Here is a 114,745-nt window from a genome sequence, read left to right as displayed (position 1 = left end):
GCCGGTGATCTATGGCGAGACCAAAAAAGCGCTGGCCCTGAATGAAGAGAGCGTCGAGAACGTTGCAGCCTCTAATAACAACCAGAATCAGGCCGTTCCTCAGCCTGAACTGGAGCAGGTTCCCGCTCAGGCACAACAGGGTGAGCAGCAATATGCACCCCACGTGATCAACACCCCGCTCACCTTCCTGATCAAGAGCGCGCTGAACAGTAACATCTTTGGCGAACCGGGCTGGATGGGAACCGGCTGGCGTGCCGGGCGTGACCTCAAGCGTAATGATATCGGCGGTAAAACCGGTACCACTAACAGCTCGAAAGATGCCTGGTTCTCGGGTTACGGCCCTGGCGTGGTCACCTCAGTCTGGATCGGCTTTGATGATGCGCGCCGCAATCTGGGCCGCAGCACGCTCTCCGGCGCCATTCCCGATCAGATTTCGGGCTATGAAGGCGGTGCGAAGAGCGCACAACCGGCATGGGATGAGTACATGAAGAGTGCGCTGGATGGCGTACCGGTGCAGCCGTTAACACCGCCGGATGGCGTGGTCACGGTGACGATCGATCGCAGCACCGGCAAGCTGGCAAATGGAGGGGGTAACACCCGTCAGGAGTACTTCATCAATGGCACCCAGCCAACCGAATATTCGGTTCATGATGTGGGTACCACCATTATGGATAACGGTGAGAGTCACGAGCTGTTCTGATGTGACCCACGAAACCGCACTGTAAAAAAGGCCGACGTCAGTCGGCCTTTTTTATTCAGTCACAGATGATATTCAGTAACTCAGCCGTCCCTGCTTCACCAGCCATTCGCGCGCCATAAACAGCGCACTGACATTACGTGCCTCGCGGAAATCGGGCTCATCCAGCAGCGACATCATATCGCTCAGCGGCCAGCGGTGGACAATCAGCGGCTCCGGCTCATCGCCTTCCAGCTTTTCAGCGTAGAGACCTTCCGCCACCACAATGTTCATTTTGCTGGAAAAGTAGGAGGGCGCCATGGTGAGTTTGCCCAGCGTTGTCAGTTGGTCAGCACCAAAACCGACCTCTTCTTTCAGTTCGCGAACTGCCGCTTCATTCACGGTTTCACCTGAATCGATCAGCCCCTTGGGGAAACCAAGCTCATAGGTTTCCAGTCCGACGGCATACTCCTGAATCAGGATCAGATGGTCATCAATAATCGGCACAATCATCACCGCTTCACGCTCTGAGGGCTTCATCCGCTCATAAACGCGATGCGCACCATTGCTGAAAGTCAGATCGACCGATTCAATGGTGAATAACCGTGAACGTGCCACGGCGGTGATATTGAGGATGTCAGGTTTTTTTGGAATTTTCATATCAGCCTCAAATTATTTTGCGCCGGCTATCTGGAGCGAATTAGCATACCTAACCACAGGCAATTGTGCGACAGTCAGACAATCACGTTATCGTTACACAGATTACATCGATTGAATAACAGCCTTTGGTTATCAGTTAAGACTAAATTTGCATTAGTCAATATGCTGCGATAAGTTTCAGATAATACCGATATTTAATCCAGTCTGAGCCGGTTACCATTCGGACAAGGCAGGGTTTAACAAATGCTAATCAGATATACGCTGGCACTATTTCATCGGGTGTCTGACTCCTCAGGGTTATATAATCTTCCGGAATGCCTCTTTTATAGTGAGCATAACCGAAAGCGAAAGTTTAAAGTGAAGGCAGCATTTTGGCTGAATTGAGCAGAGCATGAGCACAATCTTGATGATCCTGGCCATAGTGCTGACCTGTTCAATCCTGGCAGGCATTGGGTTCTGGTACGCTATGCGGCATCGTCCGCCGTTGGCGAAACCTCTGCCATTTATCAGTCCGCCATGCCGTAAACTCTCTGCTCAGGAGCGTGAGGCGGTTGATAAGTATGTCGCCGCGCTGGAAAAGCAGCCCCGTACTACGGTGACGACCGATAAGCGCAGCGCGTCCGAACGACTGACGCTGACGGCACAAAGCAACAATGTCTACCCCGTTACCCGTGCGATTACCCGCTACGGACTCTCCACGGACGATCCCCATAAATGGCGCTACTACCTTGATGAAGTTGAAGTTCATCTGCCGCCGCTGTGGGAACAGTACATCGCCGACGAAAACTACGTTGAGTTAATCCGCACCCAATCTATTCCGCTGGTGATCTCGCTGAACGGCCACTCGCTGGTGGATTACGCCGTGGATCAGCAATCGCTGCCGACGCTGATGCGTCCGGTGTCGACCAACGCCTCTATCCGCAAAGCGGAAACGGAAAACGTCGAACTGCTGCAGGTGCGCAAAGAGACGCCGGAAGAGTATCGTCTGTCGCGGCCAGATGGCACGCGTGAAGCGGTGATCATCTCTCTTGCCTTCTTACTCTTCTTCTTCAGCCTGTTAGTCCCCGCAACGCTGATGATCTGGCTGGTGCTGACGGGTGCAGTCATGATTGCCGCCAGCCTGTGGCTGCTCTACCGCATTCCGGGTGAGCGCGGCCTGCGTGACATACACTGCCTGCGCGGCGCGCCAAAGCGCTGGGGCCTGTTCAGCGAATCGAACCAGGAGCAGAGCAATATCACACTGGGGATTATTGACCTCGCCTATCCACCACACTGGCAGCCTTATGTCGCGCACGATCTCGGACAGGTGACGGATGTGGAGATCTACCTTAACCGTCAGGTGGTGCGTCAGGGGCGCTTCCTGTCGCTGCAGGATGAAGTCAAAAACTTCCCTATTCAGCGCTGGCGGAAAAACGTGGTGCTGGCCTGTGGTTCACTGATGGTGCTGACCATGCTGGTCACCTGGATCCCGCTCGGCATGCCGATCAAGCTCAGTCTGGCCTGGGCCAGGGGCACCGACAGCCTGGAGGTCAGCAGCGTCGATAAACTCAGCAGCGTGCCCCTGAATATTGGCGACAACCTCAAAGTGAGCGGTACCGGCATGTGTTCGGTGCCGGACAACTATCAGAGCAACCGAAGTTACGCCTTCATGCCGTTCGACTGCTCGGCGGTCTACTGGAATAACGCCACGCCATTGCCGCAGCCACAATCGGACATTATTGATAAAGCCGCTGCTCTGCTGGAGACCACCACAAAGCAGCTGCATCCGGAAACCAATACCGATCCTAAACTGAATCCGCAGCTGGCCTCCGCGATTCAGAAGTCCGGCATGATCCTGCTGGATGACTTCTCCGATCTGGTGATGAAAACGCAGGATCTCTGTAATCAGCCACAGGATTGTATGCGCCTGAAAAATGCGCTGGTGAACCTGGGCAATGCCAAAGACTGGGAAGCGCTGATGCGTCGCGCAGATTCCGGCCAGCTAAACGGCATGAATGTGCTGCTGCGGCCGGTCAGTGCCGAAGCCCTGGAAAACCTGGTCAATACCGCCACCTCGACCTTCTTTTTCCGCGAAACCCGTCGTGCGGCAGAAAATCTTAACAGCCCGCCGCCAGGGGGGTTCCTGATCGTCAGCGACGAGGGTCGCCAGCTGGTGAATCAGCCTCAGCCAACCGTGTCGCTGTTTGATCTCGATCCGCCCTCTCAGTGGCGCGAACTGCAACGTATCTCCGCCATGCTGCTGCATACGCCTTTCAGCGCCAGCGGCATCATCACCAGCATTTCAACAGATGCCAACGGCACGCGTCACATCGTGCTGCATAATGAACCGGATGCCATGGCGCAGTGGCGCTATCTCGGCACCGTATTGCTGCTGCTGGTGCTGTTAACCTGCGGTGTAATCAATGGGTTACTGGCGCTGCGCCGTATGCACCTTAATCGCCAGCGCATGATCGATATCCAGCACTATTATGACAAGTGCTTCAATCATAACCTCGGCACTTTGCAGAGCGTGCGCCCGATATTCTGAGCCCTGCCCTTCTGTGCTACCCTGTCGCCCGGTTTTTTTACAGGGTGAAACATCCGCATGCTCAACTGGTCTGAGATTGATACCGTGCTGCTCGACATGGATGGCACGCTGCTGGATTTGGCGTTTGATCGCCACTTCTGGCTGGAGCATGTGCCTGAACAACTCAGTCAGCAACGCGGCATCACCCGGGCGGAAGCCGAAGCGATCATCGCGGAAAAGTATCAGGCCGTCGCCCATACGCTAAACTGGTATTGTCTGGATTACTGGGCAGAAGCGCTTGCGCTGGACATCCGTGCCATGACCTGGGCGATGCGCAGCCGCATTGCGCTGCGTGACGATACGCTGCCTTTTTTGCAGGCTCTGCGCCGCGCGGGCAAGTCCACTATCCTGCTGACCAACGCGCATCCTTACAATCTGGACGTCAAACTGGCGCAGACAGGTTTAGCGCCGCACCTTGATTTATTACTTTCCACCCATACCTTTGGGTATCCGAAAGAAGACCAACGTTTATGGAAGGCGGTACAACAGCACACCGGCATTTCTGCGCCGCGCACGCTGTTTATCGATGATAGCGAAGTGATTCTGGATGCTGCGACGTCATGGGGCATCGGCGAGTGCTTAGGCGTAAAGAACCCCGATTCGGGTCGTCCTGAGCAAATCTTTCAGCGTCATCGCGCCACCGGCGACTACCGGACGCTGATCTGAGTCAGGAGCAGCAATGAAGAAAGAGAAAAGCAGCGAAGAGGTACGCCTCGACAAGTGGCTGTGGGCCGCGCGCTTTTACAAAACCCGGGCGATTGCGCGGGAGATGATTGAAGGCGGCAAAGTGCATTACAACGGCCAGCGCAGCAAACCCGGCAAGGTGGTAGAGCTGAATGCGGAACTGACACTGCGTCAGGGCAACGATGAACGCACCGTGGTGGTGGCGGACATCAGCGCTCAGCGCCGTCCCGCCAGCGAGGCCCAGCAGCTCTATCGCGAAACCCATGCCAGCATTGAAAAACGCGAAAAAATGGCGCAGGCGCGCAAAATGAATGCGCTGACTATGCCCCATCCCGATCGGCGACCTGACAAAAAAGAGCGTCGCGATTTGATGAAGTTTAAATTATCGGGCGATGAATAACGCCGTCTTAGCTGACGCGCCATCGCCCCGTACCAGTGAGAGAAAAAATATGTCAGCCCAGGATCAACTGCACCGTTATCTGTTTGAAAATGCCGCCGTGCGCGGCGAGCTGGTGAACGTCTCTGACACCTGGCGTGAAACCGTAAAGAACCATGACTATCCGGCACCGGTTAAAACGCTGCTGGGTGAGATGCTGGTCGCCACCAGCCTGCTGACTGCCACGCTGAAGTTTGATGGCGAAATCACCGTGCAATTGCAGGGTGACGGTCCGCTGTCGCTGGCGGTGATCAACGGCAACAACAACCAGGAACTGCGCGGCGTAGCGCGTATCAAAGGCGACATCCCGGACGACAGTACTCTGAAAAGCATGGTGGGCAATGGCTATCTGGTAATCACCATTTCCCCTGAAAAGGGCGAACGTTATCAGGGTGTGGTGGGACTGGAAGGTGAAACCCTGGCGGAGTGCCTGGAAGATTACTTCATGCGCTCAGAGCAGCTGCCAACGCGGCTGTTTATCCGCACCAGCGACAAAGGCGCCGCGGGTATTCTGCTGCAGGTGATGCCTGCGCAGGATACGGAGAAAGAGGTTTTCGACCATCTGGCAACGCTGACCGAAACCATTAAAACGGAAGAGCTGATCGATCTGCCTGCGAATGAAGCGCTGTGGCGTCTCTACCATCAGGAAGAGGTCACCCTCTACGATCCGCAGCCGGTGATCTACAAATGCACCTGCTCGCGTGAGCGCTGTGGCGAAGTACTGACCACGCTGCCGCAGGAAGAGGTGGATGAGATCATCGCGGAAGATGGCAAAATCGACATGCACTGCGACTATTGCGGCTCAAACTACGTGTTTGACGCCGTCGATATCGCCGGTATTCGCAGCCACTCCCTAGAGAATAATAACCAGCTTCACTGATTTATCGGGCGGCTTCTGCCGCCCCTTCCCCGCCGCCCATGCCTATCCCCATAATTTTTCAGACAAATTATCTTTTTTTACTTTCATAACATCTTTTAAACGTTCGAAACATAGCCTTAACGCGCCCTGAGTCGCATTTTTAGATCACTGCCCTTTTTCCCTTAACGCAGAAGAGTAAACTGCGCGCGATCGTGCAAACGCCCGGAAGTCAGAGGCAGATGCCCTGAATTGCCCGGTGATCTTTGCAGGCTGTCGTGACGAAGCGCAGTCGACTGTCAGTGATTTGCCGCACCCGATACAACAGCCGGTGGCACGATCCCAACCTATCTCTGCTTTGCAGAACAGACACCGATTTAAGGAGCAGTAAAATGCGCGTTAACGGCCTGACCTCGCAAGACCTTGCCGCTTTGGGCATCGTGGATACCACGGAAGTGGTTTACAACCCTGATTACGACACGCTTTTTCAGGAAGAGACGCGCCCGGACCTCGAAGGTTTTGCTCGTGGCACCCTGACGCAGAGCGGCGCGATTGCAGTAGACACCGGGATTTTCACCGGGCGATCGCCAAAGGATAAGTACATTGTGCGTGACGACACCACGCGCGATACCCTGTGGTGGAACGACCAGGGCACCGGCAAAAACGACAATCAGCCCCTGTCGCAGGAGACCTGGAACGCGCTGAAAAGCTGCGTCACCCGCCAGCTTTCCGGCAAGCGCCTGTTTGTGGTGGATGCGTTCTGTGGTGCCAATGCCGATTCCCGTCTGAGCGTACGTTTTGTCACCGAAGTGGCCTGGCAGGCACACTTCGTGAAGAACATGTTCATCCAGCCTGACGACGCTGAACTGGCCGAATTCACTCCCGACTTTGTGGTGATGAACGGCGCCAAATGCACCAATCCAGACTGGCAGGCGCAGGGTCTTCACTCTGAAAACTTTGTCGCCTTCAATCTGACTGAACGCATGCAGCTGATTGGCGGAACCTGGTACGGCGGCGAGATGAAGAAAGGTCTGTTCGCCATCATGAACTACCTGCTGCCGCTGAAAGGCATCGCCTCAATGCACTGCTCTGCAAACGTGGGTAAAGCGGGCGATGTGGCGGTCTTCTTTGGCCTCTCGGGCACCGGTAAAACCACACTTTCTACCGATCCTGACCGCCAGCTGATCGGTGACGATGAGCACGGCTGGGACGATGATGGCGTGTTTAACTTCGAGGGCGGTTGTTACGCCAAAACCATCAACCTCTCTGAGCAGGCTGAGCCGGAGATCTACCGCGCCATTCGCCGCAATGCGCTGCTGGAAAATGTGGTGGTCCGCGAAGATGGCAGCGTCGATTACGACGACGGCAGCAAAACCGAAAACACCCGCGTCTCCTATCCGATCAATCACATCGACAATATCGTGCAGCCGGTCTCAAAAGCGGGCCACGCGAAGAAAGTGATTTTCCTGACCGCCGATGCGTTTGGCGTGCTGCCGCCGGTTTCACGTCTGACGCCGGAGCAAACGCAGTATCATTTCCTGTCAGGTTTCACCGCCAAGCTGGCGGGGACCGAGCGTGGCGTCACTGAGCCGACCCCCACCTTCTCCGCCTGTTTCGGCGCGGCGTTCCTGATGCTGCATCCGACGCAGTATGCGGAAGTGCTGGTGAAACGGATGGAGGCGTCCGGTGCGCAGGCTTATCTGGTCAATACCGGCTGGAACGGCAGCGGCAAACGCATCTCACTGAAGAATACCCGCGCCATTATCAATGCCATTCTGGCGGGTGAGCTGGATGATGCGCCGATGGAAACGCTGCCGATCTTTAATCTGCAGATGCCGGTTACGCTGGGCGAACTGGATAGTGATACGCTCGATCCGCGTCGTAGCTGGGAGAGTGAGGAGAAGTGGACCGCCGCCGCCGAAGGTCTGGCGCAGCGCTTTATTGATAACTTCGACAAGTACACGGATAACGCCGCAGGTGCTGCGCTGGTGAAAGCTGGCCCGCAACGCTAAAAGAAGCGGCGCGGCAATGAAACTGCCGCGCCGTTTTTATCATCCCGACACGCTGTTGCTGCCGTTGTTGTGGCTCAGCGCCATGCTTTCCACTAACGGCAACCAGGCACGAATGCGTAAACCGCCGCGTTCGCTCTCGCCAATCTCCAGCGAGCCCTGATGGGCATCAATGATACGCTGCACGATCGCCAGGCCCAGACCGGTACCGCTGGTGCTGCGGGCGCTGTCACCGCGCACAAAGGGCTGGAACAGATGCGCCAGCTGATCCGGCTTGATGCCAGGTCCATCATCTTCCACCTGGAACCAGGCACGATGCAGTTCCCGTCCGCTGCTGACCCTGATCCAGCCATTACCGTATCGCGCGGCATTGACCACCAGGTTAGCCAGTGCCCGTTTAATCGACAGCGGGTTGATATCCAGCATTAACTCTTCCGGCATCACCGCATTTTCGATCTCACGTTCATAGCCGCTTTCAGCGGCCACCACTTCGCCCAGCACACTGTTAAGGTCGGCGCGCTCAGTCTGCATCTCCTGACCGGTACGCAGGTAGTCGATGAACTGTTCGATAATGGCGTTGCACTCTTCGATATCTTTATTAATCGATTCGGCCAGGTAGCCATCCTGCTCGCTCATCATCTCGGTGGCGAGACGAATACGGGTCAGCGGCGTTCGCAAATCGTGGCTGACGCCCGCCATTAAGAGCGTGCGGTCATCCGCCAGTTGCTTCACCCCGGCCGCCATCTGGTTAAAGGCGCGGGTCACCGATCGCACTTCTGACGCGCCATACTCGCGCAGCGGCGGCGGAATAATCCCGCGCCCGACCTGCAGAGCGGCGTGCTCCAGATCCACCAGCGGGCGGTTCTGGATGCGGATAAACAGCCAGGCACCGCCAATCGCCAGCAGCATAATCGCCAGGGTGTAGCGGAACAGCGGCGAGAAGTCGCCCTGATGAATCTCAGTCAGCGGCACCCGTACCCAGATATCGGGCGACAGCCAGGTTTTCAGCCAGACGACGGGCGAGTTTTTGTTAACCTCAACCCGCACATCGGTGGGACCGCCAAGCTGCTGGCCCATCTGCTCGCTCAGGAATTCATAGTGCTGCGCCCATCGTAATCCGCTCTCCTCTGCTGCTGCATTGGTGTAGAGCGAGATCCCCAGTTCGCGGTAGATTTCCCGGCGAAACGCCGGTGGCACTTCCAGCTGCGTGCCATCTTCCAGCTGCAACCGGTCGGTCATCAGCATACGAACTTCGTAAGCGAGCACCTTATTGAACTGTTGCAGGCTGGGAAGAATGGCGAAGTTCAGCACCACCAGATAGGTCGTTACCAGGCTGACAAACAGCAGGGTAACGATCAGCAGCAGGGTGCGGGCAAACGAACTGCGAGGCGAGAAGCGCAGTCGCTTCATGCTTTACTGCCGTCCGGCACAAAGACGTAGCCCAGACCCCAGACGGTCTGGATATAACGCGGATGCGCAGGATCCTCTTCCACCATGCGACGCAGGCGGGAGATCTGGACGTCAATCGAACGTTCCATGGCGCTGTATTCACGACCACGCGCCAGGTTCATCAGCTTATCGCGAGACAGCGGCTCACGCGGGTGGCTGACCAGTGCTTTCAGCACCGCAAACTCACCGCTGGTCAGCGGCATCGGCTCATCTTCACGGAACATCTCGCGGGTGCCGAGGTTAAGTTTGAACTTACCAAAGGCGATGATCGCCTCTTCCTGCGAAGGCGCGCCTGGCAGTTCATTAGCCTGACGGCGCAGCACCGCACGGATGCGCGCCAGCAGCTCACGCGGGTTAAAGGGTTTAGGAATATAGTCGTCAGCGCCGATCTCCAGCCCCACGATACGATCCACCTCTTCGCCCTTGGCTGTCACCATAATAATCGGCATCGGGTTGCTCTGACTGCGCAGACGACGGCAGATAGAGAGACCATCCTCGCCTGGCAACATCAGGTCGAGCACCATCAGATGAAAGGATTCACGGGTTAACAGACGGTCCATCTGCTCGGCATTAGCGACACTGCGCACCTGAAAGCCCTGCTCGGTGAGATAGCGTTCAAGCAGTGCACGCAGACGCATATCATCATCGACGACCAGAATTTTGTAGTTCTCTTGCATTTTCAACTCCCAAAGGCGCTATTGCCTGAGCCAACATTGTTAAAAAAAGATGCCTTATAGTGACAGTCATTAATGGTTTATATTCTAGCCAAAATTGTTACAAAGCATATTAAACAGGAGCTTATATTTGATTTAAGGCGATTTCGGGTCAGTTTTAACGCGTCTGGCGCTGCCCGGCCCCTGTTACGGCAAATCTGAAAAAACGGCTCTGTTTCTCTGAATCGCTGGCGTCAGAAGCGGGCCAGTTTTTATTCGATGAACGAATTCAGCAGGTTAGCAGACAATTTGACTTAATGATCAGCCATCATTGTGGATAAGCTCCAGATAATCTACCTCAACAGCAGTCAGGCAGCATAATATTCCAGCAAACCTGCGTAACGCCCCACTCTCCTCTCGGATTAGTTTCAGCGGTGCCACCAGCAAGACCAGTTGAAATTAAAGTCCGTTAAATCAATCAGTAAAGCCAACTTTTCGCCTTCTCCGTTTTCAACCAGACTGCTCAGGCAACATTCGATGTCTCAACGGGGATTACACACAATGAAAAAAACAATTTTACTGCTGAGCGCGCTGGCATTAAGCAGCGTCACTCCAGCTTATGCTGCCACAGCCACCGGTGAAGCAGCTGGCGCAGCGGCAACCACCACAGCACAAGGTAACTCTAACGCCATCGGTGTTGGCGCAGTCGCCGCCCTGCTGGGCGTTGCGCTGGCCACCATGGGCGGCGGCGGCGGTGACGGTCACAGCACCGGTACATCGACCACCACGGCGACTCACGCCGGTAAATAAATATCACGACTTCTTTTACAGCTTCAGATTACTGGCTTCAGATTGTTGTTCAGCACCAACCCTTTCGCCGCCGGGGAAGTCAACGTGGGTTTTTAGCCTTTAAAAACCCTTTCCCCGCCCTTTTTTGCCGCGCCCCCTTTGTCTTACACTGTTCCTCTTTGGATCTCTCTGGCCGGTATAGCATGAAAACCCGACTCATTACCCGCGAAGGCTTCGATAAGCTGAAAGCAGAACTCGACTATCTCTGGCGTGAAGAGCGACCGGAAGTGACAAAAAAAGTCACCTGGGCTGCCAGTCTTGGCGATCGCAGTGAAAATGCCGATTATCAGTACAACAAAAAACGGCTGCGTGAAATCGACCGTCGCGTTCGCTATCTGACCAAAAATCTTGAACAGCTGCGTATCGTTGACTATTCACCCCAGCAGGATGGCAAAGTCTTCTTTGGCGCCTGGGTGGAAATTGAAAACGATGAGGGCGACCTCAAACGCTTCCGCATTGTGGGCTACGATGAGATTTTTGGCCGCAAAGATTACATCTCCATCGACTCGCCCATGGCGCGGGCGCTGCTGAAAAAAGAGGTCGGCGATGCCGCCACCGTCGAGACGCCAGTGGGGCCGGCACTGTGGTATATCAACGCGATTGACTACCCGCAATAACCCTTCAGATTATCGCTGAAAGCCGCCCGCGTCTCTGGCAATTTTAACCATCAATCCGTATAACTGTCGGCTATTTCTCAACCCGGAAAGCAAGACAATCCTGATGATGAAAGTTCTGAGCCAGATAATTGCCAGTGAGCTCCAGGCGCGTCCAGAGCAAGTTGACGCCGCCGTTCGCCTGCTGGATGAAGGGAATACCGTGCCGTTTATCGCACGCTATCGTAAAGAGGTCACCGGCGGGCTGGATGATACCCAGTTGCGCCAGCTGGAAACCCGCCTCAGCTATCTGCGTGAACTTGAAGAGCGACGCCAGTCGATTCTGAAGTCGATTGACGATCAGGGGAAACTCACTGACGACCTCGCCCGCGCGATCAACACCACCCTCAGCAAAACCGAGCTTGAAGACCTCTACCTGCCCTACAAACAGAAACGCCGGACGCGTGGACAGATCGCTATCGAAGCGGGTCTGGAGCCGCTGGCGGAGACGCTGTGGCAGGAGCCGTCTCACATTCCTGAGCAGCTTGCCGAACAGTATGTCGATGCCGACAAAGGCGTCGCCGACGTCCGTGCCGCGCTGGATGGTGCCCGCTACATTCTGATGGAGCGTTTCGCTGAAGATGCCGCGCTGCTGGCGAAGGTGCGTAATTACCTGTGGAAAAATGCCCATCTGGTGTCACGCGTGGTGGAAGGCAAAGAGGAAGCGGGCGCGAAGTTCCGCGACTACTTTGATCACCATGAAGCGCTGAGCGGCGTGCCGTCGCACCGTGCGCTGGCGATGCTGCGTGGCCGCAACGAAGGCGTGCTGCAACTGTCGCTGAATGCCGATCCACAGTTTGATGAAGCACCGCGTGAAAGCCACGGCGAAACGCTGATTGCTGAGCACCTGAACCTGCGCCTGAATAACGCTCCTGCCGACAGCTGGCGTAAAGCGGTGGTGAGCTGGACGTGGCGCATCAAGGTGATGCTGCATCTGGAAACGGAGCTGATGGGCACGGTGCGCGAACGCGCAGAAGATGAAGCGATTAACGTCTTTGCCCGCAACCTGCACGATCTGCTGATGGCCGCTCCCGCCGGTATGCGCGCCACCATGGGGCTGGACCCAGGCCTGCGCACCGGTGTCAAAGTGGCGGTGGTCGATGCCACCGGCAAGGTCGTCGCGACCGATACCGTCTATCCGCATACCGGCCAGACCGCGAAAGCCGCGGCCGCCGTAGCGGCACTCTGCATTAAGCATCAGGTTGAGCTGGTGGCGATTGGCAACGGCACCGCTTCACGTGAAACTGAGCGCTTCTTCCTGGATCTGCAGCAGCAGTTCCCGCAGGTCACGGCGCAAAAAGTGATTGTCAGTGAAGCTGGCGCATCTGTCTATTCGGCCTCTGAACTGGCGGCGCTGGAGTTCCCGGATCTCGATGTTTCGCTGCGCGGCGCGGTGTCGATTGCCCGACGTTTGCAGGATCCGCTGGCTGAGCTGGTGAAAATCGACCCGAAATCGATCGGTGTGGGTCAGTATCAGCATGACGTCAGTCAGAGCCAGCTGGCGAAGAAACTCGACGCGGTAGTGGAAGATTGCGTGAACGCCGTCGGCGTTGACCTCAACACCGCCTCGGTGCCGCTGCTGACCCGCGTGGCGGGCCTGACGCGCATGATGGCGCAGAATATTGTCGGCTGGCGTGATGAGCATGGCCGCTTCCAGAACCGTCAGCAGTTGCTGAAAGTGAGCCGTCTTGGGCCAAAAGCCTTTGAGCAGTGTGCGGGCTTCCTGCGCATCAACCATGGCGATAACCCGCTGGATGCCTCGACTGTGCATCCGGAAGCCTACCCGGTGGTGGAGCGCATCCTGGCCGCCACCGAGCAGGCACTGAGCGATCTGATGGGCAACGCAGGCAGCCTGCGTAATCTCAGCGCCCGCGATTTCATTGATGAACGTTTTGGTCTGCCGACCGTCACCGACATCATGAAAGAGCTTGAGAAGCCGGGCCGCGATCCGCGTCCTGAGTTTAAAACTGCACAGTTCGCTGAAGGCGTAGAGACGCTGAACGATCTGACGCCGGGCATGATCCTCGAAGGTGCCGTCACTAACGTGACCAACTTCGGTGCATTTGTGGATATCGGCGTGCATCAGGATGGCCTGGTGCATATCTCTTCGCTCTCCGATCGCTTCGTGGAAGATCCGCATCAGGTGGTGAAAGCGGGCGATATCGTCAAAGTGAAAGTGATGGAGGTCGATCTCCAGCGCAAGCGTATTGCCCTGACCATGCGTCTTGATGAGCAGCCAGGCGAAGGCAATGCCCGTGGTGGCGCGAAGAACGCTGCTCCGCGCGAGGAGAAACGTCAGAACACCGCGAAAGGTCGTCCGCGTCCGGTCAGCTCGTCAGCAGGTAACAGTGCGATGGGTGATGCGCTGGCTGCGGCTTTCGGTAAAAAACGCTAAGCTTTTCAGGGGGCCACTGCCTGGCCCCCTCTTCACACCCTTCTCCCCGGTTGAAAATCCCCGCCATCGCGCTACGCTAAAAAGACGCCTGTCATAAAAACAACACCTGCTGTGGCACCCAATTCACGATGGAAACGATCACCGTTCTGATTGATAAGATTTATGCTGGCACATTTCCGGAGGCGACCTTTGCGCGCCTGCTGGCTGACATCGCCACCGCCCGCGAGGCCATTAAGCTGCCGCGCAAGGCACACTGGGATGAGCAGGATGTGGTGCTGATCACCTATGCCGATCAGTTTCGCGAAGCCGATAAACCCACGCTCAGCACCTTTTCCCGGTTCTATCAGCAGCACCTGCAATCCACGTTTCCGCTGGTTCACCTGCTGCCCTTTTTCCCCTGGTCGTCCGATGACGGCTTTTCGGTGATTGATTACCATCAGGTCGATCCGCTGTGCGGCGACTGGCAGGACATTGCGCGGCTGCATCAGGAAACCCGGCTGATGTTCGATTTTGTCTGCAACCATATGTCGGCACACAGCGCCTGGTTCAGCCACTTCCTGGCGCAGGATCCCGGCTGGGACGATTTCTTTATCAGTATGCCGCCCGCCACCGATCTCAGCGCCGTGACGCGTCCGCGCACCTCGCCGCTGCTGACGCCGTTTAAAATGGCGGATGGCGAAACCCGCTTTATCTGGACCACTTTCAGCGCTGACCAGATCGACCTCAACTTTGCCAATCCTGAGGTGCTGCTGCGCATGGTCAATGTGCTGCTCGACTACCTGAAACGCGGCGCTGACTATGTGCGTCTTGATGCGGTCGGCTATATGTGGAAAACGCCCGGCACGCGCTGTATTCATCTGGAAAAGACCCATCAGCTGGTGAAGCTGTTTCGCGCTATTGCCGACCAGGTTGCGCCAGGCACGGTGATTATCACCGAGACCAACGTGCCGCATCAGGACAACATCAGCTATCTGGGCAACGGGCACGATGAGGCGCAGATGGTCTATCAGTTTTCACTGCCGCCGCTGGTACTGCATGCGATTCACACCGGCTCGGCGCGCGCACTGCGGCAGTGGGCGAGCGCTCTGGATCTCAGCAGCAACGACACCACCTTTTTCAACTTTCTGGCGTCACACGACGGCATCGGCCTTAATCCGGCGCGCGGCATTTTGTCTGAAGTAGAGATTTTGGCGCTGGTGCGCGATCTGGCGCTGGAAGGCGCGCTGGTCTCCTATAAAAACAACCCTGACGGCACCACCAGCCCCTATGAAATCAACGTCACCTATCTGGATGCGCTCAACCGTGAAGATGACGATGACGCCACGCGGCTGAAACGTTTTTTGCTGGCCCATGCGATTCTGCTGGTCTTTCCCGGCGTGCCTGCCATCTATATCCAGAGCATTCTGGGTGGTCGTAACCATTACGATGGCGTGCGCGCCGCCGGACACAACCGGGCGATTAATCGGCAGAAGTATGATTTACAGCAGATAGAAGCGGATCTGGCGGGCGGTAACTGGCTGCGCCAGCAGGTCTATACCCGGCTCGGGCAACTGATTCAGCTGCGTCGTCGTCAGCCTGCGTTTCACCCGGATAATCCGATGACGCTTTATGAGAGCGAAAACGCCGTGCTGGTGCTCAGACGTCATCAGCCAGAAAGCGGCGACGGGCTGCTGTGCGTGTTTAATCTCAGTGGACGGTCAGTGGAGACGCAATTACCGGTGGCGCATACGTTGCAGGATGTGGTGAGCGGAGAGAAAATTGATGGCACCCAGCCGGTCAAGCTGGATGCCTGGCAGTTCATGTGGCTACGTTAATTACTTGTAGACTTCAGCCGTTGCGCTGAATTTACCGTGTTCGCGGCCTGCGATCACGCGGTAATATTTACCGCCCTTTTCGTCAGCGAGCTTCGACAACACTTTCTTAGCATCCATTGGCGAGGTGGTTTCCGCCGTGGTGTTAACGTTGCCGATCTTTTGCAGGTTCATTGTTTTAACTTCTTCCTGGGTGACTTCTTTCGCTGCCATCGCAGAAAATGAAATCGCGCCCATCATCATTGAAGCCACAACCCATTTAAAAACCTTCATTATGTTTACCCTCATTCATGATCCATTGTGAGATGTAAGCAGCCGCTAAACGCGTAAGGCAGTATGGAACGGCATAGTCATTTCCATGACTAATCACATAAAATTGCAACGGCCTCGCTCACAGAGAGAAGTATTGCTGCTGTCTGCGATTTTGCCAGTTCAAAGCGTCATTATCACGGCAGATTACTGATAAAATTAACAATATGTTGGCAAAAGCGCTCAGGATGGGAAATAAAAGGCGCATGTGCGGCTTTTTCGATAACCACTGAAGGCGATGCTGGCAACATCTCATCTATCTCCGCCGCAATCCGGCGCGGCACCAGTCCATCTAACGCGCCATAGAGTCGCAGGAACGGCAGCGTAATCTGCGGTAACGCGTCGCGCAGATCGACCTGGCGCAGAATATCCAGTCCGCCATCCAGCACCGCCACCTCCGGCATCGGCTGCGACAGCACCACCTCTTTCAGCTGCCGCGCATCGGCGCGAGCCGTTTCGGTACCCAGCGTCTGCAGCGCCAGAAAGCGCTCCACCGTGCGCTGGAAATCGTTGCTGAGCATCTGCTGAAAGTTCTGCAGCGTCTCCGGTTTAATGCCGGGCCAGCTCTCTGTGGCGGTGAAACAGGGCGACGAGGCAACGGTGATCAGTGCAGCCAGTTTTTCTGGCGCACTCAGCGCCAGCTGCGTCGCCACCAGTCCGCCCAGCGACCAGCCCACCACAATCGACTGCGGTGGCAGCGCAGGCAGCAATTGCGCTGCCATCTGCTCCAGCGTCAGCGCACCGAAATGCTGGCTGCGGCCATAGCCGGGCAGATCGACCAGATGCAGGCGATAATGCGCGCTGAGTCGCGGAATGATGCTTTGCCAGACTTCGGCATTCAGTCCCCATCCGTGCAGCAGCACAAGATCGCGTTTTCCTTCTCCGCAGGTGTGCCAGTAGAGCGACGTCATCAGTTACTATCCCGAAAATGATAAGGAGGTCGCTATGCTAGCAATGCCCGCCCTGTGTTGGCTATGCCGGATGCCGTTGCGGATAGCCCGGCACGGCATCTGCAGCTTATGTCTGCGCGGATTACCGCCGTTACCGCTGCTCTGTCCACGCTGCGGATTGCCGGCAGGTTCAGCAAAGGTCGCCTGCGGCCGCTGCCAGCTTAAACCGCCCGCCTGGCAGGCGCTGGTCTGCGTCAATGACTATTGTCCGCCGTTCAGCCAGTGGGTTAACCAGCTTAAATTTTCTCACATAACCGCACTCAGGGTGATGCTGGCGCGGCTGCTTTTGCTAAGCTGGCTTAATGTTTACCGGCGTGGCAGTGTGCCGCGTCCCGATCTGCTGCTGCCGGTTCCGCTGCATCGGCGACGACGCTGGCAGCGTGGCTTTAATCAGACGGTACTGCTGGCCGCACCGCTGGCGCACTGGCTGGGATGTGAATGGCGCGAAGGTCTTTCCCGCAAGCGCGGGGGCGCATTACAGCATCAGCTCAGCGCCCGCCAGCGCCGCACCAACTTACGGGGTGCTTTCTGCCTTGAAATGGTGGTGCAGGGACGCCATATCGCTCTGCTGGATGACGTCATTACCACCGGCAGTACGGTAGATGAAATCAGCCGCCTGTTAATGGCCCAGGGTGCCGCCAGCGTGCAGGTCTGGTGCCTGTGCCGTACCTTGTAGAGCGTCTTTGATGGGCGTATTATAACCAACTAAATTAGTCAACTATTGAGCAATCGACATGATCCGAATTACTGACTCTGCCCAGGAACATTTTTCTAAACTGCTATCCAAACAAGAAGATGGCACCCAGATTCGCGTATTCGTGATTAACCCGGGTACGCCAACAGCCGAGTGTGGCGTCTCTTACTGTCCGCCCGATGCCGTTGAAGCTACTGACACCGAACTGAAGTTCGAAAAGCTCTCTGCTTACGTTGATGAACTGAGCAAGCCGTATCTGGAAGATGCTGAAATTGACTTCGTTACCGACAATCTTGGTTCACAGCTGACGCTGAAAGCGCCGAATGCCAAAATGCGTAAAGTCTCTGATGATGCGCCAATGGTTGAGCGCGTTGAGTATCTGCTTCAGGCGCAGATCAACCCACAGCTGGCCGGCCATGGCGGTCGCGTGTCGCTGATGGAGATCACCGATGAGGGCTACGCCATTCTGCAGTTTGGCGGCGGCTGTAACGGCTGTTCGATGATCGACGTGACCCTGAAAGATGGTATCGAGAAAGAGCTGCTGGCCGCCTTCCCGGAACTCAAAGGCGTGCGGGATATTACTGAGCATCAGCGCGGTGAACACTCGTTCTACTGATGATTAAGCGCGGCAGCCTGGCTGCCGCGCTTCTGTTATTGCCCTTTCTGTCCTGACTGACGCTGCTGGCTGACCACCTTCAGCAGTGCATTCACTTCTTTGTCCGCAAAGATCTCCTCCAGCGTTTTGCTCAGCTTGCGTCGCCAGTTAGGGTACTGATCCACCGTGCCCGGGACGTTGACCGGCGTGGTCATGCCAAGCCAGTCCTCAGGCTGCAGGCCAAGCAGCGCACTGTCGGTATCCGCCAGGAAGCGATGTATTGCCCGATTCAGCGCAGGCGTCATGGTGAGCTTCTCTGCCTTCTTCTGGCTGCGTGCCGGTAAGGCGCCCGCCTGATGAAGCGCATCCAGCAGCGCCTGCTTCTGCGCGGCGCGCTGCTGATGTAACGCTTTCACCGCATCGCCCGGATAGAGGCCAATCTTCTCACCCAGCGCCAGGTCGCCCTGCTCCCAGAAGCCGGTCAGCGTAGGCAGATCATGCGTGCTGGCGCTGGCGATAGACTGGCGCGGATAGTCCTGCGGCGCGCGATAGCGCTCATCCTTCTCCTGCTCAAACCAGAGCACCTTCCATGAAAAGACGCCACTTTTACGCAGCAGGCTGACAATCTCCTGGGGTACGGTGCCCAGGTCTTCGCCAATCACCATGCAGCGCAGCCGGTGGCTCTCCAGCGCCAGGATGCCCAGCAGATCGTTGACCGGATAGGCCACATAGGCGCCTTTATCCGCCGTTTCCCCGGCAGGCACCCACCACAGACGCAGCAGCGACATCACGTGATCGATGCGCAACGCGCCGCAGTCGCGCATATTGGCGCGCAGCATGTCGATAAATGGCTGGTAGCCGCGCGCCTTCATTACATGCGGATCCATCGGCGGTAAGCCCCAATTTTGTCCCAGCGGACCGAGACGGTCAGGCGGCGCACCTACCGAGGCCTTGAGGCGGTAAAGCTCCGGGTCGTGCCAGGTTTCCGCGCTGCCTTCCGCCACGCCCACTGCCAGGTCACGATAGAGTCCGACGCTCATGCCCAGCGCCTGACTGTGCGTCCAGCAGCCAGAGAACTGCTGCTGCGCCAGCCATTGCAGCCATTGCCAGAAGGCGATCTCCTCTTCATGCTGTGCACACCACTGCTGCACCTCCGGCAACTGGCTGTTGCGCCACCCTTCCGGCCACGCAGGCCAGCCGCCCTGCTGCGCCTTATCTGCCCGCCGCTCCAGCTGTATGCCGTCGTAGGCGGCCTGATAACGCAGGCTGTCGCCGCCTTCACGCACAAAGGCCGCCCAGGATTGATGCTCTTCGCTCTGGCTGTCTCGCGTCTGAAAGTGTGCCCAGGCGTGCCGCAGCGCAGCGAGCTTAAGCGCCATTACGGCCTCGTAGTCAACCAGCTCCGCCTCACGCGCTTTGGTCAGCGCCTTCCGGGTTCTGGCGCTTTTCCACCACTTCTGTGCCGCCGCGCTTTGCTGAAAATCGGCCACCTGACTGACGTCGATATAGATTACGTTCAGCCAGCGGCGCGACGACGGGCTGTACGGACTGGCGAAACCGGCGCTGGCGGGATAGAGCGCATGCAGCGGATTCAGCCCGACGAAATCGCCACCGCGTTCAGCCAGTTGCACCAGCAGCTGGTCGAGATCGCCGAAGTCGCCGATGCCCCAGTTCTGTTCAGAGCGCACGGTGTAGAGCTGCACCAGCGCACCCCAGCGTTTTTCCCCCGCTTCCAGCGCCGGAGGCAGATAGCAGCGGCGCGGCGCGACGATAATCCGCGTCTGCCAGCTTTTTTTGCCCTTACTGAGTGTGAGCTGGTGGTACCCCTGCGCCAGCGGGCCAGGCAGTGTAAAAGGCTCACTGGCGGTTAACTCGCCGCTGTGCTGTTTGCCGTTTTCAGTCTGCAACTGCCAGCGGTAAACGCCGCTGCCCTGTGGCGTCAGCTGTCGCTTGCCACTGCCGCTGAACACCGCGACCGGCGGCAGCGGCGATTTTTTTGCGTCCTGCGGATCATCCATCACCGCCAGCAGCGCCTGCAGGGTCTCATCGCTGATCGCCTCTTTCTCGCCATTGACGTTGATGTAGTCCAGTGAAATTCCCGCGGCACGGGCGGCCTGACCGAGTGAATGTTGCTTCATTGCTGCTCCTTAGCGCGGTGCCTGCCAGATACGTTGCTGATAGTCACGAATTGACCGGTCCGAACTGAACATGCCGGTTCGTGCCGTATTGAGGATGGCGGCGCGGGTCCAGCCTTCCGGGTCGCGCCACAGGGCTTCCACCCGTTGCTGCGCCTCGATATAGGCTTGGAAATCGGCCAGCACCAGCCAGGGATCGCCATGTTTCGTCAGGCTCTCCAGCATCAGGTCAAACGCATGTTTATCCCCGTTGCTGAATTTGCCCTTCTCCAGCGATTTCAGTAGATCGTCCAGCGGCTTGTTCTGCTTACGCACCTTTTTCGGGTTATAGCCTTTCGCCTTAAGCGCTTTGACCTCATCCACGGTGTGACCGAAGATAAAGATATTCTCCTCACCCACCTGTTCGGCAATCTCGACATTGGCGCCATCCAGCGTGCCAATCGTCAGCGCACCGTTCAATGCCAGCTTCATGTTGCCGGTGCCGGAGGCTTCATACCCGGCGGTGGAGATCTGCTCTGAGAGATCGGCCGCCGGGATCATCAGTTCGGCCACGGTGATGCGGTAGTCCGGGATAAACACCACTTTAAGTCGGTCGCCGACCCGTGGATCGTTGTTCACCACCTCCGCCACCTTGTTAATGGCGTAAATGATATTTTTGGCGAGGTAATAACCCGGCGCGGCTTTGGCCCCGAACAGGAACACCCGTGGCGTAAAGGTGACATCCTCCGGGTTATGACAGATTTTCTGATAGCAGTAGAGGATATGCAGCAGGCTGAGGTGCTGGCGCTTGTACTCATGCAGCCGTTTGATCTGCACATCGAACAGCGCGGCCGGGTTCACGATAATCCCCGTGTGGCGGGCGATATACTCCGTAAGCTGCGCTTTGTTCTGCTGTTTGATGCTGCGATAGCGCTGACGAAACGCCTGATCGTCGGCATACGCCTCCAGACCGCTTAACGCCTCAAGGTTATTGGCCCACTCGGTTTTCAGCGTCTCATCAATCAGCCCGGCCAGCGCCGGATTACACTGCTTCAGCCAGCGGCGCGGCGTGATGCCGTTGGTGACGTTGTGGAATTTCTGCGGCCAGAGCTGGTGATATTCCGGGAAAAGATCGCTGACCACCAGGCTTGAGTGCAGCGCCGCCACGCCGTTGACCGCAAACCCGCTGACGACGCAGAGATTCGCCATCCGCACCTGACCGTCAGCGACCACCGCCAGCTTGTGCCACATCGCTTTGTCATCCGGCCAGCGCTGCTTCACCTGCTTTTTCAGCCGCTGGTTGATCTCTTTGATGATCAGCATATGGCGCGGCAGCAGGCTGCGCATCAGCTTCTCATCCCAGCGCTCCAGCGCCTCCGGCATCAGCGTGTGATTGGTGTAAGCAAACAACCGGCTGGTGATCTGCCACGCCTCATCCCAGCTCAGCTGATGCTCATCCAGCAGCACGCGCAGCATCTCCGGGATGGCGATGGTGGGATGCGTATCGTTGAGCTGAATCACTTCAAAGTCAGGCAGGCTGTGAATGCTGCGTCCCGCCAGATGGTGACGACGCAGGATATCCGCCACCGCACAGGCGCACTGGAAATATTGCTGCATCAGGCGCAGCCGCTTGCCGGCCTGATGGTTGTCATTGGGATAGAGCACTTTGGTCAGTTTTGCCGCCTCGATGCCCGGCTGCTCCGCCTGCAGAAAATTGCCGTCGTTAAACGCCGTAAGATTAAACGGATGCGCACTCACTGCCTGCCACAGACGCAGCGGCAGCGTCACGCCGTTGCGGTAGCCGCTCACCGGCAAATCCCAGGCCTCGCCGCGCAGCGTAAAATCGGGCAGCCAGCGTACACCGCCGTTTTCCTGCTTTTCTACCCGGCCCCCCATCGCCACCTCAACATCCAGCGCCGCGTTGTGGCGGAACCAGGGATAGCGCTCACGCTGCCAGTCATCGGGCGCTTCAATCTGCTGACCATCATCGAAAGACTGGCGGAACAGGCCATACTGGTAGTTCAGTCCGTGGCCGGTGGCGGACTGCCCCACCGTTGCCATCGAATCCATGTAGCAGGCGGCCAGTCGTCCCAGCCCGCCGTTACCCAGCGCCGGATCGACCTCCTGCTCCAGCAGTTCCGTTAAATCGAACTCGTGCTCGGCCAGCGCCGCTTTGACGTCGTTATACCAGCCGAGATTGAGCAGGTTGTTGCCGGTCAGACGGCCAATCAGAAACTCCATCGAGAGGTAATTAACGTGACGCTGCTGCACAGCCGGACGCGGTGCCGGTTGTGCGTCCAGTAGCTCCGCCAGCGCCGCGCTGACCGCCTGCCACGCCTGGTGCGGGGTCATCTGCTGGGCGGAACGGAGACTTAACTGTTGCCACTGGCGGGTAAAGGCGGCATTAAAACGGGCTTTATTAAATTTTTGCTGCGGCATATCACTCCCTTCTGTTACGCAATGAGGTGAAGCAAAAATAGAAAGCGCACGGGCTGGCAACCGGGTGCCAGCAACCGTTAAGTAAAGACGGGAGTGAGGAAAAAAGCGACAGCAATCAAAGAAAAACGCCAGCCGGGAGGCTGGCGTGGCAGGAATCAGCAGAGTTCGAGGTGAACCTCATGCTGCTCAATCACCTTCATTACGCTGGCAGGCGGCGTTTTGTCGGTGTAGAGGTAGTCAAGCAGACTCATGTTGCCGAGGTTGACCATGGCGTTACGGCCAAACTTCGAATGATCCACCACCAACATCACGCAGCGTGAATTTTCAATGATGGCACGCTTGGTGCGGACTTCGTGATAGTCAAACTCCAGCAGCGAACCATCCATATCGATGCCGCTGATCCCCAGAATGCCGTAGTCGAGACGGAACTGAGAAATAAAGTCGAGCGTCGCTTCACCCATTACCGCGCCATCACGGGTCCGCACTTCACCACCCGCGATAATGACCCGGAAATCGGGTTTATCCATCAGCAGCATGGCGACGTTAAGGTTATTGGTGACCACGCGCAAATCGCTATGGTTGAGCAGCGCATGCGCCACCGCTTCCGGCGTGGTGCCGATATCGATAAACAGCGTGGCACCATCCGGGATCTGGCTGGCCACGCGCTGGGCAATCCGCGCTTTTTCCGCTGACCACATCATTTTACGGTCGTGCCAGGCGGTATTCTCAGAGCTGGAGGGAAGCGCCGCGCCGCCGTGGTGACGCTGAATTTTGTTCTGATCGGCCAGATCGTTGAGATCGCGACGAATGGTTTGCGGGCTGACCTCAAAATGATCCACCAGCTCCTCAGTACTGACATATCCCTGACGACGGACTAAATCGATAATCGCGTCATGACGTTGCGTCTGCTTCACGTTCCTCTCCTGTTAACCCGCATAATCCTGTCTAACGACGCGTGACTTTACGCGTATCCACCAGCGCCATCGCCAGTCCGACCACCAGACCGGCGACGTGCGCCGCGTTGGCAATAGCCAGACCAAAGACGCCAAACCAGCCAATCACCAGCCAGACCAGCGCAAAACCGATCAATCCCCGTTCAAGATAGACGCCGCTGTCGGGATCGCGCTCCCCGCGCAGCCAGCAGTAACCCATCAGGGCATAGACCACGCCCGACAGGCCACCAAACCAGATGCCGCTGAACTTCGCCTGCAGCCAGCCGCTGAGCAGAGCCGAAATCAGCAGGATGACAAAGAGTTTGCCGCTGCCAAGTCGCTTCTCAACCGCGCCGCCCAGATACCACCACCACATCAGATTAAACAGAATGTGCAGCAGTGAAAAGTGCAGCAGCGCATGGCTGAACCAGCGCCAGACCTGAAGATGCTGATCGGCATCCGGCCAGGAGAGCCAGGCCATCACGGTACGATCGCCCATGACCTGCATCAGAATAAATACTGCGATACAGAGCACCATCAGCGTCATGGTCAGCGGACCGGCACGCTCACGGATATTCGCCCAGATATTGCTGCGCTCATAGCGCAGGCCACTGTCAGTTTTTCCGCTATGCCAGCTGGCGGCCTGATAACGCGGATGGTTAGGGTCGTGCAAAAACTGCTGAAGTTCGTTTTCGACCAGTGAAATCTTGCTCTCATCATCCAGCATGATGACGTAGTGATTTTCATGCTCAATACGCAGCGTGATGCCCCGCGTCGCCATGTAGTCAACAAAGGCCTGCGCCATGCGGGGCTGATTAAATTGAGTAATGCGCATCAGTAACTCTCCATGTGACGAGCGGCAATCTATTCGCTGCCGAGGGCAACCTGCTGAGGAAAGGCAGCACGCCAGGCATCAAAGCCGCCATCAATGCTGTACGCCGCGCTGAAGCCCTGTCCCAGCAGATATTGTGCCGCGCTTTTGCTGCTGTTGCCGTGATAGCACATCACCAGCACCGGCAGGCTGTGATCGGCGCCGCTGACAAAATCGCTGAGGTTGCTGTTGGTCAGATGCAACGCACCGGCCGCATGACCCAGGGCATAACTTTGCGGATCGCGGATATCTACCAGCAGCGCACCCTGCGCCAGACGCGCCTGCGCCTGCTGCACATCAATACATTCGAACATTTCCATGGGATCTCTCATAACAGCGTCACAATAGCGCGTAGTGTAACCCGAGAATCGACGCCGATAACCTGACAATCGTTACGGCTATCGGTTTTTTTGGTGGGCAGAATGTTAGCTATATCACGCAAAAATGTTTTTACCTGGTTAAAAGCTGGCGTCAATGTTGGTTTGCGATTATGATTATGCTCGAAAACGAACATTAGTGAACTATTCCGAACATCGGAGGAGATGACGTGGAAACCAAAGACCTGATCGTGATCGGCGGCGGCATCAACGGTGCCGGCATTGCAGCAGATGCTGCAGGACGCGGACTGTCGGTGTTAATGCTGGAGGCGCGGGATCTGGCTTGCGCGACCTCCTCTGCCAGTTCAAAACTGATTCACGGCGGCTTGCGCTACCTTGAACATTACGAATTCCGTCTGGTCAGTGAAGCACTGGCCGAGCGTGAAGTGCTGCTGAAAATGGCTCCGCATCTGGCGTTCCCGATGCGCTTCCGTCTGCCGCACCGTCCGCATCTGCGTCCGGCGTGGATGATTCGCACCGGCCTGTTTATGTATGACCATCTTGGCAAGCGTACCAGTCTACCAGGCAGTAAAAGTTTGCGATTTGGCACGGATTCGGCCCTGAAGCCGGAAATTACGCGCGGATTCGAATATTCTGACTGCTGGGTCGATGATGCCCGCATGGTGGTACTGAACGCACAGGAAGTCGTGAAGCGTGGCGGCGAAGTCCGTACCCGCACCCGCGTGACCCGTGCCTGGCGTGAAGGCGGCCTGTGGAAGGTCGAAGCGGAAGATGTCGACAGCGGTAAAACCTTTACCTGGCAGGCGAAAGGCCTGGTCAATGCTGCCGGCCCGTGGGTCAAACAGCTGTTCGACGACAGCCTGAAGCTGAAATCACCTTACGGTATTCGCCTGATCAAGGGCAGCCACATCGTGGTGCCACGCGTCCATACCGAAAAGCAGGCTTACATTCTGCAGAACGAAGATAACCGCATCGTGTTTGTCATCCCGTGGATGGATGAGTTCTCTATCATCGGTACCACCGACGTCGAGTACAAAGGCGATCCGAAAAACGTCAATATTGATGACAGCGAGACCGACTATCTGCTGAAAGTGTTCAACGGACACTTTAAAAAGCAGCTGACCGCTGACGATATCGTCTGGTCCTATTCCGGTGTCCGTCCGCTGTGTGATGACGAATCCGATTCGCCACAGGCGATAACCCGTGATTACACCCTGGATGTGCGCGACGATAATGGTCAGGCTCCGCTGCTGTCGGTGTTTGGCGGCAAGCTGACCACCTACCGTAAGCTGGCAGAACATGCGCTGGAGAAACTGGCGAAGTACTACCCGAACGCGGGCCCGGCATGGACGAAGAACTGCGTGTTGCCAGGCGGAAATATCTCCGGCACCCGTGAAGATTATGCGGCCAGCCTGCGTCGTCGCTATCCGTTTATCAGTGAAAATATGGCGCGCCACTTCTCGCGCACCTACGGCAGCAGCACTGAAACCCTGCTGGCTGGCGCGAAAAGCCTGGACGATCTGGGCGAGAACTTCGGTCACGAGTTTTACGAAGCAGAATTACGCTACCTGGTGCAGCATGAGTGGGTTCGTGAGCTGGATGATGCTATCTGGCGTCGTACCAAACAGGGCATGTGGCTGACCAAAGAGCAGCAGGCGCGAGTCACCGAGTGGCTGGCAGCGAAAGCTAAACCCGCCCTGTCGCTGGCATCATAAACGGACAGTAACTAACTAAAGAATCAGAAAGCAGGCTTCGGCCTGCTTTTTTTATGTCTGCGATAGCGGGTCGGTGAATCCGGGTGCTGATCCAACAGGTTGCGCTTTTCAGCGTGCAGCAGAGTTTATTTTTGTACGACGAACTTTTTATTAAAAATGCCAGGCTCAAACCATTTTTTATACAGAAATCCGTTTATGCGATCACATTTTTGGTCAGCGCCTAAACTCAACTCTTTCTGCTTCGCATATCAAAACGTTCACATCCTATTGTTACTGTAAATATAACGTTCAGGCTTTTTGCTTAATTGAACGACGTCATCAGAAAGCACAAACTTTCCTCAGTAAAAACGAAACAACCGTTATTTTAATCAGGAGGTTGAAATGAACACAGGCCAAACGCCTGCCCGGGAATGGAACACGCGCCGCAGTGAAAAAGCGCGTCGTCTGGCATCCTTCCCTGTTGATGGCAAAGTCATTCCTACTGAAAGAGCTGTAGAAGCATTTGAAAAACTGATTGCACCGGGCGACCGGGTGGTACTGGAAGGGAATAACCAGAAGCAGGCCGATTTTTTATCACGTACCCTGGCTGAGGTTAATCCGGCGATAGTACACGACCTGCATATGATTATGCCGAGCGTGGGTCGCAGTGAGCATCTGGATATTTTCGAAAAAGGCATTGCGCGTAAACTCGACTTCTCTTTTTCCGGTCCGCAAAGTCTGCGTATTTCTCAGTTGTTAGAAGATGGTCAGCTGGAAATAGGCGCAATCCACACCTATATCGAACTCTATTCCCGCCTTTATGTCGATCTGAGTCCAAACGTCGCGCTGATTGCCGGTTATAAAGCTGACCGCAAAGGCAACCTTTACACCGGCCCGAGTACTGAAGATACGCCTGCCCTGGTGGAAGCCGCCGCGTTCCGTGACGGTATCGTGATTGCCCAGGTAAATGAGCTGGTCGATGACGAGACCGACCTGCCCCGCGTCGATATTCCTGGCTCCTGGATCGATTACATCGTCGTAGCCGATAAACCTTTCTTTATCGAACCGCTGTTTACCCGCGATCCGCGCCTGATTAAGCAGGAACATATCCTGATGGCGATGATGGCGATTAAAGGCATTTACGCCGAACATCAGGTGCAGTCACTTAACCACGGTATCGGTTTTAACACCGCCGCGATCGAACTGCTGCTGCCTACCTACGGCGAACAACTCGGCCTGAAAGGCAAAATCTGTAAGCACTGGACCCTTAACCCGCATCCGACGCTGATCCCGGCGATTGAGAGCGGCTGGGTTGAAAGCGTGCATTGCTTCGGTGGCGAACTGGGCATGGAAGAGTACATTCGCGCCCGTCCCGATATCTTCTTCACCGGCAGCGACGGCTCTATGCGCTCTAACCGCGCCTTCTGTCAGCTGGCAGGTCAGTATGCGGTGGATATGTTTATCGGTGCCACCCTGCAGGTCGATGGCCTGGCAAACTCCTCAACCGTGACCCGCGGTCGCCTTTCCGGGTTCGGCGGTGCGCCTAACATGGGCCACGATCCGCACGGCCGACGCCATGCCACGCCTGCATGGCTCAATATGATCACCGAACCGGATCCGATGCAGCGCGGTAAAAAACTGGTGGTTCAGATGGTGGAAACCTTCCAGGCCGGTGCCAAACCGACCTTTGTTGAAACGCTAGATGCCGTTGAAGTGGCGAAATCGACCGGTATGCCGCTGGCACCGGTGATGATTTATGGCGATGACGTCACCCATGTGCTGACCGAAGAGGGTATTGCCTATCTTTATCGCGCGGAAAGCCTTGAAGAGCGCCGTGCGATGGTCGCTGCGGTAGCCGGTATCACCGATATCGGCCTTGGCGTCGATGCGGCGCGCGTGGCGGCCCTGCGTAAAAGCGGCAAAGTGGTCTATCCGGAAGATATGGGCATTCGTCGTTCAGATGCGACCCGCTCACTGCTCGCCGCCAGCAGCGTCTCTGACCTGGTGGAATGGTCGGGTGGTCTTTATAACCCACCGGCAAAATTCCGGAGCTGGTAATGAAACTTCTGTCGCAGACTCAAACCGAGGCGCAGGCCAGCCAGCTGGCGACGATTGCGCGCGATTGTCTGACCGATGAAGCGCGGCTAAGCCCCAAGCCGGGTCTGGTAGACAGTCGGGGGAACGGCGCGCATCAGGATCTGACGCTGGCGCTGATGGAGCGTTCCGCTCACAGCCTTGTGCCGACCTTTCTGGCGCTGGCCCGTCACAGCTGGCTGCGCCCTGCTGATATTGCCCTGCGTGAAACGGTGGGTCGGCTGGGCCGTGACGGTGAACAGCAGATGATGGCGGCAACCGGCGGCGTCAACACCCATCGGGGTGCGATCTGGGCGCTGGGACTGCTGGTCAGTGCTGCAGCCATGCACGGTGGCGCGGCCAGTGCCGACCAGCTGACCCGCACCGCAGCCGCGCTGGCCAGCCTGCCCGACCGCGCCGCGCCAAAACTGTTCAGCAAAGGGTTAAAAGCGACGCATCGCTATCAGGTGCCCGGCGCACGCGAAGAGGCGCAGCAGGCGTTTCCTCACGTGATGAAGCTGGCGCTGCCGCAGCTGCTGACAAGTCGTGCAACGGGTGCCAGTGAAAGTGAAGCCCGTCTTGATGCGCTGATGGCGATCATGACCTCGCTCAGCGATACCTGCGTGCTGTCACGGGCCGGTATGACCGGACTGAAAGCGATGCAGCAAGGAGCACGCGCCGTGCTGCTGTCTGGCGGCTGTCGCACAGCAGGCGGCCAGAAGGCGCTGGCGCAGCTCGATCAGCGCATGCTGTCGCTCAACGCTTCGCCTGGCGGGGCCGCCGATTTGCTGGCCGCGACGCTGTTCATTGATCGGGTCTGTTCACCTGAACATTCTTATTTCTAGAGGCCATTATGGAACACATCACATTATCTTTACCTGCTAACCGCTCACTCAGCGGTAAAGCTCTGGCAGGGGTCGTTGGTTCCGGTGATATGGAAGTGCTGTACACCGCAACTGAAGGACAAACGCTTAGCATTGATATCACCACCTCACTGGATAACAGCGACGCCCGCTGGAAGGCGCTGTTTGACCGCCTGAATTTAACCAACGGTCTGCCTGCCGGAAAGCTGATTATTCACGATTTCGGCGCGACACCCGGCGTGGCGCGTATCCGTATTGAACAGGTTTTTGAGGAGGTGAGCCATGCGTAACGATGCCAGTTTTATTGAATTACGCGCCCGTGAGCGCGCCCGTGCACTGCTGGACGACGGCAGCTATCGCGAACTGCTGGATCCTTTCGAAGGCATCATGTCGCCGTGGCTGGCCCCGCAGGGTGTGGTGCCGCAGTCAGATGACGGCATGGTGGTGGCACGCGGCACGCTGAACGGTCAGCCTGCGGTCGTTATCGCCATTGAAGGCACCTTCCAGGGTGGCAGCATGGGCGAAGTCTCCGGTGCCAAAATGGCGGCGGCGCTGGAACTGGCAGCCGAAGACAACCGCAATGGAATACCCACTCAGGCGGTGCTCTGCCTGGAAACCGGCGGCGTGCGTTTACAGGAAGCAAATCTGGGGCTGGCGGCGATTGCCGATATTCATGCCGCAATTGTCGACCTGCGTCGCTATACCCCGGTTATCGGCATTATTGCCGGTACCGTCGGCTGCTTTGGCGGGATGTCCATCGCCGCTGCGCTGTGCAGCTACCTGATTGTGACGCGTGAAGCGCGCCTGGGGCTGAACGGTCCGCAGGTGATTGAGCAGGAAGCGGGCATTGAAGAGTATGACTCGCGCGATCGCCCATTTATCTGGAGCATGACCGGCGGTGAAATCCGCTACGCCAGCGGCCTGGTCGATGCGCTGGTCGGTGATGGCGTCAATGCGGTTAAAAGTGCGATGAATGACTGCATCGCCAAAGGCGTTCCGGCGCAGCACCGCAGCGATAAATATGCCGATTTCCTGCCACGTCTGACGCAGTTCGACACCCGTCAGCAGGCGGACACGGCGCAGATTAAACAGCTTTTCGCCCGGGAGGATAAATAATGACCCAGACAAACAGCCGCGGTGCAACCTGGCTGGAAAAACTTGCACCTGATGCGCAGCGCCTCAGCGGCCTGTGCGCCTCTGTCCAGGTGGCGGACGGCCAGCTCAATGGCGAAAGCGTGCGCTTTATCGCCGTGGTGCCCGATGCACAAAACCACTATCCGCGTGCCGCGCAGGGCGAAGTCGGCCTGCTGGAAGGCTGGACGCTGGCGAAAGTGGTGAATGAAACGCTGGAAGAGGACAAGAACAGCGACGTAAAACGCCCGATTGTGGCGGTGATCGACGTACCGAGTCAGGCCTATGGCCGCCGCGAAGAGGCGTTCGGTATTCATCAGGCGCTGGCCGGGGCTGCAGGCGCTTATGCCAAAGCACGCCTTGCGGGTCATCCGGTGATTGGGCTGATTGTTGGCAAAGCGATGTCTGGTGCCTTCCTGGCGCACGGTTATCAGGCCAACCGCCTGATTGCGCTCAACGATCAGGGTGTGCTGGTGCACGCGATGGGTAAAGAGTCCGCCGCGCGTATCACGCTGCGTTCGGTGGAGGCGCTGGAGAAACTGGCGGCGACCATTCCGCCGATGGCCTATGACGTGAATAACTTCGCCACGCTGGGTCTGCTCTCCGATCTGCTGAACGTGGCCAATCCCGATGCGCCTTCTGACGCCGATGTGGCGATGGTCGAGATCGCCTTGCAGAAAGCCATTAGCGATGCGCGTCAGGATCCGAGCCTGAAAAACCGGCTGGGCGCATCCAATCGCCACAGCTCCTCCCTGGTTCGCGAGCGGATGCGCGCAACCTGGTAATTAAATAAAAAAATAAACCTGCCGAAATCGGTCTGACGGGGCGCATTGCTAAGTGCGCCCCGGGGCAGTGGCCGTGTTCAGAATTATAAACATCGCTGTTAACAGAAAATTCTTTCTTAAATACAGGTGATTTATGATTTATATAATTGTTCATGCCCTTGCTCCGATTTTTGTCATCATGCTTCTGGGTTTCTGGGCCGGTAAGGCCGGAATGGTCAACAACAAAGACGTCTCTCTGCTGAATATTTTCGTCATGGATTTTGCGCTGCCCGCCGCGCTGTTCAGTGCCACGGTACAAACGCCCTGGCCGGGCATCGTGGCGCAATGGCCGCTGATTGTGATTATTACCGGCGCAATGTGGATTACCTATGGAGCTGTCTATTTCGCGGCTACAAAAGTTTTCAAAAAGTCACCGCAGGATGCGGCTGTGCTGACACTGACTGTGGCGCTGCCAAATTACGCCGCGCTGGGCCTGCCCATTCTGGCCAGCGTACTGGGTGAAAATGGCGCCACCTCGCTCTCGGTAGCGGTCTCCATCGCCTGTGGTTCAGTGCTGCTTACACCGCTTTGCCTGCTGATTCTGGAACGTGAAAAAGCGTTTGCCGACGGCACCGAACACGGTTCAACCCTGACCATGCTGCCGATTCTGATGTGGCGTTCAGTGAAAAAACCGATCGTACTGGGACCGTTGATTGGCGTGGTGTTATCAGCGCTGGGCGTTAAAATGCCTGATCTGGTGCTGGCTGCCATCAAACCGCTGGGTCTGGCTGCTACCGCCGCTGCACTCTTCCTGACCGGTGTCATCCTGTCGGCACGCAAACTGAAACTCAACGCGGTGGTGGGCGTCGGCACGGTAACTAAACTGCTGATTCAGCCCTTTATCGCCTGGGGTCTGGTACTTGCATTGGGTCTCAGCGGTCCGGTGGCAATTACCGCCATTCTGATGATTGCGCTCTCCGCCGGTTTCTTCGGGGTGGTGTTTGGCAACCGCTTTGGCGTGCAGTCGCCGGATGCAGAGGCTGTGCTGCTGCTCAGCTCTATTCTCTGTATTTTGTCATTACCGCTGTTCATTACGCTGACATCAGGAATGTAATATGAGCTCTGTACCGCGCCCCCACGATCTGCTCTGGCTGCGAGACGGCAACGCCTTAGCCGCCATCAGTGAGAGCTGGGTCAGTCAGTTCTGGCATCCCGGCCTTCCGGTCGTGGTGCGGCGCGACAGAAGCGAAACCGGGCTGATACCGGTGGGTGTGCGCGGCGAGCGCCGCGAACAGCGCGCCGCCGGATGGGTCAATGCAGCGGACATCGTTCGCGTTGTCACACCGGAGATGCTGGCGGCGCGTGCGCAGTTGCTTGCCTCGCCGTTCACCGCTTATGCGCCGGTCGGCGCGGCGATTGCCCTCAGTGAGCACGACTGGCCGTGGCGCTGGGGCATTACCGGCAGTACCGGTTACGCACTGGCAACTCAGCAACCCACGCTGCATGCCGCCAGCGATCTTGATTTAGTTATTCGCGCGCCAGAGCCGCTGGCGCGCGATGCGCTGCAACGCTGGCAGGCGCAAACCGACACGCTGGCCTGTCGGGTCGATACGCAGATAGAAACGCCGTCCGGCGCGTTTGCCCTCAGCGAATGGCTGCGTGAAGGCCGCGCGCTGGTTAAAACCGTTACCGGGCCGATACTGACCGCTTCACCCTGGAGCAGGGAGCTACAATGAAAATACTCTTTACCTTTCCCGGCCAGGGCACTCAGCGTGCCGGGATGTTACAGCACCTTCCCGACGGCGACGCCCTGTTAAACAGCGTGCGTGCAGTTCTGGGCGACGAGACTGACCAGCTCGACAGTGCCGATGCACTGCGCCACACGCGCGCCGTGCAGCTCAGTCTGCTGATTTGCGGTGTCGCCTGGGCGCGCGAGCTGATTCGCCGTGGGGTGAAACCCGATATCGTCAGCGGTCTGTCGATTGGCGCGTTTCCTGCTGCGGTGATTTCCGGCGCGCTGGATTTCAGTGATGCTCTGCGGCTGGTGGCGCTGCGCGGCGATCTGATGGAGCAGGCTTATCCGGAGGGATATGGCCTGACCGCCATCACCGGCCTGACGCTGAGTCGTCTGGAGAAACTGCTGCCCGGCAGCAACACCTATATCGCCAACCTGAATGCGGAAACGCAGATTGTGATTGCTGGCCGCGACGAGGATATGGCGGTAGTCGCGCAGAAAGCGCTGGATGCCGGTGCCAGCAAAGCGATTAAACTCGCGGTGAGCGTGCCGTCGCACTGCGCGCTGCTGGATAAGCCCGCCGCAGAACTGGCGCGCGCATTCGGGTCCGTCAGCCTTTCCCGTCCCCATTGCGCTTACCTCAGCGGTTCAACCGGACGCGTGATTTGGGAGCCGGAGAAGATTGCCGACGATCTTGCCTTTAATATGGCGCGTACGGTGCAGTGGAATGATGCGATGGTTTCAGCCAATCAGCGCGATGCCCGACTGGCGATTGAGATGCCGCCTGGCAATGTGCTGACCGGCCTGACGCTTCAGGCGGGCTGGCAGGGCGACGCGATTTGTCTGGAGCGCAACAGCGTTGAGGTTGCACTCCATCTGGTTAAACGGCTGAGTCAGTAAGGCTGCGGGCGTACATCCGCCCTTCTGCCGCCAGTGCCAGCAGGTCATTATCCCGTTCGCGGCGATGTGAGTAGACAATCGAGATCTGCTGACGCATCTGGTAAGGCTCAGCGAGCGTCAGCAGCTGAATGTTGTTTTCATACACCTTCTTCATCCGTCCCGGGATCAGTGCCAGGCCGACGCCCGCCTGCACCAGGCTTATCATCGAGAAGATGTCATTCACCTGGGTGACCATGCGCGGTTCAAATCCGGCTATCTGGAACGCCTCCTGCGAACCGGCATAGGTGGCAAACCCTTCAGCCAGCGAGACAAAATCACGGTCGGCATAATCACGCAGATCCACCGGACCGGCTCCGTCCCGCGTCTCCCCGGCCGGTGTGGCCAGAAAGATCCTGTCTTCAAACAGCGGAATCACATCAAAATGCGCGTCGCTGAGTTCGCCGTCATCGGTGGCGATCAGAATCGCATCCAGCGCGTCATCTTCCAGCATATTCAGCAGCATTTGATTGGAACCCATGGTCAGATCGAGCTCCAGCGTGGGCCGACGCAGCTTCATGCCCATGATCAGCCGGGGAATGGTCTCCAGCGTCAGGGAGTAGAGCGTGCCAAGTCGCAGACGCCCTCCGCCGATGCCTGCGACTTTGCGCGCCTCTTCAATGCCTTTGCCCATCAGGGTGGTCACATCGCGACAGTAGTCCAGCAGCGTCCAGGCGGCAGGCAGCGGCACCAGGTTGCGGCCCTTGTGGATAAACAGCGGGCAGTCGATGCCCTCTTCCAGCGTATGCAGTGCGCGATGCACGCTGACGCTGCTCAGCGCCAGCGCTTCCGCCGTACGGGCGATATTGCCCTTGCTCATAAACATCATGAAGACGCTGAGTTTACGGAAGGTAATTTCCTGGTTGATGTTGTCACTCATTGCTGCTGTTGCCTGTAGGGTCATTTTGCTTTCCCGCATAGTAGCGATTCTCAGCCAGGGTGTAATGATCTGGCTCGCACAAGAGGCACTTACGGAGGCAGAGGCGATAAGAGGCTGAACCTTCTGAAAAAGGAGCGGGATAGACGGTGAGCAAAGAGAGCAAAGGAGAGTGCGGCCGATCCCTCGGCCGCAAAGAAAGTCAGAAACCTTACTGCACGCGCCTTACAACCTTACTGGCGAGATATTCCAGATCTCATCAGCGTACTCCTGAATCGTACGGTCCGACGAGAAGTAGCCCATTCCGGCGATGTTTTTAGCCGCGCGGCGTTGCCACTCATCCGGTTTACGGTAGAGCGCATCCACTTTATCCTGGGTATCCACATAGCTGCGATAATCCGCCAGCAACTGGTAGTGATCGCCGAAGTTGACCAGTGAATCGAACAGATTGCGGTAGCGGCCCGGATCCTGCGGACTGAACAGACCGGAAGCAATCTGAGTCAGCACCTGATGCAGCTCTTCATCCTTTTCATAATAGTCACGCGGGTTATAGCCCCCTTTACGCAGGGCTTCGACCTGCGGCGTGGTATTACCGAAAATGAAGATGTTCTCTTCACCGACGTGATCCAGCATTTCAACGTTGGCCCCATCCAGCGTACCGATGGTCAGCGCGCCATTCAGCGCAAACTTCATATTACTGGTGCCGGACGCCTCTGTCCCTGCGGTAGAGATCTGCTCAGAGAGATCGGCCGCCGGAATAATGATCTGCGCCAGGCTCACGCTGTAGTTCGGGATGAAGACCACCTTCAGTTTGTTCTTCACCTGCGGATCGTTGTTGATCACATTGGCGACATCGTTGATCAGATGAATGATGTGCTTGGCAACGTAATAGGCCGACGCCGCTTTACCGGCAAAAATATTGACGCGTGGCACCCAATCCGCCTGCGGATCGGCCTTGATACGGTTGTATCGGGTGATCACATGCAGCACGTTGAGCAACTGGCGTTTGTACTCGTGAATGCGCTTGATCTGCACATCAAACAGCGCGTTCGGGTCGAGCACCACGTCCAGATTCTTCGCCACCCAGTCGGCCAGCCGACGCTTGTTCTGATACTTGGCGACCGCCACTTTTTCAATAAACGCCGGATAGTCGATCTGCGCCTTCAACTCGCCCAGCTGGCTGAGATCGGTGCGCCAGTTGCGGCCAATCTCCTCATCCAGCACCTCTGACAGCGCCGGGTTCGCCAGCGCCAGCCAGCGGCGCGGAGTGACGCCATTGGTTTTGTTACAGAAGCGACCAGGGAACAGGCGGGAGAAATCGGCAAACAGCGACTGTACCATCAGGTTGGAGTGCAGCTCCGAAACACCGTTTACTTTGTGGCTGACCACCACCGCCAGCCAGCCCATGCGTATCCGGCGGCCATCGTTTTCGTCGATGATCGAAATGCGCGACAGCAGATCCAGGTCATCGGGATAGTGATCCTGAATGGTCTTAAGGAAGAAGTCGTTAATTTCAAAAATAATGCTGAGGTGACGCGGCAGGATCTTGCCGATCATATCAACCGGCCAGGTTTCCAGCGCTTCGGTCATCAGCGTATGGTTGGTGTAGGAGAAGACCTGACAGCAGACGTCAAAAGCGTTGTCCCAGCTGAATTTATGATCGTCGATCAGCAGACGCATCAGTTCGGGGATCGCCAGCACCGGATGGGTATCATTCAGGTGAATAGCGATTTTATCCGCCAGGTTGTCCCAGGTCTGATGCATCCGCCAGTGACGATTCAGAATGTCCTGCACCGTCGCGGAGACCAGGAAATATTCCTGACGCAGGCGCAGCTCGCGGCCTGAGTAGGTCGAGTCATCCGGATAGAGCACGCGCGACACGTTCTCGGAGTGGTTTTTATCTTCCACCGCCGCAAAGTAGTCGCCCTGGTTGAACTTGCCGAGGTTGATTTCGTTGCTGGCCTGCGCGCCCCACAGCCGTAAGGTATTGGTAGCGTCGGTGTCAAAGCCCGGAATGATCTGGTCATAGGCCATCGCCAGGATCTCTTCGGTCTCCAGCCAGCGCACTTTCGCGCCTTCGTGCTGGACGCGGCCACCAAAGCGCACTTTGTAACGGGTATTGAAACGCTGGAATTCCCACGGATTACCATATTCAAGCCAGTAATCCGGCGACTCTTTCTGCTCACCTTCCACAATGTTCTGTTTGAACATGCCGTAATCATACCGGATGCCATAGCCACGGCCCGGCATGCCCAGCGTCGCCAGCGAGTCGAGGAAACAGGCCGCCAGGCGACCCAGACCACCGTTGCCCAGCCCCGGATCGTTTTCTTCTTCCATCAGCTCGGCCAGATCCAGTCCCATCTCATCCAGCGCCTGGTTGAGATCGTCATAAATCCCCATCGCCAGCAGCGCATTGCCCAGCGTGCGGCCCATCAGGAACTCCATCGACAGGTAATAGACCTGCCGGACATCCTGAGAAAGCTGAGCACGGCTGGAACGCAGCCAGCGCTCCACCATCCGGTCGCGCACCGCCAGCAGCGAGGCGTTAAGCCACTCATGCTTATTGGCGATAGAGGGATCTTTGCCGATGGTAAACATCAATTTATAGGCAATCGAATGCTTTAAGGCATCAACCGTCAACGTTGGTGAGGCGTAAGTGAAAGGTGCATTCATATCCAGTTTTCCCAATCCGTTACATCAAACGTTGGTAGAGATCACGGTAGGCTTGTGCTGCCACCTGCCAGCTAAAGTCCATCGCCATTGCCTGGCGCTGAACATAGCGCCAGAGCGAAGGACGGGACCACAACACAAACGCGCGCCGGATGGCCCGAAGCAGTGACCAGGCGTTGGCATCTTCAAAACTGAATCCACTGGCGATGCCGTCGGCCAGATTCTCCAGTGAGCTGTCATTCACGGTATCGGCCAGCCCGCCGGTGCGGCGCACTAACGGCAACGTACCATACTTGAGGCCATAAAGTTGTGTCAGACCGCAGGGCTCAAAGCGACTCGGCACCACAATCACGTCTGCGCCGCCGACAATGCGGTGTGAGAACGCTTCGTGGTAGCCGATCTGCACGCCGACGCTGCCTGGATGCTCTGCTGCCGCCGCCAGGAAGCCCTGCTGCAGTTCAGCATCGCCCTGGCCCAGCAGCACCAGTTGACCGCCCTGCGCCAGCAAGCCGGGCAGCGCCTCCAGCACCAGGTCCAGCCCTTTCTGTTTGGTCAGACGGCTGATCACGCAGAACACCGGCGCTTTATCATCTACCTTCAGACCCATCGCCACCTGCAGCTGACGTTTGTTCTCCGCTTTCGCTTCCAGCGTGTCGCGGTTATAACGCGCGCTGAGCAGCAGATCGTGCGCCGGATCCCAGATAGAGGGATCAACGCCGTTGAGAATGCCGCTGAGACGGCCTTCACGCATCCGCTGTGCCAGCAGGGTTTCCATGCCGTAAGCATATTCGGCAGAAGTAATTTCATGGGCGTAAGTCGGGCTGACCGCCGTGATATGGTCGGCGTAAAAAAGTCCCGCTTTCAGGAAGGAGATCTGACCGAAAAACTCCAGCCCGTGCATGTTAAAGAACGACCATGGCAGGCCAATCTCTTCCATGTGGTGCGCCATGAACAGCCCCTGATACGCCAGGTTGTGCACGGTGAAGACCGATTTAGCCGGACGACCACGCGCTTCCAGATAGGCGCAGGTCAGGCCTGCGTGCCAGTCATGGGCATGCACAATATCGGGACGCCACATCGCGTCCATGCCGCACGCCAGTTCACAGCCAACCCAGCCCAGCAGCGCAAAGCGCAGATAGTTGTCGACATACGCAAACTGCGATTCGTCATGGTAGGGACTACCGGGACGATCGTAGAGGCCGGGAGCATCAATCAAGTAGATGCCCACACCGTTAAATTCACCAAATAGCAGACGTACATGACCGGCAAATGTTTCTCGCTCTGTCACGACCTGGAGATCAGGTATGCCTTTGCGCAATGCGGGAAAAGCGGGCAGTAGTACCCGCGTATCCGTGCCGCCCGCAATTTGTGCCTGAGGTAATGCCCCGACTACATCAGCCAGTCCGCCCGTTTTTAGCAGCGGGAAAAGTTCCGAACAGACATGTAAAACCTGCATCCTCGACCTCATTAAGTTATCCGACACGCTCCGCGTGCCGATTGCGTAAGTTTCGCTTATCGCTTACAGCCCCGCTTTGGCCAGCCTGGCCAGCATGGCGCGGGTTACCAGTACGATGCCTTCATCCGAACGGTGAAACCGGCGACTGTCTTCATCCGGGTTTTCGCCAATGACCATGCCTTCCGGTAACTCGCAGGCACGATCAATGACGCAGCGACGCAGACGACACGATCGGCCCACTACCACATCAGGCAGCAGTACAGTTGAATCTATATTGCAAAAAGAGTTAACGCGTACCCGCGGGAACAGCACCGAATTAACCACCACTGAACCGGAGATGATGCAGCCCCCCGAGACCAGCGAGTTCATGGTCATCCCGTGACTGCCGGAACGATCCTGAACAAATTTGGCAGGCGGCAGCGGCTCCATGTGGGTACGAATCGGCCAGGTGACGTCATACATATCGAGTTCAGGCATCACCGATGCCAGGTCGAGATTGGCGCGCCAGTAGGCTTCCAGCGTCCCGACGTCGCGCCAGTAAGGCGGCGCATTGTCATCGTTCTGTACGCAGGAGAGCGCGAAGGAGTGCGCATAGCCTTCGCCGCTTGCCACGATTTTCGGCAGGATATCTTTGCCGAAGTCGTGGTTAGAGCCTGGCGTCTGCAGATCCTCTTCCAGCAGTTCATAGAGATAGTCTGCATTGAAAACGTAGATCCCCATGCTGGCGAGCGCCTGGGTGTCATCACCCGGCATGGTGGGCGGTTTCGCGGGTTTCTCCACGAAATCGATCACCATGTTCTCTTCGTCCACCGCCATCACGCCAAACGCCGTGGCTTCATGCACCGGCACCGGTAAACAGGCGATGGTACATTTCGCCTCGTTGACCACGTGATCCAGCAGCATGCGTGAGTAATCCATCTTATAAATGTGGTCCCCGGCGAGGATCACGATGTACTGCGCCTGATAGCGGCGAATCACATCAAGGTTTTGCGTCACGGCATCGGCCGTCCCGCGATACCACTGTTCGGTCGAAAATCGCTGCTGCGCTGGCAGCAAATCGACAAACTCATTCATCTCTTCATTGAAGATCGACCAGCCACGCTGGATGTGCTGAGTCAGGGTATGAGACTGATACTGAGTAATCACGCCAATCCGTCGGATACCGGAGTTGACGCAGTTGGAGAGGGCAAAGTCGATAATGCGGAACTTGCCGCCGAAATGCACCGCCGGTTTGGCACGTTTGGCCGTTAAATCGACCAGGCGCGTGCCGCGTCCGCCGGCGAGGATCAGAGCAACCGTCTGTGTAGGGAGCTGGCGGGCCAGCATCAGGTGATCTGTTCTATCTAACTTAACCATGTCTGACTCCTTATGATTGCTTTTGGAACACGCACACACCGTGTGCGGGACCATGCCAGACAGTTAGCAGGATGGGGTTGTCGTCCCCGGCGAAAGGAGGAAGGGCGCGCCATTCTCCGTCTGGTAACACGATGTCATTCACCGTATCCGTGGCGTTTATTGTTATTAACCAGCGGCCGGACAGCAGGATCTGCAATCTGTGCATCCCCTGTGCCCATTCATCGTGTTGCAGTGGCTGGCCACCGGCATTGAGCCACTGCACATTGCCGTCACCGTCCTGCCACCAGCGATCTGCGGTCAGCGCCGGAATGCGCTGGCGCAGCTCGATCAGTGCAGCGGTGAATCCGACTAATCCCTTCTCATCCGCCTGCCAGTCAAGCCAGCTCAGGGCGTTGTCCTGACAGTAGGCGTTGTTATTGCCGCGCTGGGTGTGGCCGCGCTCATCGCCTGCCAGCAGCATCGGCGTGCCCTGTGACAGCAGCAGCGTCGTCAGCAGTGCCCGCACGCTGCGACGGCGACGTTCAATCACGTCGAAGCTGACGTTCAGCCCCTCTTTGCCGTGGTTGTGGCTGTAGTTATCGCCGTGACCATCACGGTTATCTTCCCCGTTCGCTTCGTTGTGTTTACGTTCGAAGCTCACCACATCCCACAGCGTAAAGCCGTCGTGGGCGGTGATCAGGTTAACCGTGGCGTGTGGCGACCGGTCATCATGCTGGTAGAGATCGCTGGAGGCGGCAAAGCGACGGACGAACTCGCCGTTGCTTATGTCGCCTTGCAGCCAGTAACGTCGCGCGGTGTCGCGAAACTGATCGTTCCATTCGGCAAACGGCGGCGGAAAACGACCAACCTGATAGCCGTCAGGGCCGATATCCCAGGGTTCAGCAATCAGCTTGACCTGAGAGAGCAGCGGACAGGCGCGTATCGCCTCAAAAAATGGCGCATCACGCTGGTAATCCGGTGTGCGGCCCAGCACCGGCGCGAGGTCAAAGCGGAAGCCGTCGACGTGGCAGACCCGCACCCAGTAGCGCAGCGCCTCTAAAGCCCACGTCATCACCTGCGGATGATGAATATTCAGCGTGTTGCCGCAGCCGGTCCAGTTCTGATAATCGCCCTGCTCATCGAGCCAGTAGTAGCTGGCGTTGTCGATGCCGCGCATAGAGAGCGTCGGGCCAATCTCATCCAGTTCAGCGGTGTGGTTGAACACCACATCCAGCAGCACTTCGATACCCGCGGCGTGCAGGTTTTTGACCGCCTGCTGAAACTCCTGCAACGGCGTCACGCCCGGCTGACCGGAGGCGTAACGGGGATCCACCGCCCAGAGCGCAAAGGGGTTATAGCCCCAGTAGTTGCTGAGGCCGAGCTGCAGCAGTCGCGGCTCGCTGGCGAAGTGCGCCACCGGCAGCAGCTCAAGGGTGGTAATCCCCAGACTGCGCAGGTAATTCACCATAACAGGATGACCGAGCGCCGCGTAAGTCCCGCGCAGCGTTTCCGGAATTTCCGGATGCTGCTGCGTCAGGCCGCGCACGTGGGCTTCGTAAATCACCGTGTTACCCCAGGGAATACCCGGTGCGACGTCGTCCTGCCAGTCAAAATCCTCCGCGACTACCCGTGACTTCGGCGCAATCGCCGCGTTGTCATGCGGATCGGGCTGCGCCTCGCCGCCATGAAACAGCGGGTCATCCGGTACATCGCCCTCAACCGCGCGGGCGCAGGGATCAACCAGCAGCTTCGCCGGATTAAAACGGTGTCCCTGCTGCGGTGCCCAGGGACCATGCACCCGGTAGCCGTAGCGCTGTCCCGGTTTTAACGCCGGAACATAACCATGCCAGATATCCCCGCTGCGGCCAGGCAGGTCAAGACGCTGTTCTGCGCCCTGCTCATCAAACAGGCAGAGCTCTACGCGCCCGGCATGCTGTGAGAACAGGGTGAAGTTAACGCCTTTGCCATCGTAACTGGCACCCAGCGGTTCGGGATCTCCGGCAGTGATGGTCATTCAGCCTCCCGCACCAGCCATACCGTTGCCAGCGGCGGCAGATTGAGACTCAGCGACTGCGGTCGCCCGTGGCTCTCCTGCTCATCGGTATGCACCCGATGGTTGCGCACGTCGCTGCCGTGATACTCATGCTGATCGGTATTCAGCACTTCACGCCAGTAGCCAGGCTGGTTAACGCCAAAGCGATAGCCCGGACGCGGCACCGGCGTAAAGTTACTGACCACGATCACTTCGTTGCCTTCACGGTCACGACGGACAAAGGCGAAGACGGAGTGTTCCGCATCGTTTACCACCAGCCACTCAAAGCCTGCCGGATCGAAGTCGAGCTGATGCAGCGGCGTGTAGTACTGATAGGTGTGGTTGAGATCGCGCACCAGACGGTGAACGCCGTGGTGCCAGTTGTCGTCCCCTTCCAGCAGATGCCAGTCAAGGCTGACGTCGTGGTTCCACTCGCGACCCTGGGCAAATTCATTGCCCATAAACAGCAGTTTCTTGCCGGGGAAGCCCCACATCCAGCCGTAGTAAGCACGCAGGTTGGCGAACTTCTGCCATGCATCGCCCGGCATACGATCGAGAATCGAGCGCTTACCGTGCACCACTTCGTCATGCGACAGCGGCAGCACAAAGTTTTCGGTGTAGTTGTACATCATGCCGAAGCTCATCAGATCGTGATGGTGCTTACGGTAGATGGGATCGACCTTCATGTAGTCGAGTGTGTCGTGCATCCAGCCCAGATTCCATTTGAACCAGAAACCCAGCCCGCCGTCTTCGGTGGGACGCGTCACGCCAGGATAGTCTGTCGACTCTTCGGCCATGGTCACCGAACCGGATGCCACGGTGCCGAGCGTACGGTTGGTGTGACGCAGAAACTCAATCGCTTCCAGGTTCTCACGGCCGCCATACTGATTCGGCACCCATTCCCCTTCGCTGCGGCTGTAGTCGCGGTAGATCATCGACGCCACCGCATCCACACGCAGGCCATCAATGCCAAAGCGCTCCGTCCAGTAGAGCGCGTTGCCCGACAGGTAGTTGCTCACTTCCCGGCGACCAAAGTTGTAGATCAGGGTATTCCAGTCCTGGTGAAAGCCTTCACGCGGGTCGCTGTGCTCATAGAGCTCGGTGCCGTCGTATCTTGCCAGACCGAAATCGTCGCTGGGGAAGTGGCCCGGCACCCAGTCGAGCAGCACGTTGAGGCCCGCTTCATGGGCGGCGTCAATGAAGGCGCGGAACTCGTCACGGGTACCAAAACGTCGGGTCGGCGCATACATGCCCAGCGGCTGATAGCCCCAGCTGCCATCAAACGGATGTTCGTTGATCGGCAGCAGTTCGATATGGGTAAAGCCCATCTCTTTGACGTAGGGCACCAGTTGTTCAGCCAGCTCTTTGTAGCTCAGCCAGAAGTTGTTGTCGGTGTGACGACGCCAGGAGCCCAGATGCACTTCATAGATGGAGATCGGCGCGTCGAAGGCGTTGGCCGCCTTGCGCTCCGCTTTCATCTCAACCGGCTCTGGCAGACCACAGATCATCGACGCAGTTTGCGGACGCATCTGCGCCTCAAACGCGTACGGGTCCGCTTTGATGCGCAGTTCGCCATTGGCGTCGATGATTTCATACTTGTAGAGCTGGCCGTTGACCGCGCCCGGTACAAACAGCTCCCAGATGCCCAGCTCCTGACGCAGACGCATCGGATGACGGCGGCCATCCCAGAAGTTGAAATCGCCAACCACTGACACGCGACGGGCGTTGGGTGCCCAGACGCAGAAGCGGGTGCCGAAGACGCCATCGATGACGTCGCCGTGCGCGCCCAGCGTCTCATAAGGGCGCAGGTGTGTCCCTTCCGCCAGCAGCCACAGATCCATCTCCTGCAGCAGCGGACCAAAGCGATAGGCATCGTCTATCAGGTTTTGCTGGCCGTGCCAGTTCACCGCCAGCTGATAGCGGAACGGGTTTTTGCGGCGTGGAATAACGCCACTGAAGAAGCCACGTGCATCTTCACACACCAGCTGAGCCAGTTTGCGCCCGGTGGAGGTTTCAATGACCCACACTTCAAGCGCTTCGGGGAGCAATGCCCTGACTTCAAGGCCTTGCTGAGTTCGGTGCATCCCTAGTAACGAAAAAGGGTCGGCATAATTACCCGCAAACAGGGCATTGATCGCATCGCGATCGGGAAGCTCTGACATGACTTTCTTCCTGTGATAATTGGCAGCCGAAATGAACGCGACACAGCCTGTCGCGGTTCACCTGCGCTGCTCTTCATTGAGCCATACGTACAACGACAAAGAAGTCAGGCCATTCCGTGGGAAAAGTGTTTTTGCCGTGTACCACAACCATTTAATCCGGAAAGCACAAGAGTTACCTGTGGCACATCATGGTTAAATCATAGCTTGGTCACGGCACTTGCCATGGACTAAAGCAAAATAATCTTTACCGACCGGCAAAAAAGGGAAGTTGATCACTGAGTAAGCGAAACGGCAGATTGTTTCGTGTACGACAAAAACAAAAAAGGCCGGATAAATCCGGCCTTTGGCGATGTTTTCTGTTTAGCTGGTTAACAACCGCAGCATGCGACGTAGCGGTTCGGCTGCGCCCCATAACAGCTGGTCGCCCACCGTGAAGGCGGAGAGATATTCCGGCCCCATATTCAGTTTACGCAACCGGCCAACCGGCGTGGTCAGCGTACCGGTGACAGCGGCAGGCGTCAGTTCACGCATCGTCAGTTCGCGGTCATTCGGCACCACTTTGACCCACTCATTATGAGAGGCCAGCAGCTGCTCAATTTCAGCCAGCGGCAGGTCGCGTTTCAGCTTCAGCGTAAAGGCCTGGCTGTGGCAGCGCAGTGCCCCGACGCGCACGCACAATCCATCCACCGGAATGACGTTACGGGTGGCGAGGATCTTGTTGGTTTCCGCCTGGCCTTTCCACTCTTCTCGGCTCTGACCGTTTTCCAGCTGTTTGTCGATCCACGGGATCAGGCTGCCCGCCAGCGGCACGCCGAAGTTATCGGTCGGCAGGGTGCCGGAACGGGTGAAGTCGGTCACGCTACGCTCGATGTCGAGGATGGCGGAGGCCGGGTTCTGCAGCGCAGGCGCAACGTGATCGTGCAGCATGCCCATCTGGGTCAGCAGTTCACGCATGTGGCGCGCGCCGCCGCCAGAGGCCGCCTGATAGGTGGCAACCGAAGCCCACTCCACCAGGTCCTGAGCAAACAGGCCGCCCAGAGACATCAGCATCAGGCTGACGGTACAGTTACCGCCGACAAAGGTTTTGATCCCACTGTCGATACCCTGGCGAATCACCGCATGGTTGACCGGATCGAGGATGATGATGGCATCATCTTTCATGCGCAGCGTGGAGGCCGCATCAATCCAGTATCCCTGCCAGCCGCTGGCGCGCAGCTTTGGATAGACTTCACTGGTGTAGTCGCCACCCTGGCAGGTAATAATGATATCCAGCGCCTGAAGCGCCTCAATATCAAACGCATCCTGCAGTATGCCCTGCTGTTTGCCCGCAAATGCGGGTGCCGCCTGACCATGCTGCGACGTCGAGAAGAAGACCGGATTGATTGCATCAAAATCACGCTCTTCACTCATGCGGGACATCAGCACGGAGCCGACCATACCGCGCCAACCAACAAAACCTACATTCTTCATGTCGTGTCCGTCTAAGGCAGTTACACCTGCTTTTCATTTCAGAGGAGAGAGCTGCGTGCTATTTTCACGCCGCTCTGCGTAATAATAAGATTTACCTGTGTCCCTTCACTCTACAAAATGCAGGCCGGGTAGCAAGTGAATTAATTCGATTACGCTAACTTTTTCAGCAGCGTAACTAATAACTCCGCTTTTTCGTGAACAACATGGCGTAAAACCGATGACTGAAATGATTTCAGCGACAATATTATTGTTGTTAATTATGGATCCGCTGGGCAATCTGCCGATTTTTATGTCGGTTTTAAAGCATCTGGAGCCGAAACGGCGGCGAGTGGTGCTGATCCGTGAAATGTTGATTGCCCTGATCATCATGCTGCTGTTCCTGTTTACCGGTGAACGCATCCTGGCATTTTTGAATCTGCGTACTGAAACGGTGTCGATTTCCGGCGGGATCATCCTGTTTCTTATCGCCATTAAGATGATTTTCCCGTCGGCGGAAAGCAGCAGTTCTGGTTTACCGGCGGGTGAAGAGCCCTTCCTGGTGCCACTGGCGATCCCACTGGTAGCCGGGCCATCGCTGCTGGCGACGCTGATGCTGCTGTCGCATCAATATCCGCATCAGATGTCGCACCTGGTCGGCGCGCTGCTGATCGCCTGGGGCGTGACGGTGGGTATTCTGCTGATGTCAGGTCTGTTCCTGCGGCTGCTGGGCGACAAAGGCGTGAATGCGCTGGAGCGGCTGATGGGATTAATACTGATTATGCTGGCAACTCAGATGTTCCTGGACGGCATTCGGGCTTATCTGAAGTTATAACCGCACCTTTGCCCTTTTGCCCTTTTGCCCTTTTGCCCTGGCAGGCTGGCAGGCTGGCAGGCAACCGCATTAATCCAGCCTGTTTATCACAAAGTTACGGCATTGAAATGAACAATATTATTTATATAATGAGGTTGTTATTGCCCTTTTTTTTCGGCGCGCTCTATCTGATAACAGGTTACGTCTCCCTTCAGGAAGTGCTGCAGTATGCCAACGGCGGCCATTCAGGAGTGATCACCGATATGCGCAGTTATCTGGTTGCCCCGCTACTCTGCGCGTTGCTCTGGCTGCTGGTTTATCTGGTAGCGTGGTGGGGTTTCAGAAAAATTGCCTTTCTGTCCGCGGCTAAAGAAACAGCCTTTCAGGCACTATTCTTTCTGGCAAATATACTCTGTTTCGCTGGACTGACCGTATTATCCGTCTCGGGCCGGAAAGCGGCATTGAATGACGTGCAGCTGATGCAAGTTGACGTCACTGATTTTGCCTGGGTTTACTTACTTGCCGCCGCCATTACGCTGGTTGTTTTTGCTGTGATAAGAAGAAAATGGGCATGAACAGGCTGCTGCAGATTATCAAAAGCTGTCTGCTGCGTACGTTTAACTATGAAGGGCGTGAAGGAAGGACGAGTTATTTTATTTTTCTGCTATTTCAGCTGGTCTGGTTCTGCAGTTATCTGCAATGGTTTACCGGGCCACAGCATGAAATAGGCTTAGTCGCGCTGCTGCTGTTTATTTTGCCTGTTTTTTCCTGCGGGGTGAGGAGAATAAATGACTCTGGCTATTCACGCGGCGTCATTGTCCTTTTGGTGGTGGCGCCTTATCTGCTGTTCCCTTTTTTACTCTTCCCCCCCTCGCGGGAAAAAAACCTGACGGACCGATAGCCCGTCGGGTTGGTCAGGAAAGCAGTGCGAAAGCAATCATACCTACGATAGCCCCGGTAGTGCCGAGAATGGTTTCCATCAGTGTCCAGGTTTTCAGCGTTTCCGCTTCGCTGGCCCCCGTGAAGCGACCAAACAGCCAGAACCCGGCATCGTTCACATGGCTGATAATGATTGAGCCACCGCCGATGCAGATCGACAGCGCCGCCAGCTGAGCGCCGCTGTAGTGCAGCGGTTCAATCACCGGCATGATCAATCCGACCGTGGTCAGACAGGCGACTGTTGCCGATCCCTGAATCACCCGCACCGCACCTGACAGGATAAAGCAGGCCAGCGCAATCGGCAGTCCTGCGCCGGTCAGCGCATTGCCCAGCACCGGACCCACGCCGGAGTCCACCAGCACCTGCTTAAACACGCCGCCCGCGCCAATCACCAGCAGGATAATACCGGCCGGTTGCAGCGCGCTGCCACACACCTGCATTACCCGCTCTTTATCCATACCCTGACGGTAAGCCAGGCCATAAATCGCCACCAGCAGCGCCAGCAGGATTGCGGTGAAAGGATGGCCGATAAATTCCAGCCACTCATACAGGGTGGTGCCTTCGGTCGTGAAGCGTGCGCCGATGGTTTTCAGGCCAACCAGCACCAGCGGAAACAGAATCAGTGAGAGGCTGAAGCCAAACGACGGCAGCTTGCTCTCATCGACATCCGGTTGATGATCTTCCGGCGGCGCGCTGAACGAGACGTGGTTGCCAATGAAGTTGCCAAACAGGGGCCCGGCAATCAACATGCCCGGGATCGCCGCACAGAGACCCAGCAGGATCATCCAGCCAAAGTCTGCGTGCATCTGCGAGGCCAGCAGCATCGGGGCCGGTCCGGGCAGCAGAAACGCCGCCGCTGCGGCCACACCGGCAAACAGCGGGATCACCAGCTTCACCAGATTGCCGCCGGTACGCCGTGCCACCGCAAAAGCAATGCTGATCAACAGCACGACTGCCACCTCAAAAAAGAGCGGCAGCGCGCAGATCAGACCGGCAATGCCCATCGCATAATGGGCACGGCTCTGACCAAAGGTTTTCAGCATCCGGATGGCGATCTGATCAACTGCACCGGTTTCATGCAGGATTTTGCCGAACATAGCGCCCAGCGCGACCACAATCGCGAGGAAGCCGAGCGTGCCGCCCATCCCCTTCTGCATGGTTTCAGCGATTTGATTCAGTGGCATGCCGGAGAACAGCCCGGCACCGATGGACACTAACATCAATGCGACGAAGGCGTGCATACGGGCCTTCATCACCAGGAAAAGCAGCAGCAGCACGGAGCCTGCTGCGGTTAAAACGAGTGTTGCGGTATTCATCTCTAACCCTGGCTGATAGCGTCCTGGATAGTCGCAACCGTAGCTGCCACCACATCGTCCAGTGAATGCGCGATATCCACCACCAGTACATCCGGCTCGTCCCGCCCTGGCTCTTCCAGCGTCGCAAACTGCGTCACCAGCATCTGCGGCTTGAAGAAGTGGCCTTTACGCGCTTTCAGGCGAGCTTCGATGGTGTCGAAGTCGCCCTTCAGGTAGACGAAACGCAGATTGTCATTTCCCTGACGCAGGATGTCGCGATAACTTTTCTTCAGGGCTGAACAGACAATCACGGAAATCGCCTGGGTGCGCTGCATAGCAAACGCGGCGTCGTTCAGTGCCTGTAACCACGGCTGGCGATCGTTGTCATCCAGCGGATGACCATCGGCCATCTTCAGGATGTTGGCGCGTGGGTGGAGAAAATCACCGTCAAGAAAGGCTGTATTCAGCTGGTGAGAGACCTGATTGGCGACGGCAGACTTTCCGCTGCCTGAAACGCCCATCAGGATAAAAACGTGATGCGACGGGGATTGCGTTGTCATTTTTCTGCTCCGGCAGGTGAGAATTTGCCAATGTTACCGATAACAATGTCGTTTCTCATTCTCCTGGCCGCTTAACAGCCTGGCAACCTTTTTACCAGGAAATGCATGAAAGTGTGAGCTGACTCATAAAAACGCCACAATCAGATGCTGCCACCTTCACTGATCTCAAAACCGACATCCAGCGGCTGGCAGGTGCTGGTTTCTCCGGCAATGCGCGCCAGCAGCAGCGCCGCAGCTTCACGCCCCATGCGGTCGCGTGGCGTCAGCACTGTTGCCAGTTGTGGCGTGACAACCTGACTGATGTCATGGCCGTGGAAACCGGCTATCGCCATCTGAGAGGGCACCTGCAATCCCTGGCGCTGGCACTCAAACATCGCGCCGACCGCCAGGTCGTCATTGGTACAGAACAGGCTATCTGTTTCAGGGTAAAGGCGCTGCGCCTCACGCAGCAGATCACAACCGGCGCTGAATGAAGAGGCATCTTCCATCATCACACTGCGTGGCGTCAGCCCCGCTTCGCGCATCGCGATTTCGTAACCGCGCTGCTTCTGCAGCGTACGTTCATCCAGGCGTGCGCCGAGGTAGACAGTATGACGATGACCTTTACTGAGGATTGCCTGCGTCATCTGCCGGGCCGCTTCAACGTTATCAAAGCCTACCGCCATATCCAGGCAGGGCGTGACGCTGTCCATCACCTCAATCACCGGGATACCGGCCACTTCCAGCATGCGCAGCGTGCCTGGTGTATGAGTGCGTTCGGTGAGGATAACCCCATCAATGTTCCAGCCCAGCAGCGAGCGCAGTTGCAGCTCCTCTTTTTGCGGGTTGTAACCAAAGTGGGCGACCAGCGTCTGATAGTTGGCTTCGTCGGTGACGGCTTCGATGCCGCGCAATACGTCAGCAAAAACCTGGTTTGTGAGTGACGGCAGCAGTACGCCAATGGCGCGGCTGGTGGCGTTAGAAAGCATATCGGGGGCGCGATTGGGGATATAACCCAGCTCATCCAGTGCCACCGCAATCTTATCCCGCAGGGCAACGGAGACCTGCTCTGGATTACGCAGGTAACGGCTGACGGTCATTTTAGTAATGCCGACGCGATCGGCAACGTCCTGTAATACCGGTCTTTTCTTCTTCATCGTAGCGCCTGGGATCGCCCTTAAAGCTAAAGTACGATGAGTCTATCACTTTTCTGTCACAAAATTGCCAACCGGGCGCGACGATGCGCGCCCGTTATCTGCTTAGACCGGTGGCAGATCAAACAGCAGGACTTCTGCAGCCGAGCTGGCTTCAATGGTCAGCGCGCTTTCGTCCCAGATCGCCAGGGCGTCGCTGGTGGTGATCGCGTTGCCGTTAACGGTAACATCACCTTTCACCACCTGAATCCAGATACGACGTCCCGCATCAATCGCGACATTGTCCTGTTCGCCGGCAGCCATTACCCAGCGCGATAAGGTCATGTCCTGAAAGACTTTCAGCGATCCTTCACGGGCATCCGGGCTTAACACCAGCTGACGTCCCTGCACATCCGGGAAGCGGCGCTGATCGTAGCGTGGCTCGATACCGGTACGCTCAGGAATGATCCAGATCTGATAAAGGTGCAGCGGCTCGCTTTCGCTGGCGTTGTACTCAGAGTGACGTACGCCGGTGCCGGCGCTCATAATCTGGAACTCCCCTGCCGGGATCTGCTCTTTGTTGCCCATGCTGTCCTGATGCTCAACCGTACCGGAGAGCACGTAGGTCAGGATTTCCATATCCTTGTGAGGATGGGTACCAAATCCCTGACCGCCATCAATCACATCTTCATTGATGACCCGCAGCGCGGAGAAACCCATAAAGTTCGCATCGTGATAGCTGGCGAAAGAGAATGTGTGCCAGCTATCCAGCCAGCCATGGTTTGCGTGACCGCGTTCTTCAGCTTTGCGTACATAGATCATGTTCAAATCTCCTCAATGTTTTTTATAGTCTGTCCCTGAGGGGGTCTGATTGATAGCTGAAAAACTTCACGCCTCTGTTCAAAATAGTTGAATGAGCATTGAGCAGTGACTGAAAAGCACTGAAGAAGGGCAGGCAAAAAAAAAGCCAGCGGATAAGCTGGCTAAATAATACTGGAAGCAATGTGAGCAATGTCGTGCTTTCTCAGGCTGTCGGGCGACCTCCCGAGAATGCATGACAATAATAATCATTATCATTCGCGTCTGTAAAGTCATTTTCACATTTTTTACCCTGATTAACGCGGTGAATACCTTGATGTTTAAAGGGTTTTAATGGGCTAAAGGAGAAACCATGAATGAAATAGTTGTCCGCCACGTCACGCCTGAAGATGCTGCTGCGCTGCACAGGATTTACGGTCAGCCAGATACCCAGGCCAGCACACTTCATTTGCCCCACTCATCACTCCAGATGTGGCATACCCGTCTCGCGACGCCTCAGCCCCATGCGCATCTGCTGGCGGCCTGTATCGATGATGTCGTCGTCGGTCAGTGTGCGCTGCATGTGGAAGAGCGCGCCAGACGCCGTCATGTCGCCTCACTGGGTATGGGCGTGGATGAACGCTATCGTCAGCGTGGCGTCGGAACCGCACTCATGCGTGAAATGGTCGCGTTGTGCGACAACTGGCTACAGGTGAGCCGAATGGAACTGACAGTATTCGTCGATAATGGCCCGGCTATCGCCCTTTATCAGCGTTTCGGTTTTGAGATTGAGGGAACGGCTAAAGGCTTCGCAATGCGGCACGGTGAACTGATCGACGCGCATTATATGGCGCGGGTTAAAGCCTGACGTGTGTGAAAAAGGGCACTTTTCAATGCCCTCCAGACCGATGACAAACCCAAAAGTTAACGAACATGGCAGCAACTTATTAGCCTAACGCGCAGGGAACACGGGCAGAAGAGGAAAGCGTCCCGCGCCAGGGACGGCGCGGGCCGAGCAGTCAGGGATGACGCTTTTGCGTCTTTCCGATCTGACCGTGTTCCCTGAGCAGGCTCGATCTCACAGCCACTCAACCCCGTCCTGGCTATCAGATATCAATAACCCGCACTCAAATCATCGATGCTCCGCGGATCGGAAGCGCCATAGAGCATGCCATCCGGCCCGATCATGATGCTCTGCGTACTGCCCATCGACGGCAGTACCTTCACATGCTGACCTTTGGTTTCCAGCAGACGCAGCGTATCGGGACTGAAGCCCTTCTCCACCCGCAGCTGATCCGGCAGCCACTGATGATGGAAGCGCGGCGCATTAGTGGCTTCCGCTACGTTCATCCCGAAATCGATGCTGTTAACCACCATCTGCAACACCGTGGTGATAATGCGGCTGCCGCCAGGACTGCCGGTCACCAGCCAGGTTTTGCCCTCTTTGGCGACGATGGTCGGCGACATCGATGACAACGGACGTTTCGCCGGTTGCACCGCATTCGCTTCCCCGCCGACCAGTCCGTAGACATTGGGCGTGCCGGGCTTGGCTGAGAAGTCATCCATCTCGTTATTCATCAGGATGCCGCTGTTGCCCGCCACAATTCCGCTGCCGAAATAGGTGTTAAGCGTATAAGTCACCGCGACCGCATTCCCCTGCTTATCCACCACCGAGAAATGGGTAGTCTGATTGCTTTCATAAGGGTCGAGCTTGCCCGGTTTGATCTCGCTGGAAGGCCGCGCCTTCGCCACATCGATCTGCTGCGCCAGGGTTTTGGCATAGGCTTTACTGGTCAGCGCCTGCCACGGCACCTTCACGAAATCGGGATCGCCGAGATATTCCGAACGGTCCGCGTAGGCATATTTCTCCGCTTCTGCCATCACCTGCATGGCATCAGCACTGCCAAAGCCCATCTTCGCCAGATCGAAGTTCTCCAGGATATTCAGAATCTGCACGATGTGGATGCCACCGGATGACGGCGGCGGCATTGAGAAGACTTCATAGCCACGGTATGTCCCGCTAATGGGCTTACGCTCGACCGCACGATAGGCCGCCAGGTCAGCTTTGTTGATCAGGCCGCCATGCTGCGCCATCTCTCCGGCGATCTCATCCGCGATTTCACCTTTGTAAAAGGCATCCGGCCCCTGACGGGCAATCAGTTGCAGGCTGTGAGCCAGGTTTTTCTGCACCAGCCGATCGCCCTTCTGCCACGGCGTACCGTCCGGTTTGTAGAAGATCGCTTTGCTGTTGGGATGGGTGATCAAAACTTCTTTGCCATAGGTCTTCAGGTCATCCGCCAGCGCATCGTTGACCGGAATACCGTCACGCGCCAGTTTGATCGCCGGAGCCAGCAGCGTGCTCAGCGGCAGAGTGCCATATTTCTGCGCAGCCAGCGCCAGTCCGGCTACGGTGCCCGGCGTGCCGGAGGCGAGATGTGATGTCAGCGACAGCTTGCTGTCGGCGTTGCCCTGCTTATCCAGGAACATGTCACGCGACGCGTGTCCCGGTGCCATCTCACGGAAATCGATAGCCGTGGCGCGGCCAGAGGCAGTGCGCAGCAGCATAAAACCGCCGCCGCCGAGGTTGCCCGCCTGCGGATGGGTCACGGCCAGCGCAAAGCCCACCGCCACCGCGGCATCCACCGCATTGCCGCCCTGACGCAGGATCTCCACGCCAACCTGCGTCGCCATCGCATCCACTGACGCTACCATGCCGTGCTGCGCTTTTACCGGGTGAAAAGTGTCACTGTCCACACCGTAGGAGACCGGAGGAGCCTGCGTTGGCGCGGCGTTAGCGCCTGCCACTACGGTGAAACTCATCACCAGCGACCAGCTAAGCTGACGCACTGTTTGCTGCATTTTCATCCTGCCACCATCCTATATTGTTATTTACATTTTTTTATCATTTCTGCAAGTGCCTACAAATACAGCAAAATAACCGGGGTTAAGTCAAATCAGGAATAGATCGGAAAGTAAGGTCTGTGATATCGGGTAAACTTATGGCTACGACCCTGATATCGGTGTACGCCGTTGTGCACCCAAAACCCTGTCGCTTTAAGGAAGGAGGAGTGATGAAAAAGTGGATGATTATTCTGGCCGCTCTGCTGCCTTTCGCCAGTCAGGCGAACACGCTGAACAGCACTAACGATCCGAATAAACCTGGCTATAACCCCAGCCAGCAGCGGATGCAGTCGCAGATGCAGACCCAGCAGCAGCAGCAACAGCTGAAGCTGCGCCAGGATCAGCAGCGTCAGACGCAGGACACGCAGCGTAAAATGCAGGAGCAGCGGAACAGCGCCCAGCAGCGGGTGATTACCACGCAGCCGGGCCAGCAGAACCAGAATCAGAATCTAAACCAGAACTAATGAAAATCGGGGCCGATGATGTCGATGGCATCAGTACAGATGGCATCGACGCCCCATTTCAGCAATTCCCGCGCCCGATCCGGGCTGTTCACGGTATAAACCAGAATCTTCAGGCCTGCGGCTTTCAGTTCGGCGACCCGCTCAGCGGTCAGCACCTTATGATTAAGGTGAATTGAGACGCACGCCAGCGCAGCTGTTTTCTCCTGCCACTGCGGGTCCCAGCTGTGCGACAGCAGGCCACGCGGCAACTGCGGCTCTGCCTTCATCGCGGCTTCCAGCGCCTCAAAAGAGAACGAAGAGAGCAACGGTGCGACCTGATCCTGCCACAGTATCGCGGCAGCCTGTGCCACGGCGCGTCCGGTTTCAGCATCGCTGCCGGTGGTCGGTTTGATTTCGATGTTCGCCATCATCTGATGCTGACGGCAGCGTGCCGCCACCTGATCCAGCCGCGCCAGCTTTTCACCGGTAAACGCGTTGCTAAACCAGCTGCCCGCATCAAGCTGCGACAGCTTCTCCCACGGCAGCTGACCCGCCACGCCCCAGCCGTTGCTGGTGCGATCGAGCGTGTCGTCATGCAGCAGGAAGATCTGCGCATCGGCCGATAATTTGGCATCAAATTCAATCATCTGATGACCATATTTCGCGCCGGTGTCGATCGCCGCCAGCGTATTTTCCGGTGCCAGTTTACCGCCGCCGCGATGGGCGACGATGCGGGGATAGGGCCAGTGTTGTGTGCTCATTCCAGACGCTTTCCATGAGTTGAATCGAAGAAGTGTAACGCATCTGACGGCAGATGCAGCCACAGCGTACTGCCTGGCTGCGGGCGTTCACTGTGGGCTAAGCGTACCACCAGTGGCGTGTCACCGATGCGGCCATGTGCCAGATTATCAGCCCCCAGCATCTCCAGCGTGTCGACCCGCAGCGGCACGCTGCCCTGCTCGCGGCTACTGAGCCGGATGTGCTCTGGCCGGATGCCCAGCACCACCGGTCGGTTAGCCCATTTCGCTTTTGTATCGCTGAGCGGCAGGGCGTGCGAGGCGTCGAGGTCAAAGCGTGATCCATCGCTGCTGAACTGCCCTTTCAGCAGATTCATGGCGGGCGCGCCAATAAACGAGGCAACAAACTGGCTGGCGGGACGCTCATACACCTCGACTGGTGTGCCGAGCTGCTCGACCACCCCTTTGTTCATCACCATCACCCGCTGCGCCAGCGTCATCGCCTCCACCTGATCGTGGGTAACATAGAGGCTGGTGGTCTGTAAGCGGCGATGCAGCTGCTGCAGTTCCAGCCGCATCTGCACCCGCAGACGGGCATCAAGGTTGGAGAGCGGCTCATCAAACAGAAAAACTGCCGGTTCACGCACGATCGCGCGGCCCATCGCCACGCGCTGCCGCTGTCCGCCGGAGAGTTCGCGAGGCCGACGCATCAGCAGATGATCCAGTTCCAGACTGCGCGCCGCGTCGAGCACCCGCTGGCGGACCTGCTCTTTGCCCATGCCACGGATTTTCAGGCCATAGGCCATGTTCTCCTCCACCGACATATGGGGATAGAGCGCGTAGTTCTGGAACACCATTGCAATCCCGCGATCTTTTGGCTCTTCCTGAGTAACGCGCCGGTCGTCGATATAGATATCGCCGGAGCTGACGCGCTCCAGTCCGGCCACCATGCGCAGCAGGGTCGATTTACCGCAGCCGGATGGCCCGACCATCACCATAAATTCGCCGTCATTGATGGTGACATTCAGCGGCTGGATGATCTGATTTTTGCCATCGTAGGATTTGGTTACTGCCTGAAGGGTTACGCCTGCCATCTTATTTCTCACTCTCAACCAGACCGCGCACAAAGGCACGCTGCATGACTAACACCACCACCAATGGTGGGATCAGGGTTAATAACATTGCCGCCATCACTTCGTTCCACTGGGTCGGTGAGCCGCTGGTGGAGATCATGCTTTTGATCCCCGCCACCGCCGTGCCGAGGCTGGCGTCATTGATGATCAGCAGCGGCCAGAGGTACTGGTTCCAGCCGTAGATAAAGGTGATCACAAACAGCGCCGCCAGATTGGTTTTCGACAGCGGCAGAACAATGTCGATAAAGAAGCGCATCGCGCTGGCACCATCGATGCGTGCCGCCTCCACCAGCTCATCCGGCAGCGACATAAAGAACTGGCGGAACAGGAAAGTGGCGGTCGCCGAAGCCATCAGCGGCAGGGTTAATCCGCTGTAGCTGTCGAGCAGGTTGAGATCGGCAATCACCTGCACCGTCGGGAAGATACGCACCTCAACCGGCAGCATCAGGGTGATGAAGATCAGCCAGAAAAAGAGCGTGCGCAGCGGAAAGCGAAACCAGACCAGCGCAAACGCTGACAGCATCGACACCGTGATTTTGCCGAAGGTGATGCCCAGCGCCATGATCATGCTGTTGAGCAGCATCAGGCCAAACGCCGGCCCGTTGCCGTTGACGCCATGCGTCCAGATGCGCGAGATGTTCTCCCACAGGTGCGTGCCGGGTACCAGCGTCATCGGCACATGATAGACCGCTTCGTTATCCAGCGTCGCCGCCACAAAGGCAACATAGAGTGGAAACAGGATGGTGAGCACGCCCAGCACCAGCACGATGTGGCTGAAGAGATCCAGCCCGCGTCGATTCTCAATCATTGGTATTGCACCTTACGTTCAACAAAGCGGAACTGGAGCACCGTCAGCCCGATGACCAGCAGCATCAGCACCACCGACTGCGCAGCGGACGAGGAGAGATCCAGACCGGTAAAGCCTTCGCGATAGATTTTGTAGATCAGCGTGGTGGTCGCCTGCACCGGCCCGCCGCCGGTGGCGGCATCGATCACCGGGAAGGTATCGAAGAAGGCGTAGATCAGATTCACCACCAGCAGGAAGAAGCTGACCGGCGTAATTAGTGGCAGCGAGAGGTTGAAGAAGCGACGCACCGGTCCGGCACCGTCAATGGCGGCGGCTTCCACCAGCGATTTAGGGATCGATTGCAGCGCAGCGAAGAAGAACAGGAAGTTGTAGCTCATCTGCTGCCAGATTGATGCCAGCACAATCAGGAACATCGCCTGACCGCTGTTTTGCGCGTAGTTCCAGTTGTAGCCGATGTGGTTCAGCAGATAGCTGAACAGGCCCAGGCCCGGATTAAACAGGAACATCCACAGTACCGCGGCCACGACAGGCGCAACGGCGTAGGGCAGCAGCAACAGCGTCTGATAGAGACGGCGCAGCCGCACCACATAATCCACCAGCGCCGCCAGCAGCAGCGAAAAGACCATGCCGAACACCGTGACCATGCCGCTGAATTTTATGGTGGTCCAGAACGAATCCAGATAGTAAGGATCGGCAAACAGGCGTCTGAAATTTTCCAGCCCGACAAAGCTGCTGGAGATGCCAAAGGGATCGAGGCTTTGCAGCGAGTACCACAGCGCTTCACCGGCAGGCCAGAGAAAGAAGATGGCGGTAATCAGCAGTTGCGGCAGCACCAGAAGATAGGGCAACAGACTGGTGCGAAAGACCGGACGAGATGAAGACATGGCATACCTGGCGTCAGAGAGAGGGGCCAGCCTGAGCTGGCCCGCAAGGAGAGATTACTTCACCTGCTGCTGGAAGCGGCGCAGCAACTCATTACCGCGTTTCACTGCGTTATCCATCGCGTTCTGCGGCGACTGCTTGCCGGTCCAGACGCTTTCCAGCTCTTCGTCGATCACGGTACGAATCTGCGGCATATTGCCCAGACGCATGCCTTTAGTGAACGGCAGTGGCGGTTTGTTCATCATCTGTCGGGTGGCGATATCCGCACCCGGATTCTTATCGTAGAAGCCCTGCTGTTTAGTCAGCTCGTAGGCGGCGGTGGTAATCGGCAGATAGCCGGTTTTCTGGTGCCATTCCGCGGCGATTTCTGGTTTAGCGAGGAACTGCATAAACTCAGCCACGCCTTTGTAGGTTGTCGCATCTTTGCCTTTCATCACCCACAGGCTGGCGCCACCGATCAGGGCGTTCTGCGGCGCATTCGGCACGGTCTCGTCATACGGCATCATGCCAACGCCGAAGTTGAATTTGGCGTAATGACGGATATCAGCCAGCGAACCGGATGAGGCGGTGGTGATGCCGCAGTCGCCGTTGTAGAACTTGGCGGTGGACTCATCTTTGCGGCCAAAGTAGGTGAAGTCCCCTTTCTTGTTCATCGCTTCCAGCAGCTCGATATGACGAACCAGTACCGGCTTGTTGAACTCCAGCACGGCGTCGAGTCCGTCAAACCCGTTGTTTTTGGTCGCTACCGGCAGAGCGTGCCAGGCGCTGAAGTTTTCAATCTGGATCCAGCCCTGCCAGCCGCTGGCGTAGCCACAGCTCATGCCCGATTTGCGCAGTGCAGCGGCATCCGTCGCCAGCTCCTGCCAGGTTTTTGGTGGCTGATCCGGGTTCAGACCCGCTTTTTTAAAGGCGTCTTTGTTGTAGTAGAGCACTGGCGTCGAGCTGTTGAACGGCTGAGAGATCAGCTGACCTTTGCTGTCGCTGTAGTAGCCCGCCACCGTTGGCACGAACTGCTTTTCATCAAAGGGGATACCGGCGTCTTTGAAGACCTGATGCACCGGCACAATCGCCTGCGAGGCCATCATGGTCGCCGTACCGACTTCATAAACCTGCAGCACCGCAGGGGCTTTGCCGCTGCGCACTGCCGCAATCCCTGCTGCCAGGCTCTGCTCGTAGTTACCTTTGTAGGTCGGAACAATTTTGTAATCGGGATGCGTCTGGTTAAAACGCTGTGCCAGCGAATCCACTTCTTTGCCTAGCTCGCCTTCCATAGAGTGCCAGAAAGGGATCTCAGTGGCGGCCATGGCATGGCTGCTGAGCGTCAGACCGAGCAGCACGCTCATCAGGCTACGACGAAAGGTAACGACGGACATAGAATTTTCCTGTGCAGGTAAATACGCGTGAAATCACGGATTTCTGTTTCGCGAAGTAACATGACACGGGGAAATGAAGGATTAATAACAGAAAGATGACAGCCGGGTGACAGACCGGTATGCGCAAAAGAGGAGTCTGGCAGCGCAGCGGTAACGCGGCACCGCTGCCAGGTTTTGGTTACATAATTTGCAGAGCGGCTGGGCAGTAAAAAAGCCCGCAGCGGGTTTTCACTTCACCAAACTTAAAGACTGATGGCGATACACCCCTCACCAATTTCAAAAGGCCGTTGGCGGCAACACCCACACCGATGCTCAAGGCCGTCGGCGGCGCAGGCAGGTTGCGGGCGGACAGCGCGCAGCCACCGGAGCGTACAAGTAGTACGTGAGGATGGCGAGCACTGCCCAACCGCAACCTGACCAGTAAGCCAGGCCTGTGTACCAAAGCGCGCAGCCACCGGAGCGTACACATATACGTGAGGATGGCGAGCACTGCCCAACCGCAACCTGGCAAGCAAGCCAGGCCTCTGAATATTAAGCTCCGAGGTACGCGCTGCGGACGGCTTCGTTGGAAAGGAGAGCTGAACCTGTGTCTTCGAGCACCACATGCCCGTTCTCCAGCACATAGCCCCGATCCGCCAGCTTCAGCGCCTGATTCGCATTCTGCTCCACCAGGAAAATCGTCATCCCCTCGCTGCGCAGCTGCTCAATGGTGTCGAAGATCTGCTGAATAATGATCGGTGCCAGTCCCAGCGACGGTTCGTCCAGCAACAGCAGGCGCGGCTGGCTCATCAGCGCACGGCCAATCGCCAGCATCTGCTGTTCGCCGCCCGACATCGTCCCGGCGCGCTGGATTTTACGCTCCTCCAGACGCGGGAAGAGTTCATAAACGCGCTTGATACGTGTCAGATAGTCCGGACGGCTGGCAAAAAAGCCCCCCATCGCCAGGTTCTCTTCTACCGTCATGCGCGAAAAGACGCGCCGGCCTTCCGGCACGATGGCGATCGCTTCACGCATAATGCGCGAGGTTTGCCAGTCGGTGATGGTTTTGCCATCAAAGGTAATGGTGCCCTGCGTCGCGCGCGGCTCGCCGCACAGCGTACCCAGCAGCGTGGTTTTTCCGGCACCGTTAGCGCCAATCAGGGTGACGATTTCGCCCTGATTGATATAGAGACTGACGTTGTGCAGCGCCTGAATTTTGCCGTAGTGGGCGCTGACGTTCTCAATGGTTAACATCGCATTTGCCATCTCAGGCCTCTCCTAAATAGGCACGAATGACATCCGGGTTATTACGAATCTCTTCCGGCGTTCCGTTAGCCAGCGGCGTTCCCTGATTGACCACATAAATACGGTCAGAAATCCCCATCACCAGCTTCATATCATGTTCAATCAGCAGCACCGACACCTTATGTTCTCCTCGCAGCTCCGCAATCAGCGCGTCCAGCTCGTGGGTCTCTTTGGGGTTAAGGCCCGCCGCCGGTTCATCCAGCATCAGGATCTCCGGGCGCGTCACCATACAGCGCGCAATCTCCAGCCGACGCTGCTGACCATAGGCCAGATTGCCCGCCTGACGGTTAGCCAGATCCAGCAGCCCCACCCGCTCCAGCCAGGTCGCCGCACGATCCAGCGCCTCGCTCTCACTGCGGCGAAACGCCGGGGTTTTCAGCAGACCGGAAAATACGCCGCTTTTCAGATGCTGATGCTGCGCCACCAGCAGGTTCTCAATGACCGTCATCTCACGGAACAGACGCACATGCTGGAACGTCCGCACGATGCCCATCCGCGCAATCTTCTGGCCCGGCAACCCTTCCAGATGCTGCTCACGCAATGTGATCGTCCCGCCGGTTGGCTTGTAAAAGCCGGTCAGGCAGTTAAACACGGTGGTTTTACCGGCACCGTTGGGGCCAATCAGCGAAACGATCTCCTGCGGACGCAGCTCCAGCGCCACATTGTTCACGGCTAACAGACCGCCGAAGCGCATCATCAGGCCTTCAACGGCTAATAAAGGCTGAATCATGCCTGCTCTCCTTGTTTACCGGTTCTGAGCTTCAGATGCGGACGCTTCATCGGCAACAGGCCCTGCGGACGCCAGATCATCATCAGCACCATCAGGCCACCCAGCACCAGCATGCTGTACTCATTGAGATCGCGCATCAGCTCGCGTGACACCACCAGAAGGATGGCGGCCAGAATCACCGCAAACTGCGACCCCATCCCGCCCAGGACGACAATCGCCAGCACAAAGGCGGATTCGACAAAGGTAAAGGATTCCGGGCTGACAAAGCCCTGACGTGCCGCGAACAGGCTGCCGGCAAAACCGGCAAACGCGGCACTGATGGTAAAGGCGGTCAGCTTGATGCGGGTCGGGCTGAGGCCCAGTGAACGGCAGGCAATCTCATCCTCACGCAGGGCTTCCCAGGCTCGGCCCAGCGGCATCCGCAGCAGCCGGTTGATCACAAACAACGTCAGCACCACCAGCAGCAGCGCCACCAGGTAGAGGAAGATAATGCGGTCGCTGGGATCGTACTTCAGCCCAAAGAAGTTATGGAAGGTATCCCAGCCGCCTTCCCGCGGCGTACGGCCAAACTCCAGACCAAACAGCGTCGGTTTCGGGATCTGGCTGATGCCGTTCGGCCCGCCGGTCAGGGCGGTATTGTTCAGCAGCAGAATACGCACGATCTCACCGAAGCCCAGCGTCACTATCGCCAGATAGTCGCCGCGCAGTCGCAGCACCGGGAAGCCCAGCAGCAGACCAAACAGCGCGGCAACTATGCCGGAGAGCGGCAGGCACTGCCAGAAGCCGAGACCATAATAGTGGTTCAGCAGCGCAAAGGTGTAGGCACCGATGGCGTAAAAGCCGCCATAACCCAGCACCAGCAGGCCAGAGAGGCCGACCACCACGTTTAAGCCTAGGCCGAGCATCACGTAGATCAGCGTCATGGTGGCGATATCCACGGTGCCGCGTGACACCAGGAATGGCCAGGCAACGGCGGCGATAATCAGCACCGCCATCACCAGCTTCTGCTTCGGCGTCGAGCCATCCAGACCCGGTAACACCAGCGCCGGACCGGAGATTTTCTTCAGGCCGCTTTGCCATACCGGACGCAGCAGCTGAAACAGAAACACCACCGCACAGCCTGTGGCGATCCAGTTCCAGCGCACGCTACCGGCGTTCTGCACCACCAGATTAGTGCCGTCCAGGTTCAGGCGCAGCCCCATAAAGAAGGTGGCGAGCACCAGCAGCATCACCGAGGAGATCAGGGCATTGATAAAGGAAGTCTTCATACTTTTTCGACCTCCGGGCGACCCAGAATCCCGGTCGGCATCACCAGCAGCACCACAATCAGCAGGGCAAACGAGACCACATCTTTATATTCCGTGCTGAGATAGGCCGAGGTCAGCGCCTCGGCGATGCCCAGTACCAGACCACCAATCATCGCGCCCGGAATACTGCCAATCCCGCCCAGCACGGCGGCGGTGAATGCCTTCATACCTGCCATAAAGCCGATGAAGGGGTTGATTGAACCGTAGAACTGTCCCAGCAATACGCCCGCCACCGCGGCCATCGCGGCACCGATGACAAAGGTCAGCGAGATCACGCGATCCGTATTAATTCCCAGCAGGCTGGCCATTTTCAGGTCTTCTGCGCAGGCGCGGCAGGCGCGGCCCATGCGTGAGTAGCGGATAAAGGTGGTCAGCGCCAGCATCGCCAGGAACGTCACCACCCAGATCACTATCTGCATGGTAGAAATCGTGGCGGCAAAGCCGTTGCTCTCGCCTACCGTCCACTGTCCGGTAATCAGACTCGGCAGCGCCAGGTCGCGTGAACCCTGCGTCAGGCTGACGTAGTTTTGCAGGAATATCGACATCCCGATGGCGGAGATCAGCGCAATCAGGCGCTTGGACGAGCGCACAGGCCGGTAGGCGACGCGCTCAATGCTCCAGCCGTAGGCGCTGGAGATAATTACCGCCATCACAAAGCCGGCCGCAATCATCAGCCAGGTGGTGTCGATGCCCATCATCATCAGGGCGGCAATCACGATAAAGGAGACATAGCTACCGATCATGTAGACCTCGCCGTGGGCGAAGTTGATCATGCCGATAATGCCGTAAACCATGGTGTAACCGATGGCGATCAGCGCGTAGGTGCTGCCCAGGGTCACACCGTTAAACATCTGCTGAATAAAATAGAGAAACTGCTCGGACATACCTTGACCCTTACTTAACCGATCATGGGCGATCGGGGTACAAAAAACGCCTGGCAGACCAGCACCAGGCGTTCGTGTCGCTGGTCAGGGGAAACCGGTTAACCGGTCTCCCGCTCACCACAAAACAGCCTGGTTTACTTCACAGCAGTCGAGGTGCCATCGGCATGCCATTTAAAGACGCCGAATTCAAAGCCCTTAAGGTCACCCTTCTCATCCCAGTTCAGGTTGCCCATCACGGTTGGCACCGCGGCACCGTCCTTGAGGTTTTTCACGATAGCGTCCGGCTCAGCGCTCTTGCTGCGCTCCATGCCGGTTGCCAGCGACTGCAGTGCGGCATAGGTGGTCCAGACGAACGGTCCGGTCGGATCCAGTTTCTTCGCTTTCAGCGCTTCAACGATCGGTTTGTTGGTTTCAACCTGGTCGTAGCGTTTTGGCAGGGTCACCAGCATGCCTTCAGAAGCGGCACCGGCGATGTTCGACAGCGAGGCGTTACCCACGCCTTCCGGTCCCATAAACTGGGTTTTCAGGCCCGCAGCACGTGCCTGACGCACGATCTGGCCCATTTCCGGGTAGTAACCGCCAAAATAGACGAAATCGACATTCTCTTTCTTGAAGCGCGCGACCAGCGTAGAGAAATCTTTATCGCCAGCGGTGATACCTTCAAACATCACGATATTAGCGCCCTGCTTTTTCAGGCTCTCCTGTACGGAGCGCGCCAGGCCTTCGCCATACTGCTGTTTGTCATGCACCACGGCGATGCGCTGCGGTTTAAGCTCGCTCATCACATATTTCGCGGCGGTCGGACCCTGATCGGAGTCGAGACCAGTGGTGCGCATAATCAGTTTATAGCCGCGGGAAGTCAGGTCAGGGGCGGTCGCCGCCGGGGTAATCATCAGCACGCCTTCATCTTCATAGATGTCAGAAGCGGGCTGGGTGGATGAAGAGCAGAGATGGCCGATCACGTAGCGGATGCCGTCGTTAATCACCTTGTTCGCTACCGCAACCGCCTGTTTCGGGTCACAGGCGTCGTCATATTTCACCGCAACCAGTTTGTTGCCGTTAACACCGCCTTTGGCGTTGATATCTTCAATTGCCTGAGTCGCACCGGCGAACTGCATGTCGCCGTACTGCGCCACCGGGCCAGACATTGCGCCGACAATCGCTACTTTGATATCTTCAGCCAGCGCCGCATGGCTCATCGCCAGTGCTACACATCCCGCCAGTAATGCGCGACCTTTCATTTTCATCCTGACTACCCCATTTGTTTTGTCGTGTATGTTGTGAGTGTTTGTGCTGTCAGATAAAGTCGAAAACTGATTAAGCATGAATGAGTTAGCGTACTTTTCTGACATTTTTTATTAATAAGGCTTTATTTTTCAGGTTATTAAACAGGAAGTTTCTTCTGTAAATCAACTGACATATTCAGAATTGACTGAGTGAAACAGCATAATACACTGGAGGCAACGGCCGGTTTTTCACCGCTTTGCCAGCGCGTTATGCTGGATTGATCGCACGCTCTCCCTGTTTACAACTATCATCCTGGCATCCCGACCATCTTTTGACCTGTTTTATTGATGAAAATGTGGTAGCACTCTGGTTGTACATTTTCGCTGCACTTTCCCCTGTTACAGAGGTTTTTGTTATGAAGCTCACTATCCAGCGTTTAACCACGCTGACCGCGCAGGACCGCATCGATCTTGGCAAAGTCTGGCCGGATCTGGAGATTGAACAACTGGAGCAGCAGCTGGATGAGCGCCATCGTCTCTATGCTGCCCGTTTTAACGACCGGCTACTGGCGGGTTTGCAGCTGGAAATCGCCGGGATCCACGGCAAAATTCACCGACTGTCGGTGCGCGATGTCACCCGGCGACGCGGGGTGGGACAATATTTACTGGAGGAGACGATCAGGCAGAATGGGTCGATAGCGGACTGGTGGATTGCCGATGATGGCAGTGACGATCAGCAGGTGCGGGCAGCCTTTATGCAGGCGTGTGGCTTCAGGGCGCAGAGTGACGGCTGGATAATGGCGGTAGAATAGTCAGGCGCAGAAAAACAATAAGGGCGACATAAAGTCGCCCCTTAAGATGTCGAAGTGCGTTACGCTTCGATCGCCATACGCAGTTTCTTCATGGCGTTCTTTTCCAGCTGCCGGACACGTTCGGCTGACACGCCGTACTGATCGGCCAGCTCCTGCAGCGTGGTTTTATTGTCTTCGTCCAGCCAGCGGGCGCGAATGATGTGCTGACTACGCTCATCCAGACCTTCCATCGCATAGCTCAGCTTGTCAGCCGCATGCGCATCCCAGTTATCCTCTTCAATGCCGTCAGCAAAGTCAGAGGTTTTATCCTGAAGATAAAGCACGGGTGCCATAGAGCGGCCTTCGCTGCTCTCGTCGTCGGCAGACATATCAAAGGTCATATCCTGCGCGGCCATACGCGATTCCATTTCACGCACATCTTTGCTGCTTACGCCCAGCTCACGCGCAACCATCTCGACTTCGTCCTGATTGAACCAGCCCAGACGCTGCTTGGTTTTACGCAGGTTAAAGAACAGCTTACGCTGTGCTTTGGTGGTCGCGACTTTCACGATACGCCAGTTACGCAGCACGTATTCGTGAATCTCCGCTTTAATCCAGTGCACGGCAAACGAAACCAGACGCACGCCCACTTCTGGGTTGAAGCGACGTACCGCTTTCATCAGGCCGATATTGCCTTCCTGGACCAGGTCAGCCTGTGGCAGACCGTAGCCGGAGTAATTACGAGCGATATGAACTACAAAGCGTAGGTGAGACAGGATCAGCGTCTTTGCCGCATCCAGATCGCCCTGGTAATGCAGCCGTTCAGCCAACGCTTTTTCCTCTTCTGCCGAGAGCATCGGCCAGGTATTCGCAGCCCGGACGTAAGACTCCAGGTTGCCAAGAGGAGCAATAGCTAAAGTTTGCATTTCTTTGGTCATTCAAACCCTCACAAATTCAGTGGAATTGCCGCACATTTCCCTGCGCAGACGATACATTACGTCAACGTCGCGCGAAATCCGAAAGCAATCTGTGCTACTTAGAGTGGTAAAGTTATCCACAAGTTCAATTATAGCGGTGAATATTTTACACACAGATGACAGGAAGGGAAGAGGGGAAATATCCTCTGCACCCACCATCGGTAGCAGAGGACCATTATAACAAAAAAATGTTGCAGGCGTTTACTGCGGCGTAAATCGACGTAAATGTTGTACCGTTGCCAGCCACGCAGCCACCCAGCCGATGATCGCCGCAATCAGTAACAGCAGCAGCGCCTCATCCCACGAGAAGCCTTCCAGCGAGAAGGTGGTACCAAATACCGTCGCTACACTGGCAACAACGGACTGCAGACGCAGCACCAGCACTTCCGACAGCAGCAGCGACAGCACCGCCCCGCTGAAGCCCAGCAGCGCCCCGCCATAGAGGAACGGACGCAGGATAAAGCCGTCAGTGGCACCAATCAGCTTCTGCACGTTAATGGTGTCGCGTCGGGCAAAGATGCTGAGCCGGACGCTGTTACCGATCACCAGGAACACTGCCACGATCATCAGCACGCCAATCATTGAAGCGATCTGCCCCACCAGCCCGGTCAGCGCCGCCAGCCGCGCAAACCAGCTATCATCCATCCGCACTTCATCCACGCCCTGCACTTTGGTCACCCGATCGCGCAGGCTTTGCATGGTGTCTGAGTTCTGGAAATTGAGCTTAGGTGTGATGATGGCCACCGCAGGCAGCGGATTCTGCTCCAGCATATCCATTGCGCCGCCAAAGCCTGACCAGTTGCGGAACTCGTTCAGCGCCTCTTCCCGCGTCAGGTAGTTGACGTTATCCACGCCTTCGACCTGCTTGAGCTGCGCCACCACGTTTTCTGCCGCCGTGTCATCCAGCGTTTTGGAGAGATAAACGGTTAACTGCGGCGCCGGATACCACTGCGTTGCCGCCTGGCTGACGTTTTTCCACACCATGTAGCAGACGCTGGGCAGCGTCAGTGAAATGGCGATGACCATCACCGTCAGCAGGGTTGCCAGCGGCTGACGCCACATATCAGAAAGCGTACCGCGCAGCGCATAGCGCCACTGCTCCTGCCAGCCGCCTTTCAGCGCTTTGCTCTTCGACTGCTGCTTCGCTTTCGGCGCAGCCGGACGTTTAATGCGTTTATTGACCATCGTGGCCTCCGTGCAGACGTCCCTGATTCAGCGTCATCATCCGGTAGTTGCGTCGGGCGATAAGACCGCTGTCATGCGTCGCCATCAGGACGGTGACGCCGACGCGGTTAAACTCTTCGAACAGGCGCAGAATATCTTCTGACAGCGCGTCGTCAAGGTTACCGGTCGGTTCATCGGCCAGCAGCACGGCTGGCTTGTTCACCACCGCACGGGCGATGCCCACACGCTGCTGTTCACCGCCAGAAAGCTGAATCGGATAACTTTTCGCTTTGTCGAGCAGACCCACTTTATCCAGTGCCGCCGAAACGCGACGACGAATGTCTTCGCCGCTGGCACCGGAGATAATCAGCGGGATCGCCACATTTTCATAAACCGAACGATCCATCAGCAGGTGGTGATCCTGGAAAATCATGCCAATCTGACGACGCAGAAAAGGCACCTCGCTGTTACGCAGGCGGGAAATGTCATGGCCGCTGAACCAGATTTTTCCGGCACTCGGGCGCTCAATGCCACAAATCAGCTTCAGCAAGGTACTTTTACCGGCACCGGAGTGGCCGGTCAGAAACGCCATTTCGCCAGGACGCAGACGGAAATCTACCCCCTGCAGCGCCTGACGTCCGCCGAGATATGCCTTACTGACCTCTTCAAAGCGAATCATCCTAATTAGTCCTCTCGGGCAAACAGTGCCTCAATAAAATCTTCCGCCTTAAACGGCCGTAAATCTTCAATGCCTTCACCGACGCCGATGTAGCGAATCGGAATACCGAACTGATCGGCCACCGAGAAGATCACGCCGCCTTTGGCGGTGCCATCCAGCTTGGTGAGCGCAATCCCGGTCACGCCAACGGCTTCATTAAACAGTCGGGCCTGGCTGACCGCATTCTGTCCGGTGCTGGCATCCAGCGTCAGCATCACTTCGTGTGGCGCTGAATCATCCAGTTTTTTCATCACGCGGGTGATTTTTTTCAGCTCTTCCATCAGGTGCGATTTGTTCTGCAGACGACCCGCGGTATCGGCAATCAGCACGTCAACGCCACGAGATTTAGCCGCCTGAATAGCATCGAAGATCACCGAAGCGGAATCTGCACCGGTGTGCTGAGCAATCACCGGAATGTTGTTGCGCTGACCCCACACCTGCAACTGCTCAACAGCCGCGGCGCGGAAGGTATCACCAGCCGCTAACATCACGGATTTGCCTTCAGCCTGATACTGGCGCGCCAGTTTACCGATGGTGGTGGTTTTACCTACACCATTGACGCCAACCATCAGGATCACAAACGGCGTTTTGCCTGAGACGTCCAGTGGCGCGTCCACTTTCGCCAGAATCGAGGCCATCTCCGCTTTCAGCAGGCCGAAGAGCGCTTCCGCGTCACGCAGTTGCTTGCGGTTTGCCTGCTGGGTCAGATGCGTGATGATGCGGCGAGTAGTATCCACACCCACATCCGCAATCAGCAGCTGCTCTTCCAGCTCGTCAAACAGCTCATCATCAATCTTTTTGCCACGGAACAGGCTGATAAACCCGGAACCGAGGTTCTGACGGGTTTTTACCAGGCTGCGCTTCAGGCGGGCAAAGAAGCCCTCTTTGCTGGGACGCTCCTGCTCCTGCACGATGAGTGGCGCGGCGGCCAGCGGGAGATCGCTGACGGTATCGGATAATGTCTCTGCCGGTTCCGCGTCGGTGACTTCGGCTTCGCCCAGTGCCAGTGCGGTCAGCTCTTCCTCGGTGAGCGGTGCTTCCGTTTCGCTGTCCGGGGTTTCAACGATCGCAGCCTCGTCCGGCGTCAGCGCTTCATCGCTTAACGGCGCTTCGGCTTCGCTGTGCGGGGTTTCAACGATCCCGGCGTCATCCAGCGCCAGCGCGGTCAGCTCTTCTTCGCTTAACGGCGCGTCCGCTTCGCTGTCCGGGGTTTCAACGATCGGGGCGTCGCCCAGTGCCAGGGCGGTCAGCTCTTCTTCGCTTAACGGCGCATCGGCGGGTTCCGCATCAACGGCTGGTTTTACCACGTCGTCGGCGTCAATAACCGGCGTCGCGTCATGTTCAGGTGCGGCGATTTCCAGTAGCGCTTCAGGATCGGCCTCAATCGGCGCAGCTTCATCCAGCACCATGGGTGCTGACTCGTGCGGCGCTGCCGCGGTGATTTCCGCCTCACGCTGCTGCCCGGCCACCGTTTCGGTGATAACGACAGTCTCTTCCGCTTGCGCTTCAGCCTGGCTTAATGCCGGGGCTTCCTGTTCTGCCTGCTGCTCTGCGGGTTCTGCGACCTCTTGTGTCTGCTCCTCCGCTACAGGTTGTTTCTCTTCCTCTTTGCCAAATCCCAGCCAGGAAAAAAAGCCACGTTTTTTCTCTTTTGCCATTGTGTGACGACACTCCTCGATGGCTTTGTCCCGGTCGCGCGTGGTTTCCAGGGGTAAATCAATGAAAGTTGGTCAGCGCCAGACCGGCGTAAACCGCAGAATAATGCATGACTTCAGCAACTCAGTAGTCTAACACTTTCCAGCCAGCTCACCACAGCACCCTTTTTTAACGTTTCTTCTCACCGATTCGCCCGTTAAACTACGCAACAAATTATGACGAGTTGTGAGCAAGATGAATAAAAACCCCCGCAGTACAGGCGGTGCCGGGCAGATTCGCATCATTGGCGGCCAGTGGCGCGGACGCAAACTGCCGGTGCCGGACAGCGCCGGACTGCGCCCGACTACCGATCGGGTACGTGAGACGCTGTTTAACTGGCTGGCCCCGGTGCTGCCAGAGGCGCGCTGCCTCGACTGCTTTGCCGGTAGCGGCGCATTAGGACTGGAAGCCCTGTCGCGTTACGCGGGATCGGCGACGCTGCTCGAGCTGGAACGGCCGGTGGCGCAGCAGCTGACAAAAAATCTGCAGACGTTGCGCGCCAGTAATGGCACCGTGATTCAGACCAATGCGTTAAACTGGCTGGCACAGCCAGGTGAACCCTTTGATGTGGTGTTTATCGATCCGCCGTTTCGTCAGGGATTGCTGGAACAGACGTTACAGCTGCTGGAGCAGAATCACTGGCTGGCCGATCAGGCGCTGATTTACGTCGAAAGTGAAGTGGAAAATGGCGCACCGCCGGTGCCGCCAGAGTGGGATCTTTATCGCGAGAAAATAGCCGGACAAGTGGCTTATCGTTTGTATCAACGTCAACAGGAGACGCAGGATGTTACTTAATTTGGGGCGTCTGTTGATGCTATGCGTGTGGGGATTTCTGCTGGCTAACCTGGTTCATCCCTACCCGAAACCGCTGACTTATTTTATCAACGTTGCGCTGATTTTCATGATCCTGATGCATGGCCTGCAGCTGGTGTTACTGCGCACCACGCAGACCAAAGATGCGCCGCCGATTGACCGCGTCACCCAGGCCAAAGTGTTTCTGTTCGGGGTGTTCGAACTGGTCGCCTGGCAGAAGAAAAACTTCCCACGCAAGAAATAATTCCGGGCGGGCGCGATGCCCGCCGGTTACTGCCGGGGTGTGAAGCTGATAAAGCGCGTGCCCTGCATCTTCAGTTCACCTCTGGCGCCCTTGTCCAGCTGATGATATTCCGCCTCTTTAAGCTGCACTTTGATGTCGCTGGCACCGTTAAGCGGGTGAAACAGCACCTCGTAGCGCATCTCTTCCCCGGCGATCACTTCCCGCTGCCGCGAACGGCGATTGGGTGCAGGAAATTCACGTTTGGTTTTGACCTCAGCCTGCAGAGAACGCTCGGGTGAAGCGTCATTCACCGCCACTTCCCGGCGTTGCTTAATGAACTGACGGGTCGCCAGCACGGCGATAATCGCCAGAACGATGATAAAGATTAGCGGCGGTTTGCTCATAGCGTTCTTGTGCCTGCAGGATGATTAATCAGGCGGCAAAGCATACAACCAGAGTTGCCTGATTGTCACATCTCAGAGGCTTAACCTAAACTGGAAGGGATATTTTGGGATCTTTCACCATTTTGAACAAAAAAGGGAGAAACAATGCTCTGGTCTTTCCTCGCTGTACTTTTCTCCGGCTGGCTCTATGTCGACGCCACCTATCGCGGCCCGCAATGGCAACGCTGGTTATTTAAGCCGGTCACGCTGCTGCTGCTTGTCGGGCTGGCCTGGCAGGCACCGGTGCTGCAGACTACGGACTACCTGATTCTGGCCGGTCTGGTCGCGACGCTGGTCGGTGATGCGTTAACGCTGCTGCCGCGTCAGCAGATGCTCTATGCCATCGGGGCTTTCTTCCTGTCGCACCTGCTTTATACCCTCTGCTTCGCCGCCAGCATGACCATGACCTTCTTCTGGCCGATTCCGCTGACGCTGCTCATCATCGGTGCCGCCCTGATTGGCATCATCTGGAGCCGACTGGAAGATCTGCGCTGGCCTGTCTGCACCTTTATCGGCATGACGCTGGTGATGACCTGGATAGCGACCGAGCAGTACTTCTTCCGCCCGACCGATTACAGCTTCTCGATCATGGTTGGTGCCGGTCTGCTGCTGCTGGCAAACGCCGTCTGGTTTATCTCACACTATCGCCGCCGCTTTACCGCCGACAGCGCGATTGTCGCCGCCTGCTACTTCGCCGGTCACTTTATGATCGTGCGCTCGTTGTGGGTCGTCTGAAAAAATAGCCTTGACTCTGGAGTTCACTCCAGAGTGTAGGATAAGGGATGGGCTGCGTTGCTCATCCCACTATTCTTACACTCTGGAGGTCATATGCATCAACATCACGCCTGTGGCTGCGGCAAACCCCGTGCCAGTCACGCCGCAGCAAAACCGCTGTGCCAGGTTCGCCAGGCCCGCCCCCTCTCCCTTTCTATTCATGCCGCGACGCCTGTACCTGCCGAGACGGCAGGATGTTGCTGTGACAGTCACTGCAGCCCTGGCAACGACACCGACACCGCTGAGGAAAGCGACCGGCGAGGTGCCGACAGTTATCCCTTTAGCTGGCAGGTCAGCGGGATGGATTGCCCGTCGTGTGCCCGCACCATTGAAACCGCTGTCCGTCAGGTGAGTGGCGTGACCGATGCCCGTGTCTTGTTCAGCAGCGAGAAACTGGTGGTCAACGCTGACCAGGACGTACAAAACGCCGTTGAACAGGCGGTGAAAAAAGCCGGCTTCCAGCTCGCAACCCCATCAGCCACGTCGGCCACATCCCCCGCTACGCCGGGCTGGCAGCATAACCAGATGCTGATTTTGCTGGCGCTGCTGGTGCTTGCCAGTAGCATTCTCAGCCAGTTCGCGCCCACCTGGGGCGATCGGCTGTTTGTGCTGACCACGCTGGTCGGCCTGGTCCCGGTGGCGCGCGGCGCCTGGCAGCGTCTGCGCAGCGGATCGCCTTTTACCATTGAGACATTAATGACGCTGGCGTCAGCTGGCGCACTGATTATTGGCGCACACGCTGAAGCCGCGATGGTGCTGGTGCTGTTTCAGCTGGGCGAACAGCTGGAAAGCTATGCCGCTTCCAGGGCGCGCAGCGGCGTTACCAGCCTGATGGCGTTGCGGCCTGAATCGGCGATCCGCCTTGAACAGGGCAAACGTACTGAGGTACCGCTTGCAGCGCTGCAACCCGGCGATGTGATTGAAGTCGCGGCGGGCAGCCGCTTGCCGGTCGATGGCAGCTTAATCAGCCCGCTTGCCAGTTTCGATGAGAGCGCGCTGACCGGTGAATCGCTGCCGGTAACGCGGGCCAGCGGCGAAAAAATTCTTGCCGGTGCCACCAGCGTTGACCGGCTGGTGATGCTGGAAGTGGTGTCGAAGCCGGGTGAAAGCGCGATCGACCGTATCCTGCAGCTGATTGAAGAAGCGGAAACGCATCGTGCGCCGGTCGAACGCTTTATCGACCAGTTCAGCCGTATTTACACGCCGCTGGTCATGCTGCTCTCGCTGCTGGTGATGGTGGTGCCGCCACTGCTCGGCGCAGGCGACTGGCAGCCGTGGATCTACAAAGGGCTGACACTGTTGTTGATTGGCTGCCCCTGTGCACTGGTGATCTCCACGCCTGCCGCCATTACCTCCGGGCTGGCCGCGGCGGCGCGACAGGGCGCACTGATCAAAGGCGGTGCGGCGCTGGAGCGGCTGAGTTCGGTGCGCAGAATGGCGTTTGATAAAACCGGTACTCTGACGCTGAGCAAGCCACAGCTGACGCAGATCCTGCGCTTTGGTACGGCCAGCGAGTCAGAGATGCTGGCGCTGAGCGCCGCTGCGGAACAGGGTGCCACCCATCCGCTGGCCAGCGCTATCGTGGCGGCCGCGCAGGCGCGTGATCTGGTGATTCCTGACGCGCAGGATCAGCAGGTGCAGGCGGGACGCGGCATCAGCGCGAAAGTCGCTGGCCAGCAGATTCAGCTGCTGACGCCCGGCCATGCGCCCGGTCTGACGCCGCAGCAAAATGCGCAGATAGCGCAACAGGAAGCTGAAGGTGAAACTCTGGTGGTGCTGATGCGCGATGGCGAAGCGCTGGGTGCGCTGGCTCTGCGCGATCAGTTGCGCGACGACGCCGTTGAGGCGTTAAAGGCGCTGAAAAAGCTGGGTATTGAGAGCCTGATGCTGACCGGCGACAATCCGCGCGCTGCGGCGACCATTGCCCGCCAGCTGGATATTGATTATCGCGCCAGTCTGCTGCCCGCCGATAAAGTCGCGGCGATCCGTGAACTGAGTCAGCAACAGCCGCTGGCGATGGTCGGGGATGGCATTAACGACGCGCCGGCAATGAAAGCGGCAACGCTGGGCATTGCGATGGGCAGCGGCACCGATGTGGCACTGGAAGCGGCCGATGCTGCCCTGACGCGTAATCAGCTCAGCAATCTGGCTCCGATGATTGCGCTGGCACGCCGGACACGGCGTATCATCCGCCAGAATATCGGTATTGCGCTGGGGCTGAAGGCGATCTTCCTGGTCACAACCCTGCTGGGTCTGACCGGACTCTGGCTGGCGGTGCTGGCGGATTCGGGTGCGACCGCGCTGGTCACTGCCAACGCGCTGCGGTTACTGCGTCGCCGCGCCTGAGCAGGCGGCTTCTGATCTGAAGAGTGAGGTTAACGCGGCCTGTACGGCTGTCGTTAACCCGCCATGCCTTTGCGGATCAGAAACTGATAGGGCAGCGTGTCGGTTTGCTGCGCCAGCAAGCCATGTTCCATAAAGCGGCAGAAGCCGGGAATATCACGCGTGGTGGCCGGATCATCGGCGATGATCAGCAACGTCTCGCCATCCTGCAGGCTGCGTACGGTTTTGCGCACCATCATCACCGGCTCCGGGCAACGCAGGCCACGGGCATCCAGCTGATGATCGGCAGAGGAAAAAGCATCGCTCATAATCAACTCAGTTCAGGTAAAGGGCGCTCATTCTAGCGCGTGCTGGCGGTGAAGCAAGGCGATAACGATTGCGCTAAAATTAACCATTGCATAAAAAGCACAACGCGGTAAGATGCCGCCGCTTTTTGCTCATAAAACTGCCAGGCGCTGCCCGAACGGCGTCCCGCAATGGGTTCCCTCACCCCAACATTAAAAAGGTTGAATATGCTCGCATTTTCTTCGCGTCAGCGCATGCATGCGCTTTTCTGGTTATCGCTGTTTCACCTGCTGGTGATCACTTCAAGTAACTATCTGGTTCAGTTGCCTATTTCAGTGTTTGGCTTCCACACCACCTGGGGTGCATTCAGCTTCCCGTTTATCTTCCTGGCGACCGATCTCACCGTGCGTATTTTTGGCGCACCGCTGGCCCGACGCATTATTCTGGCCGTGATGATCCCGGCACTGTTTATCTCTTACAGTGTCTCGGCGCTGTTCTATCAGGGTGAATGGCAGGGCTGGCAGGCACTGGAAGTGATGAATCTGTTTGTTGCCCGTATCGCCTGCGCCAGCTTTATGGCTTACGCGCTGGGTCAGATCCTCGACGTTCACGTGTTCAACCGTCTGCGTCGCCTGCCACAGTGGTGGATTGCGCCGGGCTGCGCCATGTTCCTGGGGAATATCAGCGATACGCTGGCCTTCTTCTTTATCGCCTTCTATAAAAGCCCCGATGCGTTTATGGCGCAGCACTGGGTTGAGATTGCCCTGGTGGATTACAGCTTCAAAGTGCTGATCTGCATGGTCTTCTTCCTGCCCGCCTACGGCGTGCTGCTCAACGCGGCGCTGAAACGTCTGGCTGAACGCCAGACCGCCCGCCAGGTCAATTTCGGCTAAGCGCCCATACGGTTTCCACTACTATCCGCTAAGATCTTCTGACAATCATCAGGTTGCGTTTGCAACCTGATTCCTGTTGTATTAATGCCTGACTGGAAACTTAAAAAGGGATTCTGATGCGCAACCTGGTGAAATATGTAGGAATGGGTTTACTGGTACTCGGCTTAGCGGCCTGTGACCAGAAGAAAGATGAAGCGGCGAATGACAACGGCGTCAGCGCCAGTCAGTCGGCGCAAACCGTCACGCTGATGGATGGCAAACTGAGCTTCTCGCTGCCACCAGGCATGTCCGATAAAAGCGGTAAACTGGGTTCGCAGACCACTAACATGCACGTTTATGCGGATGAAACCGGTGCCCGCGCCATTATTGTGATTGCCGGTGACCCGACCAATGATGGTCTGGATGTGCTGTCGCAGCGTATGGAACAGCAGCAGCGTAACCGCGATCCGCAGTTGCAGGTGGTGTCGAACAAATCTGTGACGCTCAAAGATCAGCCCGCGCAGCAGCTGGATACGGTGATTTCTGCCAACAACCAGACCTCATGGTCTTCAGTGGTTCTGGCGAAAGTAGATGGCAAACTGGTGACGCTGCAGATTACGCTGCCAGGTGATAATCAGCAGCAGGCGCAGAGCGATGCTGACAACATCGTGAAAAGCATTACGCTGAAGTAAAACAAAAGGCTGGCTTCCCTGCACGGCGGGGAAGCCAGCCTTCGGTCAGAAGGGCTTTTTATAAACCTGCATTCTCGCTAATATATTTCCGCGCTTTCACCGCATATTCAAACGGATTGGCCAGTGCCGGATCCTGCTCCGCTTCAACCACCATCCAGCCTTTATAGCCGTAATCATCCAGGATTTTGAACACCGGTCTGAAGTCGATCACGCCATCACCCGGTACGGTAAAGGTGCCCTTTTTCACTCCTTCCAGGAACGAGAGATGGTTCTCACGCACCTCGGCGACCACCTCATCACGCACATCCTTAAGATGAACGTGGAAGATGCGCGGCAGATATTTCTCCAGTACCGCCAGCATCTTCTGCTGGGAGCCTTCGGAGTAGTAGACGTGGCCGGTGTCATAGAGCAAACCGACCTGCTCGTCGGTCATCTCCATAAACCGGTCAATCTCTTCAGTGGTCTGAATGCCGGTGCCCATATGGTGATGCAGCGTCACGCGCATCCCCTTTTCCGCCGCGATGCGGGCCAGTTCGTTGTAGCCTTCCGCGGTTAACTGCCACTCTTCATCGCTGAAAATGGCTTTCTCTTCAAACACCGCAAGCCCGGTGCCCTGAATACTTTTGCTCTGCTCGGAACAGCCAATCACCCGCGCGCCCATCGCATGCAGGAAGTTCATATGCTCGATGAACTGTTCGATAGTTTTCTGTTTGTCGCCGTTGGCGAAAAAGGTGCTGAACCAGGCGTTGCAGATCTCGATGCCGCGAATGTCGAGCATCGGTTTCAGAATCGCCGGATCGCGGGGATATTTGCTGCCTACTTCGCTGCCGGTAAAGCCAGCCAGCGCCATCTCACTGACGGTCTGCTGGAAGGTATTCTCACTGCCGAGATCCGGCATGTCATCGTTGGTCCAGCCGATCGGGGCGATCGCCAGTTTTACATTCTCTTTGTTCATTATCTTATTCCCAGGCGGAGAGCGGCCATGCCGCATAGACAGCTAAATCAGTTATAGAAAGCAGGACGCGGCGGCATCTCTACCGGCTCAATCGCACCACTGTTCTGCGCTTTAATGCAGGCATCAGCGGCGACTGAGGCGGCAAAGCCATCCCAGGCAGAAGGACCGGTCAACTGGCCCGCTTTGATGTCGTTGATAAACGCCTGCAGCTCAACGTCATACGCTTCGATAAAGCGATCTTTCCAGTCCACCAGAATGGTGTTCGACAGGCGGGCCTCTTTGCGCAGCTGCACCGAAGAGGGCTCTGGCAGGCGGGCAATCCCCTCTTCACCCACCACTTCACACTGAATGTCATAGCCGTAAGCGCAGTTAACGAAGATCTCGACGTCAATGCGAACCCCTTTCTGGGTTTCGAATAGCACGATCTGCGGATCTTTCAGCTGACTGTGTGACTTCGAGGTGACGCGCGGGAAGACTACCTGCACCGTTTTATAGTCATCGTTTGTCAGCCAGCGCAGCACATCCAGCTCGTGGATCAGGGTGTTGGTAATCGCCATCGGCGTGGTGTAGTTCTCCGGCACGGTCGGGTTGCGGTGCGCGCAGTGCAGCATCAGCGGCTCACCGATATCGCCATCGGTGATCACTTTTTTCAGTGCACGGTAGCCCGCATCGTAGGGACGCATAAAGCCGACCTGCACCAGGCGTTTACCCGCCTGAATCTCTGCATCCACGACCCGGCGGCAGCCCTCGGCGCTCATCGCCAGCGGCTTCTCACAGAACACCGGTTTACCGGCGGCAATCGCCGCTAAGGTGAACTCTTCATGGGTCGGATCCCATGAGGTGACCAGCACCGCATCAACATCCGGAGACTGAATCACGTCGTGTCCATTTTCGAATACCTCCGCCTCAATATTCAGGCGTTGCAGTGCGGCACGCGCGCCTTCGACATTAATGTCAGAGACGGCAACCACCTGTGCACCCTGCAGCACATGGCTGCAGCGACGAATATGTTCCTGACCAATTGCACCTGTACCGATGACGCCAAGTTTCAAAGTCATAATTACACCTGTGTAGGGTTCGTACGGAGAAGAGCAAAACGGGCCGCGGCACGGCCCTGAAATTAATATTTTCGCGCCTGATCCAGATGGCTGTTGAGCTTGTCCGCCACCGCCTGAGAACGTTCGGTCTTCGAGGCCTGCGCCACGCCGACGTGCCACCAGCTGAAATATTTGTGGATCATGGTTTTTGGCAGCACTTTGATGTCGATAAGGGTGGAAACCGTCTGGGTACGGGCATCTTCCAGCGCCGCCTTGAGCTGCTCAAGCGTGGTCACACGATAGGTTTTGCAGCCATAACCGGCAGCGATAGCGGCGAAATCGACCGGAATAAAGCCGCCGTCCAGCTTGCCGCCTTCCGCATTACGGAACCGGAACTCGGTGGTAAAGCTGTCCATACCGTGTTCCATCTGCAGGTTATTGATGCAGCCGTTGGTCATGTTATCCAGCAGCACCACGTTGATCTTCGCCCCTTCCTGAATCGAGGTGACCAGCTCTGAGTGCAGCATCATAAAGGAGCCATCACCGACCAGCGCATAGACCTCGCGCTGCGGCTGCGCCAGCTTCACACCCAGCGCGGCATTCACTTCATAACCCATGCAGGAGTAGCCATATTCAACGTGATAGGCGTTGTAATCTTTGGTGCGCCAGACGCGCTGCAGGTCGCCCGGCAGACTGCCCGCCGCTGCCACTACCACTGCGTCTTTTGGCAGTTGCTCATTTAAGGTGCCGAGCACGCTGCTTTGCGTCAGCAGCGACTGGGTCAGGCGGTTAAACTCAGCGAACACCGCTTTACGGTCGAGATGATCCGCAATCTCCGGCACAAAGTCGCCATCGTGATATTCCACCTGGTAGACACGCTGCGTCTCTTTCAGCAGTTGGCTCTGTGCCTGCTCAATCTGGTTGCCCCAGTCGTTGCTGTAGTGCTGCGAGGCCAGACCGGCGGTGAGCGCGGTCAGCCCTTCGCGGGCATCGGCCAGCAGCTGCACGCCATCGAGCTTGTAGCTGTCAAAGTTACTGACGTTGATGTTCAGGAAGCTGACATCGGGATGCTGGAAAATCCATTTCGACGCGGTGGTGAAGTCGGTGTAGCGGGTGCCGATGCCGATCACTAAATCGGCCTCTTTCGCCAGCAGGTTAGCCGCCAGACAGCCGGTTTCGCCCACGCCGCCGACATTCAGCGGATGGTCAGAGACCAGCGTGCCTTTGCCCGCCTGCGTCTCCGCAAAGGGAATCTGATAGCGCTCGGCAAACTGGCGCAGCGCCTCGCCCGCTTCGGAGTATTTCACTCCGCCGCCGCAGATAATCATCGGCTTGCGCTTACGGTTAATCAGCGTCAGGGCATCTGCCAGCTGCGCCGCCACCGGCAGGCGGCGATCCAGACGGTGCACCCGTTTCTGGAAGAAGTAGTCAGGGTAATCCCAGGCTTCGCCCTGCACATCCTGCGGCAACGACAGCGTGACCGCGCCGGTTTCTGCCGGATCGGTCAGTACGCGCATGGCGTTGATACAGGCGGACATCAGCTGTTCCGGGCGGCTGACGCGATCCCAGTATTTGCTGACGGCGCGGAAGGCGTCGTTGGTGCTGATGCTGAGATCGTAGCTCTGCTCAATCTGTTGCAGCACCGGATCGGGCTGGCGGGTTGCGAAGACGTCGCCTGGCAGCAGCAGCAGAGGAATGCGGTTGGCGGTCGCGGTCGCCGCGGCGGTGATCATATTGGCCGCACCAGGCCCCACAGACGAACTGCAGGCGATAATCTGGCGGCGCAGCGACTGGCGCGCAAAGCCGGTGGCAGCATGAGCCATGCCCTGCTCATTACGGCCCTGGTAGACCACCAGATCGCCGCTATCCTGTTCCAGCGCCTGGCCCAGCCCCAGCACGTTGCCATGTCCGAAAATGGCGAAGATGCCCTTTACGAACTTCGTCTCAACGCCATCGACATCAATGAATTGATTATCAAGAAATTTAACCAGCGCCTGTGCCGTGGTCAGTCTGATAGTGCCCATATTCTTCCTTACATGCTGGTGGACCCCGACTTCCGCGACAGCACGCCAGGCGTTGTCATCGGCGGAAAAGGCGACCTGAATAACTGAAACGTGAGGCGATTATAAACAAATATATTTTTCATAAAACACGATTACAGAAGAAACATTTCATTTTGCGAGTGAGATCAAATTTAATGACGACAACAGGTCTGGCGGGCGATTGCAGTGGGGAAATCTGGAACGTTTAACAGAGAGTGGTGCCTGATAAAAAAATTCATTTCAATGCAGCAGCTTGCCTGACTGGCGTGCGGATTCCTGCGATCCCCTTCACAACCCTGACATACCGCACATCACGCTGGCAGAGTTTGCGCAGGCGGGCGGCAATCAGGAGTTTTACCTGGTTCACAAAATTGCGATGGATATTTCATTTCGTATTGAATATGGAATTTTTATTCCTCATACTCCCCTCATAGCCAGTCAGACACCTACAGACCCGGAAGCAGAGCGTAACTGGTGTCGGTCTTTACGCCCGCCAGCGCTGCTAATCACAGAAGGAAACCACAGGTATGAGTACACAACAGAAACCGCTTGATGTGATTTGTATCGGGCGCATCGCCGTTGATTTTTATGGCCAGCAAATCGGGGCGCGACTGGAAGATGTCACCTCCTTTGCTAAATATCTGGGCGGCTCGTCGGGCAATGTCGCCTATGGCACCGCGATTCAGGGGCTGAAATCGGCGATGCTGGCGCGGGTGGGAGATGAGCATAATGGTCGCTTTCTGCGTGAAGAGTTGCAGCGCGTAGGCTGTAACACCGATGCGCTAATCACCGATCCGCAGCGTCTGACAGGACTGGTGATCCTCGGCATCAAAGATGAAGAGACTTTTCCGCTGATTTTCTACCGCGATAACTGCGCCGATATGGGTCTGGTTCCGGACGATATCGACGAAGCCTTTATTACCTCTGCGCGCGCCGTGGCGGTTACTGGCACCCACTTATCCCATCCTCAGACCCGCGAAGCGGTGCTGAAAGCGCTGGATATCGCCCGCCGCAACGGCCTGCGCACGGCGCTGGATATCGATTATCGTCCGGTGTTGTGGGGACTGACCTCTCTGGGCGACGGTGAAACGCGTTTCATTGAGTCGTCACAGGTCACGCAGCAGTTACAGGAAGTGGTGCACTATTTCGATTTGATCGTCGGCACCGAAGAGGAGTTTCATATTGCCGGTGGCAGCACCGACACCCTGACCGCGTTGAAAAACGTGCGTCAGGCGAGTCAGGCGACGCTGGTCTGCAAACGTGGACCGCTGGGTTGCGTGGTGTTTGAAGGCGAGATCCCGGATAGCTGGGAACAGACTGAGCTGCACACGGGCGTTCGCGTCGAGGTTCTCAACGTGCTGGGCGCGGGCGATGCCTTTATGTCTGGCCTGCTGCGCGGCTGGCTGAATGATGAGGGCTGGACTCAGGCGTGCCGTTACGCCAACGCCTGCGGAGCGCTGGTGGTATCACGCCACGGTTGCGCACCCGCCATGCCAACCAAAGCGGAGCTGGATGATTTCCTGAGTCGCGACAAAGAGGTGAAACGTCCCGATCTCGACAGCCGTCTGAACCATCTGCACCGCGTGACTACCCGCAAGCAGCAGTGGCCGGAGCTGAATGTCTTCGCCTTTGACCACCGCAAACAGCTGGCGGATATGGCGCAGGAAGCGGGCGTGGACGAGAGCCGCATTCCGGAACTGAAACTGCTGCTGCTGGAAGCCGCTCAGCAGGCTGCCAGAGAGGCAGGATTAGAGAATAAAAGCGGGATTCTGGCGGATACGACCTACGGTCAGAAGGCGCTGAACGCCATTACCGGTAAGAACTGGTGGATTGGCCGCCCGATTGAGCTGCCGAGCTCGCGTCCGTTGCGCCTGGAGCATGGCAACATCGGCTCGCAGCTGATCGACTGGCCTGCCGAACACGTGGTGAAATGTCTGGTCTTCTATCATCCGCATGACAGTGCTGAACTGCGTAAAGAGCAGGATGAGCTGGTGCTCGACGTCTGGAACGGCTGTAACAAAAGCGGTCATGAGCTGCTGCTGGAAGTGATTCTGCCTGACAACAATCCGGATAAGAATGAAACGTATTACTTTGATATGTTGAGCCATTTCTACAGTCTGGGCATCCAGCCTGACTGGTGGAAACTGCCACCGCTGTCGGCGGAAAGCTGGCAGGCGATCAGCGGTCTGATTGAGCAGCAGGATCCCCACTGTCGCGGCATTCTGTTACTCGGTCTGGATGCGCCCGAAGAGAAGCTTAAAGCGGGCTTCGCCGCGGCGGCCAAAGCGCCCTGGGTGAAAGGTTTTGCGGTAGGCCGCACTATCTTTGGTCAGCCTTCCCGCCAGTGGTTACAGGGGGAGCTGGACGATCAGGCGTTGATTGAGACGGTTAAAGGCAACTATCTGCGACTGATTGAGTACTGGCGCGCTGCCCGCGCCTGATTTGCTGCTCTGTCAAAAAGCCGCTTTTAGACCGTGCAGTCACAGGGAACACGGTCAGATCGGAAAGACGCAAAAGCTGCCATCCATGGCATGCTCGGCCCGCACCATCCTTGGTGCGGGACGCTTTCCTCTTCTGACCGTGTTCCCTGCTCGTTTAGCTAATGTGTTGCTGCCAGACCCGATTTTTCAGCAATCTGCAGCCATTCCAATCTGAATGGTGAAAGACTGCATACTTCCATCCCTGCTGGCATTTCATCCCGGCTTTCATCCTGACATTGCCCGCGAAAAGTCACGCATCGGGCGCTAAAGCTAATCTGTGAACCATTTCATAAAGCCATGAAATAAACCGCGTCGTTGACGCAAAGAAATGAAATTTTCCATCCATCTGATACTATAGCGCTCATTATGCAGCCATTATTCTAATTATACGGGCAGAAGTGATGAACAATAATCCCACCCAACTTTCTCTCTTGCAGGACGATATTCGTCGCCGCTACGAAACGCTGAGCAAGCGTCTTAAACAGGTTGCGCGCTACATCCTTGATAACAGTAACAGTATTGCTTTCGATACCGTCGCCTCGATTGCTCAGCAGGCCGATGTGCCACCGTCGACGCTGATCCGCTTTGCGAATGCTTTTGGCTTCAGCGGCTTCAACGAAATGAAACAGGTTTTTCGTCAGCATCTGATGGAGGAGACGGTCAACTATACCGAGCGCGCTCGCCTGTTTCGCCAGACTTCAACGGACGACAGCGCCAGTGCGCCTGAAAGTCCGGCGGAAATCCTCAACGTCTTTACCATGGTTAACAGCCAGGCGCTGCAGCAGCTGGCGATGCAGGTTAATCCTGAGCAGCTGAACAAAGCGGTGAAACTGCTGAATGAGGCTGAGAATATCTATGTTATCGGCCTGCGTCGCTCTTTCAGCGTCGCCTCCTACCTGGTCTACGCGCTGCGTCATCTGGAGCGCCGCGCTTTCCTGATTGATGGCCTGGGCGGGATGTTTACCGAGCAGCTCAGCCTGGTAAACCCGAAAGATGTAGTGATTGCGATCAGCTACTCGCCTTATGCACGTGAAGCGGTCGAGGTGGTTGAAATGGGTGCCAAACGCGGTGCGCATCAGATTGCCATTACCGATAGTCAGGTCAGTCCGCTGGCCGCCTTCAGCGATGTCTGCTTTGTGGTACGTGAAGCGCAGGTCGATGGCTTCCGTTCGCAGGTCGCTTCACTCTGCCTGGCACAGACGCTGGCGGTTTCGCTGGCACTGAACAACGCAAAGACCAGCTGAGTTCCACACACAAAAAAGGGCAGCGCGACAGGCTGCCCTTTTTACTGATATGAACGCGGGTTATAAACCGTGATTGCTGTTTATTTTTCTGCGATGACTTACGCTTTCCGCGGATAGCTGTCGCTGTTCACCCAGGCGTGATCTTTCTCCCAGGTAAATTTCCACAGCCGCACCGGCCCCGCCATCACGTTCAGATAGTAGTTATTGTATCCCGCCAGCGTCGCTACCGGATGATAGCCGCGCGGTACCATCACCACGTCGCGATTATAGGGTGCCATACAGACATCCAGGGAACGGTCGTCGGTGTAGACGCGCTGCATGGCAAAGCCAGGTTCCGGATCGAAACGGTGATAGTAGGTCTCTTCCAGGTAGGTTTCGTTTTCACTCTCCTCCTGGTCGTGCTTGTGGCTGGGATAAGAGCTGGTATCGCCCTCGTTGGTATAGACTTCCACCACCAGCAGGCTATCAGCCGGTTCATTGTCAGGCAGGATATTGTGAACCAGGCGCTGGTTGCGCCCTTTTCCGCGATGCTCAACACCAACATCGGCTGGCGCAATCAGGCGCGCAGGCAGATTCCCCTGACCGGGCGCATTACAGACCGCCAGCTCAAGATCGCTGTCAGCGTAAACCTCTACTTCATCATCATGCGGCACATAAACGGAATAAGGCGGTACGCGCTCAAAAGGCGACATGCGCTGACCGATACCGGGAAAATCAGCATGGCGGGTTTTTACGGAGGCCAGCCCGGCCACCAGCACCAGACACAGCTCTTTATCACCACTGCTGAGACGCAGGGTTTCCCCTTTCTTCAGCAAATAGGCATCAAATCCCACATAACGCCAGCCGGCGCGCTCAGGCGTCACATGCTGAATACGACCCTGCGCGTCAGGGGCTTGTGCTTTCGACAGTAAAGACATCCTGATACTCCTCTCTGTCACGATTGACGCTGCGGTGGGCTCGCGGGCGCGGTGCCAGCGAACAAAGCGACCGGCAGATTATCCTGCCGGTCGCGCACCGGGATCAGCGTTGAAATGAATCAGCCTAAGGTTGGCATACTGAATTCAGACACGGTCTGCTGACCGGATGGCCAGCGTACGGTGGCCGTTTTCATGCGGGTATAGAAACGCACGCCATCCGGCCCATGAACATTGAGCGCGCCAAACACTGAACGCTTCCAGCCGCCGAAGCTGTGGAACGCCATCGGCACCGGAACCGGCACGTTGACACCGACCATACCCGCTTCAACGTTCTGCACAAACTCACGTGCGGTGTGACCGTTGCTGGTGAAAATCGCGCTGCCGTTGCCGAATTCATGGCTGTTAACCAGTTGCAGCGCACTGTCGTAGTCCGGCGCGCGCATGATGCTCAGCACCGGCCCAAAAATCTCTTCGCGCCAGATCACCATCTCAGAGGTGACATGATCAAACAGCGTGCCGCCGACGTAGTAACCTTCGGCGTGACCTGCAACCTGCACGTTACGACCATCGACCACCAGCTTCGCGCCTTCCTGCTCGCCTTTGTCGATGTAGCCCAGCACTTTCTTCTGGTGCGCCGCCGAAACGACCGGTCCCATCTCATTTTCATCAGCGCCCTGATTAATGCCAGGGCCGATACGCAGCGCGTTTACCAGCGGAGTCAGACGGGCGATCAGCTTGTCGGCGGTATCATCGCCCACGGCGACCACAACCGGCAGCGCCATGCAGCGTTCACCAGCAGAGCCAAACGCACCACCCATAATGGCGTTGACGGTGGCATCCAGGTCGGCATCCGGCATAACGATAGCGTGGTTTTTCGCCGCGCCAAACGCCTGTACCCGCTTGCCGTGGGCGCTGGCGGTTTTATAGATATGCTCAGCCACGCCAGAAGAACCGACGAAGCTCACCGCGGCAATACGCGGATCTTTATAGAGCTGCTCAGCATCTTCATTGGAACTGTGCACCACGTTGAATACGCCATCGGGCAGGCCCGCTTCGGTCAGCAGTTCAGCCATACGCACTGCAGCAGAAGGATCCAGCGCCGGTGGCTTCAGCACAAAGGTGTTACCGCAGGCCAGGGCTATCGGGAACATCCATAGCGGCACCATCGCCGGGAAGTTAAACGGCGTAATGCCCGCCACGACGCCGACCGGTTGCATCAGCGAGTAGCTGTCAACGCCGCTGCCGACGTTCGGGGAATATTCGCCTTTGAGCAGATGGGGGATCCCGCAGGCAAACTCAATCACTTCGATGCCACGCGTCAGTTCACCCAGCGCATCAGACCAGACTTTGCCGTGCTCAGAGACAATCAGCGCCGCCAGCTCATCACGGTGCTGCTCCATCAGGGCTTTAAAGTTGAACAGAACGCGGGCGCGACGCAGCGGCGAGGTTTTCGACCAGGCGGCAAAAGCGTCATGCGCGACACCAATCGCCTGGGCCACTTCATCAGCGGTACTTTGCGTCAGTTCACGTACCACTTTGCCGGTTGCCGGATCGTAAACAGGAATGGTTTCGTTGCTGGCGCTGAAAGTGGTTTTACCGCCAATAAAGTTACCTATGATTGTCATGATGTTGCCTCTTTAGATGGTTAAGTTCCCTGCAGACGGACTATGCGACCTGCCACACTGCCTGACCAGGCAAACCTGAAAGCGTGCTATGAAGCTATTACAGTGGAACAAATTTTTCAAATGGTTCTTTTTGGAAAATTTGATTTTAGCGGCACAGATCGCATTTTTCCCGCCACTTAGTCTCTCGCGCCATCACGATGACGGGAGGCCACTAATAGCGGCCAGCCTTAGCGTAGCAGGGTAATAGCCGGGGAGTGGTTTGGGCGTTTTACTGCGAAGTCGATCCAGCCTTTATGCATCGGGCTGAAACGGAATATGAAATTAATGCGAGGCTGATCTAATAATTTGTGTTTCATTATTCACTATTAATGAAATAAATGTTCTCTTTGGTCGCATCATCCTCCTGTCCCGGAGTCAGTGCATGGCCATCGATCCAACCCGTTTCTGTATCAACCGCAAAATTGCGCCCCGGCTCTCGCTGGAGGCATTTTTTCAGCTGGTTCAGCGTCTGGGGCTGAGCAAGGTTGAACTGCGTAATGACATGCCGGGCGGCAGCGTCACTGACGATCTCAGCACCGATCAGCTGCGCGCTCTGACCGACAGGTATCATATTGATATCATCACCATTAATGCGCTCTATCCGTTTAACCACATTGATGACGCGCTACTGGCCCGGGCCGAAGCACTGTTACAGACAGCACAACAGATTGGTGCAAAGGCGCTGGTCATGTGTCCGCTGAATGAGGGGATAGCCGTGTCGCCTCAGCAAACCCAGGCGGCGATGCAGCAGCTGGCCCCGCGTTTTGCCCACTATGGCATTCAGGGGCTGGTGGAGCCGCTGGGTTTTCCGGTCAGCTCGCTGCGTTCGGCGGTACAAGCGCAGCAATTGATCGCCGCGGCGGACGTGCCCTTTAAGTTATTGCTGGATACCTTTCACCATCATCTCTATGAGCAGGCTGAGCAGGAGTTTCCAGCCGGCATTGATGTTAACCAGATCGGTCTGGTGCACCTTTCGGGCGTGGAAGATCGCCGTCCGACCGCCGAACTGACCGATGAAGAACGCATCATGTTGAGTGATAACGATGTACTGAAGAGCGTGGTGCAGGTGAAGCGGCTGGAGATGCTTGGCTATAAGGGCGTTTATGCCTTTGAGCCTTTCTCCAGTCAGCTCAGCAACTGGACCCCTGCGGAGGTTGAACGCCAGATCCGCAACAGTATTGAACTGCTGCAAGCCTGAATCCTGTTCTGCGCTTTGCGCGCACCATTAATCAGTTTATCTGTGTCTGAAAAGACGTTCTGGCCCGCTGCTGGGCCATTTTTTTTATCCTGAAGAATCGTCTGCTGCCGGCAACACCGCCTGACGCCGCTGCATGCGCAGCGTGCAGAAAAAAGCGACGCAGACCAGCAGCGCCGTGAGCAGGTAGACGCGTGAGACACCCGCATAAGTCATGATGAATCCGGCAAGTGGCCCGGTTATCCCCAGCGACAGATCCATAAAGGCGGTGTAGGTCGCCAGCGCGCTGCCCTGATTCTGCTGCGGCACCACTTTTACCGCCACCACGCCCAGCGCCGGGAATACCAGCGAGAAGCCGGCACCGGTCAGAAATGCGCCCGCTTTTGCCATCCAGGGATCACCCGCTGCGGCCACCAGAAACAGTCCGGCGGCTTCAACCGCCAGGCAGATGCTGGCGACCCGCAGACCGCCGTGGCGGTTAATCGCATTCGGGAACAGCAGGCGCGCGCCGACGAAAGCGCCGCTGAACAAGGAGAGCGCAAAGGCGGCCCCTTCCCAGCCTTTATCCTGATAGAACAGGGTAATAAAGGTGGCGATGACACCGAAACCCGCCGAACCCATCGCCAGAATCGCACCAAAACCGGCGATTTTCCCCAGCACCGCACGAAACGGCAGGGGTCTGGCCCGGCTGGCTTTTACGGCCGGACGCGGCACCGCGCAGACGATGCCTACCACGCAGATAGCAACAATGACCAGCGACAGCCACAGCAGGCCACCCGCCCGGAATATCACCACGCCGAGCGGCGCACCAATCGCCATCGCGCCATAAGTGACAATGCCGTTCCAGGAGATAACCCGGCCAATGTGCAGCGAACCCACCCGCGCCACACCCCACAACGAGGTGCCGGTGCCGGTAAAACTCTGGCCCACGCCCAGAATCAAGCGGCCCACGCAGAGTAGCGTCAGGCTTAACAGCGGTGATTCGATGAGCGCCGCCAGCAAAATACACAACCCGCTGATCAGACAGCCCACCAGGCCGGTCACCACCACTTTCTTTGGCCCCCAGAGATCGGCATAGCGTCCGGCGTGTGGGCGGCTCAGCAGCGTCGCCACATATTGCAGGCTGATCACCAGGCCCGCCCAGAATGCGCTGAAGCCCAGCTGGTCATGCACCCATCCTGGCAATACCGCCAGCGGCAGACCGATAGTGAGATAGCTGGCAAAGTTGTAGGCCACGATAGAGAGGATCAGCAGAGAGATGTTCAGGTTTCCGGATGGGGTGTTCGGTTCCGCTGCAGGCTGTTCAGGCATGAGTCCTCGCGCTCGTATTTGGCTGAATGATAAGGTTTATCCTTTAACTATACCCGCTTTCACCACTGGTGCCTCTTAATGACACGGGTATCGGGCGGCTGCCCCTGCCCGGACGTGCAGCAGAAAGCCGGATAAAAACCGGAACAATGGGGAGTTGCTGCTCTGCCGCGATAGCTGAGTGCTGTGGCGCTGATTACCTCACCCACCTGCCACCGCGCTTTACCGTTTCTCTGATAAATCAGATTGTTAATTTTGTTTCAGCTACACTTTCAACAGCCAAATTACGTTATGAGAGAGAGAATGAGCGAGCTGCAACGGGAAAAGATCGGACAAAATATTCTGATAAAACTGGCGATGCTGGTCATTATCCTCGCCGGGGTTCGGGCAGCGTCAGACATTCTGGTCCCGCTTCTGCTGGCGGCGTTCTTTGCCATTGTGCTTAATCCACTGGTGACGATGCTGATGCGTCGTGGCTTCCGCCGTGGACTGGCGATTGGGCTGGTGATCACGGTAATCTTCTGCGCTCTCGTGCTGCTGGGTGCCATTATTGCCAGCTCAATGAGCGAGTTTTCCGATCTCTATCCGCAACTGCGCGCCACCATGGAGCAGAAAATGACGGTACTGCAACATCTGGCGGCGGGCTTTCATCTTAATATTTCAACCGATGCGCTGGTACAGCGTTTCGATCCTAATACCATGATGAACCTGGCTACCGTGGCGCTGAGCGGCTTTTCCGGCGCGATGACCAATACCGTGCTGCTGGTGCTGACCGTGGTCTTTATGCTGTTTGAGGTCCATCACCTGCCCTATAAAATGCGCAACGCGCTGGTGAATCCGAAAATTCGCATCGCCGGACTGCATAAAGCGCTGAAAGGCGTCACGCACTATCTGGCGCTGAAAACCCTGGTGAGTCTGATAACCGGCATCGCGGTCTGGCTGAGTCTCTATCTGCTGGATGTGAAATTTGCGCTGTTATGGGGTGTCGTGGCGTTTATCCTCAACTTTATTCCCAATATCGGCCCGATTATCGCCGGTATCCCGCCCTTCCTGCAGGCGTTGTTACTGAACAGCCTGTTTGATGCCGCGATGGTGGCGGCGCTGTTTACCGCGATTCATATGGTGTTTGGCAATATGCTGGAACCGCGACTGATGGGGCGCGGTCTTGGCTTATCGACGCTGGTGGTGTTCCTGTCGCTGGTGTTCTGGGGCTGGCTGCTCGGTCCGGTCGGCATGCTGCTCTCGGTGCCGCTCACCAGCATTACTAAAATTCTGATGGAGACCACGCCAGGCGGCAGCCGTCTGGCGATTATGCTGGGCACCGGACGACCTAAGCGGGCGCGGGCATTAACCAAGTAGCCGCTGCTGCACATGCTGCAGATGGCTCTCCATCGCCTGACGTGCAGCCACTTCATCGCCCGCCACAATCGCATTGGCGATCTGCTGATGGTCAGCGTTCATCTCCTGCGCGAAGCTGTTATCGGCATAATGGCGCTCCAGTCGCTGCACATGCGGGCTGTGGCGCCGGTTCCATAACTGCTCCAGCAGGTCGCGTAATACATCATTGCCGCTCATCTCACTGATAAGCAGATGGAAGCGCTTGTCCTGCTCCAGAAAGGCCGCGTCGTTTTCATTGTACTGCTGCAGTTCAGCGGTCAGCGCCAGCAGTGCTGCACGCTGAACGGTGGTGCCGTTACGTGCGGCAAATCCTGCCAGCATCCCTTCAAAGGCTTCACGCGCCTGCAACAGATCCTGCAGACTGCAGGTTTCGCTCTCCTGCGGAACCGCGGCTTGCGGCAGCGGCTGGGCGACGTAAACGCCGTTGCCAGTGCGGATATCGACCCAGCCGGTCATCTCCAGCGCAATCAATGCTTCACGCACCGATGAACGACTGACACCCAGCTGTTTTGCCAGCTCACGCTCCGGTGGCAGCAACCCTCCTGCCACAAAGTCACCGCGCGTGATACCGGCCATGATGACGTTGGCGATCTGACGGTACAGGCGCTCGGTTTTTATTACTGGCAGCGTCATCACCCTCTCCTCTGATTGCACGTAAAAGCGATCTCTTCACCGATGCAGTTTGTCATGCTGCGATCCGGATCACGGCCCTGTTTTTTCCACTATCATACTCTTGGTCCAGCGGCCTGACCACTGGGCCACATCACAGTTGAGGAGTAAAAATGGAACATACATGGCGATGGTACGGCCCCAACGACCCGGTCTCACTGGATGATGCGCGTCAGGCGGGCGCGACCGGCATTGTGACGGCGCTGCACCATATCCCTAACGGCGAGGTATGGCCGGTTGAGGAGATTAAAGCGCGTCAGGCACTGCTGGCGGAAAAAGGTCTGGTCTGGTCGGTGGTGGAGAGCATCCCGGTCCATGAGGCGATTAAAACCCAGCGTGGTGACTACCTTCGCTATATCGCCAATTATCAGCAGTCGATACGCAATCTGGCCGCCTGCGGCATTGATACCGTCTGCTACAACTTCATGCCGGTGCTGGACTGGACCCGAACCGACCTCGCCTGGACGCTGCCGGATGGCGCAAAAGCGCTGCGCTTCGACGCCGACGCTTTTGCGGCCTTCGAGCTTTATCTGTTGCAGCGTCCGGGGGCCGAGCAGGATTACAGCGCTGCCGAGCAGCAGGCCGCCGCTCAGCGCTTTGCCGCCATGAGCGCAGAAGAGAAAAGCACCCTGGTGCGCAATATTATCGCCGGTCTGCCAGGCGCCGAAGAGGGTTACACCCTGGAGCAGTTTCAGGCGCAGCTGACGCAGTATGACGGCATCGACAAAGCGAAACTGCGCGAGCATATGGCCACCTTCCTGCGCGCCATCGTGCCGGTTGCGGAGGAAACGGGCGTTAAACTGGCGGTGCATCCGGATGACCCACCACGTCCTATTCTGGGTCTGCCGCGCATTATTTCTACCCAGGAAGATATGCAGTGGCTGAAAGAAACCGTGGACAGTCTGCACAACGGTTTCTGTTTCTGTACCGGCTCCTATGGCGTGCGTGCCGACAACGCGCTGGTTGAGATGGCGGAAACCTATGCCGACCGCATTAACTTTATCCATCTGCGCGCCACGAAACGCGAGGCAAACCCAGCCAGCTTCCATGAAGCGGCGCATCTGGCGGGCGACGTCGATATGGTCGGCGTGATCAAGGTTATTCTGGCAGAAGAGCAGCGCCGCCGTCGGGCGGGCAACCTGCGGGCGATTCCCATGCGTCCCGATCACGGCCATCAGATGCTGGACGACCTGCATAAGCGCACCAATCCCGGTTATTCCGCCATTGGCCGCCTGAAAGGCCTTGCCGAACTGCGCGGCGTTGAAGTAGCGCTGAAACAGATCTATTTTGCCGATTAAATAAAACGTCCTGCCCTGCGCCCGCCCTGTGACGGGCCAGGGTCTCTCCTGGCCACTGCGGCGGATCGGCCTTTGCACTGCCTGCCTCCCGTTTTCATTTGATTTTTTCCTGCATAGCAACGAAAACCAAACAACCTGTCAAAAAATGCAATGTCTGGTCGATAATTGACCTTAGTCAGTTCTCCTGATCGCAAAAACGCTAATCTGCACCGCCCGGAGAGATGCTATGCTGCGCCACTGATCAGCACCTCCGCATAACACCAATAATACTCAGAGGATTCAGCGGTGCCGCTACTGAAACGAAAACGCGACTACGCCAGGCTGGTGATTATTATTTCCGGCGTGCTGCCTCTGATTATTGGCATTTTTTTCACCGCCCTGGATGCGCGCCACACCGTGCATCAGCAGCAGGTCACCGCGGCGAATACGCTGTTATCTCAGGCTGAAAGAATGAGCGACAGCGCCTGGGATATGATTACCGTGCTGCGCCAGTTTCATCATCAGCCCTGCAGCCAGATTGAAAACCAGTTGCAGCGCATTGGCTCGCTAAACCCCTATTTTCGTGCGATCGGTAAAATGGAGCAGGATCACATCGCCTGCTCGTCGGTGTATGGTTCACGCCCAGGCCTGCTGAAAGAGATGATCATGCGCGACGCGCCGGTTACCGGAAAAGCCTGGTGGAGTCTGTCCATTGCCGGGACATCGGGCGTACCGGACCGTCCGGCCGTGATTTTTATGCGCGATCTGCCCGATGGCGAGGGATTCTGGGCAGTGATTGATGGCCAGTATCTGATCGATTTTATGCGCGCGATCAGCAGCAGCCATCTCTATCATTTCAGCATGACGTTCAGCGGCGGCGCGCCGATCTCGTTTGGCGATCCGCACATCGCCGCGTCCAGCTGGTTTGAACCCATGATTTATCAGGCTATCTCCCATCGCTATCCGCTCTCTGTCACCCTCATTGCCTCACCCTCTGAACTGATCTCGGCCTGGCGTCAGGTGATGTTTATCATCATGCCGATGGCCGCTATCTTTTCTATTCTGCTGATGATGCTGATGGCGAACTGGCTGAAACGGCGTATTTCATGGCGCGATGAGATTCGCCGGGCCATCACCAGCGGCCAGTTCAGGGCGCACTATCAGCCGGTCTATGACAACCGGCTGCAACGCTGCAGCGGCGCTGAAGCCCTGCTGCGCTGGACAACGCCCGACGGTAAAGGCGTGCGGCCAGATATTTTTATCGGCGCAGCAGAAGCGGAAGGCATGATTGTGCCGCTGACCCGCCATCTGCTCGATTTAATTGCAGAGGATGTGCAGGCGTGGCAGGTTGAGCCCCATTTCCACCTGGCCATTAACGTGGCGGCGGATCATCTGCAGCATCCTGACTTTGTCGACGATATGCTGCAGTTTGCCGAACGGATCAAAGATAAGCAGTTCCTGATTACCCTGGAGCTGACCGAACGCAGCCTGATCAAAGATGGCGCTGAGGTGGCTCGCAAGCTGGAGCAGTTACGTGGTTGCGGAATGAAGGTCGCGATTGATGATTTTGGGACCGGACACTGTTCGCTGAGCTATTTACAGACCTTCACGATAGATTATCTGAAAATCGATCGCGGCTTTATCAACGCGATTGAATCTCTGGAAGGCAGAACGCCGGTGCTGGACGCCATTATCCAGCTCAGCCATGAGCTTGAGCTGGAGGTGCTGGGAGAAGGCGTTGAGACCGCGTTACAGTTCAGCTATCTGCAACGGCGCGGCGTGGTCTTTATCCAGGGCTATTATTATGCCCGCCCGATGGACAACACGGCGCTGGTTGCCTGGCTGACCGATCGGGGCGAACAGCCGATTGAGCGGGAGCTGGCTCTTCAGACCCGGCAGGAACCCGACGTCTGAACCAGAGCAGATTGCAGCTGAACCGCCAGTCGAGCCACATTCACTCATCTTTCTGCTCTCCGCCCTGTGATGCAAAGCGGATAACCGCTTCCGGTGCCAGCGTGGCCCGTATCTTCCCTCTTTGCCCCTGATTCGCTGAAAAAAACGGCGGTCGTCACGCTCAGTGATAATTTTTTTACGGTTGCAAACAGCTCTATTTGTTGTAAAAACAGGCCGGATGTAGCCCAAACATGACAGATATCACACAAAAACGGTATACTCTGTCGCTGTTCGCAATAATCACAACAGTAATTATTGTGTCTGCCGGCGCATAAACAGTGCTTATTTACGGCTATGCTTAAATTTCTCAACGCAGCGGTCTGAACGACTCACACCCGGCTCGCGCCGTTGAGGACTTTCGTGTTCCAATACAGGGTAATTCTATGAAATTGCGTAGGAAGCGTGTAAAACCAATTGGGATCGATGATGTGACTATCATCGATGATACCCGTTTACGTAAAGCCATCACCGCGGCCTCTCTGGGCAACGCGATGGAGTGGTTCGACTTCGGTGTTTATGGCTTTGTGGCCTATGCGCTGGGTAAGGTCTTTTTCCCGGACGTTTCGCCGGGCGTTCAGATGATAGCGGCGCTCGCCACTTTCTCTGTTCCTTTCCTGATTCGCCCGCTGGGTGGACTGTTCTTCGGTATGCTGGGCGACAAATATGGTCGTCAGAAAATCCTCTCCATCACCATCATCATCATGTCGGTCAGTACTTTCTGTATCGGCCTGATACCGTCCTACGCCTCCATCGGCATCTGGGCACCTATTCTGCTGCTGTTAGCGAAGATGGCTCAGGGCTTCTCGGTGGGCGGTGAATATACCGGTGCCTCAATCTTTGTGGCCGAATATTCGCCTGACCGTAAACGCGGCTTTATGGGAAGCTGGCTCGACTTTGGTTCGATTGCGGGCTTCGTGCTCGGTGCGGGCCTGGTGGTGCTGATTTCCTCCATTATCGGAGAAGAGAGTTTCCTTGAGTGGGGCTGGCGTCTGCCGTTCTTCGTCGCGCTGCCGCTGGGAATTATCGGTCTTTACCTGCGTCATGCGCTGGAAGAGACCCCGGCATTCCAGCAGCACGTGGACAAACTGGAACAGGGCGACCGCGAAGGCCTGCAGGATGGTCCACAGGTATCGTTTAAAGAGATTGCGACCAAACACTGGCGCAGCCTGCTCTCCTGTGTCGGTCTGGTTATCGCCACTAACGTCACCTACTACATGTTGCTGACGTACATGCCGAGCTACCTGTCACATAACCTGCACTACAGCGAAGACCACGGTGTGATGATTATCATCGCCATCATGATCGGTATGCTGTTTGTCCAGCCAATGATCGGCATGATGAGTGACCGTTTCGGCCGTCGTCCGTTTGTCATCATCGGCAGTATCGCCCTGATGATCTTCGCGATTCCCGCCTTTATGATGATCAACAGTGGCGTACTCGGACTGATTTTTGGTGGTCTGCTGCTGCTGGCGGTAATCCTCAACGCCTTTACTGGCGTGATGGCCTCTTCACTGCCTGCGATGTTCCCAACGCACATCCGCTACAGTGCGCTGGCGAGTGCGTTTAACATCTCGGTACTGGTTGCCGGTCTGACGCCAACGCTGGCCGCCTGGCTGGTAGAAACGACCAATAACCTCTACATGCCAGCCTACTATCTGATGGTGGTGGCAGTGATTGGTCTGATTACCGGTCTGTACATGAAAGAAACTGCCAACAAGCCCCTGAAAGGCGCGACACCGGCGGCTTCTGATATGGAAGAAGCGCGCGAAATCCTGCAGGAACATCACGATAACATCGAGCACAAAATCGAAGATATCGACGAAGAGATCTCCCGTCTGGAAGCGAAACGTAAAAACCTGGTGCAGCAGCATCCGGATATCAACGAGTAATCGTTCTGCTCTCCCGCCGCCCGGCGGGAGAGTTCTTTTCCCCCTCTCTTACCGCACACAAACCTTCATCCCTCGCGGGCAAAGGGAGTAAACTGTTGTCACTTTTTTCACCTGCGTAAGAATGAAAATGTCTGATTATTCCCTTATCCAGCGCCCAAGAAGATTGCGCGCCAGCGCCTCAATGCGTGAAATGTTCCAGGAGTCCTCACTGAGCCTGAACGATCTGGCTCTGCCCATCTTTGTTGAAGAAGAAGTCGACGATTACAAAGCGATTCAGGCGATGCCTGGCGTGATGCGTATTCCGGAAAAACGTCTCGCCTATGAAATTGAGCGCATCGCCAAAGCGGGTATCCGCTCGGTGATGACCTTCGGTATTTCGCACCACACCGATGCCACCGGCAGCGATGCCTGGAACGAGAACGGTCTGGTGGCACGTATGTCCCGCATCTGCAAAGATACCGTGCCAGAAATGATCGTGATGTCTGACACCTGCTTCTGTGAATACACCAGCCACGGCCACTGTGGCGTGTTGTGTGATCACGGCGTCGATAACGATGCTACCCTGGAAAACCTGGGTAAGCAGGCCGTCGTTGCCGCCGCAGCCGGTGCGGATTTCATCGCCCCGTCAGCGGCGATGGATGGTCAGGTTGAGGCGATTCGCCGGGCACTGGACGCCGCGGGCTTCACTCAGACCGCCATCATGTCCTACTCCACCAAATTCGCCTCCTCGTTTTACGGCCCTTTCCGTGAAGCGGCCGGAACGGCGCTGAAAGGCGACCGTAAAACCTACCAGATGAACCCGATGAACCGCCGTGAAGCGATCCGTGAATCGCTGCTCGACGCGGCGCAGGGCGCGGATTCACTGATGGTGAAACCGGCAGGTGCTTATCTGGATATCCTGCGCGATATCCGTGAACGTACCGAATTGCCGCTGGCGGCTTATCAGGTGAGTGGTGAATACGCGATGATCAAATTTGCCGCTCAGGCCGGTGCGATTGATGAACGCAATGTGGTGCTGGAAAGCCTGGGTGCGATTAAACGCGCAGGTGCAGACCTGATTTTCAGCTATTTCGCCCTTGATCTCGCCGAACAAAAAGTGCTCTGATCCCCTCCTTATAAAGAGCGTGATGGCTATGTCACGCTCTTCTTCTTCGCCGTAAGGCAAACACCAGAACCTGGCTTGAGCTAAAAAATAAAGGGCTCTGTGATGAAAGCACCTGAAATCGCTGCCGACGAGGCACAACGTTTATCGCAGTTGCGTGCGCTGAACATAATGAACACACCAGCGGAAGAACGATTTGATCGTTTAACCCGTCTGGCGCGCCGCCTGTATGACGTTCCTATCGCGTTAGTCAGCCTGCTGGAAGCTGATCATCAGTGGTTTAAATCCGCTCAGGGCTATGAACCCGCAGGATCGCCCCGCGACATCTCCTTTTGCGGTCATGCCATCCTGCAGGATGAGATTATGATCGTTGAAGATGCCGCAGAAGATGAACGTTTTTATGATAATCCGCTGGTTACCGGCGAACCGCACATCCGCTTTTATGCCGGCTGCCCGCTGCGGGCACCGGGCGGCGCTAAAATGGGTACCCTCTGTATTATTGGTCGTGAACCGCGTCAGTTTAATGAAGAGGATCAGGCCACGATGCGCGACCTGGCCGCCATGGCCGAAGCGGAACTGGTCGCCTTTCAGACTGCCACCTGTGATGAACTGACGCAGATCACCAATCGTCGCGGCTTTATGACGCTGGGACAGATGGTGCTGAACGAGTGCCGGCTGAAAAACCGGCCTGCCTGCCTGACCTTTCTCGATCTCGACAAATTTAAGCAGATTAATGACACGCTGGGCCACCGCGAAGGCGACCGGGCGCTGATGGACTTTGCCGATGCGATGAAAGTGGTGTTTAAGCATTCGGATCTGTTTGCCCGTCTGGGTGGCGATGAGTTTGTGGTGCTGTTTAATGGTCTGCAGCAGCAGCAGAGCGAAGCGCTGCTCCTGCAGTTTGACCGTTATCTGCAACAGCAATCAGTCAGTCTGAACCGCCGTTACCGCCTGCAATTCTCGTCCGGCGTCGTGGAGTTTGACGCGGCGCATCCGCAATCGCTGGAGCAGTTGCTGCATGACAGCGATGAGCAGATGTACCTCAGTAAAAAGCAGAAACGCGTGGCGATCTAAGGTCAGGCGCCGCAGCGCCTGACGGTTCAGGGACGCGCCAGATCGTCGAGCAGCGTCTGGTTAAATTTTGCCGGCTCTTCCATTTGCGGCGCGTGTCCCATACCGGGGAATTCGATTAAGCGCGCCCCCGGAATGCGTTTTGCGACCTCTTTCCCCAGTACCGCGTAATCACCCAGCCGGGCTTTCACCTCTGCCGGGGCGATATCACTGCCGATGGCAGTCGTGTCTGAGGTGCCGATCATCAGCGTGGTGGGCACTTTCAGATCGCCGAATTCATAAAATACGGGCTGAGTGAAGATCATGTCGTAGATTAAGGCGGAGTTCCACGCCACCTTCTGGTGGCCCGGCCCGCTGTTGAGTCCGGCCAGCATATCAACCCACTTGTCATATTCAGGTTTCCAGCGCCCGACATAGTAGGTTTGCTGCTCATACTTCTTAATGCCCTCTGCGCTGAGTTTGAGTTCGCGCTGATACCACTGATCTACGGATCGCCACGGTGCGCCTTTGGCTTTCCAGTCCTCCAGCCCGATCGGGTTAACCAGCACCAGCTTCTGCGTCTGTTCCGGGTACATCAGCGCATAACGTGTTGCCAGCATTCCGCCAGTGGAGTGACCCATAATCACCGCCTTCTTCACACCCAGCCGGGCGAGCAGCTGATGGGTGTTATCTGCCAGCTGCTGAAAACTGTACTGGTAACTGGCTTGGTCGAGCTGCAGAAGCCAATCTGGTCGGGCGCGATAACGCGATATCCCTGCTGACTGAGTGCGCGAATGGTCTCTTCCCAGGTCGCGCCACAGAAGTTTTTACCGTGCATCAGCACCACGGTTTCGCCGTTGGCCCGCTGCGCCGGTTTCACATCCATATAGCCCATACTCACCGTCTGCTGCTGGGATTTAAAATCAAAATGCTGCAACGGATAGGGGTATTGAAATCCTTCCAGCTGTTCGCCATACACACCAGCGGCACTGGCAGGCGCATGAGCAAATAACGCCAGCGAGGTGAGCAAGGCGGCAAGCGGTTTTTTCAGCGCGTATGTCGGGCTCATCCGGGGGGTTCTCCAGGTTAAAGGTGAGCCGTAAGCCTGGCATGTCGCAGCCAAAAATCTATTGATGTGCCGTGCTATAGCCGTGATTACAGAGATTCCGGCAAGGTAAACCGTGAGTCTGGCTGCGGACTCACGGCTCGTTTAGATTATTGTCTCGCGAAATCACTTATTCATTCACCTACAATTACCAACAGATTAATCACAATTCATCTTTTTTATTAATAACACCCCCTCAAATGAATATCTTCAGAGATAACGATTAAAATCCTGAAAAATCTTTACGCAAAGAATAAGCACATTAAGATAAATATTTTAGAATCTTCTTAAATCAAACAGGGGGTTCTATGAACGAAAATAAATATAACGAAAGCGTGATCGTCTCTATCACTGAGTGGATTAATAATAATCTGGATCAGCGTTTAAGCGTTGATGATATTGCAGAAAAGGCGGGTTACTCTAAGTGGTATTTACAGAAACTTTTTGCCCGTTATCATAATGAAACCCTGGCGCGATATATTCGTAAGAAAAAGCTTAACGCCAGTGTTCATGATTTAAAAAATAGCCGCACGCCCATCATCAGCCTGGCGCTGAAATACCATTTTGAAAGCCAGCAATCTTTTACCCGATCTTTTAAGCAGATTATGGGTTGCACGCCGAGCGTCTGCCGTAAACGTCTGATGAAGGACGAGGCAAAGCAGCAGCTGGACGACGTTGATGATCCCTGTGCGCTGTGCAGTTACGGTCGGGCGGAAAGCATAAAGCAGAGCTGTGGCGTAACAGTCCGGCCTGTTACGCGCTCAGCGCGCGGATATGCGCCATCAGACGCTTTCCGCGATCCAGGTTAATCAGGATTCATCCGGCTGATAATATTGCACACCAATCTTAATACGCTCACGTCCCTGGGTGACGCGATGACGATTGGTGTCGCGCAGTGAATAGACACAGCCACAATATTCCTGCTGATAGAAACTCTCGCGCTTGCTGATTTCAATCATGCGCGATGACCCACCGCCTTTACGCCAGTTAAAATCCCAGTACATCAGATCCGGATACGTCGCCGCTGCGCGGACTCCGCAGCTGTTAATCTGCTTCATATCTTTCCAGCGCGAAATACCCAGGCAACTGGTCATCACCGGAAAGCCGTTCTCATGGGCATAGAGTGCCGTACGTTCAAAGCGCATATCAAAGCACATGGTGCAGCGTTCACCCCGTTCCGGTGACCACTCCAGGCCGCGCGCCCGCTCAAACCAGTTATCCCGGTCATAGTCCGCATCAATAAACGGCACACCAAATTTTTCGGCAAAGCGAATATTCTCCTCTTTACGCAGCTCATACTCTTTGAGCGGATGAATATTCGGGTTGTAGAAATAGATCGTGTATTCAATGCCGGATGCCAGCATCGCTTCCATCACCTCACCCGAGCAGGGTGCGCAACAGGAGTGCAGCAGGACTTTTTTATGACCGCCCGGCAGAGGCAGCGGCTGACGCTGGAAAGGTTCAGACATAAGCACCTTCAATCAATAGCAGTAAAGCGGCAGTGTAATGCCGCAGGCGGGTAGTTGCAAAACCTGACCTGACGCGCCCTGTTTTGCGTAATCGTGCCCCGGCCGCAGTTTCCCTCTCCTGAACCAACCCGCTGATCTCTGATGCTTTCTTATCGCAGCAATGCTGTGTGGCACCGGTGATAGCCGGAAGTGTGATCGCCCCCACACTGGCATCGACTATGTTTACATAACATTAACAATATTGACACAGAACCCCCGCAAGGAGACTCGCATGGTCGCGGCAAAAAAATCGGGAAATCAACAGAACCGCTTTACCTGGTTCGTCTGTTTTATGGCTGCGCTGTCCGGCCTGCTGTTTGGTCTGGATATCGGCGTCATTGCAGGTGCCTTGCCGTTTCTGGCGAAGGATTTGCAAATCACTAACCATCAACAGGAGTGGGTAGTGAGTTCGATGATGTTTGGCGCGGCGCTGGGCGCACTGGCGGCGGGCTGGATGTCATCAAAGCTGGGACGCAAGAAAAGTATGCTGGCGGGCGCGACGCTGTTTGTCATTGGCTCGCTGTGGTCAGCCTTCTCACCGGATGTGGAGTCGCTGGTCTGTGCCCGCGTGATGCTGGGTCTGGCGGTGGGAATCGCCTCTTACACTGCGCCACTCTATCTGGCGGAGATTGCGCCTGAACGTATTCGTGGCTCAATGATTTCGATGTACCAGTTGATGCTGACCACCGGCATTGTCGTGGCCTATCTCTCCGACACCGCGTTCAGCTACAGCGGTAACTGGCGCGGGATGCTCGGCGTGATCGCCATTCCGGCGGTGATCCTGTTTATCGGCGTGCTGTTTCTGCCCAACAGTCCGCGCTGGCTGGCGGCGCACGGACGCTTTAACGAGGCGCAGCGGGTGCTGGATCGGCTGCGTAACAGCAGCGAACAGGCCCGGGAGGAGCTGGAAGAGATCCGGGAAAGCCTGCAGGTGAAGCAGCGCGGCTGGTCGCTGTTCCGTTCTAATGGCAATTTCCGCCGCGCGGTGTGGCTGGGTATGCTGCTACAGGTTATGCAGCAGTTTACTGGCATGAATGTGGTGATGTATTACGCGCCTAAAATCTTCAACATCGCCGGCTTCTCCAGCACCAGTGAGCAGATGTGGGGCACGGTGATTGTCGGGCTGGTCAATATGCTGGCCACGCTGATTGCGATCTTCTTTGTCGATCGCTGGGGTCGCAAGCCGATGCTCACCACCAGTTTTCTGGTGATGGCGGTTGGCATGGGCGTGCTGGGAACGCTATTGCACATCGGCGTTGAAACAGATTTCCGCAAATACTTTGCTGTCGCGATGCTGCTGATGTTTATCGTCGGCTTTGCGATGGCGGCCGGACCGGTGATCTGGCTGCTCTGTTCAGAGATTCAGCCACTGAAAGGGCGTGATTTCGGCATTACCGCCTCCACCACCACTAACTGGGTCGGCAATATGATTGTTGGCGCCACCTTCCTGACCATGCTGGATCAGCTGGGTAATGCCAACACCTTCTGGTTCTACGGCGCACTCAACCTGGTGTTTATCGTGCTGACGCTGATGCTGGTGCCGGAGACCAAACATGTGACGCTGGAGCACATTGAACGCAATCTGATGAAGGGTAAAGCGCTGCGTGACATCGGGGCGTAACCGCCCCGCTTCAGCCTACCACTGCAGTTGCTGGCCGGCGTAATCGACATAGTGATGACCACCGCGACCGCGCCACTGGATCAGCTGCTGGACGATACCGGCGGCACTCTCTTCTGCCGTCAGGGGCGCACTCTCGCCGCCCATATCCGTTTTCACCCAGCCGGGATGCAGCGTCAGCAGCGTCCCGCTCTGCGCTTCCACTGCCGGAGTCAGCGTGCGGCTCAGCATATTCAGTGCGGCTTTGCTGGCCGAGTAAATCGGCATCTGCGCCTCCGGATTTTCATTCAGGCTGCCGAGCTGAGATGAGGTCAGCGCCAGCACGCCTTCCTGTTTCAGCAGCGGCAACAGGATCTCTGCGCTGCGAACAGGGGCTATCGCATTGGTCAGGAACAGTTGCGCCAGCGCCTGATCGTCACTCTGCGACACTTTCTGGTGCGCAGGCCCGGAAATCCCGGCGTTAATCAGAATCGCATCGAACGACTTGCCACTAAGCTGACTGGCAAACTGTTGAACCGCTGATGAGTGAGTCATATCCAGCGAATGCCAGTGAATGTCTGGCCGGTTACCCTGCTCCGGGATGCCACTACGATGCGTGGCCGTAACCTGCCAGCCCTCATCGGCAAAGGCCTGCGCCACCGCGAGACCGATACCACGTGAAGCACCAATAATCAGAACCTCTTTTTGCTGAGCCATATTCATTCCTCGTTGATTGTCTCGTCACAAGCTTAACGGTAAATCTGCCCAGGCAGCGGCCAGTTGTGCTTTTTAGCCAGACGACCGCACTGCAGGTAAAACCCCACGGCGTAGCGCTGTTGATGGCTTTCCATCATTAAATCGCTTTATCTTTTACTTTTAACCGGTTAGAAGAGATAAACAGTCTGACAGGCAGCAGTCAATTTGCCATTTTCGCATGGAGTCTGAATGAAAAAGCTCACCTTAGAGGTGGTGGCAAAAATGGCAGGTGTCGGGATTGCGACGGTCGATCGGGTGCTGAATGAGCGCGGCGGCGTCTCCCTGGAGACCAGCCGTAAAGTCCTGAAAGCCGCGCGCGAAGTGGGGCTGAAGCGTCTGCTGCCAGAGGAGTACCAGCATCCGTGGCAGATTGAGGTGTTCCTCAGCAATAACGGCTCATCCTTTTTTCAGCAGCTCACCACCCATTTCAGCGAGGTCGCCAGTCAGCTTGGCTATCGCCGCCTGAAACTACACAAAACCCTGGTGGCCGAAGCGCAGCCTGAGCAGCTGGCGCAAAGCATTATCGCCCGCAGCAGCACCCGCGACGGCATCATTGTTTTTGCGCATGACTCGCCGCCCATCTATCGGGCACTGGCGCTGTGCCGCAGCCGCAATGTGCCGGTGATCACCATCGTCACCGATCTGCCCGATGCCGACCGCTTGTGTCATGTTGGTATCGACCAGTATCAGGCGGGACGCACAGCCGGACTGCTGATGAGTAAGACAGTGAATCAGCCCGGCGACATTCTGATGGTCAGTGGCCGTTTTGATTACCGCGCCCATCGTCAGCGCATCGCGGGATTTCGTGAGGCCATGGAGCAGCGTGCGCCGCAGCGTCATCTGCGTGAAGTGCTGTCGGGTCAGGATCAGCGGGAAACCATTCGCAGTGAACTGGCTCGCCATCTGCGTCCGTCGCAGGCGATTGCAGGGGTCTATAACACCGGCATGGGGAATAGTGATGTCAGCGACACCCTGCGCGCCCACCAGCTGCTGGGTAAATGCACCTACATCACCCATGAGCTTTATGATGTCACCCGCCAGCTACTGCTGAACGATGAAGTGGCCTTTACCCTGGACCAGCATGCTCAGCAGCATGCCCGTTTAGCGATTGATCTGATGCTGAGTCATCTCGAAACCGGCTATCAGCCAGATGTCTATCAGGCGGGGAAAGTGGCCTTTCGGCTGTTTACGGCGGAAAATATGGTGTGAGGTGGGCCATATTCAGGGGAGTGATCGCCTGATAACCGAGTCAGCGTTGTCTGGCGAATACGTGATGTGGCTGGTTAAAATTCAAAATCAGCCTTTTAAAGTGAATTTTTTTGAAAAAAAACCTTCCTACACGATCACGAAATAGCCAATTACCTTTTTTTCTGATAATTTTTTCTTACTTTATCCTGAATTGAAGGAACAATTCAAAATGGTGCCAATCAATTAACCAATTGATAGGCATCGTAAAAATATAAAAAACGACATCTTGCATTCCGGAAGCTTCATTACCTCAGCTAATGAAGTTAAACACTATGGCTAAGAAGAACTAAAAACAGGGTGAGCTATGGATATTTTCAATAACCTCAATGGTCTTTCCGCTAAGATTCAGCAGCAAGCAGCAATTATTCAGACAGAAGAAGCCACTAAAAGCGCGTTTGTTATGCCCTTCATCAGTCAGATACTGGGATATGATGTATTTGACCCGACTGAAGTCATACCTGAATTCATTTGTGATGTCGGCACCAAAAAAGGTGAGAAGATTGATTACGCCATTTCTAAAGGCGGAGAGATTCAGATCCTGATTGAATGCAAAAAGATTGGCGAACCGTGAAATGTTAAACACGCCTCGCAACTCTTCCGTTACTTCCATGTGACTAACGCGCGAATTTCCATTTTAACAAATGGCCAGCTCTATAAATTTTTTACCGATCTGGATGCGCCGAACAAAATGGATGAAAAGCCATTTTTAGAACTGGATTTGCTGGATATTGATGAACACGTGGTTCCAGAGCTGGTTAAGCTCACCAAAAGTGCTTTTGATGTTGATTCGATTGTCAGTGCAGCTGGTGAACTTAAATTTATCAGCCAGATAAAGAAGATGATTTCCAGTCAGTTCAGTGAACCCGATGAAGACTTCGTTAAACTTTTTGCCTCACGTGTATATGACGGCATACTCACGCAGAAAGTCAGAGAGCAATTCTCTGTACTGACTAAAAAAGCTGCTACTCAGTGGCTAAATGATCAGGTGAATGAAAGACTCAAATCCGCGATCAGCGGTGGAGCGATGGTTTCGCCACAACCTAATAACGAGGATTCGGCAAAAAGCAGCAGTGACAAGAACGAGGCTGAAAGCGGCATGATTGTCACTACAGAAATGGAGATAGAAGGGTTTCACATCATAAAATCAATAATCCGAAAAGTTATTGAACCTCAGCGTATCACTTTCCGGGATACTCAAAGTTATCTTGGTATTTTAATCGATGACAACAATCGTAAGCCAATTTGTCGACTTCACTTCAATCGCAGTCAGCTATATATCGGGATGTTTGATGGCGAGAAAAAAGAGACTCGCCATCCGATTACATCACTCAACGATATCTACAACTTCACAGATCTGTTAAGGGATGCAGCGAAGCAATATTGTTGATAGCCAGGAGCCAGGATGCTGTCCTGGCTCAATTAACCCGCAGCATCCCGGCTTTTATCGTCCGGGCTGTCCGCATCGTCATTACCCTGGCTCTTCTCCACTTCCTGCGGATGTCCCATCGAAAGCGCAGCCGCACTGGCCGGGTCGAACAGCGACAGACTCTCAATCTGGTCAACCATGATCACTTTACGGAACGACATCGCATCTTTGGGTTTCGAGTCGAGCGTGATGTCGTGCTCGGCGTACCACTTGCTGTAGTTATGTTCCACCGCCAGCTTCAGCGTCTTGCTGTCGCGATATCCGCTCAGCATCGGGATCAGCACGATATTTTTGGTGCTCTCATATTCAAAAGTCGAAGCATGGATCATGCCGATGTAAATGCGGCGCGACTTCATTGTAATCCACGCCAGTTCGCCCTCTTCCATGCACTGAAATAACAGTTGCTCCACACCATTAGAGCGTGACAGCTGCTGATAGAGGTCTTTACGACCGGAGACGTTCAGTCGTGCACTGCCTGCCCAGTTTGAGCGGTAAAGGCAGAGAAGAATGGCAAAGGTGAGCATGATCACCACCGGAGCCTGGATGCCCAGGAAACTCCAGTTCATAAACTCCACCTGCCACTTCAGGTGGACGCCGGGGATCATCTGGACGGCGTTGGCGATGCCGGAGATACAGAGCAGCACCAGCCAGATGATACCGGTCGCAAACACACCCTGCAGGACGAAAATACAACCGTAAAGCGCGACCAGGAAATAGACATCCCAGCCCGACGAACGACGGATTTTAAAGCGGCTGTTCAAATCACGGCTGGTGTACCAGTAACCACTGACCATCAACACCATAAATATTGCGGTACCCACCTCACACTCCCTTTAACGTATTCACGTGGCGGGCAAAATCTTCATGGACTTCCTCGCTCAGCGTGTTGACCGAGATATTGCCGTTTTCATCAATAATGATGCGCTCACCTTCAGCGATCGAGTCGTTGATATCCTGACGGGTCATGATCTGCAGAAACTTATCCGGACTGGCAAAGACCGACTTAACAAATTTAAACATAGCGATCCACTTGTTGGCCTTAAAATTGAAGTATGTGACCGAATCCACACTCTCGCCTGTTTAATTTCGGGTGAAATTTCTTAAAATCAATTAATTAGCGAAGCGGTAGTCACCTTGCCCATGCCGTTTTCCGCTGAAATCTTCAACGTAACCAGCAGCATGGCGTAGCAGCATCGTATTTTTACCGTGCAGGTCTGCAACGACGTCACATCGCCTCTCTGCCAGGAAGCGCTAAGCTCATTGGTTAGCCGCTTTCTGTCACCCTGTCTGAAACGCATCGAGGAATGTTTGCATGAAACTACGAACACTGGGCCGTACCGGTCAGCGCGTCTCCGAAATTGGCTTTGGCGCATGGGCCATTGGCGGAACCTGGGGGGAAGTGAGCATGGAGGATGCCAAAGCCGCGCTGAATGCTGCGCTGGATGCGGGCATTACCTTTATTGATACCGCCGATGTCTATGGCGATGGCCGTTCCGAAAAAATCATCGCAGAGGTGCTGAATCAGCGCGGCGGTGAACGTCCGTTTGTGGCAACCAAGCTGGGGCGTCGCCTCTCGCCACATGTGGCTGAAGGTTACAATGCTGAAAACCTCAACGCCTTTATTGACCGTTCACGCGAGAACCTGCAAACCGACACGCTGGATTTAGTGCAGCTGCATTGCCCGCCGACCGAGGTCTACTACAACCCGGACGTCTTTGCGGTGATGGATGAGATGGTCGCTGCCGGAAAAATCCGTCACTACGGTGTCTCCGTTGAGAAAGTTGAAGAAGGTCTGAAGGCGCTGGAGTTTCCAAACGTCTCGTCAATTCAGCTGATCTACAACATTTTCCGCCAGCGTCCGGCTGAACTGCTGCTGCGTGAAGCGAAACGCCGTGATGTGGCGATCATCGCCCGCGTGCCGCTGGCGTCGGGCCTGCTGACCGGCAAAATGCGTGCCGATAGCGTGTTTGCCGCTGACGACCACCGCACCTTTAATCGTAATGGCGAAGCGTTCGATAAGGGCGAGACCTTTTCCGGCGTACCTTATGAGGTGGCGCTGGAGGCGGTTGAAGAGATTCGCCGCTTTGTCACTGGCGACACCACCATGGCGATGTTTGCCCTGCGCTGGATACTGATGAACGAAGATGTCAGCGTGGTGATCCCTGGCGCGAAAAACCGCGAACAGGCTGAAGCCAATGCCCGCGCCAGCGATGTCGATGCGCTCTCTGCAGATACGATGGCGGCGCTGAAGCAGATCTATCAGGAGAAGATCGCGCCTTACGTGCATCAGCGCTGGTAAGCGCCTTACAACGCCTGGGCGCAGGCCCAGGCGGAACTCCACGCCCACTGGAAGTTATAGCCGCCCAGCCAGCCGGTGACATCAGCCACTTCACCAATAAAGTAAAGTCCCGGCACCGCACGCGCCTCCATCGTTTTCGAGGAGAGCTGTGTGGTATCCACGCCGCCCAGTGTCACTTCAGCAGTTCGATATCCCTCGGTACCGTTTGGCTGAATGCGCCAGGCGTGCAGCGTCTGCGCCAGCTCGGTTTGCTGTTTGCTGTTGAGCTGCTTCAGGGTGATATCCGGCACCACCTTCAGCGCCTGTAATACTTCCACCAGACGCTTCGGCAGGATTTTCGCCAGGCTGTTCTTCAGGCTGAGATTCGGGTGTGCTTCACGCTGCGCCGTCAGAAACGCCTCAAGCGGCGTGGCAGGCGACAGATCGATGGTGACGAATTCTCCGGGTAGCCAGTAGCTGGAGATTTGTAACACCGCCGGGCCGGAGAGGCCGCGGTGGGTAAACAGCATCGCCTCTTTGAAGCGGGTGCCATCCTGCGCATCGATAGTGGTCTCCAGCGCGACGCCTGACAGCGTCTGCAACTGCTCCAGCAGCGGTTTGTGCAGGGTAAAGGGCACCAGCGCCGCCCGCGTCGGGAAGACGCTCAGCCCGAACTGCTCCGCTATTTTATAGCCAAACGGCGTGGCGCCCAGGCCTGGCATCGACAGACCGCCGCTGGCGATGACCAGCTTCTCCGCCTGAACCGTGCTGCCGTTAAGTTGCAGGGTATAGCCGCTTTCATCGCGCGCCACACTGAGCACTTCACTGCGCAGCCGCAGGGTGACATTGCCCTTGTCACATTCGGCCAGCAGCAGATCGACAATCTGCTGGGCGGAGTCGTCGCAGAAGAGCTGGCCCAGGGTTTTCTCATGCCAGGCGATACCGTGGCGGTTAACCAGATCGATAAAATCCCACTGGGTATAACGCGCCAGCGCCGATTTACAGAAATGAGGATTGTGCGACAGATACGCCGCCGGTTCGGTGTAGAGATTGGTGAAGTTGCAGCGGCCACCGCCAGACATCAGAATTTTACGTCCCGGCTTTTTGCCGTTATCCAGCAGTAACACGCGGCGTCCCCGCTGCCCGGCCTGGGCGGCGCAGAACAGCCCTGCGGCACCGGCACCAATGATGATAACGTCAAACTGTTCCACTACGACTCGCTCACTTAACTGGAAAGGCGCAGATTGTAGTGATCTGCTCACTGAGACGCCAGCGTCAAAAAAATGCCGCAAATGTGTCATATTGTATCTGTCTAATATCTAACCCTTTTTCTCTGAGTTACCCTTCCGCCTTACATCGAAAGGTTAAATTAGCGCTATATTTTCCTTTCCCATACAGCACGTTGTCGCGGATAATGCGCCGCGTTCATGTCCTCCAAAAATGGCGTAACGTTTATGCTACATCTGTTTGCTGGTCTAGACCTCAGTACTAGCCTGTTATTGGTTCTTGCCCTGCTGTTTGTATTGTTTTACGAAGCGATCAACGGTTTCCACGACACGGCCAACGCAGTTGCGACGGTCATCTATACGCGTGCCATGCGTGCCCAGCTTGCTGTGGTCATGGCGGGTGTATTTAACTTCCTTGGCGTGCTGCTCGGTGGATTGAGTGTCGCTTACGCTATTGTTCATATGCTTCCCACCGATCTGTTGTTAAATGTTGGATCGGCTCACGGTCTCGCCATGGTGTTTTCTATGCTGCTGGCGGCGATTATCTGGAACCTCGGCACCTGGTATCTCGGTCTGCCGGCCTCCAGCTCCCATACGCTGATCGGCGCCATTATCGGTATCGGTCTGACCAACGCCCTGATGAGCGGAACCTCGGTGGTTGATGCGCTCAACATCCCGAAAGTGCTGAACATCTTCCTTTCTCTGATCCTGTCGCCGATTGTCGGCCTGGTGATGGCGGGCGGCTTAATCTTTATACTGCGTCGCTACTGGAGCAATACCAAAAAGCGTGCGCGTATTCATATGACGCCTGCTGACCGTGAGAAGATCGACGGCAAGAAAAAGCCGCCGTTCTGGACCCGTATCGCCCTGATTGTTTCGGCAATTGGCGTGAGTTACTCCCACGGTGCGAATGACGGTCAGAAAGGGATCGGCCTGATCATGTTGGTCCTGATTGGCGTGGCACCTGCTGGTTTCGTGGTGAATATGAATGCCTCCGGTTACGACATCACGCGAACCCGCGATGCAGTCAATCACCTGGAGCAGTATTATCAGCAGCATAACGCCTCGCTGACCCACATCATCCAGATGGCACCGCCTAAGCTGCCCACGCCGGAAGAAGTGCCAGCAACCAGCCCGCAGGAGTTCCACTGTGACAGCGCGCGCGCATTACAGGCGGTACAGGGTGCGCAGGTGTTGCTGAATAACCTGCAGAGCTACGATCAGCTGACGGTTGATCAGCGCGGTCAGATGCGTCGTCTGCTGCTGTGTATCTCCGATACCGCCGATAAAGCGGCTCGTCTGCAGGAAACCTCGCCAGATGACAAACGCTTCCTCAATAAGCTGAAAAGCGACCTGCTTGGCACCATCGAGTATGCGCCTATCTGGATTATTGTGGCCGTCGCGCTGGCGCTGGGCATCGGCACCATGATTGGCTGGCGTCGTGTTGCCACCACCATTGGTGAGAAGATTGGTAAAAAAGGCATGACCTATGCGCAGGGAATGTCAGCACAGGTGACAGCAGCGCTGTCGATTGGCGTCGCCAGCTATACCGGCATGCCCGTCTCCACCACGCATATCCTCTCCTCATCGGTTGCCGGTACCATGCTGGTCGACGGTGGCGGGCTGCAGAGCCGGACCATCAAGAACATCGCCATGGCGTGGATCTTCACCCTGCCGGTCTGTATTCTGCTGTCAGGTTCGCTCTACTGGATTGCCTTAAAACTGGTGTGATGCCAGCAAAAAAAAGGGCGACGCAAGTCGCCCTTTTTTAATGCCAGATCGCCAGCGCCACCAGACTGATGACCACCAGTCCGCACAGCGCACTGGTCAGCATAAACTGCCCCCGCACCCGCTCGCAGCGCCGGATAAACTCATCGTCATGATGATCGAGATAGCGCTTTGCCCAGATATAAGTGACCAGCCGCACCTGCTTGCTCGGCTGGCCATGAGAGGTGAAAAAACCCGCCCCATCGACATACTGATACAGCAGCGGATCACAACCGCGTAAGACCGCCAGCAGAGCGCGCAGGGATGAAAAATAGCGCGCCATATTCACGATACACACCACGCAAAGCGCCCAAAAAAGCGCAATAGTGCTGATCATATTCTCCCCCTCCCGGCTGGAATCGCAGCAACAGGCCCAGCGTCAGACACTGAGTCCACCTGCAGAAATAACCAGCCACTGAATCACCGGACTGCGAAAGTTTTTCGACCCCCTGAGCGGTTGCGAATCGGACCGCCTTTTTTCAGTGTAGGAGAAATCTTTACATTTTTTCCAACGATGATTTTCGTTCAGCGCGAGTAAATCTGGCATAGCCTTGATCTTATTCATAAGCCAGGCGGCAACGGCAGCATTTACAGTGGGAGAAGGCTATACTGAGGACATAACAACATCATCACCTGCAATGCAGGTAGACACTTTGGTGGCGCTCATCGCCCGCTCGCGCAAGGGATTTCGCTAAGCTGTGACGCGGCAGGAACACCGGATGCCATCCTTAACCTCGTGAAAGGAGTTTTATCATGGCTTATAAACATATCCTGATTGCAGTAGACCTTTCTCCCGAAAGCCAGTTGCTGGTGGATAAGGCCGTCTCGCTGGCTCGTCCGTACGATGCCAGAATTTCCCTGATTCACGTTGATGTCAATTACTCCGACCTCTACACCGGCCTGATTGATGTCAACTTAGGGGATATGCAGAAGCGTATCTCTGAAGAGACGCATGCGGCGCTGAAAGGGTTGTCAGATGCGGCGGGCTACCCGATCAGTGAGACGCTGAGCGGCAGTGGCGACCTCGGCCAGGTACTGGTTGACGCGATCAGAAAATATGACGTTGACCTTGTAGTATGTGGTCATCATCAGGATTTCTGGAGCAAGCTGATGTCCTCAGCCCGTCAGCTGATCAACACCGTGCATATCGACATGCTGATTGTGCCGCTGCGCGATGAAGACGAGGCGTAATTTCGCCGTATAAATGATTAAAGCCGGCGCAGAGCCGGCTTTTTTATGCTTTAAAGCGGTGGGTAAATATCAAAGCGATGGCTTTTGGTTACCACGGCCGCCTGCGTCACAATACCCGCCAGCGGCGCTGCATAGTCTGGCCGTTTAACCACGATGCGTTTCTTCGCCAGCCGGCGAGCGGGTTCCAGTAATGCGTCAGCATCTTCATCCGGCCCCACCAGCGACTGAAACACCCGCATCTCCTTTTTCACCAGCGCACTTTTCTGGCGATGGGGATACATCGGATCGAGATAGACCACATCCGGCGGCGGCGTGATATCCCCCAGCGCCTGCGCGCTGGCCGCATGAATCAGCGTCAGCCGATCGCGCAGCCAGGGGCCAATTTCCGCATCCTGATACCCGCGCTGCAATCCATCTTCCAGCAGCGCAGCGACAACAGGATGACGCTCCAGCATTCGCACCCGGCAACCCAGCGCCGCCAGTACAAACGCATCTCGTCCCAGCCCGGCGGTGGCATCGACCACATCCGGCAGATAACCGCCTTTGATGCCGACCGCTTTGGCGACGGCTTCGCCGCGTCCACCGCCGAAGCGACGGCGATGGGCCATCGCGCCAGTGACGAAATCAACAAAAATGCCGCCCAGCTTTGGCTCATCACGCTTGCGCAATTCAAGGTGCGTCGGGGTCTGCACCAGCGCCAGCAGTGCGTCTTCATCGTGCTCCAGCTGCCAGCGCTGCGCTAAACGCGATAAGGCGCCGTCTCCGGCGCCTGATTCATCGAGCAAACAGATTTTCACGAACCGACTTATCCCTGAATGCCGTAATGTTCCAGCATCGCATCGAGCTTCGGTTCACGGCCACGGAAGCGTTTGAACAGTTCCATCGGCTCTTCAGAACCGCCACGCGTCAGGATGTTATCCAGGAATGACTGACCGGTTTCACGGTTGAAGATGCCCTCTTCCTCGAAGCGGGAGTAAGCATCCGCCGCCAGCACGTCTGCCCACAGATAGCTGTAGTAACCCGCCGCATAGCCACCGGCAAAGATGTGGCTGAAGGCGTGCGGGAAACGGCCCCATTCCGGACCCGGAACCACTGCTACGCGGCTTTTCACTTCGCGCAGGGTTTCCAGAATCTGTGCGCCTTTCTCCGGATTAAACTCGGTGTGCAGGCGGAAATCGAACAGGCCGAACTCCAGCTGACGCAGGATAAACAGCGCAGCCTGATAGTTCTTCGCCGCCAGCATTTTATCCAGCAGCTCTTTCGGCAGCGGTTCGCCGGTTTCAAAGTGGCCCGAGATAAAGGCAAGCGCATCCGGTTCCCAGCACCAGTTCTCC

101 protein-coding genes and 2 pseudogenes (2 of these 103 only partly in view) are annotated in these 114,745 nt (G+C 56.5%); 49 read left to right on the top strand and 54 right to left on the bottom strand.

The window, feature by feature from the left end; genetic code table 11:
- Positions 1 to 700, top strand: partial view of a peptidoglycan glycosyltransferase/peptidoglycan DD-transpeptidase MrcA gene (gene mrcA, locus ACXKZD_RS01840; RefSeq protein ID WP_022624040.1) — the end only. 1,850 nt of this gene lie to the left of the window's left edge; the window shows 700 of its 2,550 coding nt (coding positions 1,851-2,550); its start codon lies off the left edge, out of view; the stop codon is at positions 698 to 700.
- Positions 701 to 772: 72 nt separating this feature from the next.
- Here mrcA and nudE read toward each other — a convergent pair whose 3' ends face one another.
- Positions 773 to 1,336: an ADP compounds hydrolase NudE gene (gene nudE, locus ACXKZD_RS01835; RefSeq protein WP_010253151.1), complete on the bottom strand. Its 564-nt coding sequence runs from the start codon at positions 1,334 to 1,336 to the stop codon at positions 773 to 775.
- A 391-nt stretch (positions 1,337 to 1,727) separates the two neighbouring features.
- Here nudE and ACXKZD_RS01830 point away from each other — a divergent pair, with 391 nt between their 5' ends.
- The 5 genes from ACXKZD_RS01830 (at position 1,728) to pckA (ending at position 7,890) form a co-directional block, all read left to right on the top strand.
- The gene (locus tag ACXKZD_RS01830) at positions 1,728 to 3,863 is read left to right on the top strand and encodes an intracellular growth attenuator family protein (RefSeq protein ID WP_033773015.1); all 2,136 of its coding nucleotides are present in this window, start codon (positions 1,728 to 1,730) and stop codon (positions 3,861 to 3,863) included.
- A gap of 57 nt (positions 3,864 to 3,920) precedes the next feature.
- Entirely contained in the window at positions 3,921 to 4,568 is a 648-nt protein-coding gene (gene yrfG, locus ACXKZD_RS01825) for a GMP/IMP nucleotidase (RefSeq protein ID WP_050680348.1), read from the top strand.
- A 13-nt stretch (positions 4,569 to 4,581) separates the two neighbouring features.
- Positions 4,582 to 4,986 (top strand): ribosome-associated heat shock protein Hsp15, encoded by a 405-nt coding sequence (hslR, locus tag ACXKZD_RS01820; protein WP_061704346.1) that lies wholly within the window; start codon positions 4,582 to 4,584, stop codon positions 4,984 to 4,986.
- 49 nt (positions 4,987 to 5,035) lie between these two features.
- On the top strand, positions 5,036 to 5,902 hold the full coding sequence (hslO, locus tag ACXKZD_RS01815; protein WP_010671560.1) for an Hsp33 family molecular chaperone HslO: 867 nt from the start codon (positions 5,036 to 5,038) through the stop codon (positions 5,900 to 5,902).
- Between the two features lie 368 nt (positions 5,903 to 6,270).
- Positions 6,271 to 7,890: a phosphoenolpyruvate carboxykinase (ATP) gene (gene pckA, locus ACXKZD_RS01810; RefSeq protein WP_010253165.1), complete on the top strand. Its 1,620-nt coding sequence runs from the start codon at positions 6,271 to 6,273 to the stop codon at positions 7,888 to 7,890.
- 39 nt (positions 7,891 to 7,929) lie between these two features.
- Here pckA and envZ read toward each other — a convergent pair whose 3' ends face one another.
- Positions 7,930 to 9,297, bottom strand: coding sequence for a two-component system sensor histidine kinase EnvZ (gene envZ, locus ACXKZD_RS01805; RefSeq protein WP_010253168.1), 1,368 nt, complete (start codon positions 9,295 to 9,297; stop codon positions 7,930 to 7,932).
- Positions 9,294 to 10,013, bottom strand: a complete 720-nt coding sequence (gene ompR, locus ACXKZD_RS01800; RefSeq protein ID WP_003853014.1) for an osmolarity response regulator transcription factor OmpR — start codon at positions 10,011 to 10,013, stop codon at positions 9,294 to 9,296. Before ompR ends, envZ begins: the two co-directional genes overlap by 4 nt.
- Before the next feature lie 537 nt (positions 10,014 to 10,550).
- Between ompR and yjbE the strand changes: the two genes are divergently transcribed.
- From yjbE to ACXKZD_RS01780, 4 genes are all read left to right on the top strand, one after another.
- The gene (yjbE, locus tag ACXKZD_RS01795; RefSeq protein WP_010253177.1) at positions 10,551 to 10,799 is read left to right on the top strand and encodes an exopolysaccharide production protein YjbE; all 249 of its coding nucleotides are present in this window, start codon (positions 10,551 to 10,553) and stop codon (positions 10,797 to 10,799) included.
- 182 nt (positions 10,800 to 10,981) lie between these two features.
- Positions 10,982 to 11,455: a transcription elongation factor GreB gene (gene greB, locus ACXKZD_RS01790; protein ID WP_488981834.1), complete on the top strand. Its 474-nt coding sequence runs from the start codon at positions 10,982 to 10,984 to the stop codon at positions 11,453 to 11,455.
- 103 nt (positions 11,456 to 11,558) lie between these two features.
- The gene (locus tag ACXKZD_RS01785) at positions 11,559 to 13,886 is read left to right on the top strand and encodes a Tex family protein (protein WP_033759014.1); all 2,328 of its coding nucleotides are present in this window, start codon (positions 11,559 to 11,561) and stop codon (positions 13,884 to 13,886) included.
- 128 nt (positions 13,887 to 14,014) lie between these two features.
- Positions 14,015 to 15,700 carry an alpha-amylase family glycosyl hydrolase gene (locus ACXKZD_RS01780; protein ID WP_488981833.1) on the top strand — a complete coding sequence of 562 codons (1,686 nt, stop codon included), beginning with the start codon at positions 14,015 to 14,017 and terminating at the stop codon, positions 15,698 to 15,700.
- On the opposite strand, the gene ACXKZD_RS01775 is transcribed toward ACXKZD_RS01780, so the two are convergent.
- Both ACXKZD_RS01775 and bioH read right to left on the bottom strand, forming a co-directional pair.
- The gene (locus tag ACXKZD_RS01775) at positions 15,701 to 15,970 is read right to left on the bottom strand and encodes a YdgH/BhsA/McbA-like domain containing protein (protein WP_010671554.1); all 270 of its coding nucleotides are present in this window, start codon (positions 15,968 to 15,970) and stop codon (positions 15,701 to 15,703) included.
- A gap of 173 nt (positions 15,971 to 16,143) precedes the next feature.
- Complete coding sequence (gene bioH / locus ACXKZD_RS01770) at positions 16,144 to 16,917, bottom strand: pimeloyl-ACP methyl ester esterase BioH (RefSeq protein WP_050680523.1); 774 nt, start codon at positions 16,915 to 16,917, stop codon at positions 16,144 to 16,146.
- A gap of 34 nt (positions 16,918 to 16,951) precedes the next feature.
- Here bioH and gntX point away from each other — a divergent pair, with 34 nt between their 5' ends.
- Positions 16,952 to 17,632: a DNA utilization protein GntX gene (gene gntX, locus ACXKZD_RS01765; protein WP_022624032.1), complete on the top strand. Its 681-nt coding sequence runs from the start codon at positions 16,952 to 16,954 to the stop codon at positions 17,630 to 17,632.
- 58 nt (positions 17,633 to 17,690) lie between these two features.
- Positions 17,691 to 18,266, top strand: coding sequence for a Fe-S biogenesis protein NfuA (gene nfuA, locus ACXKZD_RS01760; RefSeq protein ID WP_010253194.1), 576 nt, complete (start codon positions 17,691 to 17,693; stop codon positions 18,264 to 18,266).
- Positions 18,267 to 18,301: 35 nt separating this feature from the next.
- Here the strand turns inward: nfuA and malQ are convergent, their stop codons facing one another.
- From malQ to glpE, 5 genes are all read right to left on the bottom strand, one after another.
- Positions 18,302 to 20,383, bottom strand: coding sequence for a 4-alpha-glucanotransferase (gene malQ, locus ACXKZD_RS01755; protein WP_488981832.1), 2,082 nt, complete (start codon positions 20,381 to 20,383; stop codon positions 18,302 to 18,304).
- Positions 20,384 to 20,392: 9 nt separating this feature from the next.
- Positions 20,393 to 22,798: a maltodextrin phosphorylase gene (gene malP / locus ACXKZD_RS01750; RefSeq protein WP_488981831.1), complete on the bottom strand. Its 2,406-nt coding sequence runs from the start codon at positions 22,796 to 22,798 to the stop codon at positions 20,393 to 20,395.
- Between the two features lie 155 nt (positions 22,799 to 22,953).
- Positions 22,954 to 23,712, bottom strand: coding sequence for a DeoR/GlpR family transcriptional regulator (locus ACXKZD_RS01745; RefSeq protein WP_010253201.1), 759 nt, complete (start codon positions 23,710 to 23,712; stop codon positions 22,954 to 22,956).
- A gap of 31 nt (positions 23,713 to 23,743) precedes the next feature.
- On the bottom strand, positions 23,744 to 24,565 hold the full coding sequence (glpG, locus tag ACXKZD_RS01740) for a rhomboid family intramembrane serine protease GlpG (protein WP_033773027.1): 822 nt from the start codon (positions 24,563 to 24,565) through the stop codon (positions 23,744 to 23,746).
- A 29-nt stretch (positions 24,566 to 24,594) separates the two neighbouring features.
- A complete protein-coding gene (glpE, locus tag ACXKZD_RS01735) occupies positions 24,595 to 24,921 on the bottom strand; it encodes a thiosulfate sulfurtransferase GlpE (protein ID WP_488981830.1) in 327 nt (108 codons plus the stop codon).
- A gap of 227 nt (positions 24,922 to 25,148) precedes the next feature.
- Here glpE and glpD point away from each other — a divergent pair, with 227 nt between their 5' ends.
- From glpD to mdcH, 9 genes are all read left to right on the top strand, one after another.
- The gene (gene glpD / locus ACXKZD_RS01730) at positions 25,149 to 26,654 is read left to right on the top strand and encodes a glycerol-3-phosphate dehydrogenase (protein WP_010253210.1); all 1,506 of its coding nucleotides are present in this window, start codon (positions 25,149 to 25,151) and stop codon (positions 26,652 to 26,654) included.
- A gap of 381 nt (positions 26,655 to 27,035) precedes the next feature.
- Complete coding sequence (gene mdcA / locus ACXKZD_RS01725; protein WP_010253213.1) at positions 27,036 to 28,691, top strand: malonate decarboxylase subunit alpha; 1,656 nt, start codon at positions 27,036 to 27,038, stop codon at positions 28,689 to 28,691.
- Entirely contained in the window at positions 28,691 to 29,551 is an 861-nt protein-coding gene (locus tag ACXKZD_RS01720; protein WP_022624028.1) for a triphosphoribosyl-dephospho-CoA synthase, read from the top strand. The genes mdcA and ACXKZD_RS01720 overlap by 1 nt, the downstream gene beginning before the upstream one ends.
- An 8-nt stretch (positions 29,552 to 29,559) precedes the next feature.
- Positions 29,560 to 29,859, top strand: a complete 300-nt coding sequence (mdcC, locus tag ACXKZD_RS01715; RefSeq protein ID WP_010253220.1) for a malonate decarboxylase acyl carrier protein — start codon at positions 29,560 to 29,562, stop codon at positions 29,857 to 29,859.
- On the top strand, positions 29,852 to 30,685 hold the full coding sequence (locus tag ACXKZD_RS01710) for a biotin-independent malonate decarboxylase subunit beta (protein WP_031592682.1): 834 nt from the start codon (positions 29,852 to 29,854) through the stop codon (positions 30,683 to 30,685). Before mdcC ends, ACXKZD_RS01710 begins: the two co-directional genes overlap by 8 nt.
- Positions 30,685 to 31,485, top strand: a complete 801-nt coding sequence (gene mdcE, locus ACXKZD_RS01705) for a biotin-independent malonate decarboxylase subunit gamma (protein WP_129063169.1) — start codon at positions 30,685 to 30,687, stop codon at positions 31,483 to 31,485. The genes ACXKZD_RS01710 and mdcE overlap by 1 nt, the downstream gene beginning before the upstream one ends.
- Positions 31,486 to 31,618: 133 nt before the next feature.
- The gene (locus ACXKZD_RS01700; RefSeq protein ID WP_033759031.1) at positions 31,619 to 32,578 is read left to right on the top strand and encodes an AEC family transporter; all 960 of its coding nucleotides are present in this window, start codon (positions 31,619 to 31,621) and stop codon (positions 32,576 to 32,578) included.
- A gap of 1 nt (position 32,579) precedes the next feature.
- A complete protein-coding gene (locus tag ACXKZD_RS01695; protein WP_010671544.1) occupies positions 32,580 to 33,200 on the top strand; it encodes a malonate decarboxylase holo-ACP synthase in 621 nt (206 codons plus the stop codon).
- On the top strand, positions 33,197 to 34,099 hold the full coding sequence (gene mdcH / locus ACXKZD_RS01690) for a malonate decarboxylase subunit epsilon (RefSeq protein WP_010253234.1): 903 nt from the start codon (positions 33,197 to 33,199) through the stop codon (positions 34,097 to 34,099). Before ACXKZD_RS01695 ends, mdcH begins: the two co-directional genes overlap by 4 nt.
- Here the strand turns inward: mdcH and ACXKZD_RS01685 are convergent.
- The 7 genes from ACXKZD_RS01685 to asd form a co-directional block, all read right to left on the bottom strand.
- Entirely contained in the window at positions 34,080 to 35,015 is a 936-nt protein-coding gene (locus tag ACXKZD_RS01685; RefSeq protein WP_010253237.1) for a LysR family transcriptional regulator, read from the bottom strand. The two genes, mdcH and ACXKZD_RS01685, sit on opposite strands and share 20 nt — an antisense overlap.
- Before the next feature lie 222 nt (positions 35,016 to 35,237).
- Positions 35,238 to 37,685 (bottom strand): glycogen phosphorylase, encoded by a 2,448-nt coding sequence (gene glgP, locus ACXKZD_RS01680; RefSeq protein WP_010253240.1) that lies wholly within the window; start codon positions 37,683 to 37,685, stop codon positions 35,238 to 35,240.
- A 19-nt stretch (positions 37,686 to 37,704) separates the two neighbouring features.
- Positions 37,705 to 39,138: a glycogen synthase GlgA gene (gene glgA / locus ACXKZD_RS01675; RefSeq protein ID WP_010253243.1), complete on the bottom strand. Its 1,434-nt coding sequence runs from the start codon at positions 39,136 to 39,138 to the stop codon at positions 37,705 to 37,707.
- A 63-nt stretch (positions 39,139 to 39,201) separates the two neighbouring features.
- Complete coding sequence (gene glgC / locus ACXKZD_RS01670) at positions 39,202 to 40,494, bottom strand: glucose-1-phosphate adenylyltransferase (protein WP_010253246.1); 1,293 nt, start codon at positions 40,492 to 40,494, stop codon at positions 39,202 to 39,204.
- A gap of 10 nt (positions 40,495 to 40,504) precedes the next feature.
- Positions 40,505 to 42,487 (bottom strand): glycogen debranching protein GlgX, encoded by a 1,983-nt coding sequence (gene glgX / locus ACXKZD_RS01665; protein WP_424995416.1) that lies wholly within the window; start codon positions 42,485 to 42,487, stop codon positions 40,505 to 40,507.
- Positions 42,484 to 44,667, bottom strand: a complete 2,184-nt coding sequence (gene glgB, locus ACXKZD_RS01660) for a 1,4-alpha-glucan branching enzyme (RefSeq protein WP_033780976.1) — start codon at positions 44,665 to 44,667, stop codon at positions 42,484 to 42,486. The genes glgX and glgB overlap by 4 nt, the downstream gene beginning before the upstream one ends.
- Positions 44,668 to 45,027: 360 nt before the next feature.
- Entirely contained in the window at positions 45,028 to 46,137 is a 1,110-nt protein-coding gene (gene asd, locus ACXKZD_RS01655) for an aspartate-semialdehyde dehydrogenase (protein ID WP_346458637.1), read from the bottom strand.
- Between the two features lie 217 nt (positions 46,138 to 46,354).
- Here asd and ACXKZD_RS01650 point away from each other — a divergent pair, with 217 nt between their 5' ends.
- The 3 genes from ACXKZD_RS01650 (at position 46,355) to ACXKZD_RS01640 (ending at position 47,828) form a co-directional block, all read left to right on the top strand.
- Positions 46,355 to 46,948 carry a YhgN family NAAT transporter gene (locus ACXKZD_RS01650; protein ID WP_003853054.1) on the top strand — a complete coding sequence of 198 codons (594 nt, stop codon included), beginning with the start codon at positions 46,355 to 46,357 and terminating at the stop codon, positions 46,946 to 46,948.
- A 107-nt stretch (positions 46,949 to 47,055) separates the two neighbouring features.
- Positions 47,056 to 47,502: a hypothetical protein gene (locus tag ACXKZD_RS01645; RefSeq protein ID WP_488981829.1), complete on the top strand. Its 447-nt coding sequence runs from the start codon at positions 47,056 to 47,058 to the stop codon at positions 47,500 to 47,502.
- Complete coding sequence (locus ACXKZD_RS01640) at positions 47,499 to 47,828, top strand: DUF805 domain-containing protein (RefSeq protein WP_336999672.1); 330 nt, start codon at positions 47,499 to 47,501, stop codon at positions 47,826 to 47,828. Before ACXKZD_RS01645 ends, ACXKZD_RS01640 begins: the two co-directional genes overlap by 4 nt.
- Positions 47,829 to 47,841: 13 nt before the next feature.
- On the opposite strand, the gene gntU is transcribed toward ACXKZD_RS01640, so the two are convergent.
- From gntU to ACXKZD_RS01620, 4 genes are all read right to left on the bottom strand, one after another.
- Complete coding sequence (gntU, locus tag ACXKZD_RS01635; RefSeq protein ID WP_033759040.1) at positions 47,842 to 49,182, bottom strand: gluconate transporter; 1,341 nt, start codon at positions 49,180 to 49,182, stop codon at positions 47,842 to 47,844.
- A 2-nt stretch (positions 49,183 to 49,184) separates the two neighbouring features.
- The gene (gene gntK, locus ACXKZD_RS01630; RefSeq protein ID WP_033759042.1) at positions 49,185 to 49,721 is read right to left on the bottom strand and encodes a gluconokinase; all 537 of its coding nucleotides are present in this window, start codon (positions 49,719 to 49,721) and stop codon (positions 49,185 to 49,187) included.
- A gap of 140 nt (positions 49,722 to 49,861) precedes the next feature.
- Positions 49,862 to 50,857, bottom strand: a complete 996-nt coding sequence (gntR, locus tag ACXKZD_RS01625) for a gluconate operon transcriptional repressor GntR (protein ID WP_010253274.1) — start codon at positions 50,855 to 50,857, stop codon at positions 49,862 to 49,864.
- A 102-nt stretch (positions 50,858 to 50,959) separates the two neighbouring features.
- Positions 50,960 to 51,655, bottom strand: coding sequence for a pirin family protein (locus ACXKZD_RS01620; RefSeq protein ID WP_010671535.1), 696 nt, complete (start codon positions 51,653 to 51,655; stop codon positions 50,960 to 50,962).
- 349 nt (positions 51,656 to 52,004) lie between these two features.
- Between ACXKZD_RS01620 and ACXKZD_RS01615 the strand changes: the two genes are divergently transcribed.
- Positions 52,005 to 52,499 (top strand): GNAT family N-acetyltransferase, encoded by a 495-nt coding sequence (locus ACXKZD_RS01615; protein WP_010671533.1) that lies wholly within the window; start codon positions 52,005 to 52,007, stop codon positions 52,497 to 52,499.
- A 245-nt stretch (positions 52,500 to 52,744) separates the two neighbouring features.
- Here the strand turns inward: ACXKZD_RS01615 and ggt are convergent, their stop codons facing one another.
- Positions 52,745 to 54,496, bottom strand: a complete 1,752-nt coding sequence (gene ggt / locus ACXKZD_RS01610) for a gamma-glutamyltransferase (protein ID WP_029519453.1) — start codon at positions 54,494 to 54,496, stop codon at positions 52,745 to 52,747.
- 206 nt (positions 54,497 to 54,702) lie between these two features.
- Here ggt and ACXKZD_RS01605 point away from each other — a divergent pair, with 206 nt between their 5' ends.
- Complete coding sequence (locus ACXKZD_RS01605) at positions 54,703 to 54,996, top strand: DUF2756 domain-containing protein (protein ID WP_010253283.1); 294 nt, start codon at positions 54,703 to 54,705, stop codon at positions 54,994 to 54,996.
- On the opposite strand, the gene ugpQ is transcribed toward ACXKZD_RS01605, so the two are convergent.
- The 10 genes from ugpQ to ACXKZD_RS01555 form a co-directional block, all read right to left on the bottom strand.
- A complete protein-coding gene (gene ugpQ / locus ACXKZD_RS01600; RefSeq protein WP_033785690.1) occupies positions 54,993 to 55,736 on the bottom strand; it encodes a glycerophosphodiester phosphodiesterase in 744 nt (247 codons plus the stop codon). The genes ACXKZD_RS01605 and ugpQ overlap by 4 nt on opposite strands.
- Positions 55,733 to 56,806: a sn-glycerol-3-phosphate import ATP-binding protein UgpC gene (locus ACXKZD_RS01595; RefSeq protein WP_488981828.1), complete on the bottom strand. Its 1,074-nt coding sequence runs from the start codon at positions 56,804 to 56,806 to the stop codon at positions 55,733 to 55,735. Before ACXKZD_RS01595 ends, ugpQ begins: the two co-directional genes overlap by 4 nt.
- 1 nt (position 56,807) lies before the next feature.
- The gene (gene ugpE / locus ACXKZD_RS01590) at positions 56,808 to 57,653 is read right to left on the bottom strand and encodes a sn-glycerol-3-phosphate ABC transporter permease UgpE (RefSeq protein WP_033768036.1); all 846 of its coding nucleotides are present in this window, start codon (positions 57,651 to 57,653) and stop codon (positions 56,808 to 56,810) included.
- The gene (gene ugpA, locus ACXKZD_RS01585; RefSeq protein WP_010253295.1) at positions 57,650 to 58,537 is read right to left on the bottom strand and encodes a sn-glycerol-3-phosphate ABC transporter permease UgpA; all 888 of its coding nucleotides are present in this window, start codon (positions 58,535 to 58,537) and stop codon (positions 57,650 to 57,652) included. The genes ugpE and ugpA overlap by 4 nt, the downstream gene beginning before the upstream one ends.
- Positions 58,538 to 58,591: 54 nt before the next feature.
- Positions 58,592 to 59,908, bottom strand: coding sequence for a sn-glycerol-3-phosphate ABC transporter substrate-binding protein UgpB (gene ugpB, locus ACXKZD_RS01580; RefSeq protein WP_010253297.1), 1,317 nt, complete (start codon positions 59,906 to 59,908; stop codon positions 58,592 to 58,594).
- Positions 59,909 to 60,439: 531 nt separating this feature from the next.
- On the bottom strand, positions 60,440 to 61,153 hold the full coding sequence (livF, locus tag ACXKZD_RS01575) for a high-affinity branched-chain amino acid ABC transporter ATP-binding protein LivF (protein ID WP_029519452.1): 714 nt from the start codon (positions 61,151 to 61,153) through the stop codon (positions 60,440 to 60,442).
- 1 nt (position 61,154) lies between these two features.
- Complete coding sequence (gene livG / locus ACXKZD_RS01570) at positions 61,155 to 61,922, bottom strand: high-affinity branched-chain amino acid ABC transporter ATP-binding protein LivG (protein WP_010253302.1); 768 nt, start codon at positions 61,920 to 61,922, stop codon at positions 61,155 to 61,157.
- Entirely contained in the window at positions 61,919 to 63,190 is a 1,272-nt protein-coding gene (locus tag ACXKZD_RS01565; protein WP_010253305.1) for a high-affinity branched-chain amino acid ABC transporter permease LivM, read from the bottom strand. Before ACXKZD_RS01565 ends, livG begins: the two co-directional genes overlap by 4 nt.
- A complete protein-coding gene (livH, locus tag ACXKZD_RS01560; protein ID WP_009087789.1) occupies positions 63,187 to 64,113 on the bottom strand; it encodes a high-affinity branched-chain amino acid ABC transporter permease LivH in 927 nt (308 codons plus the stop codon). The genes ACXKZD_RS01565 and livH overlap by 4 nt, the downstream gene beginning before the upstream one ends.
- A gap of 134 nt (positions 64,114 to 64,247) precedes the next feature.
- The gene (locus ACXKZD_RS01555) at positions 64,248 to 65,360 is read right to left on the bottom strand and encodes a branched-chain amino acid ABC transporter substrate-binding protein (protein ID WP_061901967.1); all 1,113 of its coding nucleotides are present in this window, start codon (positions 65,358 to 65,360) and stop codon (positions 64,248 to 64,250) included.
- Between the two features lie 395 nt (positions 65,361 to 65,755).
- On the opposite strand from ACXKZD_RS01555, the gene panM reads away from it, so the two are divergent.
- A complete protein-coding gene (panM, locus tag ACXKZD_RS01550; RefSeq protein WP_033759053.1) occupies positions 65,756 to 66,151 on the top strand; it encodes an aspartate 1-decarboxylase autocleavage activator PanM in 396 nt (131 codons plus the stop codon).
- A 59-nt stretch (positions 66,152 to 66,210) separates the two neighbouring features.
- Here panM and rpoH read toward each other — a convergent pair whose 3' ends face one another.
- The 4 genes from rpoH to ftsY all read right to left on the bottom strand — a co-directional run bounded on the left by rpoH (position 66,211) and on the right by ftsY (position 70,647).
- Positions 66,211 to 67,068 (bottom strand): RNA polymerase sigma factor RpoH, encoded by an 858-nt coding sequence (gene rpoH / locus ACXKZD_RS01545; protein ID WP_010253314.1) that lies wholly within the window; start codon positions 67,066 to 67,068, stop codon positions 66,211 to 66,213.
- A gap of 240 nt (positions 67,069 to 67,308) precedes the next feature.
- Positions 67,309 to 68,292, bottom strand: coding sequence for a permease-like cell division protein FtsX (ftsX, locus tag ACXKZD_RS01540; RefSeq protein ID WP_010253316.1), 984 nt, complete (start codon positions 68,290 to 68,292; stop codon positions 67,309 to 67,311).
- On the bottom strand, positions 68,282 to 68,950 hold the full coding sequence (gene ftsE, locus ACXKZD_RS01535; RefSeq protein ID WP_010253318.1) for a cell division ATP-binding protein FtsE: 669 nt from the start codon (positions 68,948 to 68,950) through the stop codon (positions 68,282 to 68,284). Before ftsE ends, ftsX begins: the two co-directional genes overlap by 11 nt.
- A gap of 5 nt (positions 68,951 to 68,955) precedes the next feature.
- Complete coding sequence (ftsY, locus tag ACXKZD_RS01530) at positions 68,956 to 70,647, bottom strand: signal recognition particle-docking protein FtsY (RefSeq protein WP_192033878.1); 1,692 nt, start codon at positions 70,645 to 70,647, stop codon at positions 68,956 to 68,958.
- A 232-nt stretch (positions 70,648 to 70,879) separates the two neighbouring features.
- On the opposite strand from ftsY, the gene rsmD reads away from it, so the two are divergent.
- Entirely contained in the window at positions 70,880 to 71,479 is a 600-nt protein-coding gene (rsmD, locus tag ACXKZD_RS01525) for a 16S rRNA (guanine(966)-N(2))-methyltransferase (RefSeq protein WP_010671526.1), read from the top strand.
- Positions 71,469 to 71,741, top strand: coding sequence for a DUF1145 family protein (locus ACXKZD_RS01520; RefSeq protein ID WP_003852192.1), 273 nt, complete (start codon positions 71,469 to 71,471; stop codon positions 71,739 to 71,741). Before rsmD ends, ACXKZD_RS01520 begins: the two co-directional genes overlap by 11 nt.
- 26 nt (positions 71,742 to 71,767) lie before the next feature.
- On the opposite strand, the gene ACXKZD_RS01515 is transcribed toward ACXKZD_RS01520, so the two are convergent.
- A complete protein-coding gene (locus ACXKZD_RS01515) occupies positions 71,768 to 72,124 on the bottom strand; it encodes a DUF2500 domain-containing protein (RefSeq protein WP_022624010.1) in 357 nt (118 codons plus the stop codon).
- Positions 72,125 to 72,268: 144 nt separating this feature from the next.
- On the opposite strand from ACXKZD_RS01515, the gene ACXKZD_RS01510 reads away from it, so the two are divergent.
- Together ACXKZD_RS01510 and ACXKZD_RS01505 are read left to right on the top strand one after the other, a co-directional pair.
- On the top strand, positions 72,269 to 72,898 hold the full coding sequence (locus ACXKZD_RS01510) for a lysoplasmalogenase (protein ID WP_010253326.1): 630 nt from the start codon (positions 72,269 to 72,271) through the stop codon (positions 72,896 to 72,898).
- Positions 72,899 to 72,991: 93 nt separating this feature from the next.
- Positions 72,992 to 75,283 (top strand): zinc/cadmium/mercury/lead-transporting ATPase, encoded by a 2,292-nt coding sequence (locus tag ACXKZD_RS01505; protein WP_488981827.1) that lies wholly within the window; start codon positions 72,992 to 72,994, stop codon positions 75,281 to 75,283.
- 53 nt (positions 75,284 to 75,336) lie between these two features.
- Here ACXKZD_RS01505 and tusA read toward each other — a convergent pair whose 3' ends face one another.
- Positions 75,337 to 75,588: a sulfurtransferase TusA gene (gene tusA / locus ACXKZD_RS01500; protein WP_010253330.1), complete on the bottom strand. Its 252-nt coding sequence runs from the start codon at positions 75,586 to 75,588 to the stop codon at positions 75,337 to 75,339.
- Between the two features lie 204 nt (positions 75,589 to 75,792).
- Here tusA and ACXKZD_RS01495 point away from each other — a divergent pair, with 204 nt between their 5' ends.
- Together ACXKZD_RS01495 and ACXKZD_RS01490 are read left to right on the top strand one after the other, a co-directional pair.
- The gene (locus tag ACXKZD_RS01495; RefSeq protein ID WP_010253331.1) at positions 75,793 to 76,458 is read left to right on the top strand and encodes a 7-cyano-7-deazaguanine/7-aminomethyl-7-deazaguanine transporter; all 666 of its coding nucleotides are present in this window, start codon (positions 75,793 to 75,795) and stop codon (positions 76,456 to 76,458) included.
- A gap of 116 nt (positions 76,459 to 76,574) precedes the next feature.
- Positions 76,575 to 77,129, top strand: coding sequence for a DcrB family lipoprotein (locus ACXKZD_RS01490; RefSeq protein WP_010253333.1), 555 nt, complete (start codon positions 76,575 to 76,577; stop codon positions 77,127 to 77,129).
- 58 nt (positions 77,130 to 77,187) lie between these two features.
- Here the strand turns inward: ACXKZD_RS01490 and iolE are convergent, their stop codons facing one another.
- The 3 genes from iolE to iolD all read right to left on the bottom strand — a co-directional run bounded on the left by iolE (position 77,188) and on the right by iolD (position 81,145).
- A complete protein-coding gene (iolE, locus tag ACXKZD_RS01485; protein ID WP_488981826.1) occupies positions 77,188 to 78,084 on the bottom strand; it encodes a myo-inosose-2 dehydratase in 897 nt (298 codons plus the stop codon).
- Positions 78,085 to 78,131: 47 nt separating this feature from the next.
- The gene (gene iolG / locus ACXKZD_RS01480; protein ID WP_010253336.1) at positions 78,132 to 79,142 is read right to left on the bottom strand and encodes a bifunctional inositol 2-dehydrogenase/D-chiro-inositol 1-dehydrogenase; all 1,011 of its coding nucleotides are present in this window, start codon (positions 79,140 to 79,142) and stop codon (positions 78,132 to 78,134) included.
- A gap of 62 nt (positions 79,143 to 79,204) precedes the next feature.
- Positions 79,205 to 81,145, bottom strand: coding sequence for a 3D-(3,5/4)-trihydroxycyclohexane-1,2-dione acylhydrolase (decyclizing) (gene iolD / locus ACXKZD_RS01475; RefSeq protein WP_033768026.1), 1,941 nt, complete (start codon positions 81,143 to 81,145; stop codon positions 79,205 to 79,207).
- 545 nt (positions 81,146 to 81,690) lie between these two features.
- Between iolD and ACXKZD_RS01470 the strand changes: the two genes are divergently transcribed.
- On the top strand, positions 81,691 to 83,604 hold the full coding sequence (locus ACXKZD_RS01470; protein WP_033773070.1) for a bifunctional 5-dehydro-2-deoxygluconokinase/5-dehydro-2-deoxyphosphogluconate aldolase: 1,914 nt from the start codon (positions 81,691 to 81,693) through the stop codon (positions 83,602 to 83,604).
- A 440-nt stretch (positions 83,605 to 84,044) separates the two neighbouring features.
- A complete protein-coding gene (locus ACXKZD_RS01465; RefSeq protein ID WP_010253340.1) occupies positions 84,045 to 84,887 on the top strand; it encodes a MurR/RpiR family transcriptional regulator in 843 nt (280 codons plus the stop codon).
- 98 nt (positions 84,888 to 84,985) lie between these two features.
- Here the strand turns inward: ACXKZD_RS01465 and iolB are convergent, their stop codons facing one another.
- Positions 84,986 to 85,804, bottom strand: coding sequence for a 5-deoxy-glucuronate isomerase (gene iolB, locus ACXKZD_RS01460; protein ID WP_010671521.1), 819 nt, complete (start codon positions 85,802 to 85,804; stop codon positions 84,986 to 84,988).
- A gap of 119 nt (positions 85,805 to 85,923) precedes the next feature.
- On the bottom strand, positions 85,924 to 87,429 hold the full coding sequence (locus ACXKZD_RS01455) for a CoA-acylating methylmalonate-semialdehyde dehydrogenase (protein WP_010253344.1): 1,506 nt from the start codon (positions 87,427 to 87,429) through the stop codon (positions 85,924 to 85,926).
- A 421-nt stretch (positions 87,430 to 87,850) separates the two neighbouring features.
- On the opposite strand from ACXKZD_RS01455, the gene ACXKZD_RS01450 reads away from it, so the two are divergent.
- A complete protein-coding gene (locus ACXKZD_RS01450) occupies positions 87,851 to 88,666 on the top strand; it encodes a TIM barrel protein (protein ID WP_122889850.1) in 816 nt (271 codons plus the stop codon).
- An 84-nt stretch (positions 88,667 to 88,750) separates the two neighbouring features.
- On the opposite strand, the gene ACXKZD_RS01445 is transcribed toward ACXKZD_RS01450, so the two are convergent.
- Complete coding sequence (locus tag ACXKZD_RS01445) at positions 88,751 to 89,974, bottom strand: MFS transporter (RefSeq protein WP_033773075.1); 1,224 nt, start codon at positions 89,972 to 89,974, stop codon at positions 88,751 to 88,753.
- Positions 89,975 to 90,274: 300 nt separating this feature from the next.
- Between ACXKZD_RS01445 and ACXKZD_RS01440 the strand changes: the two genes are divergently transcribed.
- Entirely contained in the window at positions 90,275 to 91,330 is a 1,056-nt protein-coding gene (locus ACXKZD_RS01440; RefSeq protein ID WP_010253354.1) for an AI-2E family transporter, read from the top strand.
- On the opposite strand, the gene ACXKZD_RS01435 is transcribed toward ACXKZD_RS01440, so the two are convergent.
- Positions 91,319 to 92,002, bottom strand: coding sequence for a FadR/GntR family transcriptional regulator (locus tag ACXKZD_RS01435; RefSeq protein WP_031594155.1), 684 nt, complete (start codon positions 92,000 to 92,002; stop codon positions 91,319 to 91,321). The genes ACXKZD_RS01440 and ACXKZD_RS01435 overlap by 12 nt on opposite strands.
- Positions 92,003 to 92,151: 149 nt before the next feature.
- Here ACXKZD_RS01435 and uxuA point away from each other — a divergent pair, with 149 nt between their 5' ends.
- The 5 genes from uxuA (at position 92,152) to ACXKZD_RS01410 (ending at position 99,333) form a co-directional block, all read left to right on the top strand.
- A complete protein-coding gene (gene uxuA, locus ACXKZD_RS01430; RefSeq protein WP_010253360.1) occupies positions 92,152 to 93,336 on the top strand; it encodes a mannonate dehydratase in 1,185 nt (394 codons plus the stop codon).
- A gap of 285 nt (positions 93,337 to 93,621) precedes the next feature.
- Positions 93,622 to 95,229, top strand: coding sequence for an EAL domain-containing protein (locus tag ACXKZD_RS01425; RefSeq protein WP_488981825.1), 1,608 nt, complete (start codon positions 93,622 to 93,624; stop codon positions 95,227 to 95,229).
- A gap of 422 nt (positions 95,230 to 95,651) precedes the next feature.
- Complete coding sequence (proP, locus tag ACXKZD_RS01420; RefSeq protein ID WP_010253365.1) at positions 95,652 to 97,157, top strand: glycine betaine/L-proline transporter ProP; 1,506 nt, start codon at positions 95,652 to 95,654, stop codon at positions 97,155 to 97,157.
- Positions 97,158 to 97,284: 127 nt separating this feature from the next.
- Positions 97,285 to 98,262, top strand: a complete 978-nt coding sequence (gene hemB, locus ACXKZD_RS01415; protein WP_010671515.1) for a porphobilinogen synthase — start codon at positions 97,285 to 97,287, stop codon at positions 98,260 to 98,262.
- Positions 98,263 to 98,364: 102 nt separating this feature from the next.
- Positions 98,365 to 99,333, top strand: coding sequence for a GGDEF domain-containing protein (locus ACXKZD_RS01410; protein WP_010253370.1), 969 nt, complete (start codon positions 98,365 to 98,367; stop codon positions 99,331 to 99,333).
- 26 nt (positions 99,334 to 99,359) lie between these two features.
- Here ACXKZD_RS01410 and ACXKZD_RS01405 read toward each other — a convergent pair.
- Positions 99,360 to 100,378: pseudogene (locus tag ACXKZD_RS01405) on the bottom strand (alpha/beta fold hydrolase).
- Positions 100,379 to 100,722: 344 nt separating this feature from the next.
- Between ACXKZD_RS01405 and ACXKZD_RS01400 the strand changes: the two are divergent.
- The gene (locus tag ACXKZD_RS01400) at positions 100,723 to 101,223 is read left to right on the top strand and encodes a helix-turn-helix domain-containing protein (RefSeq protein WP_346447961.1); all 501 of its coding nucleotides are present in this window, start codon (positions 100,723 to 100,725) and stop codon (positions 101,221 to 101,223) included.
- Here the strand turns inward: ACXKZD_RS01400 and ACXKZD_RS01395 are convergent, their stop codons facing one another.
- Complete coding sequence (locus ACXKZD_RS01395) at positions 101,224 to 101,883, bottom strand: epoxyqueuosine reductase QueH (protein ID WP_346447959.1); 660 nt, start codon at positions 101,881 to 101,883, stop codon at positions 101,224 to 101,226.
- Between the two features lie 271 nt (positions 101,884 to 102,154).
- Between ACXKZD_RS01395 and ACXKZD_RS01390 the strand changes: the two genes are divergently transcribed.
- Positions 102,155 to 103,543, top strand: a complete 1,389-nt coding sequence (locus ACXKZD_RS01390) for a sugar porter family MFS transporter (RefSeq protein ID WP_010253379.1) — start codon at positions 102,155 to 102,157, stop codon at positions 103,541 to 103,543.
- 15 nt (positions 103,544 to 103,558) lie between these two features.
- On the opposite strand, the gene ACXKZD_RS01385 is transcribed toward ACXKZD_RS01390, so the two are convergent.
- Complete coding sequence (locus ACXKZD_RS01385; RefSeq protein WP_033780951.1) at positions 103,559 to 104,236, bottom strand: SDR family oxidoreductase; 678 nt, start codon at positions 104,234 to 104,236, stop codon at positions 103,559 to 103,561.
- 228 nt (positions 104,237 to 104,464) lie between these two features.
- Between ACXKZD_RS01385 and ACXKZD_RS01380 the strand changes: the two genes are divergently transcribed.
- Complete coding sequence (locus ACXKZD_RS01380) at positions 104,465 to 105,484, top strand: LacI family DNA-binding transcriptional regulator (RefSeq protein ID WP_010253385.1); 1,020 nt, start codon at positions 104,465 to 104,467, stop codon at positions 105,482 to 105,484.
- A gap of 343 nt (positions 105,485 to 105,827) precedes the next feature.
- Positions 105,828 to 106,910, top strand: a pseudogene (locus tag ACXKZD_RS01375) (type I restriction endonuclease).
- Between the two features lie 32 nt (positions 106,911 to 106,942).
- On the opposite strand, the gene ACXKZD_RS01370 reads toward ACXKZD_RS01375, so the two are convergent.
- Positions 106,943 to 107,770, bottom strand: a complete 828-nt coding sequence (locus ACXKZD_RS01370; RefSeq protein ID WP_010253387.1) for a hypothetical protein — start codon at positions 107,768 to 107,770, stop codon at positions 106,943 to 106,945.
- A 1-nt stretch (position 107,771) separates the two neighbouring features.
- Positions 107,772 to 107,969 (bottom strand): hypothetical protein, encoded by a 198-nt coding sequence (locus ACXKZD_RS01365; protein ID WP_010253388.1) that lies wholly within the window; start codon positions 107,967 to 107,969, stop codon positions 107,772 to 107,774.
- Positions 107,970 to 108,261: 292 nt separating this feature from the next.
- On the opposite strand from ACXKZD_RS01365, the gene ACXKZD_RS01360 reads away from it, so the two are divergent.
- Positions 108,262 to 109,248: an aldo/keto reductase gene (locus tag ACXKZD_RS01360; RefSeq protein ID WP_488981824.1), complete on the top strand. Its 987-nt coding sequence runs from the start codon at positions 108,262 to 108,264 to the stop codon at positions 109,246 to 109,248.
- 5 nt (positions 109,249 to 109,253) lie between these two features.
- On the opposite strand, the gene ACXKZD_RS01355 is transcribed toward ACXKZD_RS01360, so the two are convergent.
- Entirely contained in the window at positions 109,254 to 110,438 is a 1,185-nt protein-coding gene (locus ACXKZD_RS01355) for a BaiN/RdsA family NAD(P)/FAD-dependent oxidoreductase (RefSeq protein ID WP_010671506.1), read from the bottom strand.
- A gap of 243 nt (positions 110,439 to 110,681) precedes the next feature.
- Between ACXKZD_RS01355 and pitA the strand changes: the two genes are divergently transcribed.
- The gene (pitA, locus tag ACXKZD_RS01350; RefSeq protein ID WP_010253391.1) at positions 110,682 to 112,184 is read left to right on the top strand and encodes an inorganic phosphate transporter PitA; all 1,503 of its coding nucleotides are present in this window, start codon (positions 110,682 to 110,684) and stop codon (positions 112,182 to 112,184) included.
- Between the two features lie 37 nt (positions 112,185 to 112,221).
- Here the strand turns inward: pitA and uspB are convergent, their stop codons facing one another.
- The gene (gene uspB, locus ACXKZD_RS01345) at positions 112,222 to 112,557 is read right to left on the bottom strand and encodes a universal stress protein UspB (protein WP_010253393.1); all 336 of its coding nucleotides are present in this window, start codon (positions 112,555 to 112,557) and stop codon (positions 112,222 to 112,224) included.
- A gap of 416 nt (positions 112,558 to 112,973) precedes the next feature.
- Between uspB and uspA the strand changes: the two genes are divergently transcribed.
- Positions 112,974 to 113,411: a universal stress protein UspA gene (uspA, locus tag ACXKZD_RS01340; RefSeq protein ID WP_010253396.1), complete on the top strand. Its 438-nt coding sequence runs from the start codon at positions 112,974 to 112,976 to the stop codon at positions 113,409 to 113,411.
- 50 nt (positions 113,412 to 113,461) lie between these two features.
- Here uspA and rsmJ read toward each other — a convergent pair whose 3' ends face one another.
- Together rsmJ and prlC are read right to left on the bottom strand one after the other, a co-directional pair.
- Positions 113,462 to 114,208 carry a 16S rRNA (guanine(1516)-N(2))-methyltransferase RsmJ gene (gene rsmJ, locus ACXKZD_RS01335; RefSeq protein ID WP_301250445.1) on the bottom strand — a complete coding sequence of 249 codons (747 nt, stop codon included), beginning with the start codon at positions 114,206 to 114,208 and terminating at the stop codon, positions 113,462 to 113,464.
- An 8-nt stretch (positions 114,209 to 114,216) separates the two neighbouring features.
- Positions 114,217 to 114,745, bottom strand: the 3' portion of a protein-coding gene (gene prlC, locus ACXKZD_RS01330; RefSeq protein WP_371006540.1) for an oligopeptidase A. It continues 1,514 nt past the right edge of the window; the window shows 529 of its 2,043 coding nt (coding positions 1,515-2,043); its start codon lies beyond the right edge, outside the window; the stop codon is at positions 114,217 to 114,219.

Source organism: Pantoea sp. ABR1s, assembly GCF_057812235.1.
This window is presented reverse-complemented; position numbering and strand designations above follow the sequence as displayed.

Excerpts from the sequence above, each read along its gene's own strand:
- livF (WP_029519452.1), bottom strand. The coding sequence starts at position 61,153 with ATGGCAAATGCGATGTTAACCATTGAGAACGTCAGCGCCCACTACGGC.
- rsmD (WP_010671526.1), top strand. The coding sequence starts at position 70,880 with ATGAATAAAAACCCCCGCAGTACAGGCGGTGCCGGGCAGATTCGCATC.
- ACXKZD_RS01395 (WP_346447959.1), bottom strand. The coding sequence starts at position 101,883 with ATGTCTGAACCTTTCCAGCGTCAGCCGCTGCCTCTGCCGGGCGGTCAT.
- ompR (WP_003853014.1), bottom strand. The coding sequence starts at position 10,013 with ATGCAAGAGAACTACAAAATTCTGGTCGTCGATGATGATATGCGTCTG.
- ACXKZD_RS01515 (WP_022624010.1), bottom strand. The coding sequence starts at position 72,124 with ATGAGCAAACCGCCGCTAATCTTTATCATCGTTCTGGCGATTATCGCC.
- ACXKZD_RS01390 (WP_010253379.1), top strand. The coding sequence starts at position 102,155 with ATGGTCGCGGCAAAAAAATCGGGAAATCAACAGAACCGCTTTACCTGG.
- nudE (WP_010253151.1), bottom strand. The coding sequence starts at position 1,336 with ATGAAAATTCCAAAAAAACCTGACATCCTCAATATCACCGCCGTGGCA.
- gntK (WP_033759042.1), bottom strand. The coding sequence starts at position 49,721 with ATGACAACGCAATCCCCGTCGCATCACGTTTTTATCCTGATGGGCGTT.
- iolG (WP_010253336.1), bottom strand. The coding sequence starts at position 79,142 with ATGACTTTGAAACTTGGCGTCATCGGTACAGGTGCAATTGGTCAGGAA.
- ACXKZD_RS01495 (WP_010253331.1), top strand. The coding sequence starts at position 75,793 with ATGCTCGCATTTTCTTCGCGTCAGCGCATGCATGCGCTTTTCTGGTTA.
- malP (WP_488981831.1), bottom strand. The coding sequence starts at position 22,798 with ATGCCGCAGCAAAAATTTAATAAAGCCCGTTTTAATGCCGCCTTTACC.
- ACXKZD_RS01450 (WP_122889850.1), top strand. The coding sequence starts at position 87,851 with ATGGCCATCGATCCAACCCGTTTCTGTATCAACCGCAAAATTGCGCCC.
- hslR (WP_061704346.1), top strand. The coding sequence starts at position 4,582 with ATGAAGAAAGAGAAAAGCAGCGAAGAGGTACGCCTCGACAAGTGGCTG.
- yjbE (WP_010253177.1), top strand. The coding sequence starts at position 10,551 with ATGAAAAAAACAATTTTACTGCTGAGCGCGCTGGCATTAAGCAGCGTC.
- mdcC (WP_010253220.1), top strand. The coding sequence starts at position 29,560 with ATGGAACACATCACATTATCTTTACCTGCTAACCGCTCACTCAGCGGT.
- ACXKZD_RS01520 (WP_003852192.1), top strand. The coding sequence starts at position 71,469 with ATGTTACTTAATTTGGGGCGTCTGTTGATGCTATGCGTGTGGGGATTT.
- ugpE (WP_033768036.1), bottom strand. The coding sequence starts at position 57,653 with ATGATTGAGAATCGACGCGGGCTGGATCTCTTCAGCCACATCGTGCTG.
- ACXKZD_RS01470 (WP_033773070.1), top strand. The coding sequence starts at position 81,691 with ATGAGTACACAACAGAAACCGCTTGATGTGATTTGTATCGGGCGCATC.
- glpE (WP_488981830.1), bottom strand. The coding sequence starts at position 24,921 with ATGGAAATGTTCGAATGTATTGATGTGCAGCAGGCGCAGGCGCGTCTG.
- ACXKZD_RS01510 (WP_010253326.1), top strand. The coding sequence starts at position 72,269 with ATGCTCTGGTCTTTCCTCGCTGTACTTTTCTCCGGCTGGCTCTATGTC.
- malQ (WP_488981832.1), bottom strand. The coding sequence starts at position 20,383 with ATGAAGCAACATTCACTCGGTCAGGCCGCCCGTGCCGCGGGAATTTCA.
- uxuA (WP_010253360.1), top strand. The coding sequence starts at position 92,152 with ATGGAACATACATGGCGATGGTACGGCCCCAACGACCCGGTCTCACTG.
- ACXKZD_RS01360 (WP_488981824.1), top strand. The coding sequence starts at position 108,262 with ATGAAACTACGAACACTGGGCCGTACCGGTCAGCGCGTCTCCGAAATT.
- glpG (WP_033773027.1), bottom strand. The coding sequence starts at position 24,565 with ATGCGCATTACTCAATTTAATCAGCCCCGCATGGCGCAGGCCTTTGTT.
- ACXKZD_RS01785 (WP_033759014.1), top strand. The coding sequence starts at position 11,559 with ATGATGAAAGTTCTGAGCCAGATAATTGCCAGTGAGCTCCAGGCGCGT.
- ugpQ (WP_033785690.1), bottom strand. The coding sequence starts at position 55,736 with ATGAGCACACAACACTGGCCCTATCCCCGCATCGTCGCCCATCGCGGC.
- gntX (WP_022624032.1), top strand. The coding sequence starts at position 16,952 with ATGCTAGCAATGCCCGCCCTGTGTTGGCTATGCCGGATGCCGTTGCGG.
- ACXKZD_RS01710 (WP_031592682.1), top strand. The coding sequence starts at position 29,852 with ATGCGTAACGATGCCAGTTTTATTGAATTACGCGCCCGTGAGCGCGCC.
- ACXKZD_RS01565 (WP_010253305.1), bottom strand. The coding sequence starts at position 63,190 with ATGAAGACTTCCTTTATCAATGCCCTGATCTCCTCGGTGATGCTGCTG.
- glgB (WP_033780976.1), bottom strand. The coding sequence starts at position 44,667 with ATGTCAGAGCTTCCCGATCGCGATGCGATCAATGCCCTGTTTGCGGGT.
- ftsX (WP_010253316.1), bottom strand. The coding sequence starts at position 68,292 with ATGGTCAATAAACGCATTAAACGTCCGGCTGCGCCGAAAGCGAAGCAG.
- hslO (WP_010671560.1), top strand. The coding sequence starts at position 5,036 with ATGTCAGCCCAGGATCAACTGCACCGTTATCTGTTTGAAAATGCCGCC.
- livG (WP_010253302.1), bottom strand. The coding sequence starts at position 61,922 with ATGATTCAGCCTTTATTAGCCGTTGAAGGCCTGATGATGCGCTTCGGC.
- envZ (WP_010253168.1), bottom strand. The coding sequence starts at position 9,297 with ATGAAGCGACTGCGCTTCTCGCCTCGCAGTTCGTTTGCCCGCACCCTG.
- ACXKZD_RS01640 (WP_336999672.1), top strand. The coding sequence starts at position 47,499 with ATGAACAGGCTGCTGCAGATTATCAAAAGCTGTCTGCTGCGTACGTTT.
- ACXKZD_RS01695 (WP_010671544.1), top strand. The coding sequence starts at position 32,580 with ATGAGCTCTGTACCGCGCCCCCACGATCTGCTCTGGCTGCGAGACGGC.
- ACXKZD_RS01595 (WP_488981828.1), bottom strand. The coding sequence starts at position 56,806 with ATGGCAGGCGTAACCCTTCAGGCAGTAACCAAATCCTACGATGGCAAA.
- yrfG (WP_050680348.1), top strand. The coding sequence starts at position 3,921 with ATGCTCAACTGGTCTGAGATTGATACCGTGCTGCTCGACATGGATGGC.
- mdcH (WP_010253234.1), top strand. The coding sequence starts at position 33,197 with ATGAAAATACTCTTTACCTTTCCCGGCCAGGGCACTCAGCGTGCCGGG.
- iolD (WP_033768026.1), bottom strand. The coding sequence starts at position 81,145 with ATGGGCACTATCAGACTGACCACGGCACAGGCGCTGGTTAAATTTCTT.
- ACXKZD_RS01505 (WP_488981827.1), top strand. The coding sequence starts at position 72,992 with ATGCATCAACATCACGCCTGTGGCTGCGGCAAACCCCGTGCCAGTCAC.
- mdcA (WP_010253213.1), top strand. The coding sequence starts at position 27,036 with ATGAACACAGGCCAAACGCCTGCCCGGGAATGGAACACGCGCCGCAGT.
- ACXKZD_RS01700 (WP_033759031.1), top strand. The coding sequence starts at position 31,619 with ATGATTTATATAATTGTTCATGCCCTTGCTCCGATTTTTGTCATCATG.
- rpoH (WP_010253314.1), bottom strand. The coding sequence starts at position 67,068 with ATGACCAAAGAAATGCAAACTTTAGCTATTGCTCCTCTTGGCAACCTG.
- ACXKZD_RS01615 (WP_010671533.1), top strand. The coding sequence starts at position 52,005 with ATGAATGAAATAGTTGTCCGCCACGTCACGCCTGAAGATGCTGCTGCG.
- bioH (WP_050680523.1), bottom strand. The coding sequence starts at position 16,917 with ATGACGTCGCTCTACTGGCACACCTGCGGAGAAGGAAAACGCGATCTT.
- ACXKZD_RS01445 (WP_033773075.1), bottom strand. The coding sequence starts at position 89,974 with ATGCCTGAACAGCCTGCAGCGGAACCGAACACCCCATCCGGAAACCTG.
- ACXKZD_RS01455 (WP_010253344.1), bottom strand. The coding sequence starts at position 87,429 with ATGACAATCATAGGTAACTTTATTGGCGGTAAAACCACTTTCAGCGCC.
- ACXKZD_RS01440 (WP_010253354.1), top strand. The coding sequence starts at position 90,275 with ATGAGCGAGCTGCAACGGGAAAAGATCGGACAAAATATTCTGATAAAA.
- gntU (WP_033759040.1), bottom strand. The coding sequence starts at position 49,182 with ATGAATACCGCAACACTCGTTTTAACCGCAGCAGGCTCCGTGCTGCTG.
- ACXKZD_RS01435 (WP_031594155.1), bottom strand. The coding sequence starts at position 92,002 with ATGACGCTGCCAGTAATAAAAACCGAGCGCCTGTACCGTCAGATCGCC.
- glgP (WP_010253240.1), bottom strand. The coding sequence starts at position 37,685 with ATGAATGCACCTTTCACTTACGCCTCACCAACGTTGACGGTTGATGCC.
- ugpB (WP_010253297.1), bottom strand. The coding sequence starts at position 59,908 with ATGTCCGTCGTTACCTTTCGTCGTAGCCTGATGAGCGTGCTGCTCGGT.
- nfuA (WP_010253194.1), top strand. The coding sequence starts at position 17,691 with ATGATCCGAATTACTGACTCTGCCCAGGAACATTTTTCTAAACTGCTA.
- proP (WP_010253365.1), top strand. The coding sequence starts at position 95,652 with ATGAAATTGCGTAGGAAGCGTGTAAAACCAATTGGGATCGATGATGTG.
- ftsE (WP_010253318.1), bottom strand. The coding sequence starts at position 68,950 with ATGATTCGCTTTGAAGAGGTCAGTAAGGCATATCTCGGCGGACGTCAG.
- ACXKZD_RS01645 (WP_488981829.1), top strand. The coding sequence starts at position 47,056 with ATGAACAATATTATTTATATAATGAGGTTGTTATTGCCCTTTTTTTTC.
- ACXKZD_RS01650 (WP_003853054.1), top strand. The coding sequence starts at position 46,355 with ATGACTGAAATGATTTCAGCGACAATATTATTGTTGTTAATTATGGAT.
- ACXKZD_RS01780 (WP_488981833.1), top strand. The coding sequence starts at position 14,015 with ATGGAAACGATCACCGTTCTGATTGATAAGATTTATGCTGGCACATTT.
- ACXKZD_RS01365 (WP_010253388.1), bottom strand. The coding sequence starts at position 107,969 with ATGTTTAAATTTGTTAAGTCGGTCTTTGCCAGTCCGGATAAGTTTCTG.
- ACXKZD_RS01490 (WP_010253333.1), top strand. The coding sequence starts at position 76,575 with ATGCGCAACCTGGTGAAATATGTAGGAATGGGTTTACTGGTACTCGGC.
- uspA (WP_010253396.1), top strand. The coding sequence starts at position 112,974 with ATGGCTTATAAACATATCCTGATTGCAGTAGACCTTTCTCCCGAAAGC.
- ACXKZD_RS01555 (WP_061901967.1), bottom strand. The coding sequence starts at position 65,360 with ATGAAAATGAAAGGTCGCGCATTACTGGCGGGATGTGTAGCACTGGCG.
- hemB (WP_010671515.1), top strand. The coding sequence starts at position 97,285 with ATGTCTGATTATTCCCTTATCCAGCGCCCAAGAAGATTGCGCGCCAGC.
- glgA (WP_010253243.1), bottom strand. The coding sequence starts at position 39,138 with ATGCAGGTTTTACATGTCTGTTCGGAACTTTTCCCGCTGCTAAAAACG.
- glgX (WP_424995416.1), bottom strand. The coding sequence starts at position 42,487 with ATGACCATCACTGCCGGAGATCCCGAACCGCTGGGTGCCAGTTACGAT.
- ACXKZD_RS01685 (WP_010253237.1), bottom strand. The coding sequence starts at position 35,015 with ATGAGTGACAACATCAACCAGGAAATTACCTTCCGTAAACTCAGCGTC.
- ACXKZD_RS01620 (WP_010671535.1), bottom strand. The coding sequence starts at position 51,655 with ATGATCTATGTACGCAAAGCTGAAGAACGCGGTCACGCAAACCATGGC.
- ugpA (WP_010253295.1), bottom strand. The coding sequence starts at position 58,537 with ATGTCTTCATCTCGTCCGGTCTTTCGCACCAGTCTGTTGCCCTATCTT.
- ACXKZD_RS01830 (WP_033773015.1), top strand. The coding sequence starts at position 1,728 with ATGAGCACAATCTTGATGATCCTGGCCATAGTGCTGACCTGTTCAATC.
- ACXKZD_RS01775 (WP_010671554.1), bottom strand. The coding sequence starts at position 15,970 with ATGAAGGTTTTTAAATGGGTTGTGGCTTCAATGATGATGGGCGCGATT.
- livH (WP_009087789.1), bottom strand. The coding sequence starts at position 64,113 with ATGTCCGAGCAGTTTCTCTATTTTATTCAGCAGATGTTTAACGGTGTG.
- iolB (WP_010671521.1), bottom strand. The coding sequence starts at position 85,804 with ATGTCTTTACTGTCGAAAGCACAAGCCCCTGACGCGCAGGGTCGTATT.
- pitA (WP_010253391.1), top strand. The coding sequence starts at position 110,682 with ATGCTACATCTGTTTGCTGGTCTAGACCTCAGTACTAGCCTGTTATTG.
- ACXKZD_RS01380 (WP_010253385.1), top strand. The coding sequence starts at position 104,465 with ATGAAAAAGCTCACCTTAGAGGTGGTGGCAAAAATGGCAGGTGTCGGG.
- greB (WP_488981834.1), top strand. The coding sequence starts at position 10,982 with ATGAAAACCCGACTCATTACCCGCGAAGGCTTCGATAAGCTGAAAGCA.
- mdcE (WP_129063169.1), top strand. The coding sequence starts at position 30,685 with ATGACCCAGACAAACAGCCGCGGTGCAACCTGGCTGGAAAAACTTGCA.
- glgC (WP_010253246.1), bottom strand. The coding sequence starts at position 40,494 with ATGGTTAAGTTAGATAGAACAGATCACCTGATGCTGGCCCGCCAGCTC.
- iolE (WP_488981826.1), bottom strand. The coding sequence starts at position 78,084 with ATGAACAAAGAGAATGTAAAACTGGCGATCGCCCCGATCGGCTGGACC.
- ggt (WP_029519453.1), bottom strand. The coding sequence starts at position 54,496 with ATGAAAATGCAGCAAACAGTGCGTCAGCTTAGCTGGTCGCTGGTGATG.
- ACXKZD_RS01465 (WP_010253340.1), top strand. The coding sequence starts at position 84,045 with ATGAACAATAATCCCACCCAACTTTCTCTCTTGCAGGACGATATTCGT.
- asd (WP_346458637.1), bottom strand. The coding sequence starts at position 46,137 with ATGAAGAATGTAGGTTTTGTTGGTTGGCGCGGTATGGTCGGCTCCGTG.
- tusA (WP_010253330.1), bottom strand. The coding sequence starts at position 75,588 with ATGAGCGATGCTTTTTCCTCTGCCGATCATCAGCTGGATGCCCGTGGC.
- ACXKZD_RS01400 (WP_346447961.1), top strand. The coding sequence starts at position 100,723 with ATGAACGAAAATAAATATAACGAAAGCGTGATCGTCTCTATCACTGAG.
- gntR (WP_010253274.1), bottom strand. The coding sequence starts at position 50,857 with ATGAAGAAGAAAAGACCGGTATTACAGGACGTTGCCGATCGCGTCGGC.
- ACXKZD_RS01385 (WP_033780951.1), bottom strand. The coding sequence starts at position 104,236 with ATGGCTCAGCAAAAAGAGGTTCTGATTATTGGTGCTTCACGTGGTATC.
- ftsY (WP_192033878.1), bottom strand. The coding sequence starts at position 70,647 with ATGGCAAAAGAGAAAAAACGTGGCTTTTTTTCCTGGCTGGGATTTGGC.
- ACXKZD_RS01605 (WP_010253283.1), top strand. The coding sequence starts at position 54,703 with ATGAAAAAGTGGATGATTATTCTGGCCGCTCTGCTGCCTTTCGCCAGT.
- panM (WP_033759053.1), top strand. The coding sequence starts at position 65,756 with ATGAAGCTCACTATCCAGCGTTTAACCACGCTGACCGCGCAGGACCGC.
- ACXKZD_RS01410 (WP_010253370.1), top strand. The coding sequence starts at position 98,365 with ATGAAAGCACCTGAAATCGCTGCCGACGAGGCACAACGTTTATCGCAG.
- pckA (WP_010253165.1), top strand. The coding sequence starts at position 6,271 with ATGCGCGTTAACGGCCTGACCTCGCAAGACCTTGCCGCTTTGGGCATC.
- ACXKZD_RS01720 (WP_022624028.1), top strand. The coding sequence starts at position 28,691 with ATGAAACTTCTGTCGCAGACTCAAACCGAGGCGCAGGCCAGCCAGCTG.
- uspB (WP_010253393.1), bottom strand. The coding sequence starts at position 112,557 with ATGATCAGCACTATTGCGCTTTTTTGGGCGCTTTGCGTGGTGTGTATC.